66 protein-coding genes and 16 pseudogenes (1 of these 82 cut by a window edge) are annotated in these 95,439 nt (G+C 60.2%); 38 read left to right on the plus strand and 44 right to left on the minus strand.

The annotated features are described in order from the left end of the window. Positions 1 to 4,888, minus strand: partial view of a non-ribosomal peptide synthetase gene (locus ISN39_RS35575; protein ID WP_210388724.1) — the 5' portion only. It extends 1,682 nt beyond the left edge of the window; only the first 4,888 of its 6,570 coding nucleotides appear in the window; its start codon is at positions 4,886 to 4,888; its stop codon lies beyond the left edge, outside the window. An 860-nt stretch (positions 4,889 to 5,748) separates the two neighbouring features. Between ISN39_RS35575 and ISN39_RS35580 the strand changes: the two are divergent. The 3 genes and pseudogenes from ISN39_RS35580 to ISN39_RS35590 all read left to right on the plus strand — a co-directional run bounded on the left by ISN39_RS35580 (position 5,749) and on the right by ISN39_RS35590 (position 7,630). After that, positions 5,749 to 6,202: pseudogene (locus ISN39_RS35580) on the plus strand (transposase). Beyond that, complete coding sequence (gene tnpB / locus ISN39_RS35585; protein ID WP_194732560.1) at positions 6,199 to 6,429, plus strand: IS66 family insertion sequence element accessory protein TnpB; 231 nt, start codon at positions 6,199 to 6,201, stop codon at positions 6,427 to 6,429. Before ISN39_RS35580 ends, tnpB begins: the two are co-directional and overlap by 4 nt. 243 nt (positions 6,430 to 6,672) lie before the next feature. Then, positions 6,673 to 7,630 (plus strand): IS630 family transposase gene (locus ISN39_RS35590; RefSeq protein WP_194732561.1). Its coding sequence is split into 2 segments (ribosomal slippage): positions 6,673 to 7,023 and positions 7,025 to 7,630, totalling 957 coding nucleotides; the frame shifts between segments, so codons are not numbered across the junction. A 129-nt stretch (positions 7,631 to 7,759) separates the two neighbouring features. Here ISN39_RS35590 and ISN39_RS35595 read toward each other — a convergent pair. Both ISN39_RS35595 and ISN39_RS35600 read right to left on the minus strand, forming a co-directional pair. Further along, a pseudogene (locus ISN39_RS35595) lies at positions 7,760 to 8,092 on the minus strand (IS21 family transposase); the annotation flags it as partial. A 100-nt stretch (positions 8,093 to 8,192) separates the two neighbouring features. After that, positions 8,193 to 15,878, minus strand: a complete 7,686-nt coding sequence (locus tag ISN39_RS35600) for a non-ribosomal peptide synthetase (protein WP_194732562.1) — start codon at positions 15,876 to 15,878, stop codon at positions 8,193 to 8,195. A 397-nt stretch (positions 15,879 to 16,275) separates the two neighbouring features. Here ISN39_RS35600 and ISN39_RS35605 point away from each other — a divergent pair, with 397 nt between their 5' ends. Both ISN39_RS35605 and ISN39_RS35610 read left to right on the plus strand, forming a co-directional pair. Next, positions 16,276 to 17,028 (plus strand): IS6 family transposase, encoded by a 753-nt coding sequence (locus ISN39_RS35605; protein WP_194732230.1) that lies wholly within the window; start codon positions 16,276 to 16,278, stop codon positions 17,026 to 17,028. A 333-nt stretch (positions 17,029 to 17,361) separates the two neighbouring features. Next, a pseudogene (locus ISN39_RS35610) lies at positions 17,362 to 17,625 on the plus strand (glycerol kinase); the annotation flags it as partial. Between the two features lie 30 nt (positions 17,626 to 17,655). Here ISN39_RS35610 and ISN39_RS35615 read toward each other — a convergent pair. Together ISN39_RS35615 and ISN39_RS37815 are read right to left on the minus strand one after the other, a co-directional pair. Continuing rightward, positions 17,656 to 18,681: an acyltransferase family protein gene (locus ISN39_RS35615; RefSeq protein ID WP_194732563.1), complete on the minus strand. Its 1,026-nt coding sequence runs from the start codon at positions 18,679 to 18,681 to the stop codon at positions 17,656 to 17,658. A 185-nt stretch (positions 18,682 to 18,866) separates the two neighbouring features. Further along, positions 18,867 to 19,176 (minus strand): annotated as a pseudogene (locus ISN39_RS37815) (sugar ABC transporter ATP-binding protein); the annotation flags it as partial. A gap of 108 nt (positions 19,177 to 19,284) precedes the next feature. On the opposite strand from ISN39_RS37815, the gene ISN39_RS35625 reads away from it, so the two are divergent. The 4 genes and pseudogenes from ISN39_RS35625 (at position 19,285) to ISN39_RS37825 (ending at position 21,651) form a co-directional block, all read left to right on the plus strand. Further along, a complete protein-coding gene (locus ISN39_RS35625) occupies positions 19,285 to 19,737 on the plus strand; it encodes an SgcJ/EcaC family oxidoreductase (RefSeq protein ID WP_194732565.1) in 453 nt (150 codons plus the stop codon). Positions 19,738 to 19,982: 245 nt separating this feature from the next. Beyond that, positions 19,983 to 20,956, plus strand: a pseudogene (locus tag ISN39_RS35630) (TerC family protein). 357 nt (positions 20,957 to 21,313) lie between these two features. Further along, positions 21,314 to 21,538: an exopolysaccharide biosynthesis protein gene (locus ISN39_RS37820; RefSeq protein WP_281438361.1), complete on the plus strand. Its 225-nt coding sequence runs from the start codon at positions 21,314 to 21,316 to the stop codon at positions 21,536 to 21,538. Continuing rightward, positions 21,511 to 21,651: an exopolysaccharide biosynthesis protein gene (locus ISN39_RS37825; RefSeq protein WP_281438362.1), complete on the plus strand. Its 141-nt coding sequence runs from the start codon at positions 21,511 to 21,513 to the stop codon at positions 21,649 to 21,651. The genes ISN39_RS37820 and ISN39_RS37825 overlap by 28 nt, the downstream gene beginning before the upstream one ends. An 88-nt stretch (positions 21,652 to 21,739) precedes the next feature. Here ISN39_RS37825 and dapB read toward each other — a convergent pair. Continuing rightward, positions 21,740 to 22,417, minus strand: a pseudogene (gene dapB / locus ISN39_RS35640) (4-hydroxy-tetrahydrodipicolinate reductase); the annotation flags it as partial. Between the two features lie 261 nt (positions 22,418 to 22,678). On the opposite strand from dapB, the gene ISN39_RS35645 reads away from it, so the two are divergent. From ISN39_RS35645 to ISN39_RS35655, 3 genes are read left to right on the plus strand one after another with little or no spacing between them, the layout of a single operon-like run. After that, positions 22,679 to 23,038, plus strand: a complete 360-nt coding sequence (locus ISN39_RS35645; protein ID WP_194732566.1) for a hypothetical protein — start codon at positions 22,679 to 22,681, stop codon at positions 23,036 to 23,038. Between the two features lie 20 nt (positions 23,039 to 23,058). After that, positions 23,059 to 23,364 (plus strand): type II toxin-antitoxin system RelE/ParE family toxin, encoded by a 306-nt coding sequence (locus tag ISN39_RS35650; protein ID WP_194732567.1) that lies wholly within the window; start codon positions 23,059 to 23,061, stop codon positions 23,362 to 23,364. Beyond that, a complete protein-coding gene (locus ISN39_RS35655; RefSeq protein ID WP_194732646.1) occupies positions 23,357 to 23,650 on the plus strand; it encodes an addiction module antidote protein in 294 nt (97 codons plus the stop codon). Before ISN39_RS35650 ends, ISN39_RS35655 begins: the two co-directional genes overlap by 8 nt. 386 nt (positions 23,651 to 24,036) lie before the next feature. Here ISN39_RS35655 and ISN39_RS35660 read toward each other — a convergent pair. Beyond that, positions 24,037 to 24,219, minus strand: a pseudogene (locus tag ISN39_RS35660) (helix-turn-helix transcriptional regulator); the annotation flags it as partial. Here ISN39_RS35660 and ISN39_RS35665 point away from each other — a divergent pair. After that, positions 24,151 to 24,450, plus strand: a complete 300-nt coding sequence (locus ISN39_RS35665) for a hypothetical protein (protein WP_194732568.1) — start codon at positions 24,151 to 24,153, stop codon at positions 24,448 to 24,450. The pseudogene ISN39_RS35660 and the gene ISN39_RS35665 overlap by 69 nt on opposite strands. A gap of 359 nt (positions 24,451 to 24,809) precedes the next feature. On the opposite strand, the gene ISN39_RS35670 is transcribed toward ISN39_RS35665, so the two are convergent. From ISN39_RS35670 to ISN39_RS35705, 9 genes and pseudogenes are all read right to left on the minus strand, one after another. After that, entirely contained in the window at positions 24,810 to 25,091 is a 282-nt protein-coding gene (locus tag ISN39_RS35670; protein WP_194732569.1) for an integration host factor subunit beta, read from the minus strand. Between the two features lie 317 nt (positions 25,092 to 25,408). Continuing rightward, entirely contained in the window at positions 25,409 to 25,801 is a 393-nt protein-coding gene (locus ISN39_RS35675) for a hypothetical protein (RefSeq protein ID WP_194732570.1), read from the minus strand. A 399-nt stretch (positions 25,802 to 26,200) separates the two neighbouring features. Beyond that, a pseudogene (locus ISN39_RS37540) lies at positions 26,201 to 26,732 on the minus strand (ISL3 family transposase); the annotation flags it as partial. Between the two features lie 58 nt (positions 26,733 to 26,790). Beyond that, complete coding sequence (locus ISN39_RS35680) at positions 26,791 to 31,167, minus strand: non-ribosomal peptide synthetase (protein WP_194732571.1); 4,377 nt, start codon at positions 31,165 to 31,167, stop codon at positions 26,791 to 26,793. Next, positions 31,164 to 32,957, minus strand: a complete 1,794-nt coding sequence (locus tag ISN39_RS35685; protein WP_194732572.1) for an amino acid adenylation domain-containing protein — start codon at positions 32,955 to 32,957, stop codon at positions 31,164 to 31,166. Before ISN39_RS35685 ends, ISN39_RS35680 begins: the two co-directional genes overlap by 4 nt. A 459-nt stretch (positions 32,958 to 33,416) precedes the next feature. Next, positions 33,417 to 33,566 carry a hypothetical protein gene (locus ISN39_RS35690; protein ID WP_194732573.1) on the minus strand — a complete coding sequence of 50 codons (150 nt, stop codon included), beginning with the start codon at positions 33,564 to 33,566 and terminating at the stop codon, positions 33,417 to 33,419. Next, positions 33,560 to 40,588 carry a non-ribosomal peptide synthetase gene (locus ISN39_RS35695; protein ID WP_246763631.1) on the minus strand — a complete coding sequence of 2,343 codons (7,029 nt, stop codon included), beginning with the start codon at positions 40,586 to 40,588 and terminating at the stop codon, positions 33,560 to 33,562. Before ISN39_RS35695 ends, ISN39_RS35690 begins: the two co-directional genes overlap by 7 nt. Then, a complete protein-coding gene (locus tag ISN39_RS37545; RefSeq protein ID WP_246763632.1) occupies positions 40,488 to 44,525 on the minus strand; it encodes an amino acid adenylation domain-containing protein in 4,038 nt (1,345 codons plus the stop codon). Before ISN39_RS37545 ends, ISN39_RS35695 begins: the two co-directional genes overlap by 101 nt. Before the next feature lie 1,040 nt (positions 44,526 to 45,565). Continuing rightward, positions 45,566 to 45,784, minus strand: coding sequence for a 4'-phosphopantetheinyl transferase superfamily protein (locus ISN39_RS35705; RefSeq protein WP_246763644.1), 219 nt, complete (start codon positions 45,782 to 45,784; stop codon positions 45,566 to 45,568). 610 nt (positions 45,785 to 46,394) lie between these two features. Here ISN39_RS35705 and ISN39_RS35710 point away from each other — a divergent pair. Beyond that, a pseudogene (locus tag ISN39_RS35710) lies at positions 46,395 to 46,644 on the plus strand (recombinase family protein); the annotation flags it as partial. After that, complete coding sequence (locus ISN39_RS35715) at positions 46,641 to 47,066, plus strand: hypothetical protein (RefSeq protein ID WP_194732574.1); 426 nt, start codon at positions 46,641 to 46,643, stop codon at positions 47,064 to 47,066. The pseudogene ISN39_RS35710 and the gene ISN39_RS35715, both read left to right, overlap by 4 nt. 190 nt (positions 47,067 to 47,256) lie before the next feature. Here the strand turns inward: ISN39_RS35715 and ugpC are convergent, their stop codons facing one another. From ugpC to ISN39_RS35740, 5 genes are all read right to left on the minus strand, one after another. Then, entirely contained in the window at positions 47,257 to 48,417 is a 1,161-nt protein-coding gene (gene ugpC / locus ISN39_RS35720) for a sn-glycerol-3-phosphate ABC transporter ATP-binding protein UgpC (RefSeq protein WP_194732575.1), read from the minus strand. Between the two features lie 78 nt (positions 48,418 to 48,495). Next, the gene (locus ISN39_RS35725; protein WP_194732576.1) at positions 48,496 to 49,521 is read right to left on the minus strand and encodes a Gfo/Idh/MocA family oxidoreductase; all 1,026 of its coding nucleotides are present in this window, start codon (positions 49,519 to 49,521) and stop codon (positions 48,496 to 48,498) included. A 28-nt stretch (positions 49,522 to 49,549) separates the two neighbouring features. Beyond that, complete coding sequence (locus ISN39_RS35730; protein WP_194732577.1) at positions 49,550 to 50,383, minus strand: carbohydrate ABC transporter permease; 834 nt, start codon at positions 50,381 to 50,383, stop codon at positions 49,550 to 49,552. 1 nt (position 50,384) lies between these two features. Next, positions 50,385 to 51,314, minus strand: a complete 930-nt coding sequence (locus tag ISN39_RS35735) for a sugar ABC transporter permease (protein WP_194732578.1) — start codon at positions 51,312 to 51,314, stop codon at positions 50,385 to 50,387. A 71-nt stretch (positions 51,315 to 51,385) separates the two neighbouring features. Next, positions 51,386 to 52,840 carry a substrate-binding domain-containing protein gene (locus ISN39_RS35740; protein WP_194732579.1) on the minus strand — a complete coding sequence of 485 codons (1,455 nt, stop codon included), beginning with the start codon at positions 52,838 to 52,840 and terminating at the stop codon, positions 51,386 to 51,388. Positions 52,841 to 53,122: 282 nt separating this feature from the next. On the opposite strand from ISN39_RS35740, the gene ISN39_RS35745 reads away from it, so the two are divergent. Then, complete coding sequence (locus tag ISN39_RS35745) at positions 53,123 to 54,382, plus strand: ROK family transcriptional regulator (protein ID WP_194732580.1); 1,260 nt, start codon at positions 53,123 to 53,125, stop codon at positions 54,380 to 54,382. A 223-nt stretch (positions 54,383 to 54,605) separates the two neighbouring features. On the opposite strand, the gene ISN39_RS35750 is transcribed toward ISN39_RS35745, so the two are convergent. Further along, the gene (locus tag ISN39_RS35750; RefSeq protein WP_194732581.1) at positions 54,606 to 55,031 is read right to left on the minus strand and encodes a hypothetical protein; all 426 of its coding nucleotides are present in this window, start codon (positions 55,029 to 55,031) and stop codon (positions 54,606 to 54,608) included. A 230-nt stretch (positions 55,032 to 55,261) separates the two neighbouring features. On the opposite strand from ISN39_RS35750, the gene ISN39_RS35755 reads away from it, so the two are divergent. From ISN39_RS35755 to ISN39_RS37550, 7 genes and pseudogenes are all read left to right on the plus strand, one after another. Then, complete coding sequence (locus ISN39_RS35755) at positions 55,262 to 56,146, plus strand: N-acetylglucosamine kinase (RefSeq protein ID WP_194732582.1); 885 nt, start codon at positions 55,262 to 55,264, stop codon at positions 56,144 to 56,146. After that, positions 56,143 to 56,907 (plus strand): GntR family transcriptional regulator, encoded by a 765-nt coding sequence (locus ISN39_RS35760; protein WP_194732583.1) that lies wholly within the window; start codon positions 56,143 to 56,145, stop codon positions 56,905 to 56,907. The genes ISN39_RS35755 and ISN39_RS35760 overlap by 4 nt, the downstream gene beginning before the upstream one ends. 26 nt (positions 56,908 to 56,933) lie before the next feature. Further along, positions 56,934 to 57,968, plus strand: coding sequence for an SIS domain-containing protein (locus tag ISN39_RS35765; RefSeq protein WP_246763634.1), 1,035 nt, complete (start codon positions 56,934 to 56,936; stop codon positions 57,966 to 57,968). Next, positions 57,965 to 59,065 (plus strand): annotated as a pseudogene (locus tag ISN39_RS35770) (N-acetylglucosamine-6-phosphate deacetylase). The gene ISN39_RS35765 and the pseudogene ISN39_RS35770 overlap by 4 nt, the downstream one beginning before the upstream one ends. A 689-nt stretch (positions 59,066 to 59,754) precedes the next feature. Continuing rightward, positions 59,755 to 60,732 carry a DUF3991 and toprim domain-containing protein gene (locus ISN39_RS35780; RefSeq protein ID WP_194732585.1) on the plus strand — a complete coding sequence of 326 codons (978 nt, stop codon included), beginning with the start codon at positions 59,755 to 59,757 and terminating at the stop codon, positions 60,730 to 60,732. A 113-nt stretch (positions 60,733 to 60,845) separates the two neighbouring features. After that, positions 60,846 to 61,006: pseudogene (locus ISN39_RS35785) on the plus strand (DUF1419 domain-containing protein); the annotation flags it as partial. Positions 61,007 to 61,116: 110 nt separating this feature from the next. After that, positions 61,117 to 61,439, plus strand: a pseudogene (locus ISN39_RS37550) (hypothetical protein); the annotation flags it as partial. Between the two features lie 243 nt (positions 61,440 to 61,682). Here ISN39_RS37550 and ISN39_RS35790 read toward each other — a convergent pair. Further along, positions 61,683 to 62,369: a hypothetical protein gene (locus ISN39_RS35790; RefSeq protein ID WP_194732586.1), complete on the minus strand. Its 687-nt coding sequence runs from the start codon at positions 62,367 to 62,369 to the stop codon at positions 61,683 to 61,685. 331 nt (positions 62,370 to 62,700) lie between these two features. On the opposite strand from ISN39_RS35790, the pseudogene ISN39_RS37555 reads away from it, so the two are divergent. From ISN39_RS37555 to ISN39_RS35825, 7 genes and pseudogenes are all read left to right on the plus strand, one after another. Further along, positions 62,701 to 63,989 (plus strand): annotated as a pseudogene (locus tag ISN39_RS37555) (plasmid partitioning protein); the annotation flags it as partial. A gap of 85 nt (positions 63,990 to 64,074) precedes the next feature. Then, a pseudogene (locus ISN39_RS35800) lies at positions 64,075 to 64,966 on the plus strand (hypothetical protein). A 713-nt stretch (positions 64,967 to 65,679) separates the two neighbouring features. Next, complete coding sequence (locus ISN39_RS35805) at positions 65,680 to 66,264, plus strand: hypothetical protein (RefSeq protein ID WP_194732587.1); 585 nt, start codon at positions 65,680 to 65,682, stop codon at positions 66,262 to 66,264. A gap of 300 nt (positions 66,265 to 66,564) precedes the next feature. Further along, a complete protein-coding gene (locus ISN39_RS35810; protein ID WP_194732588.1) occupies positions 66,565 to 67,503 on the plus strand; it encodes a zincin-like metallopeptidase domain-containing protein in 939 nt (312 codons plus the stop codon). 624 nt (positions 67,504 to 68,127) lie between these two features. Next, positions 68,128 to 68,439: a DUF736 domain-containing protein gene (locus ISN39_RS35815; RefSeq protein WP_194732649.1), complete on the plus strand. Its 312-nt coding sequence runs from the start codon at positions 68,128 to 68,130 to the stop codon at positions 68,437 to 68,439. A gap of 226 nt (positions 68,440 to 68,665) precedes the next feature. After that, the gene (locus ISN39_RS35820) at positions 68,666 to 68,830 is read left to right on the plus strand and encodes a hypothetical protein (RefSeq protein ID WP_194732589.1); all 165 of its coding nucleotides are present in this window, start codon (positions 68,666 to 68,668) and stop codon (positions 68,828 to 68,830) included. Between the two features lie 194 nt (positions 68,831 to 69,024). Then, a complete protein-coding gene (locus ISN39_RS35825; RefSeq protein WP_194732590.1) occupies positions 69,025 to 69,171 on the plus strand; it encodes a hypothetical protein in 147 nt (48 codons plus the stop codon). 66 nt (positions 69,172 to 69,237) lie between these two features. Here ISN39_RS35825 and ISN39_RS35830 read toward each other — a convergent pair whose 3' ends face one another. After that, a complete protein-coding gene (locus ISN39_RS35830) occupies positions 69,238 to 69,546 on the minus strand; it encodes a WGR domain-containing protein (protein ID WP_194732650.1) in 309 nt (102 codons plus the stop codon). A gap of 313 nt (positions 69,547 to 69,859) precedes the next feature. On the opposite strand from ISN39_RS35830, the gene ISN39_RS37560 reads away from it, so the two are divergent. Continuing rightward, a complete protein-coding gene (locus tag ISN39_RS37560; protein WP_246763635.1) occupies positions 69,860 to 70,195 on the plus strand; it encodes a hypothetical protein in 336 nt (111 codons plus the stop codon). Here the strand turns inward: ISN39_RS37560 and ISN39_RS35840 are convergent. The 4 genes and pseudogenes from ISN39_RS35840 to traC form a co-directional block, all read right to left on the minus strand. Continuing rightward, positions 70,115 to 70,605, minus strand: a pseudogene (locus ISN39_RS35840) (thermonuclease family protein). The gene ISN39_RS37560 and the pseudogene ISN39_RS35840 sit on opposite strands and share 81 nt — an antisense overlap. 100 nt (positions 70,606 to 70,705) lie before the next feature. After that, entirely contained in the window at positions 70,706 to 72,712 is a 2,007-nt protein-coding gene (gene traG, locus ISN39_RS35845) for a Ti-type conjugative transfer system protein TraG (RefSeq protein ID WP_194732591.1), read from the minus strand. After that, on the minus strand, positions 72,699 to 72,914 hold the full coding sequence (locus ISN39_RS35850) for a type IV conjugative transfer system coupling protein TraD (RefSeq protein ID WP_194732592.1): 216 nt from the start codon (positions 72,912 to 72,914) through the stop codon (positions 72,699 to 72,701). The genes traG and ISN39_RS35850 overlap by 14 nt, the downstream gene beginning before the upstream one ends. 4 nt (positions 72,915 to 72,918) lie before the next feature. Then, positions 72,919 to 73,215: a conjugal transfer protein TraC gene (gene traC, locus ISN39_RS35855; RefSeq protein WP_194732593.1), complete on the minus strand. Its 297-nt coding sequence runs from the start codon at positions 73,213 to 73,215 to the stop codon at positions 72,919 to 72,921. 254 nt (positions 73,216 to 73,469) lie between these two features. Between traC and traA the strand changes: the two genes are divergently transcribed. Genes traA through ISN39_RS35875 form a run of 4 tightly spaced genes read left to right on the plus strand, consistent with a single transcriptional unit; the run spans position 73,470 to position 79,129 of the window. Continuing rightward, entirely contained in the window at positions 73,470 to 76,796 is a 3,327-nt protein-coding gene (gene traA / locus ISN39_RS35860) for a Ti-type conjugative transfer relaxase TraA (protein ID WP_194732594.1), read from the plus strand. Continuing rightward, positions 76,793 to 77,359: a conjugative transfer signal peptidase TraF gene (traF, locus tag ISN39_RS35865; protein WP_194732595.1), complete on the plus strand. Its 567-nt coding sequence runs from the start codon at positions 76,793 to 76,795 to the stop codon at positions 77,357 to 77,359. The genes traA and traF overlap by 4 nt, the downstream gene beginning before the upstream one ends. Next, positions 77,349 to 78,503 (plus strand): conjugal transfer protein TraB, encoded by a 1,155-nt coding sequence (locus tag ISN39_RS35870; RefSeq protein WP_194732596.1) that lies wholly within the window; start codon positions 77,349 to 77,351, stop codon positions 78,501 to 78,503. Before traF ends, ISN39_RS35870 begins: the two co-directional genes overlap by 11 nt. 14 nt (positions 78,504 to 78,517) lie before the next feature. Further along, the gene (locus ISN39_RS35875; protein ID WP_194732597.1) at positions 78,518 to 79,129 is read left to right on the plus strand and encodes a TraH family protein; all 612 of its coding nucleotides are present in this window, start codon (positions 78,518 to 78,520) and stop codon (positions 79,127 to 79,129) included. Between the two features lie 15 nt (positions 79,130 to 79,144). On the opposite strand, the gene ISN39_RS35880 is transcribed toward ISN39_RS35875, so the two are convergent. The 3 genes from ISN39_RS35880 to ISN39_RS35890 all read right to left on the minus strand — a co-directional run bounded on the left by ISN39_RS35880 (position 79,145) and on the right by ISN39_RS35890 (position 80,463). Continuing rightward, the gene (locus tag ISN39_RS35880) at positions 79,145 to 79,522 is read right to left on the minus strand and encodes a DUF5615 family PIN-like protein (RefSeq protein WP_194732598.1); all 378 of its coding nucleotides are present in this window, start codon (positions 79,520 to 79,522) and stop codon (positions 79,145 to 79,147) included. After that, complete coding sequence (locus tag ISN39_RS35885) at positions 79,519 to 80,151, minus strand: DUF433 domain-containing protein (RefSeq protein WP_194732651.1); 633 nt, start codon at positions 80,149 to 80,151, stop codon at positions 79,519 to 79,521. The genes ISN39_RS35880 and ISN39_RS35885 overlap by 4 nt, the downstream gene beginning before the upstream one ends. Positions 80,152 to 80,250: 99 nt before the next feature. Beyond that, positions 80,251 to 80,463 carry a helix-turn-helix transcriptional regulator gene (locus ISN39_RS35890; protein ID WP_194732599.1) on the minus strand — a complete coding sequence of 71 codons (213 nt, stop codon included), beginning with the start codon at positions 80,461 to 80,463 and terminating at the stop codon, positions 80,251 to 80,253. A 214-nt stretch (positions 80,464 to 80,677) separates the two neighbouring features. On the opposite strand from ISN39_RS35890, the gene ISN39_RS35895 reads away from it, so the two are divergent. Continuing rightward, positions 80,678 to 81,001: a transcriptional repressor TraM gene (locus tag ISN39_RS35895; protein WP_194732600.1), complete on the plus strand. Its 324-nt coding sequence runs from the start codon at positions 80,678 to 80,680 to the stop codon at positions 80,999 to 81,001. A gap of 3 nt (positions 81,002 to 81,004) precedes the next feature. Here ISN39_RS35895 and ISN39_RS35900 read toward each other — a convergent pair whose 3' ends face one another. The 13 genes and pseudogenes from ISN39_RS35900 to ISN39_RS35960 form a co-directional block, all read right to left on the minus strand. After that, positions 81,005 to 81,709, minus strand: coding sequence for an autoinducer binding domain-containing protein (locus ISN39_RS35900; RefSeq protein WP_194732601.1), 705 nt, complete (start codon positions 81,707 to 81,709; stop codon positions 81,005 to 81,007). Positions 81,710 to 82,051: 342 nt separating this feature from the next. Beyond that, positions 82,052 to 83,347: an IncP-type conjugal transfer protein TrbI gene (gene trbI, locus ISN39_RS35905; protein WP_194732602.1), complete on the minus strand. Its 1,296-nt coding sequence runs from the start codon at positions 83,345 to 83,347 to the stop codon at positions 82,052 to 82,054. Positions 83,348 to 83,358: 11 nt separating this feature from the next. Continuing rightward, complete coding sequence (gene trbH, locus ISN39_RS35910; protein ID WP_194732603.1) at positions 83,359 to 83,799, minus strand: conjugal transfer protein TrbH; 441 nt, start codon at positions 83,797 to 83,799, stop codon at positions 83,359 to 83,361. A 3-nt stretch (positions 83,800 to 83,802) separates the two neighbouring features. Beyond that, a complete protein-coding gene (gene trbG, locus ISN39_RS35915) occupies positions 83,803 to 84,615 on the minus strand; it encodes a P-type conjugative transfer protein TrbG (RefSeq protein ID WP_194732604.1) in 813 nt (270 codons plus the stop codon). Positions 84,616 to 84,631: 16 nt separating this feature from the next. Then, complete coding sequence (locus tag ISN39_RS35920) at positions 84,632 to 85,294, minus strand: conjugal transfer protein TrbF (protein WP_194732605.1); 663 nt, start codon at positions 85,292 to 85,294, stop codon at positions 84,632 to 84,634. A gap of 20 nt (positions 85,295 to 85,314) precedes the next feature. Continuing rightward, positions 85,315 to 86,505 (minus strand): P-type conjugative transfer protein TrbL, encoded by a 1,191-nt coding sequence (gene trbL, locus ISN39_RS35925; protein WP_246763636.1) that lies wholly within the window; start codon positions 86,503 to 86,505, stop codon positions 85,315 to 85,317. 164 nt (positions 86,506 to 86,669) lie between these two features. Next, positions 86,670 to 87,473, minus strand: coding sequence for a P-type conjugative transfer protein TrbJ (gene trbJ / locus ISN39_RS35930; protein ID WP_194732653.1), 804 nt, complete (start codon positions 87,471 to 87,473; stop codon positions 86,670 to 86,672). After that, positions 87,445 to 89,901: a conjugal transfer protein TrbE gene (locus ISN39_RS35935; RefSeq protein WP_194732606.1), complete on the minus strand. Its 2,457-nt coding sequence runs from the start codon at positions 89,899 to 89,901 to the stop codon at positions 87,445 to 87,447. The genes trbJ and ISN39_RS35935 overlap by 29 nt, the downstream gene beginning before the upstream one ends. 10 nt (positions 89,902 to 89,911) lie before the next feature. Further along, positions 89,912 to 90,211, minus strand: a complete 300-nt coding sequence (locus ISN39_RS35940; RefSeq protein ID WP_194732607.1) for a conjugal transfer protein TrbD — start codon at positions 90,209 to 90,211, stop codon at positions 89,912 to 89,914. Then, positions 90,204 to 90,587 carry a TrbC/VirB2 family protein gene (locus ISN39_RS35945; RefSeq protein WP_194732608.1) on the minus strand — a complete coding sequence of 128 codons (384 nt, stop codon included), beginning with the start codon at positions 90,585 to 90,587 and terminating at the stop codon, positions 90,204 to 90,206. The genes ISN39_RS35940 and ISN39_RS35945 overlap by 8 nt, the downstream gene beginning before the upstream one ends. Continuing rightward, the gene (gene trbB, locus ISN39_RS35950) at positions 90,577 to 91,554 is read right to left on the minus strand and encodes a P-type conjugative transfer ATPase TrbB (protein ID WP_194732609.1); all 978 of its coding nucleotides are present in this window, start codon (positions 91,552 to 91,554) and stop codon (positions 90,577 to 90,579) included. Before trbB ends, ISN39_RS35945 begins: the two co-directional genes overlap by 11 nt. A gap of 12 nt (positions 91,555 to 91,566) precedes the next feature. Continuing rightward, entirely contained in the window at positions 91,567 to 92,190 is a 624-nt protein-coding gene (gene traI, locus ISN39_RS35955; RefSeq protein WP_194732654.1) for an acyl-homoserine-lactone synthase TraI, read from the minus strand. Between the two features lie 138 nt (positions 92,191 to 92,328). Beyond that, positions 92,329 to 92,771: pseudogene (locus ISN39_RS35960) on the minus strand (transposase); the annotation flags it as partial. A gap of 315 nt (positions 92,772 to 93,086) precedes the next feature. On the opposite strand from ISN39_RS35960, the gene repA reads away from it, so the two are divergent. Both repA and repB read left to right on the plus strand, forming a co-directional pair. Then, a complete protein-coding gene (gene repA / locus ISN39_RS35965) occupies positions 93,087 to 94,310 on the plus strand; it encodes a plasmid partitioning protein RepA (protein ID WP_194732655.1) in 1,224 nt (407 codons plus the stop codon). Continuing rightward, positions 94,307 to 95,344, plus strand: coding sequence for a plasmid partitioning protein RepB (gene repB, locus ISN39_RS35970; protein ID WP_194732610.1), 1,038 nt, complete (start codon positions 94,307 to 94,309; stop codon positions 95,342 to 95,344). Before repA ends, repB begins: the two co-directional genes overlap by 4 nt. Positions 95,345 to 95,439 lie beyond the last annotated feature (95 nt).

Genomic DNA, 95,439 nt, shown 5'->3' on the forward strand with positions numbered 1-95,439 from the left:
CCTCGGTTACCGTTTGCGGTCTCCTTCCTTTGCCTGTGGACATCGCAGTTGGCAGTGGTAAGGCGCGACGGTCCAATTTGCCACCTGGATTGCGAGGCAGTTCATCAATGCGCATAATGCGCGCTGGCACCATGTATGTTGGAAGAGTTTCCCGTGTGAATGCCAGAAGGTCGGCCTCATCGAGGAGATCTGCAGTGCTGACCACATAGCCCACCAGCAGGCCGCCCCGATCCGGCATGGCATGCAACGCGACCCCGGCATCGCTTACGGCGGGGTGCGATCGGAGCGCATGCGCGACCTCGTCAAGTTCGACGCGGTAACCGTTCACCTTGACTTGGTCATCGTCGCGGCCATGAAGCTCCAGCGTCCCATCCTCCCGGAATCTGGCAAGATCACCAGTCCGGTAGAGCAACTGGCCGTCTTGCATCATTTCGAACCGAGTTGCCGGTTGCTCTATGTTATCGAGGTACCCAAGACTCAGGCATGCACCTGTGACACACAACTCACCCAGCGCGCCGCGCGGCATAAGTTGCAGCTTCCTGCTTCGCACGGTCAATTGCACATTTGCAATCGGTCGACCTATAGGAACGTTACGCGCATCAAGCGGAAGTGAATGATCCACTTGGTGCCAGGCGGCATTGGAACTGCACTCGGTCGAGCCATAGAAATTAAAGAGATTTGTGGCTGGAAACGCGAGCGTCCAGCGCTTGACGAGGTCAGGCGGCAGTGCCTGAGTGCTGCTAGCAACCAGCCGAAGCGCACTTGCCGACGGACCGCCGGTCGAGCGCGCCATGATCAGTGCATCCAAGATGGGTGGGGCGGCGAGGAGATGACTGATCTTGTGGTTTTCAAGCACGGACAGCAGCCGTTCTGGGATGACAAGCTCCTCTCGGGACAACAAATAAGCGGGAACCCCCTGCAGCAACGGACCGAAAATTTCCCAAGTGCTTGCGACAAGCGTTGCGGACTTCTGGACCACTGCAACGTCACCGGCAAGGAAGGGCAACTCTGACCACATCCAGTGCAAACGGTTCAGGCACGCCGACGCCGGGACGCGCACTCCTTTCGGCTCCCCGGCCGTTCCTGACGTGAAGACGATGTGCAGGACATCATGAGGCAAGACCGGATGAGGCACCCCCCCTATCGAAGCGGTTCCTGAGAGGGAATTCAGTGAAACCATCTGGCATGGCGAGTTTTCGTAGCATGCCCAGGAAGCATGAACTTCGCTGTCGGTCAGCAGGACCTTCGGGGATGTTGCCCGTAAGATGTGAACAGCGCGAGCTTGCGGCAACTCAGGCCCTAAGCAGACATATGCGGCATGCACCTTCACGCAAGCAAGGAGCGCCACCAGCGTTGCAATTCCCCTATCTGTCGCGATTGCTATTCGATCACCTGCGCGTGCACCCAGACCAGCCAACCCATTGGCAATACGGTCGACCGAGTCGTTCAGTTCAGCGTAGGAAATTCGGCCTCCGTTCCAGAAAAAGGCGGTGTGTTCTGGAGTGCGTTGCACCTGGGCCTCGAACAGTTCACGTAAGGTTGCCTTGCAACCGAAATCGCGGCTGGTGTCGTTGAAGGACGCAAGAAATCGCACTTCTTTCTCGTGCAATAGTCCGAGAGAACTGAGCGGTGCGTCGGGCGCTGCGACGCAATGCTTCAACGTGTGTTCCAAATTGCGCAGGATCCGCTCTGCTTGAGGTGCCTCGAGGATCTCTTTGCAATACGTCAGTTGAAGATAGACGCCGTCCCCTTCCTCCTGCGCGTAGAGTGTCAGATCGTATTTGGCGTAACCCAGCTCCAGTTCACGGATGGTGATGGTCAGTCTTCCGCCGTCTCCGTGTACTTCCTCCGGTTGCTCCGAGTACATGTTGAACATGACCTGAAAGACCGGTGATATGTTGCTGCGTCGTGCAATGTTAAGGGTCTCCAGCATCCGCCCGAACGGATAGTCACCATGTGAGATGGCGTCCGAAACAGTTTCCTGTACCCCCTTTACCAACGTATTGAAGGTTTCCGTGTCGTCGATTTTCAGCCGCAGCGGCAGCATATTGAGGAAAAAGCCAAGAAGCTGCTCGGTACCGGGGCGCTGCCTGACTACGTGAGGCGCGCCCACTACGACCTCGTCCTGTCCGGCATATTGCGCCAGCACGATCGCAAACCCTGCTAGAAGTGTTGCGAATAATGTTGACCGGTTGTCAGCAGCCACACGACGAAGCGCGGCCGTCACGCCCGCATCCAATGCTAGCCCTTGGGCGTGGCTGGCATATGTGAGGTGTCGGGGGCGTTCGTGATCGCTTGACAGCTCGAGGACCGGTAATTCTCCGCTTAACATCTGCTGCCAGTATGTCCCTTGAACATTGTAGCGATCAGGGGTGAGATTTTTTGCTTCCCACAGAGCGTAGTCGCCGAGGCCAATTTCGGGCTTTGCTGGCGAAGCTGCGGCCTGGCCAACCGTATGACTCTCGTAGAGGCGTCGCAGATCGCGCGCCAACACCGAAAGCGACCATGCGTCCATGATGATCTCATGGGTAGTTAGGTATAGCTCGTGCCGGCGCTCGTTCCTACGAACGAGGGCGGTCCGAAGGAGTGGGCCAGTCGCCAAATCGAACGGTTGCGCGCTGTGTTGCCGCTGAATTGCCGCGACGTGCTCGGCTTGAGCCATTGAAGGCAACGACGAGAGATCTTGGTACTCTAGTCGAGGTAGCGGCCCGTCAAAGGCCATCAGGGGATGGCCATCTTTCTCCAGGAATCTCACCCGCAGCGTGTCAAAACGATGGAGTAAATCAGTCCAGGCCGCCTCGAATGCACCGCGATCCAAGGAACCCTCAAGATTGACGACCGTCCGAAGCTCGTAGTTTCGTGCCTGGGGGTCGAGCTTCCAGAGGAACCACAGGTGAGTTTGAAGATATGTTGGCGGCACCACTTTCGTCGCCGCCTCAGGAATGCGGATAATGGGAGGCAACTGTGTCTCGGCGCCCTGCTCGATCGTCCGCGCCAACTCCCGGACCGTTGAACGGTGAAGTTGGCCCGATTGTATCTGGCGACCAAAAAGGCGGTGAACCCGATTAGCGAGCAACATCATTCGCAGCGAATCGCCTCCCAAATCGATGAAGGCGTCGTCGAGGCCGACAGGAGCCACGCACAGGATCTGCTCCCAAAGGTTCGCAAGCTGTCGTTCGATTTCTGATCGTGGCGATACGAAGGCAACATCGGACAGCGGGCGCATTCCATCTGGAATCGGCAGGCGGCCGTAGTCGAGCTTGCCGTTTGCATTGAGTGGGAGTGTCGGCACTTCAAAAATTTGATCCGGCATGATGTACGGCGCCAAGTATCGGCCCAGATGCTCTTGCAGATGTCGCAAAGTGCAGTGATCGCGCAGAACTACGAAGGCAACTAGGCTAGGCGGCACAAGATCTGCGTCGACGGCTGATGCATTTTCATCGCTACTCTCCCGCCCCAGTTTTGCACGGGCCGTGAGCTTCGCCCATCGATGTTGGCTTCGATGCAGGACTACAGCGCTTCCCATGACGCCATGATGGCTGTTGAGAACAGATTCAATTTCTCCCAATTCGACACGGTAGCCCCGCACCTTGACTTGCCGATCCGCTCGGCCAAGGCACTCGAGCAAACCATCGGGCCGCATGCGAGCCAAATCACCCGTCCGATACAAACGGCTGTGGCTAGGCGTGTCGTCGAACGGGTTCGCCACGAAAACCGCCGCAGTGCGTTCCGGGTCATTGATGTAACCCCGAGCGACGCCAGCACCGCTGACACATAGCTCCCCAACTTCCCCTCTCGATGCAAGTTTCAGAAGATCACTGTCCGGCCTGACAAGGTAGACCCGAAGCCCGGGAATAGGTCGGCCGATCGGTACGTAGGTTTCATTGGCGGCTGGCGGCTGTGTCACCAAGTGGTGCGTGACGCCGTCGCCGCACTCCGTTGGGCCATAATGATTGAGGATGGGAACTTCCGGATGGTGCGTCAGCCATTTGCGACATAGATCGGGTGACAGCGGTTCGCCAACAGTTGAGATGCAGCGCAGGTTCTCAAACTGAGGTGTGCTCTCGCCTTCTGTGGCAACGAGGCAGGTACGCAAGAGCGATGGCACGAACTGAATTACCGTGATCCTCCGATCGCGCAAAGTTTTTGATAATTGGCGAGGATCCGCAATAACAGCGGAAGGCAAAATATCGATGGCTCCACCCACCAATAGGCCTGCCAGGAATTGCCAGAGTGATACGTCGAAGCAGTGGGAAGCCGTTTGAGCAACGCGGTCAGTCGCACAAAGGCTGAGATCCGCAATTTTGGCATTGAGGTGGTTGGCCAACGCGGCATGTGTGAGCACCGCGCCCTTTGGTCCGCCGGTGGTTCCGGACGTGAAAATGACATAGGCAGCATCACCCGGCTGCACATCCAGGAATGTTGTGGGCGCGGCGGGGATCGAGGTGGCTAAACCGGCATTGACGACCGAAGCGGTTCCCGCAATTGCCTGCGCAAGCTCCAAATCGTCTGGAGCAGTAACCAGGATGGCGCATTCGCTACGTTCAACCATGCCCCGCAGCCGATCGGTGGGGTATGCCGTGTCCAGGGGTACGTAGACCGCGCGCAGCCGAAATATCGCTAGCATACAAGCAAGCAGCGCTGGGCCACGCGGCATCAACACAGCCACTGCCATGCCCCGTGTGCAGCCATGAACGCCAAGCGCGGCGGCAAGTCGATTGGTGAGATCGTCCAGTTCGCCATACGTCAGGTAATCTTCGCCGAAATACACGGCGGGACGGGCGGGGCATTCTTTTGCCGATTGGCCAAAGCGGGAAACAACAGATACAAATACTTTCGGAGAAGCGGGATGTAAGCTGTCCATAAGAGTGCGTTTTCCAAACTGCATTAACGAAGGAAATTTCCTGTGGTGGCCTGGCGTTCCAGCTCTTGATCCAGGCCATGGTAGACGCCGAGCAAGCCCGCCGAGGGGCAGGCATGTCCGGCGCTCGTATGAACAGCATGGCCCAATATTGAGCACACCGTTGAATGGATCGTAGACAGGCACAAACGCGCCAGCCTCGCTCGATTGCGACGCTGTCATTCTGGATGAGTTTTGCGGAACCTTACATTTTCGACCTTCTCTTCGGCTGGTCCACTGGTCGTTGCCAGAGGTCTGAATAGACATTCGCAAGCAGCTTGCGAGAAACTTTCTCTCAATCCCTTGCGATGAACCCCTGCATATAGTGCGCCAAACGAAAAACGATTTATAAACAACAACATGACTTCCAAGGTTGCCATGTCGCATGTTCGACATTGTTCAACATCAAACAAAACTATGCACGTGGTGTTGGCCGGCTCTTAAGTTCCGCTTTCCCGGGGGTGGAATCCTGTCCATGACGGCGATGGCGAGTGCGTGCAGATTGGCAACGAGGAGCTTCGTGGAATTTGTTCGCCGCGACTTTGTCCGAAATGGCGTGAGGATAAATGATCAAGGGGGAGTAGAGCTTCGGGCCCTGTTGCAAAAACAATGTGATGCTGGAATGGGCGGTGACGATTTTCAGCGGCCCTTTAATGAGCGATTTCAAGTGTCGCAATTTTGAGGGCGAGGTCATCCTTTGGGTGGTTCGCTGGTGTTGCCGGTGCGGGGCATTCAAAATGCTGAAAAGGGCCTAATGCGTATGCGCCGTCTGCATCCCATTGATTCCGCGTGTTTCTGAACGTTGAGGTTTCTGTCAGAAGATTTTCGGCAAGAGCTGGAGATTTGGCATGGCGGATGGTCACGGGTTTGTTGGGCGATGCGAAGTTGTCGAGCCTCGTCGGGGAAACCGGCGATGGCCCAATGATCTGAAGGCGCGAATTGTAGCGGAAAGCCTTCAGCCTGGTGCTCGGGTTGTTGATGTTGCGCGTCGTCATGATCTCATTGCGCATCAGCTTTCGGACTGGCGACGGCAGGCACGTCAGGGTCTTCTGGCGCTGCCTGCGGAGCTGATGGCTGGCGTGCCTTGCGAGAATAGCGGCCCATTCGAGCCTGCCTTTGTGCCACTTGATTATGACGGAGCCGAAGATTGCTACCGATGCTTCGCCGATCCCGGAGACGGTCGAGATCACTTCGGGGACCATGACGGTAGAAATAGGCGTAGACCTTGTGGTGAGGGTTCCCGGCGATGTGCCGGTTGATCGGGTTGCGGCTCTGGTGCGGGCGATGCGAGGGATGGCATGATCGTCGCGGGCCAACGATTACCGATCTTGATCGCGACGAGGCCGGTGGACTTCCGCTGTGGTCATCAGGCGCTGGCATTGATGGTGCAAACCGAGTTGAAGCTCGATCTGCATTCCGGGGTGACGGTGATCTTCCGGTCGAAGCGCGGGGATCGCCTAAAAATCCTGGTATGGGATGGCACCGGAATGGTGCTGATCTACAAGGATCTGCTGTCGTTTGGCAGTTAAACGTGAGAATGCGCCCGTTAGAGCAGCTCTTGGCAGTTAATTTGAGACGGTCCGCCCATGTTTCGCATTGACCAATTCTCATTTAAGTGGTTGTAAAAATTCCGATTTACTGGACGTGATCTGCTAGGATGGAAAGCTCCGTCCTTGTGGCAAATATCAAATTAGAGCATCGCACTGGAATTGAGAATCGAAGGGTTTTCCTCTTGGTATTGTTGTGATTCACTTCCCTTGGAGGTGAATCACATGGGAAAGTCTCATTCTGTTGATCTTCGTCGACGTGTTGTCTCGATGGTCGCTAGTGGCCAGTCACGGCGCGCCGCTGCCCGTCATTTCGCTATCAGCGACAGCAGTGCGATCAAACTGCTGCAACGCCGCGAGCGGACTGGTCTGATAACACCTGCACGACAAGGAAGGCCGCCGGGGGGAGGAAAGCTGTCGCCCTATCGAGACTTTCTCGTTGCACAGGTCGAAGTCAAACCTGACATCACCATGCCCGAGCTTGCCCGTCGTCTTGAGGATGAACATGGTTTGGTTATTCCACCATCGTCCCTGTCGAGGTTTTTGATAACACAGGGCTTCACATATAAAAAAACAGCTGATGGCGTCGGAACGCGCTCGCGCTGATATCCGAAAAGATCGTGATGTCTGGATTTCGAAACGCCAGCCGAGGATGCGATTTGAACCGCATCGACTTGTTTTCTTGGACGAAACCTCAGTGAACACAAAGATGGTGAGACTGCGTGGGCGGTCTCCGCGTGGCGAGCGTCTCATTGCGGATGCACCGTTTGGTCACTGGGGGACACAGACCTTTATTGCAGGCTTGCGGTGTTTCGGTCTTACCGCGCCCTGGATTATTGACAAGCCGGTGAACCGGGAAATCTTCGACATTTACATCGAGACCCAGCTTGCTCCGACACTCGAACCAGGCAATGTCGTAATCCTGGATAATCTTCGCGTTCACAAGAGCGAAAAAGCCAAAGCCTGCCTCAAGGAAGTTGGTGCGTGGTTGCTGTTCCTGCCAGCTTATTCGCCGGACCTGAACCCCATCGAAATGGCCTTCGCCAAAATCAAGGCCCACCTCAGAGCAGCCACCGCACGCACGTTTGACGCTCTCTCAAATGCCCTCGGATCGATCTGCAACCTCTTCAACAGCCAAGAATGCCGTAACTATTTCAGAGCCGCCGGGTATGGGTTCGATTAAAAGTACGGTGCTCTAGGTGCCAAATCACGAACTGAAATCTCAAATTTACTGCTCGATCTAAAATAGTGTGCCGTGCTATCTCGTTGAAATGCTTGCAGGCAGAGTCTCACGATTAACTGCAAAACGACACTGCGCATGGCCCGGCGGATGCGGCAGTGGCACGAACACCTCCTGGCGGCGTTGTTCCCGCTCGCGCATGTAATCCTTGATGATCGTGTAGCCGCCGGTGAACCCGCACTCGTCACGGAGCCGGTCGAACACCGGCTTGGCCGTATGGCGCTGCTTGCGCGGCACCGTCACATCCTCATCGAGCCACTGATCGACGATTGACACAAACGCATCCAGCTTCGGCCGCCGCACAGGTGACCGGCGCTGATAGCCGGGCGGAACATAATACGACAGCATCTTGGCGACACTGTCGCGCGATATGTTGAAATGCTTTGCAGCCTGACGACGGCTCATTCCTTCCGAAACAGCCAGCCGAACCTTCAGATAAAGTTCCACGGTGTAGATCCCCTGTCCCTCCTGCGTTCAATGCAGCAAGGAAATAGGTGGCCGGATTTTACTCCGCCCGCGGCCGGACTATTCCGCCGCTACCGTGGCAGGTTTTTGCACCGCCGCTCTCAGGTGACCGGTTTAAGGCAGTTGATAGCCGTCGGGCCAGAACTCGGCGATTTTCCGGAACACTCATCATCGTCATATGGTTGCCTGGGATCGGTGTGGCATGAACACACGCCGCAGCTATGATATGTTGCCAACCTAGCATGCGCGAGCTTGCCTCTTGACCATCCATATTTTCTTCAGTTCCTGCACGAAGGTTGATGAGCGGCTCGGTGGCATAAAACTGATGTATTTCGATTGGCAGGGACGGAACTCGATACGATTGCACCACTTGTTGGAACTGGTCGATCCTTTTATACATCAAAGCTTCGCTTTGAATATCGCGAGACGCGTGCAGCGCTCCAAGTTGCTGTCCCTTCTTGAGCAATTGAGCGATTGAATTTTGTTGTGCAAGGTGGTCCTCGAGTTCGAGGACGTCATGGTCCACGACATCAAGGGATTGCAGCACCGCTTCTCCCACCACTTCTAAGGGTCGTACTCTCGATGGATTTGAGGATAGCGCAACATCAATGAAACCCATGAATGATATAGCCTCGTCGAGATATAGTAAGCGCTGGGCAATTGCGTAAGCTAAAATTCCGCCTGAAGAGTATCCAGCAAGGCGATACGGACCTTGCGGCTGGATTTCTTTGATCGCCAGGATTACCTTGGCGGCTATGTGTTCAAGAGTTAGGGGACGAATTTCATCGAAAGGCGGCCATGGCAGAGCATAGACGGGACAGGATGCGTCCATTTCCCTTGCCAAACTAAGGGCATAGGAACAATCTCCTGAACCCGAAGGAACAAAGAAGAGCGGCGGCTGCGATCCCGTAGCACGAATGGAAAGCACTCGAGATGTATTGGGGTGCCGCTGTACATCAATCTTCGACGCGAGTTCGTGCAAGACAGGAGCTTGAAAGAGATCAGCGGCGTCAAACCTGAGGTCAAGTGATAGCGCTCGACTGAGAAGCTGTACTGCCAGCAGCGAGTGGCCGCCGAGTTCGAAGAAGTTGTCGTGGCGGCCGATGCGCTCGAGGCCGAGCAGCTCTTGCCAGATCGCGGCCAGCAGCGTCTCGACCGCGCCCTGCGGTGCCTCATAGACGGTGCGCGCATAGGCATCGTCGTCGGGAACAGGCAGCGCCTTGCGGTCGAGCTTGCCGTTCGGCATCAGCGGCAGTGCGTCCGGCCGCACGAAGGCGGCCGGCACCATGTAGTCCGGCAGCAGGCCACCGAGATGGGTCCGCAACGCTGCGGCAAGCTCCACGCCATCGGCCTCGTGCGACCCGTCCGTCGTCTTCGCAACCACATAGGCGACGAGCCGCTTGTCGCCGGCGCGATCGGCGCGCGCCACCACCACCGCCTCGGCGACTAGCTTGTGCTCCAGCAGCCGGGCGGCGATCTCGCCCGGCTCGATGCGGAAGCCGCGGATCTTCACCTGCTCGTCGTTGCGGCCCAGGAACTCCAGATTGCCGTCCGGCAGATAACGCCCAAGGTCACCGGTCCGGTACATCCGCGCCCCGGGCTCATCACTGAACGGATCGGCCACGAACCGCTCGGCCGTCAGCTCCGGCCGGTTGAGATAGCCGCGCGCCACCCCCGCCCCGCCGATATAGAGCTCGCCCACCGCCCCGAACGGCACAGGCTGACCATAAGCGTCAAGCACATACACCCGCGTGTTCGCGATCGGACGGCCGATCGGGACGTTCGCGGATACAGCTGGCGCTGCCGGAACCTCATAAAACAGACAGCCGACGATCGTTTCGGTGGGGCCGTACTCATTCATCATTCTGGCCGCAGGCTGGACTCTGCGCCACAGCTCGACTGTCGAACCGAACAGCGCTTCACCGCCGATGATAAACAGGCCAACCTCGCTGGCGGTAGAGTCCGCCAGCATCTGTTGCCCAAGCGCGTCCAAATGGCTCGGCGTGATGTCGATGACCCCGCAGTGCGAGCGGATCCTTTCCTTCACCCCCTCGACCTCGTCTCCCTCCCTGACAAGCTGTGCATGGCCACCACACAACAAAGGCACAAAAAGGCTGGTAAGTACGGAATCGAAGGCCAAGGACGAGGAGACTACCGAGGAGGACCTGGGCGCGTAGGCCCCACAGGCCCAGTGCAAATAGTTCACCAATCCCCGATGCTCGACCATGACGCCCTTTGGCGTTCCGGTGGAACCGGAGGTGTAGATGACATAGGCGAGATGGCTGGGGGTCAGACCGAGGGCATGCGGGTCGGGATCCGACGCCGGCAGTTCCGCCCAGGCAGAAGTAGCCGCATCGAGATCGATCGCCTTTAGGTCACCGATCGCCTCGGCGCCGAGGGCTTTGCGGCCGGCCGCATCGCAAAGCAGCAGCCGCGGGGCGGCATCGTCGAGCACCTGCCGCAGACGGCCGGACGGATAGGCTCGGTCGAGCGGCACATAGGCGCCGCCGGCCTTGAGGATCGCCAAGACCCCCACCACCATCGCCGGGCTGCGCTCGACGCAGATCGCCACCGGCTGGTCCGGCTTGCCCCCAAGCGCGATCAGATGATGGGCCAGCCGGTTGGCCTGGGCGTTCAGTTCGCCATAGCAGATCGACTGCTCTTCGAAGACCAGCGCCACCGCGTCGGGCGCCTTTTGCACCTGCGCCTCAAACAGCTCATGGATGCACCGCTCCGACGGATAATCCGCTTCCGTCCGGTTCAGCTCCTCCAGCAGATAGCTGCGCTCGGCGGCCGGCAGGATGTCGAGCTCTCGCACCGGCGTATTCGGCGCCTGCTCCAATGCCTCCGCCAGCTGCTCGAGCGCCCGCTGCATGTAACCGCAGATCCGATCGGGGGAGATCGGCTCGACCGCGTCCGCCGTGAGCCCCAGCTCCTGACCAAAATCGTCCACCGACAGCGTCACGGGATAGTTGGTGCGTTCCTCGCCCCCCAGCCATTCCATGCCGGACAGCCCATCCTCCGCTTCGCAGGCGACCGCCGGCGTGTTGTGACGGTAGTTCAACAGCGCGCTGAACAGCGGCGCCGGCGCGGCAACCCCGCTGCAGCGTTGCGCCAATGCCAGCGAGGCATGCTCGTGTGAAAGCAGTTCGGCCAGTCGGGCGTGGGCGATACGCACACTTTCCTCAACCCCGGTCCCATCGAGGTCGAGCCGCACAGGCAAGGTGTTCATGAACAGGCCCATCGCCCGGTCGGCGCCGGCACCCGCATGCATGCGGCCGAACAGCACCGTGCCGAACACCACCTGCTCACGGCCGCTGCTCAGCGCCACCACCTGCCCCCAGGCCAGATGGCAAAGGCTCGCAAGGCTCACCCCGAGCCGTCGTGCCTGGCTGCGCAGCCGGTCGTGCAGCGCCTGCGGCAGCATCCGCCGTGCCTCGCGGGATCCGATGCCATCACCATAGACCTCGCTCAGACCGAACGGCAGCGTCGGCTCGTCGATGTCGGCCAGCATCTCCCGGAAGAACGCTTCATGCGCTTTGGCATCCATGCCAAGCCGCGCCTGCGCCACCAGGTTGCGGAACGGCTGCGGCGCTGCAAGCTCATGCGCGCGCCCCTGCAGCGCGGCCCGGACCTCGGCATGCATCACTTCGGCCGTCGTATGATCGCCGATCAGATGGTGCTGCAACACCAAAAGCAGCCAGCGCCCGCTGCCCGGTTCGCGCGCGATCACGAACCGCATCAGCGGCGCCCGGCCAAGGTCGATGCGCTGCCGGCGCGGATCGAACCGCCGCCTGAGCTCATCGGCGCCGGAACCATCACAGCCCTCCAGCTCAACCTCGACCACATCCAGCGGTGCAGTGCGCCAGACCACCTGCGCCGGGTTGGACAGCCCTTCCCAGACAAAGGCGGTGCGCAGAATGTCGTGCCGGGCCACGACTTGCTGAACCGCGCCAAGATAGCGCTCAAGCAGGCCACGGTCGGCGAACGCCATCTGCGAGACCAGCAGATAGGGATCGCCCCGGGTTGCCAGCAGATGGTGGAACAGAATGCCGTCCTGCAGCGGCGACAGGCCATAAATGTCCTGGATATTGCCGACGCCACCGGGAACCGTCGCCACGATCCGATCGATCTCCGGCTGGGTCAATTCGGCGAGCGGCAGCATCTGCGGCGTAATCGCCGTACTCTGCTTGGTGATCAGGTTGGCAGGCACCGCCACCTCGTGATGGCTGCCAAGGCTGGCGGCAAGATCGGCCAGCACCGGCCTGGCGAACAGGGTGCGCACCTCCACCCCGAGCGACAGCCGCCGCAGCCGCTCCATCAGCTGCACCGCCAGGAGCGAGTGGCCGCCGAGTTCGAAGAAGTGGTCGTGGCGTCCGACGCGCTCGACACCGAGAAGCTCGGCCCAGATCGCGGCCAGCGCCGTCTCGATCCCGCCTTGCGGCGCCTCATAGGCCGCCCGCGCATAGGCGTCGTCCTCCGGCGCCGGCAGTCCCTTGCGGTCGAGCTTGCCGTTCGCCGTCAAGGGCAGCGCCGCAAGCCGCACGAACGCCGACGGCACCATGTAGTCCGGCAGCAGGCCACTGAGATGGGCCCGCAACGACGCAGCAAGCCCGGCGCCATCGGCTTCGTCCGACCCGTCCGTCGTCTTCGCAACCACATAGGCGACGAGCCGCTTGTCGCCGGTGCGATCCTCGCGCGCCACCACCGCGGCATCGCCGACAAGCTCATGCTCGCAAAGCCGGGCGGCGATCTCGCCCGGCTCGATGCGGAAGCCGCGGATCTTCACCTGCTCGTCGTTGCGGCCCAGGAACTCCAGATTGCCGTCCGGCAGGTAGCGCGCCAGGTCGCCGGTCCGGTACATCCGGGCATCCGCCTTGCCGCTGAACGGATCGGCCAGGAACCGCTCCGCCGTCAGCTCCGGACGGTTGAGGTAGCCGCGCGCCACCCCCGCTCCGCCAATATAGAGCTCGCCAACCGCCCCAAACGGGACGGGCTGACGATGGTCGTCAAGCACATAAAGCCGCGTGTTCGATATCGGACGCCCGATCGGCACATTCATCGATGCGGAAAGGTCTGCGGGGATGTCATGGAAAGCACAACCGACAACCGCTTCCGTCGGGCCATACTCGTTGACCATTCTGGCAGCCGGCTGGATCTGACGCCAGCGCTCGACCGTCGAAGACGATAATGCCTCGCCGCCAATGACGAACAGCTCCACTTGACTGGCATCTCCAGTCGACTGCAGTTGCTGCCCCAGAACATCCAGATGACTGGGAGTGATTTTGACCAGCCTGCGGCCTAAGACTAGCTCTACCTTAAGGTCCTCGGTTTCCTTTCCCTCGGATATGAGATGTTCATACCCACCACAGATTAGAGGCGCAAACAGACTGGTAATGGTAGCATCGAAGGCGAGCGAAGAGGAGACGACGGAGGAGGATATGGGCGTGTAAGCCTCGCGGGCCCAGGACAGATAATTGACCAGTCCGCGATGCTCGACCATGACGCCCTTTGGCGTTCCGGTGGAACCGGAGGTATAGATCACGTAGGCGAGATGGCTGGGGGTGAGGCTGAGGGCATGCGGGTCGGGATCGTCTGCGGGCTGGTCGGCCCAGGGATGCTCGCCGTTCGAGAGATCGACCACGCTCAGGCTTGCGATCGCCTCGGCGCCGAGCGCTTTGCGGCCGACCGCATCGCAAAGCAGCAGCCGCGGCGCGGCATCGGCGAGCACCTGGTTGAGCCGCGGGCTCGGATAGGCCGGGTCGAGCGGCAGATAGGCGCCGCCGGCCTTGAGGATCGCCAGCAGCCCCACCACCATCGCCGGGCTGCGCTCGACGCAGATCGCAATGCGCTCGTCCGGCTTGACGCCGAGCCCGATCAGATGATGGGCCAGCCGGTTGGCGCGCTGATTGAGCTCGCCATAGCTCAGACGCTCGTCCTCGTGGACCACCGCCACCGCGTCGGGCGCCTTTTGCACCTGCGCCTCGAACAGCGCGTGGATGCACAGATCCGACGGATAGTCGGCGTCCGTCCGGTTCAGCTCCTCCAGCAGGTAGCTGCGCTCCTCGGCCGGCAGGATGTCGATCTGGCCGACCGGCTGCTCGGCATCGGCCATCACACCTGACACCAAGTTTTGCAGATGCTGCGTCATACGATCGATCTGCTCCGGCGCCAATCGTTTGGCGTCAAAATGCCAGCGGAAGCTCCCATCCAGAGCGCAAACCTCAAACGTCAGCAAATCACCGCAAGGAACGGTCTCTGAACCGGGGCTCGAAGGCAGATCAGCAGCAGAATAGCTGTTTGTGGTAATCGTCAGGCCGATCGGCCAGGGCCATTGCGACCGCAACGCCTCCGTCCCCTTGAGGGACGGGCAGCGTCCGACAAGATCGCGCGCAAAGCTCGCGTGCTCGGTCAACCGAGCGAATTCCGCCGCCACCACTTTGCGCAGGTCTTCAAAACCATGTGCAAGATCAATGGCAACCTCCATCGGCACGACAGAAGCGATCAGCGCCTCCAGCGCGTTCCAACCAGCTTGCGTTCCGTTTGGCGCCGGCCTCCACCCCAGTTGCAGCTCCGATTCGCCAGTAACGCGGGCCAGATAGATCAAACACGCAATTGCCAGGTGCTCCGCCCGGTCAATGGCGGACAGCGCAGCCAAAGCATCTGGAATGGACCACACACTTGTCTGCCATCTGGGGGGTGTCTCCGTTTCCGACGCGGACAGGAAAGGAGGCACCACTGTTTTAAACTGCTCGAGCCGCTGTCGCCAAAAATCCTCTGAAGGCGCTATCTCCTCATGTGCAGCCGTCAGGCTGTGCGCCTGGTCATCGCTCAAAACCGGAAGGCGATCGCCTACGTCCAGATCGACCTGCATTGCCAGCGCTCGCGCGTCCAGAGCCTGACCGTCCAGGCTGCCAAAGCATACATCGACATCCTCACTCCCCGTCGCCACGCGCCAGTGGCTGGGCTGGATCTCGAGCAGGCAACCGGCCGGAAGGCCCGAGCGTCGCGCTAACGTCTCAAGGCGCCTCACCGGGATAAAACTATCCCCTGCGAGAACCTTGGGCAGACACAATGGATTGGGATGATACGGCCCAAAGTCCAAGGCACGCGTCATCGCCGACAAGTCTTGCGCGGATCGATGCCATCGTAGACAGCCGGCCGCATCCGGGCGCCGATGTCTCGGAAAATAGCTTCTGTCTTCCAATGCCTGCGGACGGGTACTGAGCTCGCCCGCCGCCAAGCCGGTTAAAAGCGCGCGGAAACCCTCGACGGCCGCTTCGTAACATTTGAGGTTCAAGCTCAGCGCCGTGTCGGCCGGCGTCACCAACACCTGGCGCTGAATCGCCACCTCACCAGTATCAACACCGTCATCGATCCGATGCCAGGTGATCGCATGTTCGCTCTCTTGTGCCAGCAGCGCCCAGGACGTCGCATGCGTCCCCGCATATCGCGTTCCGTCGTGATAGTTGAAAGCGCCTTGACGGGCTCGTCCGAACACATCGGCCGGCAATAGGAACGGATTGGCTACGGAAAAAATCCACTCCACCGGCTCGGTGGCAAGCAACGTCGAGAGCCCTTCGACACTGGCTACAACCGAGATGTTGGCGCGAGCCGCCCAATCGGCGAATATCGTGTCGGCAGATAGCACCGCGCGAACGGCGTGGCCCATCTCGATTGCGAGCTGAGTGCACCTGACAGCGAGCGTACCACTGCCAATGAACACGCTCGAGCATCTTGAAGGTGCTGCAGGGCGCTGCCCATCTGGTTCAAAAAGGCATAAGTGTCCCGGCGAAGAGCAACGCGTCATCTCTACCCCTTTGGGCAACCGCGCCGAGATACCAATCGGATCGGCGGTGGGGCAGTTCGGTGACCTCATCTGAGTGTTCGGTGGGCGTGATCGTGGAACAATTCTCGTCTGTCTATGCACGTTTGCCGATGACCACGCATGCACCGTGCCAACAGAGAAAATCCGTTCTAAACAATAGGATGATCCCAACAGTGTCATGTCACATGTTCGACACGTGTCGGATCGACAACGGGCTTGTCGCAAATTTTCTTGTTTAACGGCATGTTGACGGTCGGCGGGGAAATTCCCGCTCCCTATGTGGTGGAGCGTATTGATGATTCTGAATGCCATTGCTGAGAAACTGAAGCGACAATCGAAGGATGACTTCAAAGGGCGGCATTTCGAGGCATGGCTCATCGTCCAAGCCGTGACTTGGTATCTGAGGTATCCACTGAGCTACCGGGACTTGGAAGAAATGTTCCGAGAGCGTGGCTTCGAGGTCGACCACAGTACCATCAATCGCTGGGTCCTTGCCTACGCGCCGCTGATCGAGAAGCGGCTCCGTCAGTTCCGCCGACCCCATTGTGGCTCAGTGCGGATCGATGAGACCTACGTCAAGATCCGCGGAAAGTGGCGTTATCTGTACCGCGCCATCGACAAGCATGGAAACCCGGTCGACTTCTTGCCGACCGCAAAGCGCGACCTCGATGCCGCGAAGCGATTCTTCCGTAAAATGTTGAAGGATGAGCCTTTGATGTCGCCAGAGAAGATCGGCACAGACGGCGCCAACACCTTCCCGTCAACGATTAAGACAGCCGTTGATGATGGGCTATTGCATCCGAATCCGGTCCACTATGTCACCAAGCACCTCCAACAAGGCATCGAGTGCGACCACTTCCGGGTGAAGAAGAACATGCCAAAAATCGGCGGCTTCCAATCCTTCAATACGCCACGCCGAACGATTGCTGGTTTCGAAGCGATGCTCTGGCTAAGGAAGGGTTTCGGCTTCACCGGCGATTGGACCGTCAACGATCAGAACGATCTGATCGGGTGCCTTTTCGGACTTCAAAAGCTTAACAAAGCGTGAAAATGTTGCCGATTAAGCGGTAGTTTCGATCTACGGGAAGGTTTGCGACAAGCCCTTCGAGGGAGCCCATTATCGCACCGACATCGGCAAGGTGTAATAGGCATTACAAGCAGGACCGGACGTTGCAGTCTGCTACTTCGACGGCATGACCCGCCGATTAGGCAATGTGTTTCCTCTTTACGGCAAAGAGTCAACATTTTCGGCTTCGTTTGCAAGGATTCGGCCGTCGTGAGATTTGTTGCGAATGACGACGAAGCATCGGATCGTGAAAGCCGCGCGGACGGCACTAGTCTAAGTCTAGGTCTTTCCAGGAATGAACTGGCGGAGGTTGCCGGCATGGTCGCCTCCGACTGGACGATGCAGCGGCTGGCAGACTTGCTCGAAGCTCCCGTCGATCGCCCGGTTATCCTCGAAACCACCGCCCTCGGTGCTGCCTGGCTTGCCGGGAGCAGGGCAGGTGTGTGGCCCGACCGCAAGACCTTCTCCGCCACGTGGAAACGCGACCGGCGCTTCGAGCCGGACATGGATGAGAAGACGCGGGCCGCCAAGGTCAAGGGATGGCGCAATGCTGTGAAGCGGACGCTGAGCGAACTTTAGCGTTTGTTTTGGCGCAGGCTATCGCCCGCTTCAAGCGGCAATCGCTTGCCGCTTGCGCCTTGCGGGGGGAACGTAGAGCCAGCCGGCGCCGCTGCGATCGGCAACTGCCTTGATGGCGAGCGACAGGCCGATCGCGACGATCACGACAAGAGGCGCGGTCACATAGCCGCTTGCCGCGTGCGCCTTCACCAGCGTTGCGATCGCCGCCACCAGCAGCGAAACAATCATGACGTGCGTCACATAGACCGGAAGCGTGTTACGCCCGAAATAGGCGAAAGCGTGCCGAACTGGCTGCAGCCGCGACATCAGTACGGCGGTTCCGCAAAGCCACGCCAGACCGGCGATGGAAGAGAGCAGCGCCCAACTGCCTTTCTCGATGGCCTGTAGCCGCCAGCGCAACAGATAGAGTGCCGCAAACAGCAGGAAGCCGCCGAATGCCATCAGAAGCGGGCGCTGCGTGATCGTGCCGACCACGGATTTTCCGTACCAGCAACCGAAGAGGAAGAAGACAAAATACTGCAGCACATTGCGATGGGTAAAGAGATCGATCTGCAGATGCTCGCCGAAAGTTAGAATCGAGACCATGGCGGCGATCGCGATCGTCGTCGCATGATGGGCGGAAGAAAGAAGCTTCGTGGCGACCATGAAGATCGCCAGTGCCCAGATGAACCAGATGCCTGTATTGGGCGCCCACCACATCTCGATCAGCTGGTAGGGATTGCTGCCTTCGGCCGGTACCAGGGCATTGGTCTGGATATAGCGGAAGAACAGCCAGCGCGCGGTGCTCCAGACGGCGAAGAGATAGATGAGCAGCCAGATCTTCCGGCGCAGGAAGTCGCGCCAGGGCGCCCGTACGGCCGATGCCGCAAGAAAGCCGGAGACGGTGAAAAACAGCGGCATCCGGATCGGCGTCATGATGCCGCTGATGCGGGCATAAAGGTCCGGTGCAATCTCGTGGAAGTCGTGGTAGAGGAGCGTGTGGTAGATGACCACGAGGATGATCGACATTCCCTTGGCGATGTCGAGCCAATCGATGCGGGTCTTTTCCTGCCTCATGGTTCCCTCTCTTAACCGTGCACTGCAGCAGGAAACAAATAGACGAAATGCGTCAAAAACGTGGGCATATCGCCAATCTCTTCAGGGGATGGAATGCAGCAGGGCCACTTGCTAATTCTGTACTGATAGGTACAATTCGTTCTAATCAGTACAGGAGTGAATCATGAGGGCCCTCGTCCCGCAAAAGCATCGACGTAGATGTTGGTGTCCGTGCCGAGATGCTCCACGTGACTGACGGCACCTCGGATAGGGCCGTCAGTCACACTGATGTCAGAATGGTCTGATCCCGACAAAGCTCGCGTCGCTCACGCCAACCTTACCGGGAAAGAGGTTCATCTGCGGAGAGCCGATGAAGTGGGCGACGAACGTGTTCGCGGGGCGCAGGTAGAGTTCCATGGGCGAACCGATCTGCTCGATCGTTCCCTTGTTCATGACCACGATCTTGTCGGCTAGTGTCATAGCCTCGATCTGGTCGTGCGTCACATAGATCATGGTCTTGCGATTGCAGCCATCCGGCAGACGCGCTGCAGACAGCGGCAAACCATCTTTGGCAGGCCGGCACGTGAGTCGCCGGAGAGATAATTTCATTCGATGGAGATTGATATGAAAAGACATCTACTTGCCGCTTCAGTGTTTGCCCTGCTGGCGACGCCCGCTCTCGCAGAGGAATGCGCGCCGATCACCAAGCCTTTGGTGGAGCAGCTGTTTGATCGCTGGAACACCTCGCTGGCGACGCTGGAGCCCGAAAAGGTCGTCGAAAACTATGCTTCCGACGCCGTCCTCCTGCCAACCCTGTCGAACAAGCCGCGACTGACCCAAGAGGAGCGCCGGGACTACTTCGTGAGCTTCCTGAAGAACCATCCGCACGGCGAGATCGAGAGCCGCACGATCAAGCTCGGCTGCAACGAAGCGCTCGACACAGGCATCTACACCTTCACCTTGAAGGACGGCAGCAAGGTTCCGGCGCGCTACACCTTCACTTATGAGTTCAAGGGCGGCAAGTGGCTGATCTCGTCGCATCACTCGTCCGCTATGCCTGAAAAGCACGCGGGTTAAGCCACTTCAACGGGAGCGCCGGGCCTTTCCGGCGGCTCCCCAATTTCTTTGCGCAGAAGTGGCAACGTCTTCGCGTTTAGGTCAAAGCGGTCAGAGAAAATAAGCATCGGCCGCGACTTGACCATCCAAAAATGAGACCCCATGTGGGGTATAACCCGCTTGGTCCGGGCCCTCTGGCGAGAGCTTTGGCACTCTTGCGATGTCGGACCGTTTTTCCGACAACCAGTGCCGGCAGGGGATTGTCTTTGGATCTCTCTTTTTTGTTCGTCGAGTGGCTGGGAACGCCGGTCTGGATGTGGTCGAGCTTTTTTGTCCTCGTCATCGCCATTTTGTCATTCGACCTCGGTATTCTCGATAAGCAGAACAAGGAGATCGGCGTCCGGGAAAGCGTGAAGCTTTCCACCCGATATATCGTGTTGGGTATCGCGTTTGGCGGCTGGGTGTGGTGGCATCTGGGCTCCGAAGCAGGGCTTTCCTATATGACGGGCTTCATCGTGGAAAAAACGCTGGCGCTGGATAATGTCTTCGTCATCGCCCTGATCTTCTCCTTTTTCGCGGTCCCGCGCATCTACCAGCACCGGGTGCTTTTCTGGGGCATTCTTGGTGTCATCGTGCTGCGCGCGATCATGATCGGCGTCGGCGCGACGCTGGTCGCCGGTCGCCTGGATTCTCTATCTCTTCGCCGCCTTCCTGATAGTAACCGGCATCAAGATGCTCGTCATCAAGGAGTCTGAGCCCGACGTCGCCAAGAACGGGCTCGTCCGCTTCATGCGCAACAGCTTCAACGTAACCGACGAGCATCACGGCGAACGCTTCTTCGTGCGGCAGGCGCATCCGAAGACCGGAAAGCTGGCCTTGTTCATCACGCCGCTCTTCATGGCGCTGGTGATGATCGAGGTGGCGGATGTCATCTTCGCCGTGGATTCGGTGCCTGCGATTTTCGCGATGACCACCGATCCCTTCATCGACTACACCTCCAACATCTTCGCCATCCTCGGCCTTCGCGCCCTCTATTTCGCGCTCGCGGCGATGATCCATCGCTTCCAGTATCTGAAGCCCGCGCTCGCCGTCGTCCTTCGTCGGTTCTAAGATCTTTGCCGCCGATCTTTTAGGGCTGGAAAGGTTTCCGGCTGCGCTTTCGCTTGGCATCACCTTCGCGATCATTGCTGCCGGGGTGATCTGGAGCCACCTCAAGACCCGCGATCGGCAGTCCGCGTAGCCGCAACCCATTGGGCAGAACTGCGTTAGCACCAGAACACAAAGGAAACAGATATGATTTCCGGATATTGTCGGTTGGCTTTTTGCCTTCGTCATCTTCGATCCGCTCCAGGCGCAGATACAGGAGCAGGTCGAGGGCGCGAAGCTGCCCGTGGAGATCGGGGCCCGCTGCTGATCGAGCGGGCCGGCGACTACGGCTGGACGGCAGGCGCCATCGTTAATGCCGCTATCGGGCGCACCGCGCTGGCCGATCTCCTGGATAGCCGGGACCCGCAATGCGCAGCCCTCGTCCGCGTCCTAAACGGAAACAGCGGCGAGCGCGTGTAACGACAGATTCGGCCGAAACGGATTGCACGACATGTCTGAACCAGACGAGACCATGGAGCCGTCGCGGGGTGTGGCAACCGCGCGGCTCAGAGAGATGCTGGAGCTTGCCCGGAAAAAAGGCGGCCTCTCCATCGGTGAGGCTCTGGAGGTCATGGGGTCGACGGGTATCGCCTTCACGGTGCTGTTTCTGGCGATCCCGGCCCTAACTCCTATCCCGGCCCGTTCGGGATGGTGTTCGGCACGGCCCTTGCTTTGATCTCGCTGCAGATCATCTTCGGCTCCCGAAACCTCTGGCTACCGGCCATAGTCAGAAACCGTCAGTTTCGCCGGCAACGCTCGATCTTATCATACGGCATTAGCTTCCGATGATTGCCAGAGTGGAGAAGGTCATGCGGACCGACCGGCTCAGGATACACAGGCCCCGCCGTGCAGACCCTGCTCGGCATACCGGTCTTCCTATGCCACGATCGAGCGCCGAGTGAGAAAGCGTCACGATTTCTTCAGCGGCTGCGAACATGACGCTGTGCTCCCCGACGATGCCGCCGCCCCGCAAAACCGAAAAGCCGATTTCTCCGGTAGGGCGTTCGCCTGTGATGCCGTCACGGCCCCGCTGCTCGACGGACGCGAGCGAAACGCGCCGGCCGTGTGCAGCGGCTTCGCCTAGCATCAATGTGGTGCCGGAAGGTGCGTAGATCTTCCTCCTATGATGAGCTTCCAGAACTTCTATGTCCCAATTCTCGGCCGGGAACGTGCGCGACTTGGGCGACAAGCCCGACCAGCATATTCACGCCGATTGAGAAATTGCCGGAGCGCACGATTGGAACCTCGCGCGCAGCCTCGCCGATGCGGGCGACGTCCTCCGGCTCGAACACTGTTGCCCCGATCACCAAGGCTGACCCGCCCTTGTCCGCGCATAACCCGGCCAACTCTGCGGCGGCGCTCCGTCGAAAAATCTAAAATCACGTCCGCCGCCTTAATCGCTGCTGCACGATCGATCAACCCGTCGCCTATGCCGCCGCTGCGCCCGACGCTGCCGACATGCATGAAAGCTCGGTCGGTGGCGAGAATCGAGATGACAGCACGGGCCCAGATGACCCCGAGCGCCAGCAACGGCAATTTTGATGGGTGACGTCAAATCATCTCCTTGTCGCGAAAATCCCAATTAAAACGACGCTTCTGCGCCATAGATTTGCAACGTCGCAGAGCGAAGACTTTTGCAACACTTCAGCCCGGCCGCAATGGCTCGATCCAGAAAAGCACCGAGGGACAGCCTTCGAGCGCCAAGGGTAATTTACCTTGGCAAAAAGGGTGGTTTCGGCCAAAAGGCAAGTTATCATGGCCAATGACAGGACGGCTACATCTTCAAAACGAGCCGCGACAAGCAATAAAGCGGACTATGCCGCTATTCAGCAACCCGGACTTGAGGAGGGATCATGAGCCGCCACACCATCACATTGCAGAGCAACGTGCGCAGCGACGAAACCGCGATTATCGGTTTCGCCGGTCCGATGCGGACCTTCTTTCGGACCCGATTTCCCGACCTGAAACCGACGAACTGGAAATCTGGCTTGGCACCGGCCTTGAGGAATTTCCGAGCCTGCAAAGCCTCATCGAGGCCGCGCGGGCGCAGGGCTATGAAATCACCAGGCTTGACCGGGCTGCTATCATGGCGCTGGTCAAGGAATCCGGTCAGGAAAGCCGACCATTTGGGAACGGTTCGGGTTTATCAGCTAAGGCTCTCCTTGACAGGGTGTGATTTATAACTTACATGTAGCCATGATAGAGCTGAAGCAAACCGCCACCTTTCAGAAGTGGCACCGCAAATTGAAGGACGGCAAGGCCAAAGCGGCGATCGCTATGCGCCTTCACCGTCTGGAAATGGGAAATCCCGGCGATGTCGCCCCCGTTGGCGAGGGCATCAGCGAACTACGCATTCACTACGGCCCCGGCTATCGCGTCTATTTCCAGCAGCGGGGCAATGTCATCGTCGTCCTTTTGTGCGGCGGGGACAAGAGAACACAAGGAACCGATATCCAGACGGCAAAGCAACTGGCCGCTGAGTGGAGTGAAGATGATGGCTGAAAAGATCATGGATTTCGACGTTGCCGATATGCTCGATTCCGACGAGGCAATCGAGGCGTTCCTGACGGAAGCCATGGAGACCGGCGACGCAAAGTTTATCGCCTCCGCCCTTGGCGTCGTTGCCCGCGCGAAGGGCATGAGCAAGATTGCCCGCGAAACCGGCCTTGCTCGCGAACACCTCTATAAGTCGCTCAGCGAGGATGGAAATCCGACGCTCGGAACGACGCTGGCCGTTATGAAGGCCTTGGGCTTCCAGCTCGCCACAAAGCATCATGTCGCGGCCTGATTATCTGTTCGGTCGGGTAGTTGGCTAAACAAGATTTTCGCGCCACGGTCCAAGCCGTGGTGGCGCGTTCGCATCGAGGGCGCCAAGATTTCCGTTATCGAGCCGAACGGCACGGAGGCGAGCCTTGACCTGGCCGAGCTTCGCGCGGTCGAGATTGTCACCACTGATGACGGACCTTGGACCGATGATTGCTGGTGGCTGCTGTTCGGCGCTGATCCCGCTGCGCCTTTGATCTAATTGAGACTGCGGAAAATAGCTTTCGGGTGTCGTTTCGCCCCTACCGGAACTGGGCGCACGAGGGGCAAACGTGCGACTGCTTACCTTTGGTAGTTCAATTTCTTGTCAATGTGACGCGCTCCTAATGCCGATTCTGTCGCCAACGATCACTGCAAGCGGCTGGCGCCGACGCGGTTGGTTCCTTTTTCGTACTTCTGTATCTGCTGGAATGAAATTCCAAGGGCAGCGCCAAGCGCCGACTGGCTCATCCCGACGGCCCGTCGTTGCAATCGAATCCTTGCGCCGACCTTGATGTCGATCGCGTCCGGTTTGCGCTTTCTTCTTCCATGAATTGTCCCTTCCTATCTACCGGATTCGACATCTTCGACACATTCAAGGCGGCGAAAAACGACGTGGTGACGCTGCGACAAGATATTTTGCGTCAACACGAAGTCGACTGGGTGCCTATGCCGATAGAGAAGATTGTCATCGCTCCCATGAACAGGCAAAATTTGCTTACCCTCTTCAAGATGGGGTTTGAAGCCGTTGTCACCGATCACGAAGTGATAGTGATCATCGAATAAGCTCAGCCATTACGAGGGGGAGCCCCCTTCGGCCTCCCTAAGCCCGCAACCGGCTAGCGGCGCGGCCCCTTCCCGTCGCCGTCAGAAATGACGCCGACAGAAATCATCGATCTCATTTTGATAATGAATGAGAGGACACGCCAATGATCATCATGGCGACTTGCGGAATTGTGATTGTGTTCATGGGACTTCCTTGCGTTGAGCCGACAAAGGCGACGGCACATTCATAGTCGCCTGAAGCTATGCAAGGCACAAAGTCGGCTCCCGCCGCGCCAACGAAGAATGACCGATTCAATCCCGCTCCTCAGTTCACCTGAGTGCGCACGGCATCCCGACGGTCTTCTTCCGTTGAGCTATCCTCACTCAGAATTCAAGCGATCTTGCATGTCCTTTCCGGCCTTAAAGAAAGGCACCCATTTTTCCTCGACGAAGACGGCCTGGCCATTCATCGGGTTTCGCCCCGATCGCGACGGCCGATGCCGGACGGAAAAAATCCCGAAGCCGCGAAGCTCGACCCTGCCGCCTTGCTCTAGAGTCGCGGTAATTTCTTCAAGCACCGTATCAACGATCCGCTCCACGTCGCTGTGATACAGGTGAGGATTTCGCGACGCGATAATATGGACAAGTTCAGATCTGATCATTTTCTGCCTTTGCCATCAGTAAAAGGTGTGTCGTTGCAATTTCGGTGAAATCGACTTGGCCTCATTACAGCCGGGCGTTAACATCGTTTTGTAGCCTGGAGAGACGGTGTGTCCGGAGCACGTACTTTAAGTTGGAGGCGGTTTCATCATTCGCTTAATGTAGCAGGACTTCTTAGGAGCTCTATGGTGCGCCAACGTATTTGGTTCCGCCCGTGGAGCGTAGCGCTGACGACTCGGAGCGGAGGGCGGTTACTCGTTCCAAAAACCGTAATTCAAGCTCGACAGTTTTGACCAATAGTCGCTCTTTGTTTCTGCAGTCAGGCAAAAGACGGTATTTTCTTCAATGTCTCGGCCGCTTCTTCGGCCGACAGCTTCGATGTGAAAGGCGCACGATCGGACCCGTAGAAGATCTGGTTGCCGTTCACTGCCGCGTCGAGCAGCACGCCAATCTCGGAGGCTCGCTGAGTGCGTTGGGCGTTGAGAAAATTGCCATCATAGACAATCTCCAAATTGCCCAGACCGGGCACCACGCATTCCGCTAGCGCCGACAACACCGGAAGGTTTGTTGTCCCTTCGGGCAGTCTCTCGTCGTCGCTTGATGTCGCGGAGGCGAAAAACGTCAGCTTCTTTGTGCCTGGAGCCTGGAGTACGTCAATCAATGCGGACAGATTGCCGTTGGTACTGGAATTTTCAAATCGCAGCGTCGTCATATTGGGATCCTTCCAAAGGTTGGGCCACTCGCCCTTAGGCTAAAAATGGTGAACCGGCCATGGCCGGTTCTCGTCTGGACAGAGCATCCGAAAAGCGGATGCACATTTCAAGCTATAACATTTCCGCTCTTACGATAGAGCGCCGGTCGCGCCAATGGGCAAGCGCGCAAGCGCTGTCGCTCGTCAACAAAAACGGCTTTCTGCGCCAAGTCGCCGAACCTTCCGTTTTTCCTTCCTCCCGACCCATGACCCGTCCTGCCCTCTAACGAAAGCGGGCTTGCTCCCAAGGCAAAGCGCCTGACATCGCCGATTTCGATCACGAAGGTGACCGCGGTCATGAATGCAACACCGCGCATTGCCTGGTAGGCGGCCACGGCTACGCATGAGGGCAAACTCAGGTGATCCCTGCTTCAGGGCAATTAACCTTTTTCGCCTGATTGATCGTTAGGAGACCACGTGGCTTTATGCAGAGGCTCGCTGCGATGACCGGCGAAATTACATATCCAGTGACCGGATCCCGTATCGGGATGGTATCGCGGAGTTGTTGATGGGAAACGATCGGAGCCGGCCAGCCATTGTCCTTCTCCGACCTCTCGGCGCGACGTCAACTTGAGAGAAGTCTTTCGAGATTCGAGAAACTGCCCGAATAGCCGCGTTGTTTGATATCGTGGAAAAGATGACGCCCGCAGCGATTGCCATCTTTCCAGCACTGGCTGAGAAAGACCTCGAAATATAGGGGCGACGTCGGTCTCGGCGCCGCCCTGCGTTGGTCGGGTGATTCTCGAAAGTTAGCCATTTCGCGATGCTGCACCGCCGGTAGCCAGTGCGCCCGTGCGGTCTCCAAGCAGGAGAGACCTTCCTTGCTTAACGCTTGCACCTTATCGAACACCATCTGCGGTGACTGTCGATGAGCGCGGCGTATCTTACGCCGAAGCTAAGGAGAACGCAAGTTGATAGGAGGTAAGAGTTGGGCGGGTTAAGGGCGATCGTCACCTCTCCTCGGCGGGTGTTGTCGGCGAACTGTTCAAGGCTCTCGATAACATGCGTGCCAGAACTTGGCGGTTTTCTGGGTTGCTCATCATCGTTTCGTGATTGCCTGGAACTGAAACTGCATGAATGGCCGCCGGACCCAAAATTCGGTCCCAGCCACGCATGAGTGATTTTGCCTCTGGGCCGATCGAGCTCTTGCCCTGCACACGACGACTGGGGAAAGGATCAGCTGCATAAAACTGATGTATCTCAATTGGTAGGGCTGGAACTCGATACGATCGCAGTGCCCTGTGAAATTGAGCGACTCTTTCAGACATCAGAACGTCATTGCGGATGTCACGATCCGGAGGTATCGCCCCGATTTGCTGCGCCTTTTCAAACAACTGAGCAACTGAACTTTGTCCAGCAAATTTCTCCAACACTTCGAACCGCTCATCATCTAAAGACTCGAGAGGCTCGAAGATCATCTCTAATGCTAATTGGGCATCCGACCTGCTCGATGGATTTGCAGGTAACGTGACATCGATGAACGCCATAAATGAGACAGCTTCCCCGCGACTTAGCAAGTGTTTGGCTAGCGCATAAGCCAAGATTGCCCCTGAGGAGTAACCAGCGAAGCGATACGGGCCCTGCGGCTGAATCTCTCTAATTGCGAGGATTACCTCCGCGGCGATCGCATCGAGAGTTGGTTGACAAACTTCATTGAAAGACGGCCATGGCAGAGCATAGATAGGGCAGTCTACGTCCATTTCTTTTGCCAAAGTGAGGACATACGAATAATCTCCGTAACCTGTCGGAACAAAGAAGAGTGGCGGTTGAGATCCCGTCGCCCGAACGGGCAGCACTCCAGCAGTATGACGTTGCGGGTCCAACTCAACCCTCGATGCAAGTTGCTCCAGAACAGGAGCTTGGAAGAGATCGGCGGCATTAAACTTCATTCCAAGATTTAGCGCTCGGCTGAGCAACCGCACCGCCAGGAGCGAGTGGCCGCCGAGTTCGAAGAAGTGGTCGTGGCGTCCGACGCGCTCGACACCGAGAAGCTCGGCCCAGATCGCGGCCAGCGCCGTCTCGATCCCGCCTTGCGGCGCCTCATAGGCCGCCCGCGCATAGGCGTCGTCCTCCGGCGCAGGCAGCCCCTTGCGGTCGAGCTTGCCGTTCGCCGTCAAGGGCAGCGCCGCAAGCCGCACGAATGCCGACGGCACCATGTAGTCCGGCAGCCGCCCGCCCAGATGCGCCCGCAAGGCGCCGGCCAGCCCGCCTCCATCCTCGTCGTCCGATCCGGCCTCGGGTCCACACACGACATAGGCGACAAGGTGCTTGTCGCCGGTGGTATCCTCGCGTGCCACCACCACCGCCTCGCGCACCCGGTCGTGCTCGCAAAGCCGCGCGGCGATCTCTCCTGGCTCGATACGGAAGCCGCGGATCTTCACCTGGTCGTCGTTGCGGCCGAGGAACTCCAGATTGCCGTCCGGCAGATAGCGCGCCAGGTCGCCGGTCCGGTACATCCGCGCCCCTGCCTCATCGCTGAACGGATCGGCCAGGAACCGCTCCGCCGTCAGCTCGGGGCGGTTCAGGTAGCCACGCGCAACGCCCGCCCCGCCAATGTAAAGCTCCCCCACCGCCCCGAACGGCACGGGCGCACCATGACCGTCCAGCAGATACACCCGCGTGTTGGCAATCGGGCGGCCGATCGGGATCGAGGCCATGTCCTCGACAGATTGGGCGATCTCGAATGTGGCACATCCGACTGTTGCTTCTGTCGGTCCAAATTGATTGATCAGACGCACGCTCGGAAAACGCTCTTGCCAAAACTGCATGTCTGCCGGAATTAAGGCCTCGCCCCCGACCATGAGTGCTCTTGTCGGAGCCGGTCCTTTGTAGGCTTCAAGCCGCTTGTTCAGCATGCCTAGATGCGAAGGCGTCAGCTTGACCAGATCATAGGTTTGATCCTCCTCGACAGCGGCAAGCGCATCTATTTGGGCAATTGGGTTGACAAGACGAAGCCTGGCGCCTGCCAGCAGAGGCCCGAACAAGGTCGTAATGCCGGCATCGAAGCTGAACGACAGCAGCATCAGCGAGCCGTTGCCGGCTCCTTCGTAATGGCGGCGATCTGACCAATGCAAATAGTTTACCAGGCTCCGATGCTCGACCATGACGCCTTTTGGGGTTCCGGTGGAGCCTGAGGTGTAGATGACATAGGCGAGATGGCGCGAGGTCAGGCCAAGGGCGTTCGGGTCCGGGTTCGAGGCCGGCAGTTCGGCCCAGGCCGGGGTCGCCGTCTCCAGATCGACCACCGTCAGATCGACAAGCGCCTCCGGGCCGAGCGCGGCGCGGCCGGCGGCATCGCAAAGCAGCAGCCGCGGTGCGGCATCGTCAAGCACCTGCCGCAGCCGCGCGCACGGATAGGCCGGGTCGAGCGGCAGATAGGCGCCGCCCGCCTTGAGGATCGCCAGCAGCCCCACCACCATCGACGGGCTGCGCTCAAGGCAGATGGCCACACGGTCGTCCGGCTTGACACCAAGCCCGATCAGGTGATGGGCAAGACGGTTGGCCCGCGCGTTGAGCTCGCCATAGCTCAGGCGCTCGTCCTCATGGACCACCGCCACCGCCTCCGGCGCCTTTTGCTCCTGCGCCTCGAACAGCTCGTGGATGCACCGCTCCGACGGATAGGTCGCCGCCGTCCGGTTCAGATCCTCCAGCAGATAGGTGCGTTCGTCGGCCGGCAGGATGTCGAGCTCGCGCACCGGCCTATTGGGGGCATGCTCCAGCGCCTCCGCCAAATGCTCGAGCACCTGCTGCATGTAGCCGCAGACCCGATCCGCAGACACGGGCTCCACCACCTGCGCCGTCAGGCCGAGCGCCTCGCCAAAATCCTCCACCGACAGGGTCAGCGGATAGTTGGTGCGTTCCTCCCCGCCCAGCCATTCCACGCCGGACAGCCCATCCTCCGCTTCGCAGGCGACCGCCGGCGTGTTGTGACGGTAGTTCAACAGCGCGCTGAACAGCGGCGCCGGCGCCGCAACCCCGCTGCAGCGTTGCGCCAGCGCCAGCGAGGCATGCTCGTGCGCCAGCAGCTCGGAAAGCCGCGCATGGGTGGTCCGCACGCTCTCCTCGACCCCCGTCCCGTCCAGATCCAGACGCAATGGCAGGGTGTTCATGAACAGGCCCATCGCCCGGTCGGCGCCAGCACCGCCATGCATGCGGCCAAACAGCACCGTGCCGAACACCACCTGCTCACGGCCGCTTGCACGCGCCACCACATGCCCCCAGGCCAGATGGCAAAGGCTCGCAAGGCTCACCCCGAGCCGTCGTGCCTGGCTGCGCAGCCGGTCGTGCAGCGCCTGCGGCAACATCCGCCGCGCCTCGTGAGACCCGATGCCATCACCATAGACCTCGCTCAGCCCAAACGGCGTCGTCGGCGCGTCGATGTCAGCCAACTGTTCCTGGAAGAACTCTTCATGCGCCTTGGCATCAACCCCCAGCCGCGCCTGCGCCACCAGATTGCGGAATGGCTGCGGTGCTGCCGGCTCATGTGCGCGCCCGTCCAGCACGGCTCGCACCTCGGCATGCATCACTTCCAGCGTCGTGTGATCCCCGATCAGATGGTGCTGCAGCTCCAACAGCAGCCAGCGCCCGCTGCCGGGCTCGCGCGCGATCACAAACCGCAACAGCGGCGCCCGGCCAAGGTCGATGCGCTGCCGGCGTGGATCAAACCGGCGCCGGAGCTCATCGGCGCCGGAACCGTCACAGTCATTCAGCTCGACCTCGCTCACCTGCAGCGGCGCTTTACGCCACACCACCTGGGCCGGGCTCGACAGCCCCTCCCAGACAAAGGCGGTGCGCAGGATGTCGTGCCGATCCACCACCTGCTGAACCGCAGCAAGATAGCGGTCAAGCAGGCCACGCTCGGCAAACGCCATCTGCGAGACCAGCAAATATGGATCGCCCCGGCTGGCCAGCAGATGATGGAACAGGATGCCGTCCTGCAGCGGCGACAGGCCATAAATGTCCTGGATGTTGCCGACGCCGCCGGGAACCGTGGCGACGATCCGGTCGATCTCCGGCTGGGCCAATTCGGCGAGCGGCAGCATCTGCGGCGTAATCGCCGTACTCTGCTCGGTGATCAGGTTGGCAGGCACCGCCACCTCGTGATGGCTGCCAAGGCTGGCGGCAAGATCGGCCAGCACCGGCCTGGCGAACAGGGTGCGCACCTCCACCCCGAGCGACAGCCGCCGCAGCCGCTCCATCAGCTGCACCGCCAGGAGCGAGTGGCCGCCGAGTTCGAAGAAGTGGTCGTGGCGTCCGACCGCTCGACACCGAGAAGCTCGGCCCAGATCGCGGCCAGCGCCGTCTCGATCCCGCCTGCGGCGCCTCATAGCGCGCGCGCATAGGCGTCGTCCTCCGGCGCCGGCAGTCCCTTGCGGTCGAGCTTGCCGTTCGCCGTCAAGGGCAGCGCCGAGCCGCACGAACGCCGACGGCACCATGTAGTCCGGCAGCCGCCCGCCCAGATGCGCCCGCAAGGCGCCGGCCAGCCCGCCTCCATCTCGTCGTCCGATCCGGCCTCGGGTCCACACACGACATAGGCGACAAGGTGCTTGTCGCCGGTGGTATCCTGGCGTGCACCACCACCGCCTCGCGCACCCGGCGTGCTCGCAAAGCCGTGCGGCGATCTCTCGGCTCGACGGAAGCCGCGGATCTTCACCTGGTCGTCGTTGCGGCCGAGGAACTCCAGATTGCCGTCCGGCAGATAGCGCGCCAGGTCGCCGGTCCGGTACATCCGCGCCCCTGCCTCATCGCTGAACGGATCGGCCAGGAACCGCTCCGCCGTCAGCTCGGGGCGGTTCAGGTAGCCACGCGCAACGCCCGCCCCGCCAATGTAAAGCTCCCCCACCGCCCCGAACGGCACGGGCGCACCATGACCGTCCAGCAGATACACCCGCGTGTTGGCAATCGGGCGGCCGATCGTCTCAACGACAGCCTCTCCCCTCGGCATGCAAATCCAGGTCGAGTACGTCGTCGTTTCCGAAGGAGCGTACAGATTACAGATCTTCTCTGCGCCACTGCACTCGAAGACCCTCTCGATCAGATCTGCCTTCAGCCGCTCACCGCATGAATTGATGACGCGTGTCGAAGCCGGCACGGCTTGCTTGTCGACCAGAGCGGCGATCGCCGAGGGGACCGTGTTGATCAAGGAGACATCCAAGGACGTCTGCGCCAGCGCCAGCGCATCCTCGACAAGATAAAGTGTGCCTCCTTGCGACAGCGGCACGAAGCACTCATAGACGGACAGATCAAAACTGATCGAGGTAGAAAACAGCGTGCGGCTGATCTCTGACTCCGCAAACACGTCGCTGCTCCAATGCAGCAGGTTCACGGTGCCCCGATGCTCGACCATGACGCCCTTTGGGGTCCCGGTGGAGCCTGAGGTGTAGATGACATAGGCGAGATGGCGTGAGGTCAGGCCAAGGGCGCTCGGGTCCGGGTTCGAGGCCGGCAGTTCGGCCCAGGCCGGGGGCGCCGTCTCCAGATCGACCACCGTCAGATCGGCCGTCGCCTCCGGGCCGAGTGCTGCGCGGCCGGCCGCATCGCAAAGCAGCAGGTGCGGTGCGGCATCCTCGAGCACCTGCCGCAGCCGCGCCGACGGATAGGCGGGATCCAGCGGAACATAGGCGCCGCCCGCCTTGAGGATCGCCAAAAGACCCACCACCATCGCCGGGCTGCGCTCCAGGCAGATGGCCACACGGTCGTCCGGCTTGACACCAAGCCCGATCAGGTGATGGGCAAGACGGTTGGCCCGCGCGTTGAGCTCGCCATAGCTCAGGCGCTCGTCCTCATGGACCACCGCCACCGCCTCCGGCGCCTTTTGCTCCTGCGCCTCGAACAGCTCGTGGATGCACCGCTCCGACGGATAGGTCGCCGCCGTCCGGTTCAGATCCTCCAGCAGATAGGTGCGTTCGTCGGCCGGCAGGATGTCGAGCTCGCGCACCGGCCTATTGGGGGCATGCTCCAGCGCCTCCGCCAAATGCTCGAGCACCTGCTGCATGTAGCCGCAGACCCGATCCGCAGACACGGGCTCCACCACCTGCGCCGTCAGGCCGAGCGCCTCGCCAAAATCCTCCACCGACAGGGTCAGCGGATAGTTGGTGCGTTCCTCCCGCCCAGCCATTCCACGCCGGACAGCCCATCTCCGCTTCGCAGGCGACCGCCGGCGTGTTGTGACGGTAGTTCAACAGCGCGCTGAACAGCGGCGCCGGCGCCGCACCCCGCTGCAGCGTTGCGCCAGCGCCAGCGAGGCATGCTCGTGCGCCAGCAGCTCGGAAAGCCGCGCATGGGTGGTCCGCACGCTCCTCGACCCCGTCCCGTCCAGATCGACGCATGGCAGGGTGTTGATGAACAGGCCCATCGCCCGGTCGGCGCCAGCACCGCATGCATGCGGCCAAACAGCACCGTGCCGAACACCACCTGCTCACGGCCGCTTGCACGCGCCACCACCTGCCCCCAGGCCAGATGGCAAAGGCTCGCAGGCTACCCCGAGCCGCCGTGCCTGTTGCGCAGCCGATCGTGAGCGCCTGCGGCAACATCCGCCGCGCCTCGTGAGACCCGATGCCATCACCATAGACCTCGCTCAGCCCAAACGGCTGGTCGGCGCGTCGATGTCGGCCAACTGTTCCTGGAAGAACTCTTCATGCGCCTTGGCATCAACCCCCAGCCGCGCCTGCGCCACCAGATTGCGGAATGGCTGCGGTGCTGCCGGCTCATGCGCGCCCGTCAGCACGGCCGCACCTCGGCATGCATCACTTCCAGCGTCGTGTGATCCCCGATCAGATGGTGCTGCAGCTCCAACAGCAGCCAGCGCCCGCTGCCGGGCTCGCGCGCGATCACAAACCGCAACAGCGGCGCCCGGCCAAGGTCGATGCGCTGCCGGCGTGGATCAAACCGGCGCCGGAGCTCATCGGCGCCGGAACCGTCACAGTCATTCAGCTCGACCTCGCTCACCTGCAGCGGCGCTTTACGCCACACCACCTGGGCCGGGCTCGACAGCCCCTCCCAGACAAAGGCGGTGCGCAGGATGTCGTGCCGATCCACCACCTGCTGAACCGCAGCAAGATAGCGGTCAAGCAGGCCACGCTCGGCAAACGCCATCTGCGAGACCAGCAAATATGGATCGCCCCGGCTGGCCAGCAGATGATGGAACAGGATGCCGTCCTGCAGCGGCGACAGGCCATAAATGTCCTGGATGTTGCCGACGCCGCCGGGAACCGTGGCGACGATCCGGTCGATCTCCGGCTGGGCCAATTCGGCGAGCGGCAGCATCTGCGGCGTAATCGCCGTACTCTGCTCGGTGATCAGGTTGGCAGGCACCGCCACCTCGTGATGGCTGCCAAGGCTGGCGGCAAGATCGGCCAGCACCGGCCTGGCGAACAGGGTGCGCACCTCCACCCCGAGCGACAGCCGCCGCAGCCGCTCCATCAGCTGCACCGCCAGGAGCGAGTGGCCGCCGAGTTCGAAGAAGTGGTCGTGGCGTCCGACGCGCTCGACACCGAGAAGCTCGGCCCAGATCGCGGCCAGCGCCGTCTCGATCCCGCCTTGCGGCGCCTCATAGGCCGCCCGCGCATAGGCGTCGTCCTCCGGCGCCGGCAGTCCCTTGCGGTCGAGCTTGCCGTTCGCCGTCAAGGGCAGCGCCGCAAGCCGCACGAATGCCGACGGCACCATGTAGTCCGGCAGCCGCCCGCCCAGATGCGCCCGCAAGGCGCCGGCCAGCCCGCCTCCATCCTCGTCGTCCGATCCGGCCTCGGGTCCACACACGACATAGGCGACAAGGTGCTTGTCGCCGGTGGTATCCTCGCGTGCCACCACCACCGCCTCGCGCACCCGGTCGTGCTCGCAAAGCCGCGCGGCGATCTCTCCTGGCTCGATACGGAAGCCGCGGATCTTCACCTGGTCGTCGTTGCGGCCGAGGAACTCCAGATTGCCGTCCGGCAGATAGCGCGCCAGGTCGCCGGTCCGGTACATCCGCGCCCCTGCCTCATCGCTGAACGGATCGGCCAGGAACCGCTCCGCCGTCAGCTCGGGACGGTTCAGGTAGCCACGCGCAACCCCCGCCCCGCCAATGTAAAGCTCCCCCACCGCCCCGAACGGCACGGGCGCACCATGACCGTCCAGCAGATACACCCGCGTGTTGGCAATCGGGCGGCCGATCGGGAGACGGCGGAATGTCTCATCAATTGCAGTGATCTCGCAGACTGTCGCGAAGGTCGTCGTCTCGGTCGGACCATAGCAGTGAACGAGACGTACAGGACCTTCTTCTCTCAGCAACCTTAGAAATGAGGGAAGGTCATTGCGTTCGCCTCCACAGAGGAGGTATTTAAGTTGTGCTAACGTCGGAGCAATCGATGATGTATATTGGTTAAATAATACTGTTGTTAGAAAAAGTGAAGTCACCCGTTGCTGTTTAAGTGCCTTGGCAAAATTCGAAGAACTTATGGTGGTGGCATCCATTGCAATAATGCAGCCACCGTTAAGCAGCGGCGCCCACACTTCAAATGTGCTCGCATCGAAGGCGGGATTACCCGCCCATGCCATACGATCTCCGGCATCGATCTTCGCATAGCCATTGTTGATGACGAGCCGGTTGACGGCACGGTGAGGCACAACAACTCCCTTGGGAAGGCCAGTCGAACCAGACGTGTACATTACATAAGCGGCAGCCTCGGCGCTCAATGCCAGGCCAGGATCGGCACTACATCCTGTTCCAACCATGAGCGGCTCAATAGGCAAAACAGGGATCGTCGCCTCAACCAGATCATCATCGTCACTCTTGCCAAGCACCAGGCGCGCAGCACAATCGGCCAATAGCCATTCTTGTCGTGCAGACGGAAGAGCGCGATCGACCGGCACATACACTCCCCCCGCCTTGAGGATCGCCAGCTGCGCCACCACAAGGGCGACAGAGCGGTCCAGCATTGTCGCAACGCAATCCCCCGGCCTGACCCCGAGCCCAATCAGGTGATGCGCAAGACGGTTGGCACGGGCATTCAGTTCCCCATAGCTCAGCGTCTCGTCCTCGTGGACCACCGCCACCGCGTCGGGCGCCTTTTGCACCTGCGCCTCGAACAGCGCGTGGATGCACAGATCCGACGGATAGTCGGCGTCCGTCCGGTTCAGCTCCTCCAGCAGGTAGCTGCGCTCGGCGGCCGGCAGGATGTCGATGCGGCCGACCGGCTGCTCGGCATCGGCAACCATCGCCCGCAGCAACGCCAGCAGATAGCCGCGCTGCCGCTCGATCGTCGCCCGGTCGAACAGCGCCGTGGCATAACCCAGGGTCCCGGCGATCACCTCGCCCTGCTCTCCAAGGCTCAGTTCGAGATCGAACTTGACCTGGTCGAGCCCCTCCCCCACGGCCTTCACGCTCAATCCGGGAAGATCGAAGGTCTCGACGGCATTGTTCTGCCAGGCCAACATCACCTGGAACAACGGCGTGTGATCAAGAGCCCGGGGCGGCTGGACGATCTCGACCACCTGCTCGAACGGCAGGTCCTGATGCTCCTGCGCAGCCAGGGCCGTGCGCCGCGTCCGTTCCAGAAGCTCCGACACGCTCGGCGCGCCCGACAGGTTCATGCGAACCGCCAGGGTGTTGACGAAGAAGCCGATCAGCTCCTCGACCTCGCGCCGGCCGCGATTGGCGCTCGGCACACCGATCAAAAGGTCGTCCTGACCCGACAGACGCGACAGCACCGCGCCCCAGGCCGCCAGCACCGTCATGAACAAGGTCGTGCCATGCTGCCGGCTCAGCCGCTTCAGACCCCGCGTCAGATCCGCATCGATGACAACAGGCACACTGGCCCCGGCAAACGACTGCTGGGCCGGACGCGCACGGTCCGTCGGCAAGGCAAGAAGGGCCGGAGCGCCTGCCAGGGTGTCGCGCCAATACTGCGCCTGGCTCTGCAGCCGTTCCCCCGACAGCCATTGCCGTTGCCAGGCGGCATAATCCGGGTACTGGATCGCCAGCGGCGGCAAAGGATCGTCCTCTCCAGCCGCAAACGCCCGGTAAAGCTGACTGAGTTCACGCACCAGCACGCCCATCGACCAGCCGTCCGAGACGATATGATGCTGGGTCAACAGGAAGACGTGCTCCGCATCCGACATCCGGATCAGACGCCCGCGGATCAGCGGCCCGCGCGCAAGATCGAATGGCGTGCGCGCCTCTTCATGGCACAGATCCAGAAGCGCCGCCTCTGCATCCGGCCGGCCCCGCAGATCGTGCTCCAGCACCGGCAGCCCCGCATCCGGCGGCAGAACCTCAACCCGGGGCTTGCCCTCCGGCGCGACAAAGACACTGCGCAGCGCCTCATGACGGGCAAACAAACGGTCAAGGCTGCGCTGCCAGGCGGTGCGGTCGAGCCCACCACGCAGCCGCAAGGCCAGCGGAATGTGATAGTTCGTGCTGCCCTCGTCCAGCTGCGCCAAAAACCATAGCCGCTGCTGCGCGAACGACAGCACAAGCGGCTCATGACGCGACACGGCCGCAATCGCCGGCAGCTCTTGCGGACCAGCGCGGCTCAACGCCTCGACGATGCTTGCTGCCAGATCCGCCAGCACCGGGTTGGCAAACAGCCTCGTCAGCGGCAGCGCGACGCCAACAGCCTGCGACAGCCGGCTCGAGAGCTGCACCGCCAGGAGCGAGTGGCCGCCGAGTTCGAAGAAGTGGTCGTGGCGTCCGACGCGCTCGACACCGAGAAGCTCGGCCCAGATCGCGGCCAGCGCCGTCTCGATCCCGCCTTGCGGCGCCTCATAGGCCGCCCGCGCATAGGCGTCGTCCTCCGGCGCCGGCAGTCCCTTGCGGTCGAGCTTGCCGTTCGCCGTCAAGGGCAGCGCCGCAAGCCGCACGAATGCCGACGGCACCATGTAGTCCGGCAGCCGCCCGCCCAGATGCGCCCGCAAGGCGCCGGCCAGCCGGCTTCCATCGTCGTCGTCCGATCCGGCCTCGGGTCCACACACGACATAGGCGACAAGGTGCTTGTCGCCGGCACGGTCCTGGCGCGCCACCACCACCGCCTCGCGCACCCAGGCGTGCTCGCCAAGCCGTGCGGCGATCTCGCCCGGCTCGATGCGGAAGCCGCGGATCTTCACCTGCTCGTCGTTACGGCCCAAAAACTCTAGATTGCCGTCCGGCAGATAGCGCCCCAGGTCGCCGGTCCGGTACAGCCGATCGCCGTCCACAAAGGGACTGGCGATGAACCGCTCCGCCGTCAGCTCGGGACGGTTCAGGTAGCCCCGCGCCACCCCTGCCCCGCCGATGTAAAGCTCACCCGCCGCCCCGAACGGCACGGGCGCACCATGACCGTCCAGCAGATACACCCGCGTGTTGGCAATCGGGCGGCCGATCGTCTCAACGACAGCCTCTCCCCTCGGCATGCAAATCCAGGTCGAGTACGTCGTCGTTTCCGAAGGAGCGTACAGATTACAGATCTTCTCTGCGCCACTGCACTCGAAGACCCTCTCGATCAGATCTGCCTTCAGCCGCTCACCGCATGAATTGATGACGCGTGTCGAAGCCGGCACGGCTTGCTTGTCGACCAGAGCGGCGATCGCCGAGGGGACCGTGTTGATCAAGGAGACATCCAAGGACGTCTGCGCCAGCGCCAGCGCATCCTCGACAAGATAAAGTGTGCCTCCTTGCGACAGCGGCACGAAGCACTCATAGACGGACAGATCAAAACTGATCGAGGTAGAAAACAGCGTGCGGCTGATCTCTGACTCCGCAAACACGTCGCTGCTCCAATGCAGCAGGTTGACGGTGCTGGCATGCTCGACCATGACGCCCTTTGGGGTTCCGGTGGAGCCTGAGGTGTAGATGACATAGGCGAGATGGCGCGCGGTCAGGCCAAGGGCGCGTGGGTCGGGATCGTCAGCGGACTGGCCGGCCCATGGACGCTCGCCGTCCGAGAGATCGACCACGTTCAGATCGAAAAGCGCCTCCGGGCCGAGCGCGGCGCGGCCGGCGGCATCGCAAAGCAGCAGCCGCGGTGCGGCATCGTCAAGCACCTGCCGCAGCCGCGCCGACGGATAGGCGGGATCCAGCGGAACATAGGCGCCGCCCGCCTTGAGGATCGCCAAAAGACCCACCACCATCGCCGGGCTGCGCTCAAGGCAGATGGCCACACGGTCGTCCGGCTTGACCCCGAGCCCGATCAGATGATGGGCCAGCCGGTTGGCCTGGGCGTTGAGCGCGCCATAGGAGATCGACTGCTCTTCGAAGACCAGCGCGACGGCATCGGGCGCCCGGCGCACCTGCGCTTCGAACAGCTCATGCACGCACAGATCCGACCGGTAGTCCGCTTCCGTCCGGTTCAACTCCTCCAGCAGATAGCTGCGCTCGGCGGCCGGCAGGATGTCGATGCGGCCGACCGGCTGCCCCGCATCGGCAACCATCGCCCGCAGCAACGCCAGCAGATAACCACGCTGCCGCTCGATCGTCGCCTGATCGAACAGCGCCGTGGCATAACCCAACGTTCCGGCTATGACCTCATCACACTCGCCAAGGCTCAGCTCCAGATCGAACTTGACCTGATCGAGCCCGTCCCCGGCCGCCTCCACGCTCAGCCCGGCAAGGTCGAACGACCCGACGGCGTTGTTCTGCCAGGCCAACATCACCTGGAACAACGGCGTGTGATCAAGATGCCGGGGCGGCTTGACGATCTCCACCACCTGCTCGAACGGCAGGTCCTGATGCTCCTGTGCAGCCAGCGCCGTGCGCCGCGTCCGTTCCAGAAGCTCCGACACGCTCGGCTCGTCCGACAGGTTCATGCGAAGCGCCAGGGTGTTGACGAAGAAGCCGATCAACTCCTCGATCTCGCGCCGGCCGCGATTGGCGCTCGGCACGCCGATCACAAGGTCGTCCTGCCCCGACAGACGCGACAGCACCGCCGCCCAGGCCGCCAGCACCGTCATGAACAAGGTCGTGCCATGCTGCCGGCTCAGCCGCTTCAGCCCCCGCGTCAGATCCGCATCGATGACAACAGGCACACTGGCCCCGGCAAACGACTGCTGGGCCGGACGCGCACGGTCCGTCGGCAAGGCAAGTCGGGCCGGAGCGCCGGACAGGCTGCCGCGCCAATATTGCGCCTGGGCCTGCAGCCGGTCCCCCGACAGCCATTGGCGTTGCCAGGCGGCATAATCCGGATACTGGATCGCCAGCGGCGGCAAAGGATCGTCCTCTCCAGCCTCGAACGCCCGGTAAAGGCTGCTCAGTTCACGCACCAGCACGCCCAGCGACCAGCCATCCGAGACGATATGGTGCTGGGTCAGCAGGAAGACGTGTTCCGCATCCGACATCCGGACCAGACGCCCGCGGATCAGCGGCCCGCGCGCAAGATCGAATGGCGTGCGCGCCTCTTCATGGCACAGATCCAGAAGCGCCGCCTCTGCATCCGGCCTGTCCCGCAGATCGTGCTCCAGCACCGGCAGCCCCGCATCCGGCGGCAGAACCTCAACCCGGGGCTTGCCCTCCGGTGCGACAAAGACACTGCGCAGCGCCTCATGACGGGCAAACAAACGGTCAAGGCTGCGCTGCCAGGCGGTGCGGTCGAGCCCACCACGCAGCCGCAAGGCCAGCGGAATGTGATAGTTCGTGCTGCCCTCGTCCAGCTGCGCCAAAAACCATAGCCGCTGCTGCGCGAACGACAGCACAAGCGGCTCATGACGCGACACGGCCGCAATCGCCGGCAGCTCTTGCGGACCAGCGCGGCTCAACACCTTGACGATGCTTTCTGCCAGATCGCCAGCACCGGGTGGCAAACAGCCTCGTCAGCGGCAGCGCGACGCCAACAGCCTGCGACAGCCGGCTCGAGAGCTGCACCGCCAGAGGAGTGGCCGCCGAGCTCGAAGAAGTGGTCGTGGCGTCCGACCCGCTCGACCCGAGAAGCTCCGCCCAGATCTCTGCCAGCGCCGTCTCGATCTCGCCTTGCGGCGCCTCATAGGCCGCCCGCGCATAGGCGTCGTCCTCCGGCGCCGGCAGTCCCTTGCGGTCGAGCTTGCCGTTCGCCGTCAAGGGCAGCGCCGCGAGCCGCACGAATGCCGACGGCACCATGTAGTCCGGCAGCCGCCCGCCCAGATGCGCCCGCAAGGCGCCGGCCAGCCCGCTTCCATCGTCGTCGTCCGATCCGGCCTCGGGTCCACACACGACATAGGCGACAAGGTGCTTGTCGCCGGCGCGATCCTGGCGCGCCACCACCACCGCCTCGCGCACCCAGGCGTGCTCGCAAAGCCGCGCGGCGATCTCGCCCGGCTCGATGCGGAAGCCGCGGATCTTCACCTGCTCGTCGTTGCGGCCGAGGAACTCCAGATTGCCGTCCGGCAGATAGCGCGCCAGATCGCCGGTCCGGTACAGCCGGGCGCCTGCCTCATCGCTGAACGGATCTGCCAGGAACCGCTCCGCCGTCAGCTCGGCACGGTTGAGGTAGCCACGCGCCACCCCCGCCCCGCCAATGTAAAGCTCACCCACCGCCCCGAACGGCACGGGCGCACCATGACCGTCCAGCAGATACACCCGCGTGTTGGCAATCGGACGGCCGATCGGGACAACTGACCCATCAAAATCATCGGGACAACTCCAAACCGTCGCGCAGACTGTTGCTTCGGTCGGGCCATAAGCGTTGACGATAGATGCCGGGGCCAGACTTCGGACGAGTTCTGCTTTCGGCAGTTCGCCAGCAAGAATGAGAACGTGCGATGCCAAACATCCCAGATCCCTGCTTGCCTGAAGCAAGGCTGGAGGTAACGTCGCATGGGTGATGGATTCGCTTCGCAGGTAATCCGATAGCTTGTTACTCGCGTGGCGGATCTCATCCGCAGGCAAGTGCAATGCGGCGCCAGAGCCAAACGCCATGACAAGCTCCCAAGCACTTGCATCAAAACCGAAGGAGGCGAACTGCACGACACGGCTGTTTGAACAGACGCCAAAAAGCCCGACCTGAGCCAACCCGAGATTGACCAGGCTCCGATGCTCGACCATGACGCCCTTTGGGGTTCCGGTTGATCCGGAGGTGTAGATGACATAGGCGAGATGGCGCGCGGTCAGGCCAAGGGCGCGCGGGTCCGGGTTCGAGGCCAGCAGTTCGGCCCAGGCCGGGGTCGCCGTCTCCAGATCGACCACCGTCAGATCGGCGAGCGCTTCGGCGCCAAGTGCGGCGCGTCCGGCGGCATCGCAAAGCAGCAGGTGCGGTGCGGCATCCTCGAGCACCTGCCGCAGCCGCGCGCACGGATAGGCCGGGTCCAGCGGCAGATAGGCGCCGCCCGCCTTGAGGATCGCCAAAAGACCCACCACCATCGCCGGGCTGCGCTCCAGGCAGATCGCCACCGGCTGATCCGGCCTCACCCCGAGCCCGATCAGATGATGGGCCAGCCGGTTGGCCCGCGCATTGAGCTCGTCATAGCTCAGGCGCTCGTCCTCATGGACCACCGCCACCGCCTCCGGCGCCTTTTGCACCTGCTGCTCGAACAGCTCATGGATGCACCGCTCCGACGAATAGGCCGCCGCCGTCCGGTTCAGATCCTCCAGCAGATAGGTGCGCTCGTCGGCCGGCAGCAGCTCAATCCGGCCCACCGGCTGCCTTGCATCGGCCATTACACCACGCAACAATGTTTGCAAGTGCTGCGTCATACGGTCGATCTGCTCCGGTGCTAATCGACTTGCATCAAAATGCCATCGAAAGCTCCCATCCAGAGCGCAAACCTCAAACGTCAGCAAATCGCCGCATTGGGCTGCTCCAGCACTTTGGCTCGACGTCAGATCGCTCGCGACAGAACAGCTGTCTGTCGTGATTGTGATGCCAATCGGCCAGGGCTGGCAGGATCGTAGCGCCTCCAGACCTCGCAATGTCGGGTAGCGCGCGATAAGATCCCGGGCAAAGCTACCGTGCTCCCTCAACTGAGCGAATTCGGCCGCCACGGCTTTGCGCATTTCCTCAAAATCATGTGCAATATCAATGGTAACTTCCATCGGCACGACAGAGGCGATAAGCACCTCCACCGCTTTAGAGCCAGCTTGCGATCGATCCGGTGCAGGCGTCCATCCCAGTTGAAGCTCTGTTTCTCCGGTGATGCGGGCGAGATAGATCAGCCAAGCCGTTACCAAGTATTCCGTGCGATCATTTGGCGACAGCTTAGCCAAAGCACTTGCAATGAACCACGAACTCGACTGCCGTTTGGGCGGCGCCTCAGCCACGCACGACGACAGGAAAGGAAACTGCAATATTCTAAGCTGCTCTAGCCGCTGTCGCCAAAAATCCTCTGAAGGCGCCAGCAATTCATGGGTCGCAGTTATGCTCCGCGCCTCATCTTCGCTCAAAATTGGAAGGCGACCACCTTCATCCAGATTGGAGTGCCTGGCGAGGGCTCGCGCGTCCAGCCCTTGACCATCGGAGCTGCCAAGGCAAACATCGACATCCTGTGTACCCGTCGCCACCCGCCAGTGGCTGGAGTGGATTTCAAGCAGAGAACCTGCCGGGAGGCCCGAGCGTTGAGGCAGCACCTCCAAGCGTCTGACTGTGACCACCTCATCGCCTACGAGAGCCTTGGGCAGACCCAATGGATTGGGATGATATGGGCCCAAGTTCAAGGCACGCGTCATCGCTGACAGATCTTGCGCGGGCCGATCCCATCGCAGACAGCCTGCCGCATCCGGGCGTCGACGTCTCGGAAAGTAGCTTCTGCTCACCAGCGCCTGCGGATAGGCAGTAAGCTCTCCCTTCGCCAAGCCAGTTAAAAGCTCGCGGAAGCCCTCGATCGCGGCTTCATAACATTTAAGGTTCAGGGTCAGTGCGGTATCGGCGGGCGCAATCAGCACTTGGCGCTGAACCACGACGTCACCCGTATCAACACCATCATCGATCCGATGCCACGTGATGGCATATTCGGTCTCCTGCGCCAGCAGCGCCCAGGACGTCGCGTGCGTTCCCGCATATCGTGGCAATGGACCGTCGTGGTAATTGAAAGCACCTTGACGCACTCGCCCAAACACGTCCGGTGGCAATATGAACGGATTGGCAACGGAGAAAATCCAATCTACCGGTTCGGCCTTCAAAAAAGACGAGAGCTCTTCAACGCTCCCTACACACGGGATGTTGGCGCGAGTCGCCCACTCTGCAAATATGGCGTCGCCGGACAGGGCCGCACCAATGACGTGGCCCATCGCCATTGCCAGCTGAGCGCAGCTGATAGCAAGCGTTCCACTGCCAACAACGACGCTGGAGGAGATCGATCGCGCTGCAGGTTGCCTATCCCGGTCGTCTGATTGGCAGGCACTCCCGCGCGTCGGAGAAGTCCGATATGTCATCTTTATCCCTCCACTCCACCCAGTGGGCTGGACAGTTCCCGCCCTAGGCGCCGCGCCACATAGCGATTCCAAACCAGTCACACCGGTTCGGATCTGCTCGGGGGTAACCGTGCTGAACGCCAATCGAATCCGGCAGTCTTGAGAGTTATCCAACGCAAAGAAACTCCTCGGCATAACAATGACTTTGTCGCACCGTGCACACTCGTCCACGCTGTCCGCGCCAAATCTGAAAGGAAGAGCAAGAGTCAGGAAGAAGCCGCCAGAGGGTCGATTCCATCGAATCTGCTCCGGGAAAGGCGAAAACACACTACGCAACATGACGTCGCGCTTCGCACGATACCAATCCAGCGCCGGCGCCGGCTGAACCCAGCCACACAAACTTATCCCCTGTTCGATCAATAGCCCTGCCACGATCGCTTGTGTTATTTGGCTCGTATTGAGGGTAACGAAACTCTTGCGCTGAACCAGATCTTCCCAAAGTGCCCGGCAAGCCCCCGCGTCTCCAAAGATCGTCTCGGGCAGTATCGCTGCTCCCTCGCGGAGAGCTGGGCTTAACGTCTTGGAGAATGTGGACGGGTAAACGTCCGCACACATCATTCCCGTTCTTATCTTTTATGTGCAAACGACGTCTGAGCGTAACGCCAAGGACATCTCGAAACAGACAGATAGCGTCATCCAATTTATGCACCGCTGCAATGTGATCAATGCCATGAAATCGTGGGCTCAGATGGCCCGCCACTTCGCAAGCGCTTTCCGGACCACCATCAATCGACGAATTCACATAATCAGTCATTTTCAGTCCTTCTATTTAGTGACGCAGTCAATTTAGTGATCACCAAATGCTTTGGCGACAAGCTAATGAGATGAGTAGCTTTTGAGAATCTTTGAACGGTCCGTTTAGACTACCGAGTACCATCTGACGGACTCGTCACGCTGGGAGACATCACCTGCCCATCATCGCTTGTGAAATGCGGCAGATCATAGCGCGGGGCACTTTCCCGCAGCGAGCCCAACCGCAGCATTAGGCCACGCAGGGCCACTGAATGCCGAATTGGTCGGTCCAGCGCTATCCTTTGTTGGCCATCGAAATCAGCAGGCACCCGAAAGCGGAGAGTAACGGCGCTTCCCAAAGTGCTTAGCAAGCCCCCGCCCTCTGCAATACTGTATCGGCAGTATTGCAACCACCTTGACTTCGTCTGGCTTCCAGTGAGCGTGATCAAGGGACCATTTCTCCTTATCCATGCGCGTTCGTAGGTGAACGCGCATATACCGTGCCAAAGGAGAAAGTCATTTTAGAACAATATGGTGGCGTTAACACTGCTATGTCGCATGTTCGACATTGTCGGACATCGGACAACGCGGAATTGTCGGACATCGGACAACGCGGACCCGCCAGCCGCAGCTCCTTCACCAAGCGGTTCTGATTCAATCTATTTCGATCAGGATCTCAAATACGCCAAACCGATTACATTTTTGGAAATAAGTAGCTCTAGGAAAAAGGTGCAATTTGCCTTCTGCACGTATCCTGAACGGGCGCGAATATCAATTTCAACGTCTTGGAATTCAAGAAAGTCATTATATAGTGGAAAATACGCCTTATATACCGCCTCCTTCAAAACAAAGAGGTCCCGCCGTTGGAGCATACGCAAGTCGTACATGCGTTGCTCCCTAGGAGTTGCAATCAATTCAATCAAGTTCTCCGGAAGAAGTTCATCTTTGCGATGTGATGACGATCGGCGTTGTGTTTGTACGGCATGGCACTCGGATCAAGCTGATTGCGATCCTGTTTGCCTATCGCCGAACCGTTCAGAAACTATTCATGCACCAAAGCCATTTAGCACCCCTCCGAATGACCACATCAGCGCGGTCAATGCTGTTACAATTGAGTACCGAAACCGCATAGATCGCCATGTCTTCTCCCAAATATTCGGGACAGAATAGGCAGCTAAAATCCGGGCTGTAAACTCCTACAATCGCCGGTAAGCGTTTGATTTATTCAATTTCGTGGATGGCGCAAAAATCCTAATAGGGAGTTCCGCGACGGATTGCGTCTAAACTGTCGAGCCCGCCGGTTTTCGCTGCCGTTTCCTTGGCGGCGAAAAGGTCCTGCGCAGTGCCTGCATTGCTTCTACGGTGGCCGCGATCGCGGCCAAACTTGTTTGCATGGCGGGAAGAGACCGTTCGGTGGTTCTCTCCCCAGCAAGCCAAAAACCGGCTTCCCCCGCCCTTCCGCGCTCACTGGTCGCTGGCGTTGCCGACCCTGGCATAACCTCCACAGCGGCCGGCAAGGCGTTCTTCGACATGCTCGGCGTCTTCGCGGAGTTCGAAACCAACCTGCGGCGCGAGCGGCAGGCTGAAGGCATCGCCGCCGCCAGGATACGTGGCATCTACAAAGGGCGCCCACTGAAGATTGACCGCGCTTCGCCTGCAACAGGGTCAGGGGCCCAGCAAGATCACCCGCGATCTCGGCATATCGCGCGGCACGGTCTATCAGGTCCGCAAAGGTGTTTCCGAATGAGCAAAGCAAACCGCATCAACCGTTTGACATCCGCCACCTGCGAGCAAGTCCAGGCCCGCTTGCTTGAAGCCTACAGACAGATCGCCTCAGATCACGGTCTGGTGATCGAAAGCGCCGGGTGGCGCGGCCTGGAGCCTGGCTTCTCGTTCGAACCTGCATTCCGCATCAGCATTTCCGTGCCAGATGGCAAAGCTCTCAATCTGGATAAGGAGATGTTCGCCCTGCTGTCCGAACAATACGGCCTGGAGGCTGCTGACTTCGAACGCAAGTTTATCGCTGGCGGTGAGCGTTTCCGGATCACAGGCATTGATCCGCGAAGACCTAACTATCCTATATCCGTCGAGCGTATTCCCGATCGCCGCGGCTTCAAGTTCACCGCCGACAATGTAGCCATGCTGCTCAAAGCTCACGCCAGTCCCTGACGTTCACCAATCGTTTTCAGCTTGGCCAAAACCCGAGCTTCGAGCCGACAGGGCCGAACTGCACCGTTCCAAAAATGCTGAAGCGTTCAAAAAAATGGCTGCCGCCGAACTTCATTCGACGACAGCCAAGGTGCCTTGGGAGGCAGGAGAAAAACTTTAGAACCCTAGCTGGTGATCCTTGCATAGGAGATCAGTCGCGGATAGCGACACCTGTCGTCGGATCAAACCAGTGTAGCTTCTCCAGATCGACGGTCAGAGGCAGGCGCTGGTTGATGGCTGGTGTCAGGGCCGGAGGAATTCGCGCCACCAGGCGGTTTTTGCCCTTGTGCGCGAAGCTGTCCTCTGCGTCGTTCACGTTAACCGGCGGGGACGGGATGTCGAAGAAGACGAACGTATCGGCCCCGAGTGCTTCGGCAACTGCAATCTGCTCGTTGAATATCGCCTCCCGCTCAGGACAAGCCTGGAACATTTCCGGGCGGATCCCGGCAATGACTTGCCGTCCGGCGTACGCGGACAACGCCGCCCCTGCGGGAACAGGAAATGATATTTCCGCTCCTGTAATCGCGCCTCTAAGTGATCCGGCTTCCGCTTTAAGCTCGACGCGCACGAAATTCATTGCTGGTGAGCCGATGAAGCCCGCAACGAAGAGATTGGCCGGCTGGTCGTAAAGCATCTGAGGTGTGTCGATCTGCTGAAGATTGCTGTCCTGACCATTGAACACCGGTTTCAGCACCGCAACACGGTCGCCCATGGTCATGGCCTCGACCTGGTCATGGGTCACATAGAGCGTTGTAGTACCGAGGCGCTGGTTGAGCAGCTTCAGCTCGCCTCGCATTTGGACGCGCAGCTTGGCATCAAGATTGGACAGAGGCTCATCCATCAGGAAAGCCATGGGATGGCGAACAATTGCACGCCCCATCGCAACGCGCTGGCGCTGGCCGCCGGATAGCACGCCGGGTTTGCGCTCGAGATATCGGGTGAGATCGAGCATTTCCGCGGCATCCCGCACCAGTTCATCGATCTTTTCCTTCGGCATTTTGCGCTGTTGCAATCCGAAAGCCATGTTTTCATAGACAGTCATATGGGGATAAAGCGCGTAGTTCTGGAAAACCATTGCAATATCCCGGTCCTGCGGCTCGGTCTCGGTGACATCCGTGTTGTTCATCAGCAGACGGCCGCTGTTCAGCATTTCGAGGCCCGCCGCCATCCTTAGCAAGGTGGACTTGCCGCAACCCGAGGGGCCGACCAGCACGACGAACTCTCCGTCCGCGACCGCGAAACTCACATTGGCGACGGCGACGGTTCCGTCCGGAAAGGTCTTGCCGATCCCGTCAAAGGTCATGGACGCCATAAATACTCCTCCGAGCATCAATAGGCGAGGCAAGCCGTCCTCCTAGGACAGGATGCCCCGCGCGTTTAGGTTCCGGCGTTAGCCGATGTTCACGGCCTTGCCGCTGGCGACAGATTCCTCAATCGCCGCCAGGATCTTGGTGTTTGCCAGACCGTCCTGCGCATCCGCCAGCAGCGGAGCGCCGCGCACCACGCTATCGACAAAACGGGCAATGGACTCGAGCACAAAGCCACCAATACGGGTCTCGCCGGTCGGCGTTATGCCGATGTAATCATTGTATTTCAGTCCCCCCTCCACGATACGGCGCAGGCCGCCGCTGTGGGTCGGGTCCGCCTGGATCTGCCCCTTTTCGCCGACGAACTCGATCTTGAAGTCAACGAGGGAAGGATTGTCTCGCGACAGGATCCAGCTGTTTTCCATGGTCAAGACCGTGCCCTTGGAAAACTCGAGGATGGACACATGGAAGTCCTTCGTGTCCACGCCGCCCCTCGACAGCGTACCTGAGCGGGCGACCGAATAAACGCGGACGACTTCGTCTGCGAGAATGAAGCGCAGGACGTCGACCAGATGGCTTCCTAGAAACCAGAGTGCTGAAGACTTCGAAGCCCAACTAAGCATTTCGAAGGGAACGAAGGCTGTGTTGGAAAGACGCGCCGTCCCATGTTTTGCGAGACCGATTTGGCCGTCCTGTATCATGTCACGAACCTGCGCGAGGATGGGATTCACCCGGTTGTGGAAGTCCACCATCAGCTTGCCCTTCGACTTTGCGGCAGCCTCGGCGATTTCTTCAGCTTCGCTTACGGTGGTTGCAAGCGGCTTTTCGCTCAGCACGTGTTTATCGGCCCTGAGCGCGGCGAGAATGATGGGCGTATGCGTAAAATCAGGTGTCGCTACCGAGATGGCATCGATCCGATCACTGGAGATCACCTTCTGGAAATCGGTGAAGGCTTGCGCTGCGCCGAAGCTCTCCTTCATCTTGAGCGCCCTGCCCTCATCAAGGTCGCACACGCCGACAAGCTCGGTTTCCGGCAAGACATTAAATGTGTGAGCGTGATTGTTGCCCCAAAGACCGGCGCCGATGACGCCCATACGCAGTTTGCTCATTTCATTACTCCATTCATAAAGGGGAACGTCAGCCCTTGACCGAACCAAAGGTGAGGCCTCGTACGACGTATCGATCGAAAAACAGGAAGATGATCATCGGAGGTATCATCGCGAGCACTGCGGCCGCGGCGATGTAGTTCCACGTCACTCCGCTCGTCGCGAAGTAGCCCAGTGTTCCGATCGGAAGGGTGGCGGTCGAGCGCGAGCTCAGCACCAACGGAAAGGCGGCATTGTTCCATGCAAAGACGAAGGCAAACATGGAGGTGACAATGATGCCGGGACGAACGATCGGAAGCGTGATCCGCCACATGATCGTGTACCAACGGGCGCCGTCGACCCGGGCAGCTTCTTCCAATTCCGCCGGAACCTCATCAATAAAGCTCTTCATAAGCCAGACGGAAAACGGGATCGTCAGCGTCTGCAGAACCAAAACCATGGAAAAGTAGGAACCCTGGAGACCGATGCGCGTGATCAGGACGAAATACGGGATCAAAAACGCGACTGGCGGGGCCATCAGCAGGCCGAGATACCACAACATGATGTTCTTCTTGCCGCGCAGCTTGAAACGGGACAGAGCGTAGGCAGCAGGAACGGAGAAGGGAAGATTGAGCAATACCGCCCCGATGGACACGATGAGACTATTCACCAGTTGCGGCGCATTGGTACCGGGATCGACGAGTATATGCCGGAACGCGTCGAGATTGGGCTCGAACGAGAGTTGCGGCGGCATTGTAAATGCCGTCTCCGACGGGCGGATCGCAAGAGCGATGAACCACAGGATTGGCCCGACAAAGATTGCCAGGAAAAGGAGGCCGGCGGCGTAGGTGAGTGCTGTGTTGAAGCTTGTGTGGCGAGCGGACATGTTACCACTCCTCGTTTCGGAACGCGAAGAACACGTAGAGGGCAACGATGACGTTGACGATCAGCACGGTGATCCACGTCATTGCGCTGACAAGACCAATGTTGAAGTTCACAAGACCCTGCTCGTAGAGCGAATAACCGAGGGTGCGGGTGGAGGTGCCAGGCCCGCCACGGGTGAGCACAAGCACAGTGTCGAAGGTGTTGAAAATCTGCATGAAGCGCAGCATGACGATAATGATCGCGGTGCGCTTGATCAGCGGCAGCTTGATCCGCATTAGGATCGTCCACGCAGACGCGCGATCCAGTCGTGCGGCCTCCAAAATCTCGTCGGGAACTGCCAGCAGGCTCGCATAGAGGACGATCGCGAAGAACGGCGTCCACTGCCAGATATCGACGAAAAGGATGGCGGCGAGCGCGGTCGATGGCGAGCCGAGAATTCCTTCCGCGGGAACGGGGAGCCAGAGCGACTGCATGATCCAGCTCAAGAGCCCACCACCAGGGTCGTAGAGATAGCGGAACAGGAAGCCGACGACTATCGGTGCGATCGTGGTGGGCAGGATCAGCAGGGCACGCACGACATTCATGCCCGGCAAAGCCTTGAGCAGAATGAGCGCAATCGCCAGACCAAACGCGAATTCAATTGCTGTACCCAAGATTGAGAGGATCAGCGTGTTGGTGAGCGCCGCGCGAAAGTCAAAGGCGTTGAAGGCCTGCACGTAATTCTCGAAGCCAACGAATTGCAGCGGCTCCGGTCCGATTTGCAGATTCCAGAAGTAGAAGCTCGATCTTAAAGCAAACAGTAAAGGGTAGGCGATCAGAGCGAGCAGCATCACGACCGAAGGCGCAATCAGCAAGTAAGGCAGGTTTCGTCGAATAATGCCCTTCCGGCCGGGCCCGTGGGCCCGCGGACAGCGAACAATTATAGCATGCATTGCCAGATCCAGTTCTTCTTCACTCGTTTTGGCGGCGCGATCGCTGCCGCGCCGGCTCGAGGAGAACTCTATTACTTCTTGGCGATCAGGGCCTTGGCCCCGTCAAGAGTGTCAGCGAAGCTTTCCTTCTGGTGAGGGATCATGAGATTGCCCTTCAGGATGCTCTCAAACAGGCTGTTGGCGCGCTCAAGGCCCGTCTTCGGCTCTTCGCTGCCAGTCAGGAGCTGGTTCAACGTGAGGCCCAGCACGCTTTCGATGGCAGTGTAGCCCGGAACAGGTGGGCGTGTGACCTTGCCGTTGCCCTGCTTCATCATTGCGTACTGAACATCGAGGTACGGATAAATTGCCTTAACGTCCTCATCCTCATAGAGCGAAGCACGCGCGAAGTCCGAGAACTGGCAGTTGAGGTCCGGCCAAAGAGCCATTTTCTTCTGAGTGGCCTTCGATGTTGCCCACTTGATGAAAGCGTAGCCGGCCTCCTGCCTTTCGGAGCTGGAAGGGATACCGAGGCTCCAACCGCCGAGGCTGACCGTCTGAGGTACGCCCTCAGCTTTCGGCAACGCAGCCGTTGCATATTTCTCCATGACGTCCGACTTTTTGCCCGTCATGTAACCGGCGTTCTTGATCAGATAGAAGTATGGGGTCCACCAGTAGAACATGCCGATATCGCCCTTGGCGAAGCGGGTGCCGGCGTCGAACCAAACGTAGTTGATCGCCTCGGGCGGAGACAGCTTGTAGAGCTGTCTGTAGATTTCAACAGACTTTATCCATGCTGGGCTCGTCAGTTGCGGAGAAAAATCCCAGGGGGCGGTCGGGAACGACTTGAACCAGCTTGCGCCGTGGCTCGCTGAAACTTGCGTAAACATGTGAACGATCGGCGACGGCTGCGAGCCGCAAACAACGGTAGGAAAGAGCGGCTTGCCCCCGAATGACTTGCCTTGCATCGACTTCAGAATTTCGACGTATTTCGTCCAGGTCCAGTCTTCCGACGTCTCGTTCGGAGGCGCGGCAATGCCCAAGTCATTGAAGATGTCCTTGCGGTACATCACGCCCTGCGCATAGGCCGCGACTGGCAGCGTGCCGACCTGGCCGCGCCACATGTTCGAGGAGTACAGAACCTCGGGAATGAAGTCGGAGAGGTCAAACTCGCTGTCCTTGGCAATCAAATCGTTCAGCGAGATGATCCAGCCATTGTCGAGATATTGCCCAAGCCACATCTGGTCGACGACGATGACATCGGCATCTGAGGTTTTGGCGACAAAAGATGAGACGAGGCGCGACTGTAGGGCGTCATAGGAGAGGCTCTCCAATTCCACCTTGATGCCGGTTTCTTTCTCGTATTCCGGGATCATCGCCTTCATCGAAAAGAAGAAAGGGTCTTCAACGGACAGGACGCGCACCGTATTCGCGTCTTGCGCAGCGGCGCGGCGTGGCACGGCCAAAGACCCCGCCCCAGCTACAAGAGCTGCGACGGAAGCGCTCTTCAGCAGGTCCCGGCGCGACATATTTCCAATATCGATTGTCATAAGAGCCTCCTCAGTTGCATGTAATCCAATCCCGGCCACTCAGCGGAGCCGTGGGCTTCCGCTATTGAAACTGAGATAGTTACCCCTAATTTGCTTTTGTTAGCAGTTAGTTTGTACTTCGCACAAACTTATGATACTTGTCAAGAAGTTGCCGCAAAGAAATTCGCAGCCTGATTTGCAGGCGTCACGATCGGCTTGTTTGCGTTGTTGGAGAGGCCCTTTGCTGTCTAGTCGATCGAGAGTGTAGAGGGTACAAAGGATCCAGCAAATCGGAGATGCAAATTGAAATTTGACAGTCAGCCGTCCTATTCATTGGGCCATCGCACACCTGCGAGGAGGGAAGCCGCGGCTAGCGAGATTGGTGCCAATGTGACGCTTGTCTCGCAATCAGCGCTTGGTGCGATCAACCGCGGTCGGGTGCTGCAAGCTTTGTATGATAATGGACCAAAAAGCCGAGCGGATCTCGCGCGGCTTGCTGGCGTCAACCGGACAACCATAACCGGCATCGTCCAGCCGATGATCGAGGAACAGCTTCTCGTAGAAGGGGATGCGGCGCCCTCTGATGTCAAAGGCGGCAAGCCTGCCCGTCCGCTTTATTTCAATCCCGATGCCCCGATGCTCGGAGCGGTACTCCTGCTGCCCGGCACGATACAGGCGTGCCTTGTGGCACTGACCGGGGAGATCAGAGCCGTTACGAAAGCTGAGTTCGACCCGTTTGGCGACAGGCAAGCGTTCATCGCGACTCTAACGAAAACGCTCACCTCCACGCTCTCTCATGCCCATCAAGCGCCTTTCGGGGTCGGCGTTGCCTCGGGTGGAATGATCGACAGTGACAACGGCGTGATCCTCGCTGTCAACCTTGCGCCTGTACTGACAGGACTTCCCCTCGTGAACATATTGCAGGAACACTTCTCACTTCCAGTCGTCATCGATCATCATCCGCGTGCCTTGCTTGTTGGGGACCGATGGTTTGGGCCTGGGCGTGGCCAACTGAACTTTGCGGCGATCTACACCGGGGAGGTTCTTGGCGGAGCCTTCTTCATTGATGGCAAAGTCTACCGTGGACTTGCCGGTTCCGGCGGCGAACTTGGCCACACCGTGGTTCAAATCGATGGCGAGCTCTGCAACTGCGGTAAACATGGCTGCTGGGAAACGGTGGCCGCCCTGCCCTGGCTGCGAAAGGAGGCTGCCCTCCTGGGTTTGCCGCAACCGGGCAGCATCACATGCGCTCGTCTGGTCAAAGAAGCAGAAGACGGATCGAAAGCGGCCGACGCGCTCCTCGATCGCTACACACGCAATGTGGCATTCGGCATCGTCAACCTGCAGCAAACGTTGTTCCTTAACTCCTACGTCCTCCATGGAGATGTTGCGGGCGGCGGGGCAAAGGCCGCCGAGCGCGTCAGGCAGCACGTCGAGCGGCTGGTGGTGAAGAGACCAAGCCAGGAGATCTCCATCACGGTGAACGGTATTGGCGAGGGCCACACGGCATTGCGCGGAGCCGCTGGTTTGGTGTTATCGAGCCACCTGAAGGTGGTGATTTAGGGCGATCGATGCGTGCGGCTCGGGCCGTAAGCAAGAGCGCGTCGCGGTCGTCAGCGGTCGCCAATCCAGATACCCAAGCGGTTTACAGCTAGATGGAAGACGACAGTGGCATTGGCCGGCCCCACGCGTATGAGAACGTAAGCTCGTGGCGTCGTTGCCGTGACGACGAAACGGAGCACGAGCGCCCCGCCTCGCCGGTCACTGGCGAAGAAACAGCGTCCGCTCAGCGGTTGGGCGTGAATGGCAGGAAGCCGACGAAGCCGGTGATTGTCCATGCACCATCGCCCTTCGTGCAGAAGAAAACGGACTGCCAGTTCAGTTTTCGTGAGCCGCCTTTCGCAAGGGCTATCGCATCATCGAAGGTCTTCCTTGCAGTGGCCGTGTGCCCTTCCACACGAATGTCCAGCATATTGGTCGCGCGGAAGAGAGCATCTCTCCGGTCCTCGGCATATCGGGTGGAGGCGGAGCGCCGGGCATCTTCCAGCCACGCATCACGATAGGCTTCGACCGTTGGAAACCGGACCTCCCAGACTGCGGGATCAAGCGATCCTTTGGCATCCACTCCGCAAAAGCCGTCAAACTTGAAGGAAGGGGAAAAGATCGACCAGTCCTGCGCGACGAAACCATCGACATCTTTGCGCACAAGCATTTCCCAAATGGCATGGCGGTCAGTGCCTACGGGAAAGGGTTTACATCGAAAGGCTTGAGAAACGTTCCTTGAGTTGAGGTCTATCCGCCGCTCTTTAATCGGTTCCCGATTGACATTCCAGTATGTTTGTGCGACGCACGCACGAATAGAAAACGAGGAGCGAGCGCAGTCGGAGTGCGAAGGCAGAAGCCGTTGCCGCTGAATGACTAGCGTTCAGAAGAAGTGGGACCATGACGATCTACTTGGTTGGAATCGACGGCGGAGGTACGAGCTGTCGCGCGGCAGTTGCAGGTCCAGACGGTCGTATTCTCGCGCGCGGCCAATCCGGTCCAGCCAACATTCTCTCCGATCCGGATGCGGCGCTTCAGAATATTGCCGGTGCGACACGCGCCGCTTTCAACGAGGCAGGTCTCGATCCCGACGGTATTGCATCAGCGCGTGCGGTTCTCGGGGTCGCTGGTCACAATGTCGGCAACGCCGTTCACCACGTGAAGCAGCGGTTGCCTTTTGCCGAAGCCGACATCGAGTCCGACGGGCTGATCGCGCTTCAGGGTGCGCTTGGCGATAAGGACGGCGTCGTCGCCATTTTGGGAACTGGCACGATCTACATCTCACGGCACCGCGAAAAGGTGACCTATACTGGCGGGTGGGGCTTCACTGTCGGCGACCTTGGCAGTGGTGCCCGCATTGGACATGCACTTCTGCAAGAAAGCCTGCTGGCCTATGATGGCATCCACGACGTCTCCCCTTTGATCTCTTCCGTTCTCACGGAATTCAACAACGATCCGCGGGAGCTTGTCGAGTTTGCGCGCCAGGCAAAACCCGGCGCATTCGGTCGCTATGCGCCGCGCGTGTTCGAGTTCGGTGAGCGAGGCGATGCCGTTGCGGTGCGTCTGTTGAAAGATGCCGCTATTTCTGTTGACGAGGCGCTCGACCTTTTGGTCGCGCGAGGAACGAAGAAGATTTGCCTGCTTGGCGGATTGGGGCCTTTCTATCCTTCCTGGATCGCCTCACGGCATCAAGAGCTTCTGGCTAAGCCCGAGGGCGATGCACTTACCGGGGCTGTGGCACTCGCGCTCGCTCGCTTCGGGCGTTGCCAGGAGGCGATCGCATGAGTGACAGGCTTGCGGCGATCCTTCCATGCGGGGGCGTAATCCCCAAGGGTGCCGGACCGCTGTACCACAGACTTCGCCGATTGCTCGAAGAGGCGATCCTGTCGGGGAAACTCAGTCACGGCGATGTTCTCTATCCCGAGCGGGATCTGGCCGAGCATGCCCAGGTTAGCCGTGTCACCGTCCGCAAAGCAATCGACCATCTCGTCCGCGATGGTTTTCTGGTGCGGCGTCCCGGTTCAGGCACCTTCGTTGCTCGATCGGCCTGCCGGGTAGATCAGCCTATGTCGCGCGCGGTCCTTTTGACAGAGGAGGTCTTCTGGCGCGGCTCTAACACTGAAGTCGAGTGGATGGAGCGCAGCATTTCCCATCCTGCTCCAGAGGAAATGATGACGCTCGGGCTGTCCGCCGATAATCGAGTAGCGCGCTTCATCCGCTTGCGAAGATCCGCAGGTCTGGCCCTTGCAATAGAACGCACTTGCATTTCCGCAGAGTTCCTGCCCGACCCGGTCAACGTTACCGCCTCGATTTACAAAGCGCTCGAAGACGCAAATGTCGGGCCGGTGCGGGCGATCCAGCGCATTTTCGCCTGCAATATCCAGGAGCCGGATGCCAGCATGCTCGGCGTCACTATTGGAGCGGCCGGTCTGTTGACCAAACGGGTCGCCTATCTTCATTCGGGCCGCGCGGTTGAATTTACCCGCTCACTCTATCGAGGCGACGCCGACGCCTTCGTCACCGAATTCACGATTTCAGGAAACTGAAGAGCTTCTCAACAAAGGATTCCACCATGCAGACCATTGTGCAGACGAACATGCGGCGGGAAATCGCCGAGATTCCGGAAGCTGCTGCCAGATTGCTCGATCGCGCGGCGAAAGATTTCGCGGCCTCAGGTGCAGCTTTGCGCGCCAAGGATCCGGCATTCGTCGTGACGATCGCGCGCGGCTCCTCCGACCATGCCGCCTTGTTCCTGAAATATGCTATCGAGCTCACCGCAAAATTACCTGTCGCTTCGATCGGGCCATCGCTCGCGTCGATTTACGGCACCGAGTTGAAGCTTGGCCGCAGCGCTGCTATTGCGATCTCGCAGTCGGGCAAAAGTCCCGACATCGTCGCGTTGGCTGACGCAGCAACGCGCGCCGGCGCCGCTTCGATCGCGCTAACCAACACACTGCCCTCGCCGCTTGCTGATGCCTGCAACCACTCTTTGGACATTCTGGCTGGGCCGGAAAATGCGGTAGCCGCCACCAAGTCCTATGTTAACTCCATCGTTGCAGGCCTTGCAGTGCTGAGCGAGTGGACGGGAGACGCTGCGCTGAAACGCGCGGTGGCGGATCTACCCAGGCACTTTGCCGAAGCGGTGAAGCTCGAATGGCTGGAATTTTCCGCCGACGCGGGTGACGCCGACTCCATCTATGTGTTGGGTCGCGGGCCGGCACTGGCGATCGCCAGCGAAGCGGCTTTGAAGTTCAAGGAGACGACCGGGATTCATGCCGAAGCCTTTTCCGCGGCGGAAGTGTTGCATGGACCCGTCGCACTCGTCGGCACCCGCTTCCCAGTGTTGGCGCTTGCCGCCCGCGACGCCGCCGAAGGCTCGGTCGCCGAGATTGCCGATGCCCTGAGTGCCAAGGGCGCGATTGTGCATATCACGTCGGCGCGGGCGACGAGGGCAAAGCCCCTGCCCTTCGTCGAGACCGGCCACCCGATCACCGACGCGCTGGCGCTGGTGCTTCCATTTTACGTTTTTGTCGAAGCCTGGTCGCGCTCCCGTGGCCACAATCCGGACGCACCCGCCCATCTGAAGAAGGTCACGGAAACCCGATGAATGTGAAAAGAAAGATCACGGGCGCGCGAATCTTCGACGACATGAAATGGCATGACGGTCCCGCGCTTGTTGTCGAGGCAGGGCTTGTCGACTCTATCGTTCCTGCAAATTCTCTCGACGATCGCGGCGAAAATGTTGACGCGCGTGGGCTCATTCTCCTGTCAGTCTTCACCGACCTGCAGGTTGATGGCGGCGGCGCCCTCTTCAATGAGCAGCCGAGGTGCGAGGGCATCCGGCAGATCTGCGCAGCCCACGCGCGGTTCGACACGACGGCATTGCTGCCGATCCTGATCACCGACACGCGCGAGATGACAACCGCCGCCATAAAGGCCGGCATCGAGGCGAAGGCCGCTGGCGTGCCCGGCTTCCTGGGGCTGCATCTCGAGGGTCCGCACCTCTCTTTGGCGAGGAAAGGTGCGCATGACATCGCTGACCTGCATGAGGCCGCTGGGCTGCCTGATGGTAACGCTCGCGCCAGAAAATGTAACCCAGGTGAAGGTTCTTGCCGATGCCGGCGTCGTCGTCTGCCTCGGACACACGGATGCCGGCTTCGAGACGGCCTGCGCCTATGCCAAGGTGGAAGCGCGCGCCGTCACACATCTCTTCAATGCCATCAGCGGCCTTGGCCACCGTGAACCGGGCGTCGTCGGCGCCGCGCTGGCGACCGGGACGCTGGATGCAGGGATGATCGCCGCCGGCTTCCATGTCGATCCGGCGGCGATGGGCATCGCGATCCGCGGCAAGCAGGGTCCCGGGCAGATCTTCCTGGTGACCGATGCGATGTCGACGATCGGCGCCGACATGACGCGCTTCCTGAACGGTGGCGAGATCATGCACGAGGGCGGGCGGCTGACGCTTTCCGACGGCACGCTCGCTGGCGCTGACATCGACATGCTTCGCGCCGTCGCAGTCTTTGAGGAGATGCTGCGCTGCCTCCCGTCCGCTTCGTACATGAAAAGATTGGCCTGCCGGTGGAGGAAGCGTTTCGCATGGCGTCGGTCTATCTTGCCGAGGCCATGGTCATTGCCGCACGCAAGGGCCGGCTGGTGCCCGGAGCTGATGCGGATTTTGTCTTGCTGACGCCGAGCTTGAGTTGAAGTCAAGCATAGCTGGGCGAAAAGTATTCGATGCGAACGCTCCAGGTGTAATTTGAGTTCGGGAATTTCGTGGTTTCCGTCCTCGACAGCGGAGAAGATGCACTGTGCTGGATGGGAACTGGCAGTGCGCCTTAGCTGAATGCATTCCCCATCTCAGCAACCGTGTTTCCAGTCGTCGGTCGCTGGCGGGTCGCGGTCTTACGACGAACTGGATCGATTTTTGCCATGACGACAAGGATGCTTCCGCCATTTGAAAAGACCTGCCTTTTATGGATATCGCGAGGCAGGACTCTCGCTGAAATCGCCTTGATTGAGGGCAAGAGCATTGCCGAAATCGAGCTTTACCTGAAGCGTGCGCTTGTCTCGCTCGATGCAAAATCGATAAAGGAGGCGCTTGAGAAGGTGAACCTCTTCAAGTCCGATTGAATTGAGCATCGCTGCCCGGCGCTTGACGCGTTCAGCCGCGGCTTGAGCACGCGCATTGAGCCGGCGTTTGCCTTTGGCATGCCGCTTGCGAGCTGCAGGCCGCAAGGGAGGCTTCGCCGCGGCGGACCAGAGCATTGCATGATCCGACAATTGTCAGACCGCGCCCTTGCCGCCTTTGCTCTTCGCGGCGGGCCGAAGGGTGCCCGCGAAACGACGGGTAAGGCAAGGCAATGGAGGTCGATCGCTGTGCGATCGGGAGAAAAATGAAAAGAAGAGAGATAGAGGCGCTGCGCAGCCAAGTGAGCTGCGCGGCAGTTCTGGAACAGGCGAGCTTCGCCATCGATTTCAAGGAAAGTACACGGCGTGCGGTCAAGTTTCGCCGTGGCGCTGAGATCATCATCGTCACACATGAGGGGCGCGGATGGTTCGATCCGTTGAGCGATGCGAAAGGCGATGTGTTCGGGCTGGTCGAGCATCTCGATAATGTCGGTTTTCTCGAAGGTGCCGAAAGGGTCGCGGATCTCGTCGGTTTTGCGATCACGGAACCGGAGTGGCAGCCTCCGAGGCCGGATGGAGGATACGACCTCACTCTTTCGGAGCGTTGGCAGGCTCGCCGTCGCCCTTGGTCCGGCTCATCGACATGGCGTTACCTTGATTGTGAGCGTTGCCTGCCGCCGCCTTTGCTCCGGATGGCGATCAAAGCTGACCTTCTTCGGGAAGGCCCACATGGCAGCATGTGGGCAGCTCATACGGACGGTGCCGGACTTGTGACCGGCTGGGAAGCGCGAGGACCGCAATACAGGGGCTTCGCGTCTGGAGGAACGAAGGTCCTCTTCCGTCTGGGGTCAGATACTGCGTTGCGCCTGGCCGTCACGGAAGCCGCGATCGACGCCCTGAGTCTTGCGGCCATCGAGGGGGTGCGCGACGGCACACTCTATCTCAGCACTGGCGGCGGATGGTCGCCGGCCACGCAAACCGCGCTGCGGCAAATGGCCTCCCGGCCTGGCACCCGGTTGGTCGCTGCGACGGACGCCAATTCCCAAGGTAATATGTTTGCCGAGCGGTTGCGGGCGCTTGCGGAGGATGCCGGCTGCGACTGGTCGCGGCTTCGCCCGCCCGAGATGGACTGGAACGAGACCCTGAAGATCAGGGAGAAGGAAACCAGGGAAAGAAAGGATGGAGGCGTGCCGCATCCGCGCCGCCCGCGTCAAGGGGGTTCGCCCGGCGGATCCGGCCCTTGACCCGGACGGTCGCGATGCCGTCAGCTCGGAAGGAGTCATGAAGGACTGAAGAGGATGGCGAGGTCGAGTGGACGGCGCGGCACTTCGGTCCGAAAACGCGCAAGGAGCCGCAGGTGATCCCCTCTCCCGCAATCCGTAAGGTTTTTCAGGGCGTCGCAAGCCGCCCGCAAATGTTTCGCATGTTCGATCGCCACGCCAGCGCCCGAACCGTTGGAACGGTGATGCCGCGCCCTTCTACTCAGGCGAATGGTTGGAGATCGGCGAGACCGAACATGCTGGAGAGCGCCGTCGGCGAAACCGACTATCCCTCGCTCGCGCGCTGCGCCCAGTACGCTCACTTCACCCCAGAGTATGTGATCCGGGCGATTTGGGCCGACCTCCAGTGAGTGGTTCGGCAAAACTGACGGCTATCGCTATACCACCATGGTCCAGCGCACGGGCGCGAACTTCGAGATCGATCTCGCCGTCACGGTGACGCCGCCCGGCGCTGTCTCCCGCCTCGAACACGCACTTGACGACTGCGACGGGGAACAGGAGCGCTATCGTCACCGCCTGGATGAAGCCCGTAGGCGCCTTATCTCCTACCAGTCACGCCGGGATGGCGAATGTGCTTCGCGAGTGAATTGGCCGAAAAGCGTCGTCAGCTCAGGCAGGTTGAGACGGAGCTCGCAGCCGAGGCGCGCGAGGCAGGTGCGGGTACCATATAAGCTGCCTAATTTTGAAAGCGGTGCAGCATACGCATAGGTGCATTGCACAATAAATGTTTTTCATCTGATCAAAATATGATCATAGTGCTTATAGCTGATGCACATGGCGATCTCCTCCCAGTTCCGCCGCACCAGCTGTTCCCCTCTGGAGGTTTTTGACCTTCACACTTCATGGGCCTCGGTTTTCCGATGGCCCATTTTTTCTATCGCCGACGACTAGGCTGTCCCTATTGCGACCGAGCCTCACCTGGGGTCGGCATCGTCCAAATAGTCCTTGACGCTAATCTTGATTATATAGTGATCCGACAGGAATCGATCGTGAGCCGTCAAATCAGATGACCGCAACACGTATTGCCTAGTGTAGCGAAATTCCGGACGATCAACTGCCACGAAGGCTCTGTCGAACGGCGCTTCCTTGTATTGCGCGCTCCAATACGTCGCACTGTCGTTATTGTTGAGATCGATAAAGCCGCCATCGATGAATGCCTCGATCGCGGGCTCAGCGTTGTTGAGAATGTTGGTATCACCGATCAACACCAAGGTTGCGTCAATCTCCGCTCGGACGCTCTCAATTGCTGCGCAGAGGCTGACAGCTTCTTTCCCTCTGACCCTTCGGCTCTGGGTGATGCCGCCATAATTTGACTTCATGTGCAGCGGCACCAGGCCAAGCCTCCGTTTCTCCGGAAGTTGCTGCCAGTCACCATTTTCCGCGCGTCGCCAGACAAGAATTTCCGAGCTGAAGCTGAAAAGATGAGGCTTGCGATCCCAGAGCGCGTCCTCGGCATCTTCATGACTAACTTCCAAAGCCGTGACCTTGCCGAGGGTCAAGCGTTTTGTGTTCCACATCACAGCACACAGCTGCGATTTATCTCCAGCCTGGCGGTTGGGGACGATTTCGTATGCCCAAGGATCATCCAGATGTTCTTCCAAGAGGTAACACACCACATCCAGGTCGGCGTTCCTGCGTTCTGATCGTGCATGACTTTGTATGACCGGTTGATTTTCCCCCAACCTAACTTCCGCGTCAGTGGGAGTCAGGTAGACCTCTTGGAGCGCAATGAAATCCCTGACATCTCGATGTGATCGGCAAGAGCGAAAGCACTCTGCTTTCGTTCCGCGCGCGGCGCGCCGCTAAGATGCTCAATATTCCAGCTCGCAATCTGCAGAAATCCCATAGTCCCCTCCTGTGGTGGTTGGCTAATCTATACGCATTCTCATATTCTCGTTGTGACAGCGCCGGCAGTGAGCCGCCCAGTTGTGCCACAAGCCGAAGAAGGGTCACACGGCAGCCTGGTGGGCGATCGCCAACGGCCTCACCAAGACCCACATGTACGCGCGCGATGCGAGTTTTGGCGACGATCTCCGCCAGGCCCACGGCATCGAGTGGGCGGAAGACTTGTTCGGCCCGGCTGACGAGGACAACCGATACACGACCAACGTCGAAGCATTCCTCGGTGCGCAGCAGGAATGGATGAGCAGCAATCTTCCCAAGAAGGGCGCCATCGTCGAGGTCAATAATTGGGCCCAGCCCCAACTGCCGCCGAGGGCGGAGCGCGTCTACGGCAAGCCCGGCAAGGGTGATTGCACCGCCCTGTATCTCGACCGCGACGGCAAGGTGCAGACCGCCCATTTCCGAATGCCGGAGGTCAAGAAGGCGAAGGGCAAGGGCGATGTGACCGCGCCCGACGGCGAGGATGGAAGCGAGGCTACTGACGTTGCAGCAAAGACCCGGCCGGACGTGACCCGAAGCGGCATCGACATGATCGGAGATTTCCGCACGGGCGCGCTGCACGAGGCGTTGGCACGGGCGCCGATCGAGGACGACACCCTCATGGCCATGCTGGTGCTGGCCTTTGCCGGGCAGAACGTCTCGGTCGACTCCGGCTCCGAAGTCTCCGGGCATCTCTATGGCTCCAGGCGTTTCGCCCGGCACGCCGTCCGGCTGATCGGTGAAAGCGGCAAGCTGGAGTTCGACATGGATACACTTCGTGTCGTGGCCAGATTGACCCTGATCGATGCCCTGTCGGCCCGCACCAATCGTACGGATAGCGGCCTCGTTGTCCGGATTGCCGGCGATGCCGTCGGCGCCGACGCCCATCTTCCGAACATGGGTACGGAGGAGTTCCTCGCGTGCCTCTCCCGCCCGGCGCTGGAAGCGTCCTGCGGCGGCACGAGCGTCCTTCCCCGGCCGCGGGTCAGGGACACGCGCGCCGCTCTGGTCGAGCACTTCAAGGAAAAGGGCGCTTCGTGCATCCGTCTGCCCTCTTCGCACCCGATGATGCGAAGATGGCCGAGTGGCTGGCCAAGAACATCGAGCTTGGCAGCGAGGACGACGATGCGCCCGCCGACGGGGCGACGGACGGCGTTGAGGACGGCGCCGATGGTGAGCCTGATCCGTCGATCGAGGACGATGCGGTTGCCAAACCGCATGTGACGGCCGCCGAGGACGACGGCAATGCGGCGGACACCGAGCTCGAAGACCTCGACGAGACTGACGATGATGCCAGCGCCGATGATCCCGATACCGCTTACGGAAACGCGGCCGAGTAACCCTCCACAAAAATCCCGATGCCGTGCTTGACGAGGTGACCGCCGACGAAGTGGCGGCCGATCACGTCGAAGGGAGGGCCGCGGTATGACCACGCCCACTCTCCAAGCTGTTGAAGGTACCACCCTTGACGCTTCAGGGGTGGAGTTCGGGCGCAGCGCCGATGATCTATCCGTCGCACGCGTCGGCGATCTTGTCTTCGCCATGGTTCCGGCTCGTGACGGTCGGCATTTTCTCGCCAGCGCCTGGCGCATTCGGCGCCCTCTCACTGAGCTCAGGCGGCACGACTTCTATTCACACTACGGCGTCATCAAGGACGAGGCAGCATTCCAGGTCCGGATGGTCGAACAGGCCGAGCACAGCCGTGAAATGCGGGCGCTCGACCGGCAGACCGCCCGGATGAACTGCTCCACGCCATGGGGACCGTCGCAGGGTGCCACCGTCTACGCGGAAGGCATCGTCTCCCACACAACGGCAGGACATGGCGGGTTCAAGTTGTCCAGCGAACGCAATGTTAAAATCCATCCGACGCTTCGTTGCGCCGGCGGCTGGTACGAGGAAGATGCCGCGTGGGCCGCCCTTCCCCTCGCCTACCCGAGCCTCTTTTCCGCATACGAGCGCAAGTGCGCCGATCGGACGATCCGGGATATTTGGCCCGATGCCTGGGAAGCCATTTTCGGCCGTCCTCTTGCGCCTGGCGAATCCCATGAAAAGGATCGCCGCGCTTTTGAGCGGGCGCATGCCGGCGACTGGATCGTCATCTCCGCGCTGCGCTCTCACCACCATCCCGGGGTGACCGAAGTCATCACCACGATTGGCGGCGTTGCGTGCCGCCCATGCGGAAGAGCGTCGCTTTCTCGTGCCAAGCGACGAGTACGAGATTGGTCAATTCGGCTTCGTCATAGATACGGCGCGCCACTCTGCCCACGACGGACCGTCGTCGTTCAGCGGTAGGCCGCCGCGGAGGGCCAGCGCATGAACCCGGTCAGTCCCTACGTTCCTCTGTCTCGCATGGAGGCGGCGCGGCGACAGACGCGCCGCCATCTCGATCTCATTCACCGGCAGATCACGGGCCGGGCGGAACGCATAGCGATCACCGGGAAGGCGAAAGCCCGCTCGACCGCCGGGGCGGGTCACGCTGGACGCGCTCCGACGAGCTGTTGTATCAGGATCATGTCGAGCGGCTTGCATTCGAGCTGCGAACGGAAATCGCTGCCCTGGCTCGGAAACTGCAACGTCAGGAGCGGGCGATCACCACCGTGCGTCGAGCGCTCGACGATGATGGTTGCAATGAGGCGGCGTGAGCCCGATCGGGGAAACCTTCGTAGCCGGGCTGATACGCAGGAAGAGGCGATGCGAGCAGTCGGTCGCAAGGGGGGTCTCGCTTTCACGTTCGGGGTCGTAGCCCTGCCCCCTACCGGTCTGTCCTTCGTTTTCGCTGCGGTCTGAACCGGCGGCCAGTCGTTTCAAGGCCGCTGGCGCGCCGCGGAGCGGCCGGTGCAGCCTCCCTCGCAAAACGGGTTCGCGTCCTTCGCATGGCTCTACCCCGCTTGTCCGCAAACCCGTCTCGCTCGTCCGGCCGTCCCGGACCTATGAAAGCGCCCGTCCTCAGCCGGTTCCTGTCGACCGCATCGAAGGGCAGACCGGCAGGGGCCGGAGCCGCTTCGAAGGAAACCACGAAAGGAAGATCCCATGGCCAAGCCCGCAACCAATCGACCCTCCGCCCGTGTCGTGCCACTCCGAAAGGGCGCTACCCTCGAAATGGTCAGGCTCACTTGCCCGGACACCGCACAGGCAATGTTGATCGCCGAGAGCTTCGGAACCGCGGTGGTCGACAGCGACGGCATCCGTGACCTCCACGAGCGCCTGATCATCGAAACCGCCGACAGCCTCTCGGAAGGTCTCGGCGAGAAGGCGATGCAGATCCATCTCCAGCGCATCGTCGGGGCATATGTCGGTTCGGCGCACGGAGCCGGCCAGTTCTACAGCCGAGCAGTCTCCGAAGCACGAGACGCCACCGCCAAATCGGCAAACGACGCCCGCGACGAGGACCTCGATGGCCCGGTCGGTTTTGACAGCGCCGCCCAGCGCAAGCGCGAATTCGCCGCCGACATGGGCATACAGTCCCACGCGCTGCGGATGGCCGCGGAGGGCGCCGTCGCAGCTTATCGGCAGGTCATCGGCGAAGCTTGGAAGCCATTCGACCGCCCCGTCGACAATCCTGGCCAGTCGCTCGACCGCAAGGCGGCCAAGGCGCAGATGGCGGCTCTCGGTTGAGCCGCTTCGGGCGGAGGTTCGGTTCCGCCATTTCCCTCTCTAATCCTGCGGCCGGTTCCTTTGGGACCGGCTTTTTTCCATGTCACGCGAGGGACGAGAAAGGAAGAAGCAAGGACCCTGCCCGCCACGCCCCGTCCCGGTCGGCGGTCCTGCAGGAGCCGGCGGTCTGCAGCAACGGCTTCGCCGTCCTTCTCTCCGTTCCGGCCGTTCCGGTGCGGCAAGCCGCCTGATGGCTCCTGCCTTCGGACCTCCGCGACGGGGCCGCGATGGTCGCGGCCTCCGGACAAGGAGAATATGGACATGAGCAGGAAAGCTGAAGGCGAACGGGCCGACGTCTACGCACGGATCACGGACCGGATCGTCGCCGATCTGGAGAAGGGCGTAAAACCCTGGATGAAACCCTGGCACGCGGCCAACACCAATGGCAGGATTACGCGGCCGCTACGCCACAACGGCCAGCCCTATTCGGGCATGAACATTCTCTTGTTATGGTCGGAGGGAGCGGCGCGCGGCTTCACCTCACCCATGTGGATGACGTTCAAGCAGGCGCTCGAACTGGGAGCGGCGGTGCGCAAGGGTGAGACCGGTGCGACGGTCGTCTTCGCCAGCCGCTTCACCAAGTCCGAGGCGGACGGCAATGGCGGCGAAGTCGACCGGGAAATCCCGTTTCTGAAGGCATACACGGTCTTCAACGTCGAGCAGATCGACGGCCTGCCCGAACACTATAATCATCGACCGGCTCCGACTCTCGATCCGGTACAGCGCATCGAGCATGCCGATCATTTTTTCCGGAACACCGGCGCGGTCGTTCGGCATGGCGGCTCCCAGGCTTACTACTCGCCTGTCACGGATCACATCCAGATGCCGCCGTTCGAGACGTTCCGCGACGCCGCGTCTTACGTGGCAACGCTGAGTCACGAAAGTTGCCATTGGACGGCGCGCCTCGATCGCGTTGGACGCGACCTCAGCCAATATGCCAAAGACAAAAGCGCGCGCGCCCGCGAGGAACTGATCGCCGAACTTGGAAGCTGCTTCCTATGCGCCGATCTCGGGATCGCGCCGGAGCTGGAACCACGGCCGGACCATGCAGCTTACCTCGGCTCGTGGCTGAAGATTCTATCCGACGACAGGCGGGCTATCTTTCAGGCCGCGGCCCATGCCCAGCGTGCAGTCAGCTTCCTGCACGGTCGCCAGCCCGTTCAGGCCGACGAGAGAGCGGTGCTGCGTAGGAGACATTAAGGTCGGTCGTTGTTACCCGCAACGGCCGACATTTCTTTCGGCTCTCTCTCCGCGAAAGGATGCTGATCGGACGTGAGGTCCAGCTTCCCCCAGATCGATGGCTTCGGGTTGGTCGGTTTGAGCTTTCGGGACTGCTTGATTTCGACGATAAACGGCTTTGTCTGCTGACGCATAAATCCTCCAGGCGACGAATCGCTAGCTCACGATATCGCGTTGATAGGTGGAAGCAACTGCCCGGCCGGCCGGGTCCGTCGCGTCCAAAGTCGATGCTGTGACTTAGCGACAGGGCGACGGGTTCGCCGCTGCAAAGTTCCGCGCGGCAACGCGGGCCGAGGGCCGCCATCTCGTGGTTCCTACCACCGCTGTCAGGCCACGTCCTCAGCGGGCTCGATGAGGCATGTCTGATCGGAGACCGGCTTCGCCTCGATCGTTTCCCGCAACGGCCGTCCGCAACTTTCTTCCCCTGCGAACTGCGTTCGCATTCCCCGCGGTTCAAGAAAGCCGCTTCCGGCCGCCCTCCATTTCATTACGGCCCTACGGGGGCGGTCCGATCGTCCCCGATCCTTGCGACAGCCATCGAGGCCGCGAAGGGCGCGGCCCGAGACAACCGAAAGGAACTTGGACATGGCTACCATCGGCACCTTCACCTCCACCGAGAGCGGCTTCACCGGCTCGATCCGCACCATCGCCCTCAACGTCAAGGCTCGCATCGTCCGCATCGAGAACCCCTCCGACAAGGGCCCGCACTTCCGTATCTACGCCGGCAACGCCGAGATGGGTGCCGCCTGGCAGAAGACCTCGGATCAGACGGGTCGCGATTACCTCTCGCTCAAGCTCGACGACCCGAGCTTCCCCGCTCCGATCTACGCCACGCTCGCCGAGGTGGAAGGCGAGGACGGCTACCAGCTGATCTGGTCCCGCCCTAACCGGGACTAAGATCCAGGCAATCGGCCCCGCCGCACAGGCGGGGCCGAACTGCCGTTCTCATGAAGCCGAAGACGGGCATCGAACCCTCCCTCGGCTTTCGGGTGCCATACGGAGAGGTGGGGTCTGCTCATAGCGAGCCAATCGTGCCGTGGAGCCAGGCCAGCCTCAAGGGCCTCGCCGCTGGCGGTCACGCCGGCGGGCGTCATCTTTCACAAACATCAAGGAGATGACGACAATGACTATCGAACAGCAAATCAGTGAAACGCGTGCCGAGCTAAACGCCTGCGTCGAGCCCGCCGAGCGTCGTCAGCTCGAAGCCAAACTCGAAATCGCCCAAGCCGAGCTGATCGTGGCGTTGGCCGTACAGGACGGCTCCATCGACGCCGAGCCGCCCTTCTGAGGGCGGCATATCACCAGCGCTGGAGGAACGCTTGCATCCCGTGGCGGAGAGGAGCGTTCCGCTGCCACTCACCTTTCGACCTCCTGTCATCGACCATCGGGGATGTTGCATCCCGTACCTCGGGCGACAACCTGCCGGCGCCAGAATTTTCCCGGCCGCATTGCGGCTCCTCGCGCGCCAAAATTCAGGCGCCGGTGCGCTCTTCCTTTCCGGTCTGCCGACTATCCCGCGATATCAGCCTTTCCAAAGGAGAAATCATCATGCAACAGCTCGCCATCAAGGTCCCGTTCTTCATCGAGATCGAGGCGTCGTTCGAGACCGACTGGAACCGGCGCGAATGACGTGCAACTTCGAGCCGCTTCGGCGGCCCCGGCTTCGGCCATCTGAGACACTGAAGGCAATCCGGATCAGCTTTGCAAACACCGGAAAGCTGTCTTTGGCCGATAGCCGCGAGCACGCTTCTGTTTCACCAGATCGAGGAACAATCGCACCGCCTCCTCCTCGCGTTCGAAAACATGCTGTTTCTCCTGCCCGCGTTTACCGATCCGTCCCCATCGCCGGATCAGGCACACCTCTCCGAACATTGTCTGCGCGATCTCTATGGCGTAATAGCGCGCCATGTTCTTCGCCGGATCCGCTCGTTCGATATAGAGGTGGTAACGTTGCGTAGTCATGCTCGCATCATCGTCAAGCGCAATGGACACGTCCAACGACATAAGTGAATCGAACAATTGCGACCGATTCATTTCAGTGAAGAATGGTGCTTGGGCCAGGCGCCGATGGCGCACGGCTCCAGTCGCGGTGCGACCGGAGCCCTCAAGCGGTCTCCGCCGATCCCGGTTGCGATCCTCTCGTGGCAAGAAGGCTGCCCGCGCCCGAAATCGTCGTTGGGAGATTGCCGGAACGTCGATGGCCAGCAGAGCTGGCAAGCGGTCGCGTCCTTTAGGGACGCGGTTCTATCTCTGCCATTTTGCACCCGCCGGTCCGGCGTCAAGGACACCTTTCGTCAGAAAACGAAAAGGAGATCTGATGACCACGCATGAACTCAATCCTATGGATGGAGAAGTCTCGAAGCCGCCGCCTCAACGGTCGGAAAATCTGTGTCGAAACTTCGATGCGGAAGTCCACCTTCCCACTGATATCTCACCTGAGTTTCTGTCCGCGGCGTTGCTCTGGGCGATCCAGAACAAGGTGGATTTCGGTTTGTTCCATGAAGCTGACCGGATCATCATCTTTCCCCAAACCCCTATCCCTCTCCCGTGGGGACAAATTGACGACTGGGCGTCACATGCCATCGCACCATCCGTGCCGCGCGCCATCCCACGATCGGGCGAGATGCTCGTCGATCAAAATCTGGCCGAGTGAATTGCCCGCACGAGATACGGTCCGTAGTTTCCGTCCATATTTGTCCTCGTCACGGAACCCGGCCGACAGCGAGAATTTTCCAGCGTTGAGCAGCATCAGCAGGCGGGATTTTGCCGCCTCGCCCTTGATCCGTTCAGCCTCGCACCGCGGTGGGCTGAGTTCAGGCGTGTCGATATCGGCAATACGCATCTGGTGCCCATCAAACCAGAACGTATCGCCGTCGACGACGCAGTTCGTCCGGCGGCTGTGCCGCAGAACAGGAACGAGGCTGATAGCGTATCGTTGGAAGGCGCTTTGGCGAAGACGGCGATGTTGTCGAGGTGACCGTTGCGATCGAGGAACAACCAGCCGGCGACGCCGATCACCGCGATCCAGACGGTCGCGGTCGGTATGCCTCTGTCGCGACCCATACGATGACGATGTGACATCGACTGCGGCGCATTGACGTCGGCGCGGTGGTTCCCGACCTTACGGTTCTTCCTGAATGGCGTTATGTTGTTCTTCGCCAATCTATTCCCCCTCTATGCCGATAGACGATACACCCGATGTGGTTTCATCGGTCTTTGCCGGATCTATCGGATTCGAACTTTTCTTCTCGCCGCTACTCAGTGAACGAAACCGGTTCTCGCCGACGCATGCCTTCATATCGTCCCGCCGAAACCAGATGGCGCGACCACATCGAAGAGGCGCATTACCTGCCGTGAAGACGATCTGCTCATCGGCCCGCATGCGTAAGACCTCATGCGGCTGGATCAGCGGCCTCGCGGCCAGTTGCTTCGAGCGCGTCCGTGACGATCCCTTCGACTGGAAGCTGCGGCTGACCTGATCGATCTCCACGGTCGTCGTGCCGCACCGCTTCGAAATGTAGTCCGCTGTTTCCGGATCATTGATCGCGGCAAAGGAAATCCAGCTCGCACTCTCGAACCATTTGCTCGCCGCGTCGCGTCCGCCATAGGTTTCACGCATCTGCCCGATCGACTGATAGATCATGGTGAGCGTGATGCCATATTTGCGGCCGGCGTCACGCGCGGTTTCCAGAATCCGCATGTATCCAAGGCGGGCCACCTCGTCCAAAAGGAAAAGCGCTCGCCCTTTCATTTGTCCGTCGCGATTGTAGATGGCGTTCAGGAACGATCCGATGATGACGCGCGCCAGGCCCGAATGCGTCTCCAGCGTCTTCAGGTCGATGTTGATGAACACGTCAATATCGCCCCTTGCGAGTTCGTCGGTTGAGAAGCTCGAGCCGGAGACGAGAGCCGCATAGTGCGAATAGGAGAGCCAGTGGGTTTCTTTCACGGCATTGGCGTAGACGCCACTGAAGGTTTCGGGCGTCATGTTGACGAAGGACGCGACATTTTCCTTCACGAAATCGGATTTCGAATTGCCGTGAATGCTCTGAAGCCGCTCGCGCAGTTTCGGCTCCGGCTCGGCGAGATTCTTGCGAACCTGCCGCAGCGTCTGATGCTCTTTCTTCGTATGACCGGAAAGGCAGACATCGGCGATCAGGGCGGTGAGAAGCTGCAGAGCAGATGCGCGAAAAAAATCGTCACGCACGCCGCGTGCGCCGCCGCTATCGCTCATGATCCACGAGGCGACGGCAGCGATATCTTCTTCTTTCGTGCCGCCATGTAGGCCGATCCAGTCGAGGGCATTGAAGCCCGTGTCGCGAGTTCTGGGATCGAGGACACGGACGTCGCGTCCTGCGTCTGAGCGGTGCTCGATCACCATGGGCGCGACTTCGTTTGACGGATCCAGCACCACCAATGTTCCGCCCCATTTGAGCGCGGTCGGGATCGTTACCGAGGTCGTCTTGAAACCACCCGAACCGGCAAAGACGATGCCGTGCGACGATCCGAACGAGCCGTCGAAGCAGAGAAGCGGCGACTTGCCGCCGGCGCCCCACGTCTCCGCGCTGTCCGCCCGGAACGACTGCGCCGCCGTGCTGGCCTTATCTACACGGTAGCGCTCGCCGATGACGATGCCGCCGGCATCCGGAAAGAGCTTTCCGGCCTCCGTCGATTTCATCCACTCGGCTTCGCCATGCAGCGCGCGCCTGCCGCGAATGCGGCGCGGCTCTGATCGCGCGAACGCCGCATTGCCGACAAGCGCGACGCGAAGTGCAAAGCCGGCCGACATCAGCGCTGCCCCGGCGCCGATCATCGTTGCCGGGTCCGCGTAGGAGAGCGCCGATTGAGCCGCGGGAAGCTGGCCCGCCAGTGAAGCAAGTCGCACGGTCTCGCGCAGTGCGGCGATCAGGACAGTCGCGCCGCTGCCGGCGACAACGCCCCATCCGGCGGGCTTGATATTCACTGAGCCGGCGCTCGCGAGCAGAACGATGATACCGATGGCGGCTGCCACAATATAGGGCAAGGCGATCCCGGCCCGACGGAGCATCAGCCGAGCTGCCTCAGTTTTCCCAAACCCGGATAGCCAATGTTCGATCCCCGTCACGCCGATCGTGACAAGGATCATAAGCACGATGGGCGCCGTGACGAGCGCGATCTTATTCGCCGTCATTGCCGAAGGCCTCCGCTCCGATCGCGGCGAGCCGGGATCGCTCGCCCTCGTCGCCCTCGATGCGCCATGCAATTTCGATCAGCGCCCCGAGGAGGAGCGCTCGTTTTTCGTATCGCAGGCCCGCCTTGACGATCAGGCCGCCGAGTTCGATCTTCTCCCGTGTATCCTTCTTGCGGGCGTCGGATGTCATCGTCCTGCCCATTCGCTCAAGCCTCGCGATCGCCGCCCGCAGCCGCGCCAGACGTGACCGGCGTGGTTTGTGCGCTTTCGCGACTATCTCCGTTGGCTTTTTTCCCTCCGGTCGAAACGCCCTTGCCTCCGCGAAACCGTTTCGCCAGTTCCTCGAACGCCGCCTGAAGCTCCCCTTCGTCGATCTCGATTTGCCCGAGGCCAGCCTTCAGCGCGATCCGGCCGATGCGCTCGGCCTCACGTGTTTCCGCTTGTCGCAGCTGGTCCTGAAGCCTGGCAATCTCTTCGCGGATTTTCGAGGATGGTTTCTTCATGTCCGATTGTCTCCTGGCTGAGAAAGCTTGTCTTTCGAAGCCAGTTTTTCGGGCCGGAGCGCGGAACGCATTACTGTGAATCCTACAATCGCCAAACGGCGATGCTTTGGTGAATGATCCCGGCCGTTCCGAAGGAGCGGCTTCCAAGGGCGCAATTATACGTCGCTGACGCGACGCCCTTGCTGAGGCCCGGTCCGGTCTCCCGTTTCCGACGAACATATTGATTACGTTCGCAACCGGGAAAGAACTCCGCCGTGGCCGTCCCTCACTTCTCCGTCAGCGTCGTCGCCCGCGGTTCCGGCCGCAGCGCAGTGCTGTCTGCGGCCTATCGCCATTGCGCGAAAATGGACTACGAGCGTGAAGCCCGGACGATCGACTACACTCGCAAGCAGGGGCTGCTGCACGAAGAGTTCGTTATCCCGGCAGATGCTCCGCAATGGCTGCGCGCCATGATCTCGGACCGGTCGGTGTCCGGAGCCTCTGAAGGGTTCTGGAACAAAGTCGAGGCGTTCGAGAAGCGATCGGACGCGCAGCTCGCCAAGGATGTGACGATCGCCCTTCCTATCGAGCTTTCTGCCGAGCAGAACATCGCTCTTGTCCGGGACTTCGTGGAACGGCACATCACCGCAAAGGGCATGGTCGCGGATTGGGTCTATCACGATGCCCCCGGCAATCCGCATGTGCATCTGATGACCACGCTGAGACCGCTGACCGAGGAAGGGTTCGGCACAAAGAAGGTCGCGGTGCTCGGCCCGGACGGCAATCCGATGCGAAACGATTCCGGTAAGATCGTCTACGAACTCTGGGCCGGAAGCGCCCACGACTTCAACGCGTTTCGCGACGGCTGGTTCGCCTACCAGAACAGGCACCTAGCCCTTGCCGGTCTCGACATCCGCGTCGACGGGCGGTCATTCGAAAAGCAGGACATAGAACTAACCCCGACCATCCATCTTGGTGTCGGCGCCAAAGCGATCGACCGAAAGGCGGAGCAAACCAAGTCAAAGGCATCGGCATGGTCGCCAAAGCTCGAACGGCTCGAACTTCAGGAGGATCGCCGCGCTGAAAATGCCCGCCGCCTCCAGCGCCGCCCGGAAATCGTCCTCGATCTCATCACGCGGGAAAAGAGCGTCTTCGATGAACGCGGCGTCGCGAAGATCCTGTACCGCTATATCGATGATGCAGGACTGTTCCAAAGCCTGATGGTCCGGATCCTGCAGAGCCCGGAAACGCTCCGCCTCGATCGGGAGAGGATAGAGTTCGGGACAGGTATCCGGGCTCCGGCCAAATACACAACGCGGGCGCTGATCCGGCTCGAAGCCCAGATGTCCAACCGGGCAATATGGCTCGCGGCCCCGACTTCGCACGGCGTCAAGGAGAGCGTGCTCGAGGCCACCTTCGCGCACCATTCCCGCCTGTCGGAAGAGCAGCGATCGGCGATCGCGCATGTCGCCGCAGGCGAGCGGATCGCTGCCGTCATCGGTCGCGCCGGAGCCGGTAAGACAACGATGATGAAGGCCGCGCGCGAAGCGTGGGAAGCAGCCGGTTATCGTGTGGTGGGTGGCGCTCTGGCGGGAAAGGCGGCCGAGGGCCTGGAGAAGGAGGCGGGCATCCAATCCCGCACGTTGTCGTCCTGGGAGCTGCGATGGAACGAGGGCCGTAACCAGCTCGACGATAAGACTGTCTTCGTTCTTGACGAGGCCGGCATGGTATCGTCACGGCAGATGGCGCTGTTCGTCGAAGCGGTGACCAAGGCCGGCGCCAAGCTCGTTCTCGTCGGCGATCCGGAACAATTGCAGCCGATCGAAGCGGGTGCGGCCTTCCGCGCCATCGCCAATCGGATTGGCTATGCCGAACTCGAAACCATCTACCGCCAGCGCGAACAATGGATGCGTGACGCATCGCTCGATCTTGCCCGCGGCAATGTCGCTAAAGCGGTCGATGCCTATCGCGCTAATGGTGGACTGCTCGGGTCTGAGCTCAAGGCGCAGGCCGTCGACAATCTGATCGCCGACTGGAACCGCGACTACGATCCGGCGAAGACGACGTTGATCCTTGCGCATCTGCGCCGCGATGTCCGGATGCTCAACGAGTTGGCTCGAGTCAAACTCGTCGAACGCGGGATCGTCGCTGAGGGATTTGTATTCAGGACCGACGATGGTAACCGCAGGTTCGCCGCCGGCGACCAGATCGTCTTCCTGAAGAATGAGGGCTCGCTCGGCGTCAAGAACGGCATGATCGGCAAGGTGGTCGAAGCAGCACCGAACCGCATTGTTGCCGAGGTCGGTGAGGGCGAACATCGTCGCCAGGTCACCGTCGAACAGCGTTTCTACAACAATGTCGATCACGGCTACGCCACCACGATCCATAAAAGCCAGGGCGCAACGGTCGACCGTGTCAAAGTGCTGGCCTCGCTGTCGCTCGACCGCCATCTCACCTATGTCGCCATGACTCGCCATCGTGAGGACCTCGCGGTCTATTACGGCCGTCGATCCATCGCCAAAGCCGGCGGGTTGATCCCGATCCTGTCGCGCACAAACGCCAAGGAAACGACACTCGATTACGGGAAGGGTTCGCTCTACCGCCAGGCGCTGCAATTCGCCGAAGCGCGCGGTATGCATCTGATGAATGTCGCCCGTACGATCGCCCGCGATCGTCTCGACTGGACCGTTCGGCAGAAACAGAAGCTTGCCGATCTTGGCGCCCGCCTCGTGGCGATCGGCACAATGTTCGGCCTCGTTGATCGTATCACGAAATCGCCCCTCCCGAACGCCATTAAGGAGTCGAAGCCCATGGTATCAGGCATTTCCACCTTCCCGAAATCCATCGAGCAGGGCGTCGAGGAAAAACTCGCGGCGGATCCTGGTCTCAAGAAGCAGTGGGAGGATGTTTCGACCCGCTTCCACCTGGTCTACGTCCAGCCGGAAGCAGCCTTCAAGACGGTCAATGTCGACGCGATGCTGAAGGACCAAAACATCGCCAAAGCCACGCTGGTGAAGATCGCGGGTGAACCGGATAGTTTCGGTGCGCTGAAGGGCAAGACGGGCGTGTTTGCAAGCCGGTCCGACAAGCAAGATCGCGAACGCGCAATTGTGAACGTGCCGGCCCTGGCCCGCAATCTCGAACGGTATCTTCGCCAGCGGGCGGAGGCCGAACGCAAGCACGAAGTGGAGGAGCGAGGGGTTCGCCTGAAGATCTGGGTCGACATCCCCGCCCTGTCTCCTGCCGCCAGGCAAACGCTCGAGCGGGTTCGTGACGCCATCGACCGGAACGACCTTCCCGCCGGTCTCGAATATGCCCTTGCCGACAAGATGGTGAAGGCGGAATTGGAGGGGTTCGCGAAGGCTGTCTCAAAGCGGTTCGGCGAACGCACCTTCCTCGGCATCGCGTCGAAGGATGCGAGCGGAGAGACCTTCAAGTCCGTTACGGCCGGGATGAATCCTATTCAGAAGGCGGAGGTGCAAACCGCCTGGAACTCGATGCGGACCATCCAGCAGCTCTCCGCTCACGAGAGAACGACCGAGGCGCTGAAACAGGCCGAGACCTTGCGGCAAACGAAGAGCCAGGGGCTCTCCCTGAAATGATCCCCACAACCATGAGCCCGCGCGAGACACAATCACGAATTCGGCCTGTCGTGACAATATTATTGGCCGGGGCACTGCTCGCGCTTGCCTTGTTCATCGGAGGCGCCGCCGGCGGGTTGCGCATCAATATGACGTCAAGCGAACCGCTCGGCCTCTGGCGCGTCTTGGCGGTCGATCGGCCCCCCGCCGTCGGCGATGTCGTCTTCATCTGCCCGCCGGAAAACGACGTGATACGCGAGGCCCGGAAGCGCGGCTACCTGCGCTCCGGTTTGTGCCCGGGTGGCGTTGCGCCGCTGATCAAGACGGTGATCGCCGCCGCGGGGCAGCATGTAGCAATCGGTGCCAGCGTAAGCGTGGACGGGCGGGTGGTTCCTTCTTCCGGTCTCGCCCAGCGAGATGAAAAGGGTCGTTCGCTGTCACCGTTTCAGAGCGGCGTCGTACCGCAGGGACAGGTCGTCCTGCATTCCTCGTTCGCCGGCTCCTATGACTCCCGATACTTTGGTCCACTGCCCGTGTCCGGCATGCTTGGTCTGGCGCAGGAGGTGCTGACCTATGCGCCGTGATCATGTTCGTACCGCAGCGCTGACCAGCGTCGCTGTCGCCGTAGGTTGGATCCCCTGGAGCGGCCAGGTCGTTCTTCTCCCAGTCGCTTTGGCCTTTCCCGTCATATGGGCTCTCGTGCCGAACAGGGCGGCGGCGGGGCTGGTCTCTGCAGGATATTTCCTGGCGGCCTCGCGCGGGCTGCCGCAGGGGGTCGCCACCTTTTATTCATCGGATCTCTGGCCGGGATTGCTGCTTTGGTTCGTGGCGTCGATCAGCTTCTTCGGCGTTCACGCGGTGCTCTGGACATCGACTAGCGCAAAGAGACCACATCGTTATCTGGCTTCTGCGATCCTGATGGCGCTGCCTCCCTTTGGCATCACCGGGTGGGCGCATCCGATCACGACCGCGGGCGTCCTTTTTCCCGGATGGGGATGGTGGGGGCTGGCCGCCACGACAGCCGGCCTGATCGGCCTCGTAACCCGAATCTGGCCAGCTGTCGCGATCGCCTTGGCAGGCGCTTGGGCTTGGTCCGCCGCAACCTGGACCGATCCAAAATTACCTGACTCATGGCGCGGCGTCGATTTGGAAATGGGTGCTTCGCTCGGACGTGAAGCCGATCTTCCACGACAGCGTGACCTAATCGCAACGGTGCACAGTGCGGCTAACGATGGCGCCGGCTTCGTCGTCCTCCCGGAAAGTGCGTTGGGCTTCTGGACGCCCACCGTCGAGCGGCTATGGACCAAGGCTCTGGACGGCCGCTCTCTGACGGTGATCGCCGGCGCTTCCGTTGTCGACGCCGATGGCTACGACAATGTTCTTGTTGGGATGTCCGCCGGCGGCGGCCGCGTCCTATATCGTGAGCGAATGCCTGTTCCCGGCTCTATGTGGCGGCCGTGGTGGGGCGATAGCGAAGGCGCCCGGGCGGACTTCTTTGCAAATCCGGTTGTCATCCTCGACGGTCGAAAGCTCGCTCCCCTGATCTGCTACGAACAGCTCATTGCTTGGCCCGTCCTGCAATCCATGTTGTACGATCCCGACGTCATCGTCGCTGTCGGTAATGGCTGGTGGACCGCAAATACTTCGATCGTCGCCATCCAGCGCGCCAGCGCCGAGGCCTGGGCGCGTCTCTTCGCGAAACCGCTCGTCATTTCATTCAACACCTGACTCTGGAGCCATCAATGCTCGACGCCGCGATGATTCAAAAATGCGCCGATCCCTCACTCACGCCTGCCATTGTCGAGCAATTCGTCCAGGCGGCCGGCTCATCTGATCCACTAGCTGTTACTGTCAAAACCGGCGAACGGCTGATCCTTGTGCCAAAGGCAAAAACGCCGGACGAGGCGATGGGCCTTATCCGCCAATATGTCGGCCGGGCCGTGGTTCGCGTCGGGATCACGCAGTTCCCGGCCGGCGTCGGCATCAAGGATGTTTCTGAGATCAAGCCTGATCTCGTTGATGCTTGTAAGAATCTGCGCCTGGGCACGAAGATGTTCGCTAAGGCTCTCCGCATCGTCACCAAATGGTACGGCAATCCCACCAGCAAAGATGTCTTTCCGCAGATATTCAAGGATGCCGTCTATGCATGGAAGACCGGCGAATTCGAGGGTGCCAGCGTGTTTCATGTGGAGGATCCTGGAGCATCTGTGAAAATGATTGTCCCACCAGTGGTCGAAGAAGATCCCGACACCGATAACGAGCCAGCCACTTCGAACCCTAAAGACGTAGAAGAGGGCAGCGACGTTGGAGCAGCCGAGATGCGAATCGATCTATCCCGGATTGGCACAAAATGAGGCTTTGCAAAGCGGCTAGGCTTCCGGAAGCGAATAGCGTGTTAGAACAGCGTTATCTTCTTCGATGGTCACTTCTATCACCTCGTTGAGGAGATCTTGCGCCCCTGCCAGCTCCTGCAGAATGAGATCAAACAGCTCCCGTTGCAGGGCAGGTAAGACCTGCGGCACGATAATCACGAGGCCCGCGTGCAGCTCTTCTTTGGCGTAAAGTTTCCGGAAGTCGCGAGCGTTGTTCGTCACGAAGGTGAAATCCTCCTCGACGATCCGAGGCATCAGGTCCCAATCGGTCTCGCCGCTTAACCCCAACCAGTTAACATGAAAACAATCGTGGCCGTGATCTTGAGCCACGGCCACGAGCGATGTGTGCAGGCATTCATCAATGAGGAATTTCAAGAGGGCGTATCTAATGACTTTGGAACGCGCTCATTCCCAAGCCGCAGACGCTTTTCGGACTTCACCTTCAAGCCTAGATCCGAAAGTTTGCGCGGCCGTCCCCGAGCGGGATGTGCCGCTGTCCAGATGTCAGCAAGCTCCACCATTCGTCCGGTCAGCGAAGGATAGCCTTCGACAATTTCCTCTGTGTTCCCGCCTTGGGCTTTCATCGCGGCAATCATCCGTACTGGAACACGCGTCCCTTTGAAGACCGGTTCGCCGCCAAGGACGCCTTTCACGCTTTGAATGATTTTCTCAGCTTCCCTAAGTGCTTCGGCGCGCGCGGCCAATTGCTCCCTTGCCCGCGCGACGTCGACAATTAGATAGTCGTCTGCCCTTACGGTGTTGGCATCGGGGTGCTGGTCGATGGTATCGAATAGACGTTTGCGGCGCTCGGCAGACAAGATCGATCCGACGCCATACCAGAGCTTCAAGCGAAGTAGATCCTCATCGGTAAGTGCTCGGCCCTCGCTGGTGGACGGGCGAGTGGCGATGATCCGCTTGTCGATCGCATTGTGCACCGATTTTACAGCGATCTCACTGACAGCTGCGGCCTCGGCAGGCGTGTAGGCGCGTGAGGTAGTGGCCATAATCATTCTCCTTGAGAAGAATATATAAGGCAACTGACGGTCACCGTAAAGCTTTGATGTTCACTAGACCTATTCGACTTCGCGCCAAGAGGGAGCCTATCAGCCTGATTTCGTCACAAGCTCGGCGGGGTCCACACCCAGCGCCGCGGCGATCTGGCCGAGCACGGTGACACTGGCCGAAACATCGGCGCGTTCGATCGCTCCGATATAGCGCGAGCTCAGGCCCGAGCGGTCGGCCAGTTCTTCCTGCGTCAGTTGCTTGCCATGACGTATCCGACGCAGATTGATCGCCATGACCTCCTTGAGATCCATGGCGTGAGCGGAACCTGAATGGGAATGATCGTTCTAGGAACGATAGTTCCGATTCCGCGCGCCATGTGATATTGCTCGTCGAGTCGATCATCCACTCCCTCCGGATATAGGGTGTATGATCTGCAAGACAGGCCGTGCACTTGTGGCCTAAACCACATTATGCGGACGAAGGCGTTGTTTCGGGCGGTGAGAAAATGAAGATGGGGAGAAGCGGATGAACGAGGTGAGCTCATTCGAAGCGAGCCACGAGAGAAACGAAAGCGAATCTCGCTACAGTTCAATGCAAAAGTCAGAATTAGAGGCCCTGGCAGTTTCTGCGATCCGGGAACATCGCCGCCTTCTCGCCGCCGACGAAGCTGTCTATGAGGAATGGAACCGCGGGACTGCCGACCCGTCGGTCTCCAGCGCCGTGCTCAAGAGCCTGCAAGACGAGCATCTCGCGCGTCAGAAGAAATCTGAAGCCCAGCAGGAAGAGCTTTCGGAAATCATCGACGCGCTTGGCTATGTCCCTGATGTTCCCTTGGATGGCGAAGAATGACGATCAGACCAGCCCGTGATCTTTTGCGATCGCTACGAGTTGCGGAACGGTCGCCGCTTCGAGCTTTCGACGCGCGCTGTCGAGATAGTGCTGCACTGTTCTCGGGTTGATTCCCGTTAGCATTGCAGTTTCCGGCCCATTCTTGCCCTTTGCAGCCCACATGAGGCACATCGCTTCTCTTGGCGAGAGGAGCCGTTTCGGGGCAACAATCGTCGCCGCCGCTATGATCTTCAGGCGGTAATGGATTGCCATGACCGCCTGAATCGCTTTTTGCCTGTCCTGCAACTTCGAAATGTCAGCATTCTTCTCAGAAGAGGCGAACGTCAGCATCATCGTCGAGCCGAAGCTTCCTTCGACAGGGATCGTCACCCCGCTGCGAATGCCGTATTCGATCGCCTGGTCTCGAAAGCGCTTGAGTTCGGAGTTTCCACGCGCTGGCCAATCATCGGCCGTCCAGGAAAACATCTGCATGCGACGCTTGGCTTCCGTCACCACTGGGTCGATGAGGGAATATTGGCTGACGAGATAGATGTCCTGCCATCCGACGGGATAGGAGTTGAATGTGCGGATTTCAGCGCCTGCGGTTTGCAGATACGCGAAACGCTCAAAGCCGGAAGAGATCGCGAAGCTTTTCAGGGCGCTTTTGATCATGCGTTCATCGTGCGCGGCTTCTGCCATGTCGATGAGAGAGCGAAGGTCTCCGTCCAATGACTTTTCTCCTATGTTCTTGCGCAGCTGCGAGCCGCCCCACCCGTCGCACCTTTCACGCCGTGCTGGGTGAACGGTGCCGACGTTTGGCCGGCCGGAGCCACTTGGGACATCGGACGACGGCCGGGAAAACTCCGCACCCATCCTTTCCGAATGAAAGCGCGGACAGCGTCTACGCAAAGCATCCACGGTCGTTGGACGATAGGTCTACTCGCGTTTTCCGAGTATTCAAGGCCTCTCGATCTAAAACATGCCGAATAATGAGAGATTTTACCGACGGGTGATTGTTGCGGAAGATTCAACCACCCGCAACGAAAGAGCGGCGGGCTCAGATTTCCGTGATTAGCGGCCGTCGTAGGTGGACGGAAAAATGATATCCTGATCGACCAGCACGTTGAACTTGTAGCCGGGGCGGATGCGGATCGTCGGCTGTACGTTCAGGTTCTTCGAGATCGTTCGTTCCGCGACGCGACCGAAGCTATCCGCAAAATTTCGTCGGGCAGCGTCCGACGCCGTATCCTGCGTCGCAAGCGTCGAACTCTCAGGCAACGACATATCAATCCCGGTTCCCATGATGGCCACCAGCGCTGCGGAACCGAAGGTCCTCCACAGGTGACGGTCGACCTTGTCCTTGAAGCCGCCATATCCTTCGGCGTCCGTGCCTGCCATTCCGCCGATCTGCAGCGTTGAGCCGTTCGGGAAATTCAGGTCTGTCCACACCACAAGAACACGTTCCTGGCCAAACGACACCTTTGAATCGTAACGGCCGAACAGCTTGGCGCCCTGCGGGATGAGAAGGCGATACCCGGTGGCGCTGTCGTAGACATTCTGGCTGACCTGAGCGGTAATGCGTCCGGGCAAATCGGAATTGAGGCTGGCGATCAACGTGGCGGGGATGACCGAGCCGCGCTTCAATTCGTAGGGTGACATCTGCGGCACGACCTGGTTCGGCAGGTAACCAAGATCCTTGATGTCCTGATTGAGAAAATCCACCTTCGTCGTCTGGCCGTTCGGATCGACGTTCTGGCCCATCAGGCCAGATTTCATCGCGGCAGCATAAAGATCTGATGCATTGTTCGTCGGCGCATTTGTCGTCTGACGGCCCGTGTTCGTGTCTGCGGCCTTTTCGACATCGGACACGTCTACCTTCAGCGGCGAATCGAGCGCCGTAGCGCGGGCCTGAAGGCGAGCCATCCGCTGGCGCTGGGCCTCACGGATATACTGTTCATCCTGTTCTCGCTTCAGGCGCGCCTTCCACTCCTCTTCGGATTCGAGCCTGGTCCGCCGTTCTTGCCGTTCTGTGGGCCGGCGTTCAACAACCGGTTCTTGCCTCTCGGCCGTCTGCTCAATGACAGGCGTCGGCTGGAAAGCCTCGCGCTCAACCGGATCGCCGATAATTCCATCCGATACGCCGCGTTTAAGCTGGTCGCCGAAACTTGTCGCGGGGGTGTTGGAGGCGCTTTCAACGTCGTTGCCGCGGTTGAAGGAGAGCCCGCGCCATGACAGGCCAATCACGACGACGCCGAAAAACAGCACGATAACGATGATGGCAGCGATGATCGGCAGGCGATTGAGGCGGCGCATGCCCTTCTGATGGTCGGCCTGGTTGGACGCGCCAAGCTGGAGCGACTGGACCATATTCTTCTCCGTCAGTTGCGCTGCATGATCGAAAGCGGACTAGCCGGCGAGGCGCCGGCTGCAGTCGGCGTATAAGCACGGCTAAGAGCGATGGAAGGTGTCGAAAGCCGCACTAGCACCTGTCCGTCCAAGCCATCGATAGCATAAGCAAGCTCGCCCGGTTTGACGTCCTTGGCGACTTTGCCGTCCGTGACCACCGTGTAGCCCCACCCTCTGAGGGCCGCCTCGAGGGCGGTCGCGAACTCGGATGTGTCCTTGCCCATCTTGATCGTCGTCGCAGCACCGGCCGGGCCGACCTGCTCGGCGAGCCGGCTTGCCATGTCGCCCGCGATTGCGCTTGCGGCCGGTCCAGTGACGGCTACCGGGGTTGAATTGGTGGTCAGCGTGTTGTCAGCTGTTTGGCAACCAGAAAGCAGCGCCGCGGCGACGATAAAGGTGGGAAGCTTCCACATCGTTCAGCCTCCCCGCCGGATGGTGATCTTCTGTTGCCGCCAACCGATCCCGGAAACGAGGATCGCCTTGTCGACCGCATAGTCGACGATCATTGTGTCGTTCTTCATTCGGTAGTTGACGATGCGGTTTTGGCCGCCGGAGACGACGAAGAGCACCGGCGCATCCTGACCGGAGATCGACTTCGAAAACTGAATGTAGGTCTTCATCCCGTCCGAATAGACTCGCTTCGGCTTCCAAGACGCGCCGCCGCTGATCGAATAGGAGAAGTTCAGCTTGTCCGGCGCTGTGCTGGGAATGCCGCCGGTTTCGAGACGGGCGTTAATGTCGGCGAGCTTGGTCGACACGTCCTCCGGATATTCGAAACCAACGCGCGCCATATACTGGCTGGGATGGGACTTGAGCTGGATGTGATAGGTCCGACGGGACGTCGTGACGACCATCGAGGTGAGAAGACCTGGCTCCGACGGCTTGACGATCAGATGGATCGCCTGTCCACCCGTCGCGCCCGAGGTCGCGGGCTCCACCTTCCAGCGCACGTTGTCACCGACAAGGACATCGCGAACGATCTCGCCGCCCTGCAACTCGATATCGCAGACCTGCAGTGGCGAGCAGACGACGGAGGCCTGCGTTTCGCCGAACAGGAAAATGACTTTCCCATCCGGCCCTTTCGTGACGAGACCCGGCGTGCCGCGCCATTTGCCCGAAAGGTTTGTGCCCTTCACCTCGTTCGTCGTCATGCTCTGCGCCTGCGCGCCGACCACAAAGACGAGTCCGGCCATGCAGCCCATCGCTGTGAATAATCCCGTTCTGTACATGTGAGTTTCCCTGCCCTTAAAGCTGCGCCGTCCAGTCGAAATCCTGGACATAGAGACCGATCGGGTTGACGCGGATTATCGCCTCGTCCTGCGGCGCGGTCAGCGTCACCGTCGCGATCGCGCGGAACCGGCGCGTGCCGATTTCCTTGCCCTTGCGGTCGCGCTCATATTCCGTCCAGTCGAGCTGGTAGGTTTGGTTCGAGAGCGCCACGATGTTGTTGACCTCGATGGCGACCGTCGAAGTCTTCGCCTTCTCGAAGGGCGAGTTGCCGCGGAACCAGGCGTTGATCTTCTGGGTCGACGGATCCGAGGTTCGCAGCAGCGCGTAGGTCCGGTCGATATATCGCTTCTGCACCACGGCGTCGGGCGTGATTGAACGGAAGCTGGTGATGAAATTGCCGAGGGTGGCGCGCACCACACGCGCATCGGCATACTCAATCTGCTCGGGGAAGCCGGCCGTCACCGACGTTCCGAGCTTGTCGACCTCGACAATGTAGGGCACCAGCTTGACCTGGGTGCTGAGATACATAGCGTAGCTGAACCCGATGACGGCCATCGTGAGCCCAAGAATGCCGACGATGCGCCAAGTGGCGGCAGCCTGCACATGGGAGCCATAGCGTTCGGACCATTCCTGGCGGGCGGCAAGATACGGGTTTTCTGGGGCGCGGTTTGCGGCCATCTATACTGCCCTTGTCTCGATTACGGTTTGTCATTGTGTTCGGGAGGAGGCTTTGGTCCGCTGTGACCACTGCGCTGTTCGTCGAGCTTGGCGTTCGCCAGTCCGAGGATCGAACCGGCATAAGCGCCGGGAGAGCCGATCGCCTTTTCCTTCGCGGCCGACCCCGCCGCTTGCGCGCCGGAACTGAAGCCCGCACCTATGCCGCGAAGAGCGGCACCAGCGACCGAGGAACCTCCGGCGCGAGCAGCTTGAGCCGCTGCAAAACCCGCGCCGGCCGCGCCGGCGGCGAGGAAGCCCGCCCCTGCCGCGAAAGATGCAGCCTGCCCGCCGTGGCGGATCGCTTCCATTCCTCCGGAGACGGATGCCCCTTGAACGACACCCTGCATTATGTTGGGAACGTACATGGCGATGATGAAGACGACGACGGCGATGCCCGCGATTGCCAGTGCGGTTTGAAACTGGTCGCCGATATCGGGCTGATTGGCGAGGCCTATTAGAACTTCGGAGCCGATGCGCGAGATCATGACGAGTGCCATGAGCTTCATCCCGACCGAGAAAGCGTACATCAGATACCGGACAGCGAAATCCTTGGTATAGGACGAACCGCCGAGGCCGAGCATGATCATGCCGGCGAGGAGCCCGACATACATTTCGACCATCACGGAGACAAAGATCGCGGCAACCAGCGAAAAGGCGATCACGGTGACGACCATCGCAAACGCGGCCGAGATTGCGAGCGCGTTATCCTCGAAAAGGCCAAACTGAACCTTTTCCGACATCTTGGTTGCTACAGCCAATCCGGCATTGAAGACATCAGCCGGTGAGGCTGTGCCGCCATCTGCGCCGAGCTGGAAGAGGCTGTCGACGACCGCCTTGGCGAAGATCGGACCCTGCGCCAGAACGAAGGCGAAGAAGCCAACGAACATGATCCGCCGCACAAGTTCGGCGAACCAACTGTCAAGAGAAGCAGCCTGGAGTGCCAACCAGACTGCCGCGATACCGATTTCGATCGTTGCCAGGATCCAGAAGAGAGACTTGGCGGCGTCCATGACGGTGGTTTCCCACCCTTTCGCGGCCGTAGTGACCTGGTTCTGAAGCGAGGTCAGGACAGAGCCTTCCTGTGCAAGGGCGGGCTGAGCCGCCACCGTGACGATGACGGCGAGCAGCATTGCCACGCGCAATTGCCGAAGCGACATTTTGTTCCTCGCCATTCTGGCTTCATCTTCTGGCCGTCGGAGGTCGGAAACTCCTTGGTCGCCCAAAGAACTCTTCGTGCCGTTCCTGGGTAGCTCGCTTTTTCGGAAATGAGGAACTATATGCCTGCGCCTACCGAGTGCAAATATTGCGGCGTTGGCAAGCAGAAGGGCTTTCGTTCTCACCACTCGATCCCCATCTTTTGACCACCTGATGTTGAGGGGGCGGTGGCGCTGAAGAATTTCTCCCGCCGCGCCTGCGCCAAGTCCTTGTCGGTCTGTTCGGTCTGGAGCCAGGTTCCCGTCATGGTCATCTGCTGGGAGACGAGACCCCGCAGCTTCTGCATCTGCGCGACCTGCTGGGCGGCAATCTCATGCCCGACCTGCAAGGCTTTCATCTGGCCGTCGGCGGATTCCGACATTCCGCGCAGCGAGTCCATGGTTCCTTCTTCGCTGTCGAATTGATCGGCCGTGAGGCTCGCCGCCTTCAGAGTGCTGGCGATCGTGTCGCGGTTCGTGTCCGACCAGGCTTGGTACGTCGTCGAAAAAGTCTCGTTGCCAGGCAGGTTGGTCTTGAGATCGGCATAGCTTTGGAAACGTTGGTGCAGCACATCGTCCGCATTGCCCATCGAAAACGAAACGCTCTGCCCCTGATCTACAATGTTTCGGAGTTGATTAAGGTCGCTTTCTACCTGTCCCCAGACGTGGTTCGGTAGCTGCGCAGTGTTCTGCAGCATGTTCTCGTAGATCCTCAGCTGGTTCTGGATCTGCTCGGCGAGCTGGCTGATCTGCGTGATCTGGTTCTGGATCTGCTCGCCGGACTTCCCGACCAAGGAGATGAGTTCACCGTTGTTGAGAACTTGCGTCCATTCGGTCGCAGCACCCGTGGCGGTGCCGGCATGCGCCGGCGTGACGGCGCCGATCGTCAGAGCGACGGCCACCAAGCCGGCGAGCCATTTATTCGAAGTTGAGCAGTGATGCGACATCATGAACTCCTCTAGTCTGTAGCCAATGGATCGGCCAGTCGTCGCCATGTTCGGATTTGAGCGCGCGGATCCTCTTGAGATCATCCTTGCCGGAGGCCCCGACGAAGCTGAGCGCAACGGGGCCGAGAGACATGTCGAAGAGCCGCCGGCCTTCTGGCGTGGCGACGTAGTATTCGCGCTTGGGGATGGAGCCCGAGACGATCTCGATCTGGCGTTCGTTGAAGCCGATCCGCTCGTAGAATTCCCGCGTTCCTGGCTCCCGGGCAGCACCATTTGGAAGGCAAATCTTCGTTGGGCAGGATTCCTTCAGCACGTCGATGATCCCGGACCGTTCGGCATCCGAGATCGACTGTGTGGCGAGAACGACAGCGCAATTCGCCTTGCGAAGCACCTTCAGCCATTCTCGAATTTTGCTTCGAAATACCGGATGACCAAGCATCAGCCAGGCCTCGTCGAGCACGATCAGGCTCGGCGACCCATCCAGGCGCTTCTCGATCCGGCGGAACAGGTACGTCAGGACTGGGACGAGGTTGCGCTCGCCCATGTTCATGAGCTGCTCGATCTCGAAAGTCTGGATGGCCCCAAGCGACAGGCCATCCTCTTCGGCATCGAGAAGCTGACCCATCGGCCCATCGACGGTATAGTGATGAAGCGCATCCTTGAGCTCGCGGATCTGCACGCCGCTGACGAAATCCGAGAGCGAGCGACCGGCCGCGCTGGCCATCAGGCCGACCTGGCGGGAGATGGCGTTGCGGTGATCGGGCGTGATGGTGACGCCCTGCAGGCCGACCAGCATCTCGATCCATTCCGTCGCCCACGCCCGATCAGCGGCACTTTTGAGTTCGGACAAGGGGCAGAAGGCCAACGCCGTCCCCTCTTCCACGTTGTCGCCGCCGATCTCGTAGTGATCGCCACCCGCGGCGAGCGTCAGCGGCAGAAGCGAACTTCCCTTGTCAAAGGCAAAGATCTGGGCACTTCCGTACCGGCGAAACTGCGCAACGATCAGTGCCAGGAGTGTCGACTTACCGGAACCGGTCGGACCGAAGATCAGCGTGTGGCCGACATCGTCAACATGCAGGTTGAGCCGGAATGGTGTCGAGCCGCTCGTAACCTGCATCAGCGGCGGCGAGTCCGGCGGGTAGAAGGGGCATGGCGCGATCGTGTTTCCCGGCCAGACGGAGTTGAGGGGGATCAGGTCAGCGAGATTGCCGGTGTGGATCAGTGGCTCGCGGATGTTGCAATACCAATTGCCCGGCAGGCTGCCGAGAAAGGCGTCGGTGGCATTGAGCGTTTCGATCCGCGCCCCGAAACCTTCCGCTTGTATCAGGCGGCGGATTGCTTCCGCCTTCTCCTGGAGTGCCTCGCGATCGCTATCGAACAGCACGACGACCGGCGTGTAGTAGCCATAGGCAACCAACTGCGACGAGGCCTGCGCGATCGCGTCCTCGGTCTCGGCCACCATCGTCATGGCGTCCTGATCGACCGAGCGGCTTTGCGTCTGAAACAGCTGATCGAAGAACGGCCGGACCTTCTGCTGCCATTTCTTGCGCGTGCGTTCGAGCTTCTGTCGGGCTTCCTCGGCATCGAGAAAGATGAAGCGCGATGACCACCGATAGGTGAGTGCCATCAGGTCAAGGCTGTTCAGAATGCCCGGCCAGCTTTCGGCCGGCAGACCGTCGATGGCGACAACGCCGAGGAAACGATTCTCGACTTTCGGCGTCAGTCCGTGCTCAAGCTCGGCCGTGGCGATCCAGTCGAGATACATGGGGACGTCCGGGAGCCGGATCGGATGGCTTTCCCCGGTGATGCAGAAGCGGACGAACTGAAGCAACTCGTCATACCGAGCAATCCGGTCCCCTCCCCTCTCGACCATTTCGCGGGTTTCCATTCGCCTGATCGAAAGCGTGTTTGCGAAATACTGCTCGAGCTCGCGGATCGCGTTCTTGAAGATGAACAGCACAGTGTCCGCATAGGACTTCTTGCGACTCTTCTCGTCGGAATAGATGTATTTGCTGATAGCAGTTTTTTTGGACTCGAGCGGCCGGTAGGTCAGGATCAGTGCGTGTTTGCTCTCGAAATGCCCCTGCTCGCGTGCGAAATGCGCCCGGCGCTCGGCATCTATCGCGCGCGTGACCGGGTCTGGGAAATGGCAACGGTCTTCCGACGGATAGTCGGCCGTCGGGATGCGAATGGCCTCCACCTGGATCATCCAGCCGCTTCCAAGCCGCGACAGGACCGCATTGATCTGCCTCGACAGCTCGTTGCGTTCGAGGTCGGTCGCACTTTCGGAATCCAGGCCGGCAAAGTACCAGCCGGCCATCAGGCTTCCGTCCTTCAGCAGGAGGACGCCATTGTCGACGAGGCCGGCGTACGGAACGAGATCGGCGAAGGATGGGCCCGTGGCCCGGAAGCATTTGAGAGCTACCACGGCCGTCTCCTCAGTACCGCCGCCATGGCGAGGTGGTCGCCTTATAGGTGGGCTTGTAGGAAATGTACCGCACGTAGATCTGCCGCATGTAGGGATCGGACTTCGCCATCATCCTGAGCAGGCCGACGATCACGATCCAGAAGACGACACCGAAAAGCGCCGAATAAACCGTAAGGACGACGAAGATCAGGATCACGGCCGCAAGACCGATGATCAACACCAGCTCCCGGTCCGCGCCCATCAGTAGGTTCGGGCGGGAAAGAGCGCGGTGAATGCGGTTGCGCCGCAGGCCGGACGAGGACTCAGCCATGAGCCCCCTCCCCTTCTCCGTTCGAACCAATCGACGTGATCTGCTTGTCTGTCAACCCGATCGAAGCGCCGGTCGCCCCGAACAGTCCGACGATGGTGGTGGCGCCGAGCAGGATGCCGGCGACCAGAACGACGTACACAAGTCGCCGCGCGAAATCGTTCAGTTCCCCGCCAAAGATCAGCATGCCGCCGGCGATTGCGACTGCAGCCAGTGCGATGTAGCCGGCGACCGGGCCAGTGATCGATTCCTGAATTTGCTCAAGTGGCCCCTCCCAAGGAAGGCTGCCGCCGGAACTGGCCAGCGCCGGCGCGACGGACGCGAAAAGGCTCGGCGCTGCAATGAGCGCGATCACGATGAGTGCGTATTTACGCGACATGGCGCGCCTCCTGTTCTTCCGTGAGCTGATCGGTTTCGATCTCGTACCGACCGCCCGCGAACCGCTCGACGTGGATGACGTCTCGAATACGCCGCCCGCGCGGTGTCCGCTCGATCGAAACGACCAGATCGACGGCCTCTCCGATCACTTCGTGCATCGGCTGTTGGCTTGCCTCGGCGGTGAGCTGTTCAAGGCGACGCAGCGCCGACATGGTGGTGTTCGAGTGGATGGTTGCAACACCTCCTGGATGGCCGGTATTCCAGGCCTTAAGCAAAGTGAGGGCTGCGCCGTCGCGGACCTCGCCCACAACGATCCTGTCGGGACGTAAGCGCATGGTGCTCTTCAAGAGCCGCGCCATGTCGATTGTATCGCTGGTGTGCAGGAGAACTGCGTTCTCGGCCGCGCATTGGATTTCTGCGGTGTCCTCGAGAATGACGAGGCGATCCTCCGGCGCGGATTTGACGATTTCGTCGATGACTGCATTCGCAAGCGTCGTCTTGCCCGAACCGGTCCCTCCGGAGATGATGATGTTGAGCTTCGAGGAAATCGCGCTGCGGATCGTGGAGGCCTGATATTCAGTCATCACGCCCGCACGGACATAGTCATCGAGCGGAATGAGGCGTGAGGCGCGGCGCCGAATGGTGAAGGCGGGCCTGGCGACTACGGGCGGCAAAAGACCCTCGAAGCGGTGGCCGCCGATCGGCAGCTCGCCGGAAATGATCGGCTTTTCCGTGTCGACCTCGGACTGGAGTGCATGCGCAACCGTTCCGATTACCATTTCCGCGGCAGCGGAGGACATTTCGCCGGCGGGAACCACACCGTGACCGAGCCGTTCGATGAATAGCTTTCCGTCCGGATTGAGCATGATCTCAACGACATTTGTGTCGTCCAGGGCAACTCTGAGCTGACCGCCGAGCGCCTCCTGCAGTTTCCGGACAAGTCGGGGGTGAGAGCGAAGCTGGTTCACGAATTTCTCCTTTCACGCTGCTTGGCTGAGAGGGCTGAGTTCAGAGCGATAATTGGAGGGGCGAAGCCTAAGGAATGTGTCCGCGTTGGCGGGCAGCGTGCCCGCCACGGCCATCGTAACGCCGATTTTTTTGGGTTCCCCGAAACGCAGCAGTGGCCATCCGACGCGAGCTAGGATCCGCTCGAATCGAGTGTCGGTCACGGTGATAATCTCGGTGTAGCCATTCGCCATGCACCATTCGATGATGCCTGCGAACATGGTCAGGGTCGCCTCATGGACCGAGCCTGCTCCCCTTCTCTTTGCAAGCATCGTGTCAACGCAGAAGCGGGAGCTTTCGATCATCGCCGAATGGCCATGGAGCCGTCCTCCCGGAAGTAGCGACGAAAAGACGTTTTCTGCCATTGTTGGACCCAGGGCTGGGAGAAGCCTGGCGCAGCCGACGACGCGGTTGTCGGACGAGACCGCGAGGATGTAAGCGGGCCCGAGATTGTCGAACGAATCCGCCTCTCGGCCGTCGACAACGTCAACCTCCCAGCCGAGCCGATCGGAAAAGACATGTGCCCGCAAGGAATGCTGCGCCTCGAGGAGTTGGTGCTCGCGATGAGTCCCAGCGGCAGAGATAGCGACAATGTGCATGATTTTCTCCGTCAGTGAATGACGGCTCGGAAATGAGCACGTATGAAAGCTGTGCGGCAGTTGTAGAATTCTACAAGGTGGGTAGCTGAGTCGCGCCGACCGTTTGTCGTAACTGCGATAACATTTCATGGCGGAAGGCCACCTCTTCAGGCTCTCGTCCAGCCGCTTGTTGATCGCCGAGATCGATGATGCTGAGAAGCCATGGCCGCAAAGCTGCTCGGTAGTCGGCCTTGACCTTCCTGGTCGACACACCCCCTGCACATGCATCTCCGCCAAGGTCGCCACCAGCGCCCGCTCGGAGCGCTGATGGCGTTCAATTCGGTGGAGAAGTGCCCGAGGATCCTGCGACACCCGCAGTTCAAGCTTGCCCACCCGTGTGATCTGCGTGCGGCGATAGTGGCCTGAGCGGTAGCCGAGTCGTTCCGGCGTACGCTCGCCCTTCGCAGCCCCCAGCGCCTCGTCAATCTCCGCTTCCAATACCTCCTGCATCACCGTGCGAATCGCCTCGCGCAGCCCGTCGGGATTCGAAAGCAAAAATGTCTTTGACGGCGGCGCTGGCTCTTACCTTCACTCTTGGTCAAGGTGGCGTCCATGGAATCAGTTGACGTTCAACGTCGCCAGCCTGCGATGACCGCCTCCTTCAGAGAGTTTGCTGAACCTTCAGTACACTACCTACGTTTGTAGGATTCACAGGAGAACATTTCATGATCAAGAGCATAGGAGAGTTGGGCTAACCATCGGAACAGAAACATAGAAATTGGAAAAACCGCTTGCGGATCGTCCCCAGCCGTTAATGATTTCTTAACCCTAAACGTCTGGACGCGTTTAGGAGAATCGTGTTCTATCTTTGGCGGGCAATTGCCGGTAAACCGGTAGAATGCCGCCAAGAGGAACAGATGGCGATAGCAAACCGAGTAGAATCAGTTGTCGGCTCAAAGGAAGATGCTGGCAGCAAAATCATGCGCCATGCAGGGCTTCTGTCCGGACAACTGCAGCAGCTTAGAACCCGCATGTATCCGCCAAAGTCGGAAAAAACCCTGCGTCCGTTTCTGACTAACGAAGTGTCGAAGCTGACGTCTATACCCGATTCCACTCTGAAGCTCATGTCCATCGAAGGACGTGGACCGGTTCCCAGCAGGCTGGAGAACAACCATCGCGTCTACACGCTGGCCCAGATTAATGAGCTGCGTGAGTTGTTCGCAATGCAGAAACCAGCGGACGCGGTTCGATTCCTTCCGCGCCGTCGCGCCGGTGAGCATCTCCAGGTCGTTGCCGTAGCGAACTTCAAGGGCGGCAGCGCAAAGACCACGACCTGCGTCCATCTATCCCATTATCTCGCGCTTCACGGTTATCGCGTCCTTGCATTGGATTTGGATCCGCAAGCATCCCTGTCCGCTATGTTTGGTGCTCAACCAGAGATTGATGTTGGGTCAAATGAAACTATCTACGCCTCTCTGCGCTACGACGAGGCCGAACGTCGTCCGATCCGCGATATCATCCGCAAGACATACTTCGATGGCATTGACCTTATTCCGGGAAATCTCGAAGTCATGGAGTATGAACACGAAACGCCACGGGTTTTGGCGAACAAATCGACCTCGGGCGCAATCTTCTTCGAGCGATTGAAGTTAGCTCTTACGGAAGTCGAGGCGGACTACGATGTCGTGATTCTCGATACTCCGCCGTCGCTCGGGTTTCTGACCCTGAGCGCGATATACGCGGCAACGAGCATGATTATAACGGTCCACCCAGCCATGCTGGACGTTGCATCGATGAGCCAGTTTCTGCTCATGATGGGCGATTTGATTAGCGTCCTCAATGAGAGCGGTGCCCAGCTGGATCAGGATTTTATTCGGTACTTGGTAACGCGGCACAACCCCAATGACGCTCCGCAGTCACAGGTCGTTGCGATGCTTAGGCACTTGTTCGGCTCTGATGTCTTGTTGCCGACCGCCATAGAGAGCACTGCGGTCGAGGCCGCCGGCCTAGCAAAACGTTCGATATACGAGCTCGAGATGGGACAAATCGGTCGCGATACTCAAAAACGCGCCCGTGAAGCGGTAGACGCCGTAAACGAGGCGATCATTCGCCTCATCAACGATAGTTGGGGGCGGACATGAGCAAATCACCTCGCAAGTCCATTGTCGCCAGCTTCGGGCTGCTTTCCGCAGAGCTGGAGAATGATCAGGCTGCGGATCAACAGCAGCCGTCGCTGGCCGCTGCCCCCGTTGCCGGTAATCGTGTCGGAGCAGGTGTGATCGGTGCGGCCCATCGGGCCATCGATGACATCAGGACAGAGCGAGATCGTTTGAAGGCTATCGTTGAGTCGGGCGGTGGTGCGGTTCGCGAATTGGATCCTTCGCTCATCGACCCCTCCCCTTACCCGGACAGACTGCCGGATGATGACGGGACGAGCTTCGAGATGTTCAAGCGGTCGATCGAGACTGAGGGGCAAAAGGTTCCCGTCCAGGTCCGCCATCACCCCTCGTCTCCTGGTCGTTACCAGATCGTCTACGGTCACCGACGCTGGCTCGCTGCCATGCAGCTCGGCAGGCCCGTTCGCGCCCTCGAGATGGAAATTTCCGATCTTGATCTTGTTCTGGCGCAGGGCATCGAAAATGCTGGCCGCCAGGATCTGACCTGGATCGAGCGCGCATTGTTTGCATCGCGCATGGACGACGCGGGGATCAAGCCGCGCTACATCTACGCCGCGCTTTCAATTGAGGATGCCGAACTTGCCCGAATGCGCAACGTCTACCGGGTCGTTCCTGCGGACATTGTCGAGGCCATTGGGCGGGCGCCGAAGATCGGGCGTCCACGCTGGCTCGATCTCGCCAAGACAGTCGCTGGCAATCCAGGAATCCTCGATTCGATTCGGGCGGCACTAAGCATAAAAGCCGACGGTACCGAGACATCCGACCAGAGGTTTCAGCGCGTCCTTAATGCCATCAAACCAGCCGCCAAAAAGGGCGTTGAACCAATTCCGATTTCGGATGGCAGCGGAACGAAGTTTGGCGCCTTGGTGATGTCTCCGAAAGAGGTCCGGATTTCGGCTCAGGGATCACTCGGAATTGAGTTTCTGAAGTTTGTCGAAGCGGAGCTGCCAGAACTTGCTGAGCGCTTTGCCCGTCAGCGAAAATACGAAGAATCCTGACAGCTGTCAGGATTTGGAAATAAAGAAAGGAAGCGCTGCAAAAGAAAAAGGCCCCCAAACGTTGCCGTCGTGGAAGCCTCTCTCTCTGTGTGACA

The sequence above is a fragment of the Rhizobium sp. 007 genome (genome assembly GCF_015353075.1).
GTDB lineage: Bacteria > Pseudomonadota > Alphaproteobacteria > Rhizobiales > Rhizobiaceae > Rhizobium.

Coding starts and splice junctions, on each gene's coding strand:
- tnpB (WP_194732560.1), top strand. CDS start 6,199: ATGATCGTCGCGGGCCAACGATTACCGATCTTGATCGCGACGAGGCCG.
- ISN39_RS35605 (WP_194732230.1), top strand. CDS start 16,276: ATGATTCTGAATGCCATTGCTGAGAAACTGAAGCGACAATCGAAGGAT.
- ISN39_RS35615 (WP_194732563.1), bottom strand. CDS start 18,681: ATGAGGCAGGAAAAGACCCGCATCGATTGGCTCGACATCGCCAAGGGA.
- ISN39_RS35625 (WP_194732565.1), top strand. CDS start 19,285: ATGAAAAGACATCTACTTGCCGCTTCAGTGTTTGCCCTGCTGGCGACG.
- ISN39_RS37820 (WP_281438361.1), top strand. CDS start 21,314: ATGTCTGAACCAGACGAGACCATGGAGCCGTCGCGGGGTGTGGCAACC.
- ISN39_RS37825 (WP_281438362.1), top strand. CDS start 21,511: ATGGTGTTCGGCACGGCCCTTGCTTTGATCTCGCTGCAGATCATCTTC.
- ISN39_RS35645 (WP_194732566.1), top strand. CDS start 22,679: ATGCCGCTATTCAGCAACCCGGACTTGAGGAGGGATCATGAGCCGCCA.
- ISN39_RS35650 (WP_194732567.1), top strand. CDS start 23,059: ATGATAGAGCTGAAGCAAACCGCCACCTTTCAGAAGTGGCACCGCAAA.
- ISN39_RS35655 (WP_194732646.1), top strand. CDS start 23,357: ATGGCTGAAAAGATCATGGATTTCGACGTTGCCGATATGCTCGATTCC.
- ISN39_RS35670 (WP_194732569.1), bottom strand. CDS start 25,091: ATGATCAGATCTGAACTTGTCCATATTATCGCGTCGCGAAATCCTCAC.
- ISN39_RS35675 (WP_194732570.1), bottom strand. CDS start 25,801: ATGACGACGCTGCGATTTGAAAATTCCAGTACCAACGGCAATCTGTCC.
- ISN39_RS35680 (WP_194732571.1), bottom strand. CDS start 31,167: ATGAGGCGCCGCAGGCGGGATCGAGACGGCGCTGGCCGCGATCTGGGC.
- ISN39_RS35685 (WP_194732572.1), bottom strand. CDS start 32,957: ATGGCTGGGCGGGAGGAACGCACCAACTATCCGCTGACCCTGTCGGTG.
- ISN39_RS35705 (WP_246763644.1), bottom strand. CDS start 45,784: ATGTACGACTTGCGTATGCTCCAACGGCGGGACCTCTTTGTTTTGAAG.
- ISN39_RS35715 (WP_194732574.1), top strand. CDS start 46,641: ATGAGCAAAGCAAACCGCATCAACCGTTTGACATCCGCCACCTGCGAG.
- ugpC (WP_194732575.1), bottom strand. CDS start 48,417: ATGGCGTCCATGACCTTTGACGGGATCGGCAAGACCTTTCCGGACGGA.
- ISN39_RS35725 (WP_194732576.1), bottom strand. CDS start 49,521: ATGAGCAAACTGCGTATGGGCGTCATCGGCGCCGGTCTTTGGGGCAAC.
- ISN39_RS35730 (WP_194732577.1), bottom strand. CDS start 50,383: ATGTCCGCTCGCCACACAAGCTTCAACACAGCACTCACCTACGCCGCC.
- ISN39_RS35735 (WP_194732578.1), bottom strand. CDS start 51,314: ATGCATGCTATAATTGTTCGCTGTCCGCGGGCCCACGGGCCCGGCCGG.
- ISN39_RS35740 (WP_194732579.1), bottom strand. CDS start 52,840: ATGACAATCGATATTGGAAATATGTCGCGCCGGGACCTGCTGAAGAGC.
- ISN39_RS35750 (WP_194732581.1), bottom strand. CDS start 55,031: ATGCTTGTGCGCAAAGATGTCGATGGTTTCGTCGCGCAGGACTGGTCG.
- ISN39_RS35755 (WP_194732582.1), top strand. CDS start 55,262: ATGACGATCTACTTGGTTGGAATCGACGGCGGAGGTACGAGCTGTCGC.
- ISN39_RS35760 (WP_194732583.1), top strand. CDS start 56,143: ATGAGTGACAGGCTTGCGGCGATCCTTCCATGCGGGGGCGTAATCCCC.
- ISN39_RS35765 (WP_246763634.1), top strand. CDS start 56,934: ATGCAGACCATTGTGCAGACGAACATGCGGCGGGAAATCGCCGAGATT.
- ISN39_RS35780 (WP_194732585.1), top strand. CDS start 59,755: ATGAAAAGAAGAGAGATAGAGGCGCTGCGCAGCCAAGTGAGCTGCGCG.
- ISN39_RS35805 (WP_194732587.1), top strand. CDS start 65,680: ATGGCCAAGCCCGCAACCAATCGACCCTCCGCCCGTGTCGTGCCACTC.
- ISN39_RS35810 (WP_194732588.1), top strand. CDS start 66,565: ATGAGCAGGAAAGCTGAAGGCGAACGGGCCGACGTCTACGCACGGATC.
- ISN39_RS35815 (WP_194732649.1), top strand. CDS start 68,128: ATGGCTACCATCGGCACCTTCACCTCCACCGAGAGCGGCTTCACCGGC.
- ISN39_RS35820 (WP_194732589.1), top strand. CDS start 68,666: ATGACTATCGAACAGCAAATCAGTGAAACGCGTGCCGAGCTAAACGCC.
- ISN39_RS35830 (WP_194732650.1), bottom strand. CDS start 69,546: ATGTCGTTGGACGTGTCCATTGCGCTTGACGATGATGCGAGCATGACT.
- ISN39_RS37560 (WP_246763635.1), top strand. CDS start 69,860: ATGACCACGCATGAACTCAATCCTATGGATGGAGAAGTCTCGAAGCCG.
- traG (WP_194732591.1), bottom strand. CDS start 72,712: ATGACGGCGAATAAGATCGCGCTCGTCACGGCGCCCATCGTGCTTATG.
- ISN39_RS35850 (WP_194732592.1), bottom strand. CDS start 72,914: ATGGGCAGGACGATGACATCCGACGCCCGCAAGAAGGATACACGGGAG.
- traC (WP_194732593.1), bottom strand. CDS start 73,215: ATGAAGAAACCATCCTCGAAAATCCGCGAAGAGATTGCCAGGCTTCAG.
- traF (WP_194732595.1), top strand. CDS start 76,793: ATGATCCCCACAACCATGAGCCCGCGCGAGACACAATCACGAATTCGG.
- ISN39_RS35870 (WP_194732596.1), top strand. CDS start 77,349: ATGCGCCGTGATCATGTTCGTACCGCAGCGCTGACCAGCGTCGCTGTC.
- ISN39_RS35875 (WP_194732597.1), top strand. CDS start 78,518: ATGCTCGACGCCGCGATGATTCAAAAATGCGCCGATCCCTCACTCACG.
- ISN39_RS35885 (WP_194732651.1), bottom strand. CDS start 80,151: ATGGCCACTACCTCACGCGCCTACACGCCTGCCGAGGCCGCAGCTGTC.
- ISN39_RS35890 (WP_194732599.1), bottom strand. CDS start 80,463: ATGGATCTCAAGGAGGTCATGGCGATCAATCTGCGTCGGATACGTCAT.
- ISN39_RS35895 (WP_194732600.1), top strand. CDS start 80,678: ATGAACGAGGTGAGCTCATTCGAAGCGAGCCACGAGAGAAACGAAAGC.
- trbI (WP_194732602.1), bottom strand. CDS start 83,347: ATGGTCCAGTCGCTCCAGCTTGGCGCGTCCAACCAGGCCGACCATCAG.
- trbH (WP_194732603.1), bottom strand. CDS start 83,799: ATGTGGAAGCTTCCCACCTTTATCGTCGCCGCGGCGCTGCTTTCTGGT.
- trbG (WP_194732604.1), bottom strand. CDS start 84,615: ATGTACAGAACGGGATTATTCACAGCGATGGGCTGCATGGCCGGACTC.
- ISN39_RS35920 (WP_194732605.1), bottom strand. CDS start 85,294: ATGGCCGCAAACCGCGCCCCAGAAAACCCGTATCTTGCCGCCCGCCAG.
- trbL (WP_246763636.1), bottom strand. CDS start 86,505: ATGGCGAGGAACAAAATGTCGCTTCGGCAATTGCGCGTGGCAATGCTG.
- trbJ (WP_194732653.1), bottom strand. CDS start 87,473: ATGTCGCATCACTGCTCAACTTCGAATAAATGGCTCGCCGGCTTGGTG.
- ISN39_RS35940 (WP_194732607.1), bottom strand. CDS start 90,211: ATGGCTGAGTCCTCGTCCGGCCTGCGGCGCAACCGCATTCACCGCGCT.
- ISN39_RS35945 (WP_194732608.1), bottom strand. CDS start 90,587: ATGTCGCGTAAATACGCACTCATCGTGATCGCGCTCATTGCAGCGCCG.
- traI (WP_194732654.1), bottom strand. CDS start 92,190: ATGCACATTGTCGCTATCTCTGCCGCTGGGACTCATCGCGAGCACCAA.
- repA (WP_194732655.1), top strand. CDS start 93,087: ATGGCGATAGCAAACCGAGTAGAATCAGTTGTCGGCTCAAAGGAAGAT.
- repB (WP_194732610.1), top strand. CDS start 94,307: ATGAGCAAATCACCTCGCAAGTCCATTGTCGCCAGCTTCGGGCTGCTT.